Source organism: Streptomyces sp. NPDC006743, from assembly GCF_040703815.1.
GTDB lineage: Bacteria > Actinomycetota > Actinomycetes > Streptomycetales > Streptomycetaceae > Streptomyces.
Genome location: NZ_JBEYJA010000007.1, coordinates 57,672 through 170,993, shown reverse-complemented (window position 1 = coordinate 170,993; position 113,322 = coordinate 57,672). Strand labels below are relative to the sequence as shown.

At 73.9% G+C, this 113,322-nt stretch carries 99 protein-coding genes and 1 pseudogene (2 of these 100 running past the window's edge); 53 read left to right on the top strand and 47 right to left on the bottom strand.

Features of this window, described 5'->3' with window-relative positions; genetic code table 11:
• On the bottom strand, positions 1–288 hold the 5' portion of the coding sequence (locus tag ABZ719_RS09115; protein ID WP_366724554.1) for a hypothetical protein. The gene continues 90 nt to the left of window position 1, outside the view; 288 of the gene's 378 nt are visible here — the first part of the coding sequence; the start codon lies at positions 286–288; its stop codon lies off the left edge, out of view.
• A 308-nt stretch (positions 289–596) separates the two neighbouring features.
• Here ABZ719_RS09115 and ABZ719_RS09110 point away from each other — a divergent pair, with 308 nt between their 5' ends.
• From ABZ719_RS09110 to ABZ719_RS09095, 4 genes are all read left to right on the top strand, one after another.
• Positions 597–3,212 (top strand): PA14 domain-containing protein, encoded by a 2,616-nt coding sequence (locus ABZ719_RS09110; RefSeq protein WP_366724553.1) that lies wholly within the window; start codon positions 597–599, stop codon positions 3,210–3,212.
• 52 nt (positions 3,213–3,264) lie between these two features.
• The gene (locus ABZ719_RS09105) at positions 3,265–5,589 is read left to right on the top strand and encodes a GH92 family glycosyl hydrolase (RefSeq protein WP_366724552.1); all 2,325 of its coding nucleotides are present in this window, start codon (positions 3,265–3,267) and stop codon (positions 5,587–5,589) included.
• A gap of 156 nt (positions 5,590–5,745) precedes the next feature.
• Positions 5,746–7,131 carry a wax ester/triacylglycerol synthase family O-acyltransferase gene (locus ABZ719_RS09100; RefSeq protein WP_366724551.1) on the top strand — a complete coding sequence of 462 codons (1,386 nt, stop codon included), beginning with the start codon at positions 5,746–5,748 and terminating at the stop codon, positions 7,129–7,131.
• A 126-nt stretch (positions 7,132–7,257) separates the two neighbouring features.
• Positions 7,258–8,757 carry an SDR family NAD(P)-dependent oxidoreductase gene (locus ABZ719_RS09095; RefSeq protein ID WP_366724550.1) on the top strand — a complete coding sequence of 500 codons (1,500 nt, stop codon included), beginning with the start codon at positions 7,258–7,260 and terminating at the stop codon, positions 8,755–8,757.
• 28 nt (positions 8,758–8,785) lie between these two features.
• Here ABZ719_RS09095 and ABZ719_RS09090 read toward each other — a convergent pair whose 3' ends face one another.
• Positions 8,786–9,334, bottom strand: a complete 549-nt coding sequence (locus tag ABZ719_RS09090) for a hypothetical protein (RefSeq protein WP_366724549.1) — start codon at positions 9,332–9,334, stop codon at positions 8,786–8,788.
• A gap of 435 nt (positions 9,335–9,769) precedes the next feature.
• Between ABZ719_RS09090 and ABZ719_RS09085 the strand changes: the two genes are divergently transcribed.
• Entirely contained in the window at positions 9,770–9,943 is a 174-nt protein-coding gene (locus ABZ719_RS09085; protein ID WP_366724548.1) for a hypothetical protein, read from the top strand.
• A 149-nt stretch (positions 9,944–10,092) separates the two neighbouring features.
• Positions 10,093–10,554: a hypothetical protein gene (locus tag ABZ719_RS09080; protein WP_366724547.1), complete on the top strand. Its 462-nt coding sequence runs from the start codon at positions 10,093–10,095 to the stop codon at positions 10,552–10,554.
• An 81-nt stretch (positions 10,555–10,635) separates the two neighbouring features.
• Here the strand turns inward: ABZ719_RS09080 and ABZ719_RS09075 are convergent.
• Positions 10,636–11,045: pseudogene (locus tag ABZ719_RS09075) on the bottom strand (amidase family protein); the annotation flags it as partial.
• A gap of 192 nt (positions 11,046–11,237) precedes the next feature.
• Here ABZ719_RS09075 and ABZ719_RS09070 point away from each other — a divergent pair.
• From ABZ719_RS09070 to ABZ719_RS09060, 3 genes are all read left to right on the top strand, one after another.
• Positions 11,238–13,622 (top strand): alpha-L-fucosidase, encoded by a 2,385-nt coding sequence (locus ABZ719_RS09070; protein ID WP_366724546.1) that lies wholly within the window; start codon positions 11,238–11,240, stop codon positions 13,620–13,622.
• Positions 13,623–14,046: 424 nt separating this feature from the next.
• Positions 14,047–14,298 (top strand): hypothetical protein, encoded by a 252-nt coding sequence (locus ABZ719_RS09065; RefSeq protein WP_037861690.1) that lies wholly within the window; start codon positions 14,047–14,049, stop codon positions 14,296–14,298.
• A gap of 12 nt (positions 14,299–14,310) precedes the next feature.
• Positions 14,311–15,531 carry an SPFH domain-containing protein gene (locus tag ABZ719_RS09060; RefSeq protein WP_366724545.1) on the top strand — a complete coding sequence of 407 codons (1,221 nt, stop codon included), beginning with the start codon at positions 14,311–14,313 and terminating at the stop codon, positions 15,529–15,531.
• A gap of 53 nt (positions 15,532–15,584) precedes the next feature.
• Here ABZ719_RS09060 and ABZ719_RS09055 read toward each other — a convergent pair whose 3' ends face one another.
• From ABZ719_RS09055 to ABZ719_RS09045, 3 genes are read right to left on the bottom strand one after another with little or no spacing between them, the layout of a single operon-like run.
• Positions 15,585–16,247 (bottom strand): hypothetical protein, encoded by a 663-nt coding sequence (locus ABZ719_RS09055; protein ID WP_366724596.1) that lies wholly within the window; start codon positions 16,245–16,247, stop codon positions 15,585–15,587.
• Positions 16,172–17,005 carry an MFS transporter gene (locus ABZ719_RS09050; RefSeq protein WP_366724544.1) on the bottom strand — a complete coding sequence of 278 codons (834 nt, stop codon included), beginning with the start codon at positions 17,003–17,005 and terminating at the stop codon, positions 16,172–16,174. The genes ABZ719_RS09055 and ABZ719_RS09050 overlap by 76 nt, the downstream gene beginning before the upstream one ends.
• Positions 17,006–17,014: 9 nt before the next feature.
• Positions 17,015–17,827, bottom strand: coding sequence for a nucleoside hydrolase (locus ABZ719_RS09045; RefSeq protein WP_366724543.1), 813 nt, complete (start codon positions 17,825–17,827; stop codon positions 17,015–17,017).
• On the opposite strand from ABZ719_RS09045, the gene ABZ719_RS09040 reads away from it, so the two are divergent.
• Positions 17,820–18,407 carry a GntR family transcriptional regulator gene (locus ABZ719_RS09040; protein ID WP_366724542.1) on the top strand — a complete coding sequence of 196 codons (588 nt, stop codon included), beginning with the start codon at positions 17,820–17,822 and terminating at the stop codon, positions 18,405–18,407. The genes ABZ719_RS09045 and ABZ719_RS09040 overlap by 8 nt on opposite strands.
• Before the next feature lie 270 nt (positions 18,408–18,677).
• Here the strand turns inward: ABZ719_RS09040 and ABZ719_RS09035 are convergent, their stop codons facing one another.
• Positions 18,678–19,724 carry a LacI family DNA-binding transcriptional regulator gene (locus ABZ719_RS09035; protein WP_037861688.1) on the bottom strand — a complete coding sequence of 349 codons (1,047 nt, stop codon included), beginning with the start codon at positions 19,722–19,724 and terminating at the stop codon, positions 18,678–18,680.
• A 220-nt stretch (positions 19,725–19,944) separates the two neighbouring features.
• Here ABZ719_RS09035 and ABZ719_RS09030 point away from each other — a divergent pair, with 220 nt between their 5' ends.
• The 6 genes from ABZ719_RS09030 (at position 19,945) to ABZ719_RS09005 (ending at position 29,577) form a co-directional block, all read left to right on the top strand.
• Positions 19,945–21,237: a sugar ABC transporter substrate-binding protein gene (locus tag ABZ719_RS09030; protein ID WP_366724541.1), complete on the top strand. Its 1,293-nt coding sequence runs from the start codon at positions 19,945–19,947 to the stop codon at positions 21,235–21,237.
• A gap of 6 nt (positions 21,238–21,243) precedes the next feature.
• On the top strand, positions 21,244–22,200 hold the full coding sequence (locus ABZ719_RS09025) for a sugar ABC transporter permease (RefSeq protein ID WP_366724540.1): 957 nt from the start codon (positions 21,244–21,246) through the stop codon (positions 22,198–22,200).
• Positions 22,197–23,099, top strand: a complete 903-nt coding sequence (locus ABZ719_RS09020) for a carbohydrate ABC transporter permease (RefSeq protein ID WP_366724539.1) — start codon at positions 22,197–22,199, stop codon at positions 23,097–23,099. The genes ABZ719_RS09025 and ABZ719_RS09020 overlap by 4 nt, the downstream gene beginning before the upstream one ends.
• A gap of 93 nt (positions 23,100–23,192) precedes the next feature.
• Positions 23,193–24,449, top strand: a complete 1,257-nt coding sequence (locus ABZ719_RS09015; protein WP_366724538.1) for a glycosyl hydrolase — start codon at positions 23,193–23,195, stop codon at positions 24,447–24,449.
• Positions 24,446–26,509 carry an endo-beta-N-acetylglucosaminidase gene (locus ABZ719_RS09010; protein ID WP_366724537.1) on the top strand — a complete coding sequence of 688 codons (2,064 nt, stop codon included), beginning with the start codon at positions 24,446–24,448 and terminating at the stop codon, positions 26,507–26,509. The genes ABZ719_RS09015 and ABZ719_RS09010 overlap by 4 nt, the downstream gene beginning before the upstream one ends.
• A 47-nt stretch (positions 26,510–26,556) precedes the next feature.
• Positions 26,557–29,577 (top strand): glycoside hydrolase family 38 C-terminal domain-containing protein, encoded by a 3,021-nt coding sequence (locus ABZ719_RS09005; protein WP_366724536.1) that lies wholly within the window; start codon positions 26,557–26,559, stop codon positions 29,575–29,577.
• Between the two features lie 96 nt (positions 29,578–29,673).
• Here ABZ719_RS09005 and ABZ719_RS09000 read toward each other — a convergent pair whose 3' ends face one another.
• A complete protein-coding gene (locus tag ABZ719_RS09000) occupies positions 29,674–30,426 on the bottom strand; it encodes a FadR/GntR family transcriptional regulator (protein WP_366724595.1) in 753 nt (250 codons plus the stop codon).
• 171 nt (positions 30,427–30,597) lie between these two features.
• Here ABZ719_RS09000 and ABZ719_RS08995 point away from each other — a divergent pair, with 171 nt between their 5' ends.
• The 8 genes from ABZ719_RS08995 to ABZ719_RS08960 are packed head-to-tail and all read left to right on the top strand — an operon-like array spanning position 30,598 to position 38,614.
• Positions 30,598–31,713 (top strand): sugar ABC transporter substrate-binding protein, encoded by a 1,116-nt coding sequence (locus tag ABZ719_RS08995; protein ID WP_366724535.1) that lies wholly within the window; start codon positions 30,598–30,600, stop codon positions 31,711–31,713.
• On the top strand, positions 31,710–33,215 hold the full coding sequence (locus tag ABZ719_RS08990; RefSeq protein WP_366724534.1) for a sugar ABC transporter ATP-binding protein: 1,506 nt from the start codon (positions 31,710–31,712) through the stop codon (positions 33,213–33,215). The genes ABZ719_RS08995 and ABZ719_RS08990 overlap by 4 nt, the downstream gene beginning before the upstream one ends.
• On the top strand, positions 33,208–34,236 hold the full coding sequence (locus ABZ719_RS08985; RefSeq protein WP_366724533.1) for an ABC transporter permease: 1,029 nt from the start codon (positions 33,208–33,210) through the stop codon (positions 34,234–34,236). The genes ABZ719_RS08990 and ABZ719_RS08985 overlap by 8 nt, the downstream gene beginning before the upstream one ends.
• 38 nt (positions 34,237–34,274) lie before the next feature.
• Complete coding sequence (locus ABZ719_RS08980; protein WP_366724532.1) at positions 34,275–35,705, top strand: L-fuconate dehydratase; 1,431 nt, start codon at positions 34,275–34,277, stop codon at positions 35,703–35,705.
• Entirely contained in the window at positions 35,702–36,457 is a 756-nt protein-coding gene (locus ABZ719_RS08975; RefSeq protein ID WP_366724531.1) for an SDR family oxidoreductase, read from the top strand. The genes ABZ719_RS08980 and ABZ719_RS08975 overlap by 4 nt, the downstream gene beginning before the upstream one ends.
• On the top strand, positions 36,454–37,455 hold the full coding sequence (locus tag ABZ719_RS08970; RefSeq protein ID WP_366724530.1) for an aldo/keto reductase: 1,002 nt from the start codon (positions 36,454–36,456) through the stop codon (positions 37,453–37,455). Before ABZ719_RS08975 ends, ABZ719_RS08970 begins: the two co-directional genes overlap by 4 nt.
• The gene (locus ABZ719_RS08965) at positions 37,452–37,766 is read left to right on the top strand and encodes an L-rhamnose mutarotase (RefSeq protein WP_366724529.1); all 315 of its coding nucleotides are present in this window, start codon (positions 37,452–37,454) and stop codon (positions 37,764–37,766) included. Before ABZ719_RS08970 ends, ABZ719_RS08965 begins: the two co-directional genes overlap by 4 nt.
• Positions 37,763–38,614, top strand: a complete 852-nt coding sequence (locus tag ABZ719_RS08960; protein WP_366724528.1) for an amidohydrolase family protein — start codon at positions 37,763–37,765, stop codon at positions 38,612–38,614. The genes ABZ719_RS08965 and ABZ719_RS08960 overlap by 4 nt, the downstream gene beginning before the upstream one ends.
• A 187-nt stretch (positions 38,615–38,801) precedes the next feature.
• On the opposite strand, the gene ABZ719_RS08955 is transcribed toward ABZ719_RS08960, so the two are convergent.
• Positions 38,802–40,226, bottom strand: coding sequence for a lipase maturation factor family protein (locus ABZ719_RS08955; RefSeq protein ID WP_366724527.1), 1,425 nt, complete (start codon positions 40,224–40,226; stop codon positions 38,802–38,804).
• A 95-nt stretch (positions 40,227–40,321) separates the two neighbouring features.
• On the opposite strand from ABZ719_RS08955, the gene ABZ719_RS08950 reads away from it, so the two are divergent.
• Positions 40,322–42,409: a SpoIIE family protein phosphatase gene (locus ABZ719_RS08950; protein ID WP_366724526.1), complete on the top strand. Its 2,088-nt coding sequence runs from the start codon at positions 40,322–40,324 to the stop codon at positions 42,407–42,409.
• 92 nt (positions 42,410–42,501) lie between these two features.
• Entirely contained in the window at positions 42,502–43,365 is an 864-nt protein-coding gene (locus ABZ719_RS08945; protein WP_366724525.1) for a DNA-formamidopyrimidine glycosylase family protein, read from the top strand.
• A 339-nt stretch (positions 43,366–43,704) separates the two neighbouring features.
• Here ABZ719_RS08945 and ABZ719_RS08940 read toward each other — a convergent pair whose 3' ends face one another.
• Together ABZ719_RS08940 and ABZ719_RS08935 are read right to left on the bottom strand one after the other, a co-directional pair.
• Entirely contained in the window at positions 43,705–44,229 is a 525-nt protein-coding gene (locus tag ABZ719_RS08940; RefSeq protein ID WP_366724524.1) for a hypothetical protein, read from the bottom strand.
• 146 nt (positions 44,230–44,375) lie between these two features.
• The gene (locus ABZ719_RS08935) at positions 44,376–44,921 is read right to left on the bottom strand and encodes a sigma-70 family RNA polymerase sigma factor (RefSeq protein ID WP_366724523.1); all 546 of its coding nucleotides are present in this window, start codon (positions 44,919–44,921) and stop codon (positions 44,376–44,378) included.
• Positions 44,922–45,228: 307 nt separating this feature from the next.
• On the opposite strand from ABZ719_RS08935, the gene ABZ719_RS08930 reads away from it, so the two are divergent.
• Entirely contained in the window at positions 45,229–46,389 is a 1,161-nt protein-coding gene (locus ABZ719_RS08930; RefSeq protein WP_366724522.1) for a CapA family protein, read from the top strand.
• Between the two features lie 254 nt (positions 46,390–46,643).
• Here the strand turns inward: ABZ719_RS08930 and ABZ719_RS08925 are convergent, their stop codons facing one another.
• Together ABZ719_RS08925 and ABZ719_RS08920 are read right to left on the bottom strand one after the other, a co-directional pair.
• On the bottom strand, positions 46,644–48,071 hold the full coding sequence (locus ABZ719_RS08925) for an amino acid permease (RefSeq protein WP_366724521.1): 1,428 nt from the start codon (positions 48,069–48,071) through the stop codon (positions 46,644–46,646).
• A gap of 117 nt (positions 48,072–48,188) precedes the next feature.
• Positions 48,189–48,668, bottom strand: coding sequence for a universal stress protein (locus tag ABZ719_RS08920; RefSeq protein ID WP_366724520.1), 480 nt, complete (start codon positions 48,666–48,668; stop codon positions 48,189–48,191).
• A gap of 294 nt (positions 48,669–48,962) precedes the next feature.
• Here ABZ719_RS08920 and ABZ719_RS08915 point away from each other — a divergent pair, with 294 nt between their 5' ends.
• The gene (locus ABZ719_RS08915; RefSeq protein ID WP_366724519.1) at positions 48,963–49,808 is read left to right on the top strand and encodes a polysaccharide deacetylase family protein; all 846 of its coding nucleotides are present in this window, start codon (positions 48,963–48,965) and stop codon (positions 49,806–49,808) included.
• Positions 49,809–49,865: 57 nt separating this feature from the next.
• On the opposite strand, the gene ABZ719_RS08910 is transcribed toward ABZ719_RS08915, so the two are convergent.
• Positions 49,866–50,558, bottom strand: a complete 693-nt coding sequence (locus tag ABZ719_RS08910) for a class F sortase (protein WP_366724518.1) — start codon at positions 50,556–50,558, stop codon at positions 49,866–49,868.
• A 329-nt stretch (positions 50,559–50,887) separates the two neighbouring features.
• On the opposite strand from ABZ719_RS08910, the gene ABZ719_RS08905 reads away from it, so the two are divergent.
• A complete protein-coding gene (locus ABZ719_RS08905; protein ID WP_366724517.1) occupies positions 50,888–51,970 on the top strand; it encodes a hypothetical protein in 1,083 nt (360 codons plus the stop codon).
• A 549-nt stretch (positions 51,971–52,519) separates the two neighbouring features.
• On the opposite strand, the gene ABZ719_RS08900 is transcribed toward ABZ719_RS08905, so the two are convergent.
• From ABZ719_RS08900 to ABZ719_RS08885, 4 genes are all read right to left on the bottom strand, one after another.
• Positions 52,520–52,939 carry a hypothetical protein gene (locus ABZ719_RS08900; RefSeq protein ID WP_366724516.1) on the bottom strand — a complete coding sequence of 140 codons (420 nt, stop codon included), beginning with the start codon at positions 52,937–52,939 and terminating at the stop codon, positions 52,520–52,522.
• Between the two features lie 223 nt (positions 52,940–53,162).
• Complete coding sequence (locus ABZ719_RS08895) at positions 53,163–53,927, bottom strand: DUF4239 domain-containing protein (RefSeq protein ID WP_366724515.1); 765 nt, start codon at positions 53,925–53,927, stop codon at positions 53,163–53,165.
• A gap of 16 nt (positions 53,928–53,943) precedes the next feature.
• Positions 53,944–54,081, bottom strand: a complete 138-nt coding sequence (locus ABZ719_RS08890) for a hypothetical protein (protein WP_366724514.1) — start codon at positions 54,079–54,081, stop codon at positions 53,944–53,946.
• 43 nt (positions 54,082–54,124) lie between these two features.
• Positions 54,125–54,496 carry a hypothetical protein gene (locus tag ABZ719_RS08885; protein WP_366724513.1) on the bottom strand — a complete coding sequence of 124 codons (372 nt, stop codon included), beginning with the start codon at positions 54,494–54,496 and terminating at the stop codon, positions 54,125–54,127.
• A gap of 928 nt (positions 54,497–55,424) precedes the next feature.
• Here ABZ719_RS08885 and ABZ719_RS08880 point away from each other — a divergent pair.
• On the top strand, positions 55,425–56,237 hold the full coding sequence (locus ABZ719_RS08880; RefSeq protein ID WP_366724512.1) for an SAM-dependent methyltransferase: 813 nt from the start codon (positions 55,425–55,427) through the stop codon (positions 56,235–56,237).
• Positions 56,234–58,375, top strand: coding sequence for an EAL domain-containing protein (locus ABZ719_RS08875; protein ID WP_366724511.1), 2,142 nt, complete (start codon positions 56,234–56,236; stop codon positions 58,373–58,375). Before ABZ719_RS08880 ends, ABZ719_RS08875 begins: the two co-directional genes overlap by 4 nt.
• 131 nt (positions 58,376–58,506) lie before the next feature.
• Here ABZ719_RS08875 and ABZ719_RS08870 read toward each other — a convergent pair whose 3' ends face one another.
• Positions 58,507–59,406, bottom strand: a complete 900-nt coding sequence (locus ABZ719_RS08870) for a LysR family transcriptional regulator (protein ID WP_366724594.1) — start codon at positions 59,404–59,406, stop codon at positions 58,507–58,509.
• 346 nt (positions 59,407–59,752) lie between these two features.
• On the opposite strand from ABZ719_RS08870, the gene ABZ719_RS08865 reads away from it, so the two are divergent.
• On the top strand, positions 59,753–60,640 hold the full coding sequence (locus tag ABZ719_RS08865; RefSeq protein WP_366724510.1) for an NAD(P)H-binding protein: 888 nt from the start codon (positions 59,753–59,755) through the stop codon (positions 60,638–60,640).
• Between the two features lie 342 nt (positions 60,641–60,982).
• Here the strand turns inward: ABZ719_RS08865 and ABZ719_RS08860 are convergent, their stop codons facing one another.
• A complete protein-coding gene (locus ABZ719_RS08860) occupies positions 60,983–61,870 on the bottom strand; it encodes a LysR substrate-binding domain-containing protein (protein WP_366724509.1) in 888 nt (295 codons plus the stop codon).
• 119 nt (positions 61,871–61,989) lie between these two features.
• Between ABZ719_RS08860 and ABZ719_RS08855 the strand changes: the two genes are divergently transcribed.
• The 5 genes from ABZ719_RS08855 to ABZ719_RS08835 all read left to right on the top strand — a co-directional run bounded on the left by ABZ719_RS08855 (position 61,990) and on the right by ABZ719_RS08835 (position 67,169).
• Positions 61,990–62,661 carry a succinate dehydrogenase gene (locus tag ABZ719_RS08855; RefSeq protein WP_366724593.1) on the top strand — a complete coding sequence of 224 codons (672 nt, stop codon included), beginning with the start codon at positions 61,990–61,992 and terminating at the stop codon, positions 62,659–62,661.
• 1 nt (position 62,662) lies between these two features.
• Positions 62,663–64,612 carry a fumarate reductase/succinate dehydrogenase flavoprotein subunit gene (locus ABZ719_RS08850; protein WP_366724508.1) on the top strand — a complete coding sequence of 650 codons (1,950 nt, stop codon included), beginning with the start codon at positions 62,663–62,665 and terminating at the stop codon, positions 64,610–64,612.
• Positions 64,609–65,358, top strand: a complete 750-nt coding sequence (locus ABZ719_RS08845; RefSeq protein ID WP_366724507.1) for a succinate dehydrogenase/fumarate reductase iron-sulfur subunit — start codon at positions 64,609–64,611, stop codon at positions 65,356–65,358. The genes ABZ719_RS08850 and ABZ719_RS08845 overlap by 4 nt, the downstream gene beginning before the upstream one ends.
• A 228-nt stretch (positions 65,359–65,586) precedes the next feature.
• Positions 65,587–66,360, top strand: coding sequence for a GNAT family N-acyltransferase (locus tag ABZ719_RS08840; protein WP_366724506.1), 774 nt, complete (start codon positions 65,587–65,589; stop codon positions 66,358–66,360).
• Complete coding sequence (locus ABZ719_RS08835; protein ID WP_366724505.1) at positions 66,360–67,169, top strand: lysophospholipid acyltransferase family protein; 810 nt, start codon at positions 66,360–66,362, stop codon at positions 67,167–67,169. The genes ABZ719_RS08840 and ABZ719_RS08835 overlap by 1 nt, the downstream gene beginning before the upstream one ends.
• Positions 67,170–67,369: 200 nt before the next feature.
• Here the strand turns inward: ABZ719_RS08835 and ABZ719_RS08830 are convergent, their stop codons facing one another.
• Both ABZ719_RS08830 and ABZ719_RS08825 read right to left on the bottom strand, forming a co-directional pair.
• Complete coding sequence (locus ABZ719_RS08830; RefSeq protein ID WP_366724504.1) at positions 67,370–69,139, bottom strand: NlpC/P60 family protein; 1,770 nt, start codon at positions 69,137–69,139, stop codon at positions 67,370–67,372.
• A gap of 92 nt (positions 69,140–69,231) precedes the next feature.
• Entirely contained in the window at positions 69,232–71,595 is a 2,364-nt protein-coding gene (locus ABZ719_RS08825) for an excinuclease ABC subunit UvrA (RefSeq protein ID WP_366724503.1), read from the bottom strand.
• Between the two features lie 433 nt (positions 71,596–72,028).
• On the opposite strand from ABZ719_RS08825, the gene ABZ719_RS08820 reads away from it, so the two are divergent.
• Positions 72,029–72,538: a hypothetical protein gene (locus ABZ719_RS08820; RefSeq protein ID WP_366724502.1), complete on the top strand. Its 510-nt coding sequence runs from the start codon at positions 72,029–72,031 to the stop codon at positions 72,536–72,538.
• 259 nt (positions 72,539–72,797) lie between these two features.
• Here the strand turns inward: ABZ719_RS08820 and ABZ719_RS08815 are convergent, their stop codons facing one another.
• Positions 72,798–73,766 (bottom strand): NADP-dependent oxidoreductase, encoded by a 969-nt coding sequence (locus tag ABZ719_RS08815; protein WP_366724501.1) that lies wholly within the window; start codon positions 73,764–73,766, stop codon positions 72,798–72,800.
• 140 nt (positions 73,767–73,906) lie between these two features.
• Here ABZ719_RS08815 and ABZ719_RS08810 point away from each other — a divergent pair, with 140 nt between their 5' ends.
• Positions 73,907–74,284 (top strand): helix-turn-helix domain-containing protein, encoded by a 378-nt coding sequence (locus ABZ719_RS08810; RefSeq protein ID WP_366724500.1) that lies wholly within the window; start codon positions 73,907–73,909, stop codon positions 74,282–74,284.
• A gap of 70 nt (positions 74,285–74,354) precedes the next feature.
• Here ABZ719_RS08810 and ABZ719_RS08805 read toward each other — a convergent pair whose 3' ends face one another.
• Together ABZ719_RS08805 and ABZ719_RS08800 are read right to left on the bottom strand one after the other, a co-directional pair.
• Positions 74,355–75,353: an LLM class flavin-dependent oxidoreductase gene (locus tag ABZ719_RS08805; RefSeq protein WP_366724499.1), complete on the bottom strand. Its 999-nt coding sequence runs from the start codon at positions 75,351–75,353 to the stop codon at positions 74,355–74,357.
• Positions 75,354–75,446: 93 nt separating this feature from the next.
• On the bottom strand, positions 75,447–75,680 hold the full coding sequence (locus ABZ719_RS08800; protein WP_366724498.1) for a hypothetical protein: 234 nt from the start codon (positions 75,678–75,680) through the stop codon (positions 75,447–75,449).
• 157 nt (positions 75,681–75,837) lie between these two features.
• On the opposite strand from ABZ719_RS08800, the gene ABZ719_RS08795 reads away from it, so the two are divergent.
• A complete protein-coding gene (locus ABZ719_RS08795; protein ID WP_366724497.1) occupies positions 75,838–76,329 on the top strand; it encodes a hypothetical protein in 492 nt (163 codons plus the stop codon).
• A gap of 160 nt (positions 76,330–76,489) precedes the next feature.
• Here ABZ719_RS08795 and ABZ719_RS08790 read toward each other — a convergent pair whose 3' ends face one another.
• Entirely contained in the window at positions 76,490–76,705 is a 216-nt protein-coding gene (locus tag ABZ719_RS08790; RefSeq protein ID WP_366724496.1) for a dodecin, read from the bottom strand.
• Positions 76,706–76,972: 267 nt separating this feature from the next.
• Here ABZ719_RS08790 and ABZ719_RS08785 point away from each other — a divergent pair, with 267 nt between their 5' ends.
• Positions 76,973–78,232: an extracellular solute-binding protein gene (locus ABZ719_RS08785; protein ID WP_366724495.1), complete on the top strand. Its 1,260-nt coding sequence runs from the start codon at positions 76,973–76,975 to the stop codon at positions 78,230–78,232.
• A gap of 174 nt (positions 78,233–78,406) precedes the next feature.
• Here ABZ719_RS08785 and egtD read toward each other — a convergent pair whose 3' ends face one another.
• The 4 genes from egtD to egtA are packed head-to-tail and all read right to left on the bottom strand — an operon-like array spanning position 78,407 to position 82,846.
• Positions 78,407–79,369, bottom strand: a complete 963-nt coding sequence (egtD, locus tag ABZ719_RS08780; RefSeq protein WP_366724494.1) for an L-histidine N(alpha)-methyltransferase — start codon at positions 79,367–79,369, stop codon at positions 78,407–78,409.
• Entirely contained in the window at positions 79,366–80,175 is an 810-nt protein-coding gene (gene egtC, locus ABZ719_RS08775) for an ergothioneine biosynthesis protein EgtC (protein WP_366724493.1), read from the bottom strand. Before egtC ends, egtD begins: the two co-directional genes overlap by 4 nt.
• A complete protein-coding gene (gene egtB / locus ABZ719_RS08770) occupies positions 80,175–81,548 on the bottom strand; it encodes an ergothioneine biosynthesis protein EgtB (RefSeq protein WP_366724492.1) in 1,374 nt (457 codons plus the stop codon). The genes egtC and egtB overlap by 1 nt, the downstream gene beginning before the upstream one ends.
• Complete coding sequence (egtA, locus tag ABZ719_RS08765; protein ID WP_366724490.1) at positions 81,545–82,846, bottom strand: ergothioneine biosynthesis glutamate--cysteine ligase EgtA; 1,302 nt, start codon at positions 82,844–82,846, stop codon at positions 81,545–81,547. Before egtA ends, egtB begins: the two co-directional genes overlap by 4 nt.
• A gap of 317 nt (positions 82,847–83,163) precedes the next feature.
• Here egtA and ABZ719_RS08760 point away from each other — a divergent pair, with 317 nt between their 5' ends.
• On the top strand, positions 83,164–83,970 hold the full coding sequence (locus tag ABZ719_RS08760; protein WP_366724489.1) for a TIGR02452 family protein: 807 nt from the start codon (positions 83,164–83,166) through the stop codon (positions 83,968–83,970).
• Positions 83,971–84,313: 343 nt separating this feature from the next.
• Here the strand turns inward: ABZ719_RS08760 and ABZ719_RS08755 are convergent, their stop codons facing one another.
• Positions 84,314–84,730: a hypothetical protein gene (locus ABZ719_RS08755; protein ID WP_366724488.1), complete on the bottom strand. Its 417-nt coding sequence runs from the start codon at positions 84,728–84,730 to the stop codon at positions 84,314–84,316.
• 87 nt (positions 84,731–84,817) lie between these two features.
• Between ABZ719_RS08755 and ABZ719_RS08750 the strand changes: the two genes are divergently transcribed.
• The 3 genes from ABZ719_RS08750 (at position 84,818) to ABZ719_RS08740 (ending at position 86,787) form a co-directional block, all read left to right on the top strand.
• On the top strand, positions 84,818–85,630 hold the full coding sequence (locus ABZ719_RS08750; RefSeq protein ID WP_366724487.1) for a helix-turn-helix domain-containing protein: 813 nt from the start codon (positions 84,818–84,820) through the stop codon (positions 85,628–85,630).
• A 79-nt stretch (positions 85,631–85,709) separates the two neighbouring features.
• Complete coding sequence (locus ABZ719_RS08745) at positions 85,710–86,147, top strand: hypothetical protein (RefSeq protein ID WP_366724486.1); 438 nt, start codon at positions 85,710–85,712, stop codon at positions 86,145–86,147.
• Positions 86,148–86,298: 151 nt separating this feature from the next.
• Complete coding sequence (locus ABZ719_RS08740; protein ID WP_366724485.1) at positions 86,299–86,787, top strand: CU044_2847 family protein; 489 nt, start codon at positions 86,299–86,301, stop codon at positions 86,785–86,787.
• Here the strand turns inward: ABZ719_RS08740 and ABZ719_RS08735 are convergent.
• Positions 86,759–88,228 carry a chloride channel protein gene (locus tag ABZ719_RS08735; RefSeq protein ID WP_366724484.1) on the bottom strand — a complete coding sequence of 490 codons (1,470 nt, stop codon included), beginning with the start codon at positions 88,226–88,228 and terminating at the stop codon, positions 86,759–86,761. The two genes, ABZ719_RS08740 and ABZ719_RS08735, sit on opposite strands and share 29 nt — an antisense overlap.
• Before the next feature lie 361 nt (positions 88,229–88,589).
• Here ABZ719_RS08735 and fxsA point away from each other — a divergent pair, with 361 nt between their 5' ends.
• Genes fxsA through ABZ719_RS08720 form a run of 3 tightly spaced genes read left to right on the top strand, consistent with a single transcriptional unit; the run spans position 88,590 to position 91,212 of the window.
• The gene (gene fxsA / locus ABZ719_RS08730; protein WP_366724483.1) at positions 88,590–88,769 is read left to right on the top strand and encodes an FxSxx-COOH cyclophane-containing RiPP peptide; all 180 of its coding nucleotides are present in this window, start codon (positions 88,590–88,592) and stop codon (positions 88,767–88,769) included.
• Complete coding sequence (locus tag ABZ719_RS08725) at positions 88,766–89,995, top strand: FxsB family cyclophane-forming radical SAM/SPASM peptide maturase (protein WP_366724482.1); 1,230 nt, start codon at positions 88,766–88,768, stop codon at positions 89,993–89,995. The genes fxsA and ABZ719_RS08725 overlap by 4 nt, the downstream gene beginning before the upstream one ends.
• A complete protein-coding gene (locus ABZ719_RS08720; RefSeq protein WP_366724481.1) occupies positions 89,992–91,212 on the top strand; it encodes an HEXXH motif-containing putative peptide modification protein in 1,221 nt (406 codons plus the stop codon). The genes ABZ719_RS08725 and ABZ719_RS08720 overlap by 4 nt, the downstream gene beginning before the upstream one ends.
• Positions 91,213–91,266: 54 nt before the next feature.
• Here ABZ719_RS08720 and fxsT read toward each other — a convergent pair whose 3' ends face one another.
• From fxsT to ABZ719_RS08690, 6 genes are all read right to left on the bottom strand, one after another.
• Positions 91,267–95,820, bottom strand: coding sequence for an FxSxx-COOH system tetratricopeptide repeat protein (gene fxsT / locus ABZ719_RS08715; protein WP_366724480.1), 4,554 nt, complete (start codon positions 95,818–95,820; stop codon positions 91,267–91,269).
• Positions 95,817–96,893: a MoxR family ATPase gene (locus ABZ719_RS08710; protein ID WP_366724479.1), complete on the bottom strand. Its 1,077-nt coding sequence runs from the start codon at positions 96,891–96,893 to the stop codon at positions 95,817–95,819. The genes fxsT and ABZ719_RS08710 overlap by 4 nt, the downstream gene beginning before the upstream one ends.
• On the bottom strand, positions 96,890–98,395 hold the full coding sequence (locus ABZ719_RS08705) for a hypothetical protein (RefSeq protein ID WP_366724478.1): 1,506 nt from the start codon (positions 98,393–98,395) through the stop codon (positions 96,890–96,892). The genes ABZ719_RS08710 and ABZ719_RS08705 overlap by 4 nt, the downstream gene beginning before the upstream one ends.
• On the bottom strand, positions 98,392–99,351 hold the full coding sequence (locus ABZ719_RS08700; protein WP_366724477.1) for a trypsin-like peptidase domain-containing protein: 960 nt from the start codon (positions 99,349–99,351) through the stop codon (positions 98,392–98,394). The genes ABZ719_RS08705 and ABZ719_RS08700 overlap by 4 nt, the downstream gene beginning before the upstream one ends.
• 126 nt (positions 99,352–99,477) lie before the next feature.
• A complete protein-coding gene (locus ABZ719_RS08695) occupies positions 99,478–100,461 on the bottom strand; it encodes an alpha/beta hydrolase (protein WP_366724476.1) in 984 nt (327 codons plus the stop codon).
• 144 nt (positions 100,462–100,605) lie between these two features.
• Positions 100,606–101,169, bottom strand: a complete 564-nt coding sequence (locus tag ABZ719_RS08690) for an NAD(P)H-dependent oxidoreductase (protein ID WP_366724475.1) — start codon at positions 101,167–101,169, stop codon at positions 100,606–100,608.
• A 117-nt stretch (positions 101,170–101,286) separates the two neighbouring features.
• On the opposite strand from ABZ719_RS08690, the gene ABZ719_RS08685 reads away from it, so the two are divergent.
• The gene (locus ABZ719_RS08685; RefSeq protein ID WP_366724474.1) at positions 101,287–101,949 is read left to right on the top strand and encodes a helix-turn-helix domain-containing protein; all 663 of its coding nucleotides are present in this window, start codon (positions 101,287–101,289) and stop codon (positions 101,947–101,949) included.
• Positions 101,950–102,106: 157 nt separating this feature from the next.
• On the opposite strand, the gene ABZ719_RS08680 is transcribed toward ABZ719_RS08685, so the two are convergent.
• The 3 genes from ABZ719_RS08680 to trxA all read right to left on the bottom strand — a co-directional run bounded on the left by ABZ719_RS08680 (position 102,107) and on the right by trxA (position 104,264).
• Positions 102,107–103,249: an NAD(P)/FAD-dependent oxidoreductase gene (locus tag ABZ719_RS08680; protein ID WP_366724473.1), complete on the bottom strand. Its 1,143-nt coding sequence runs from the start codon at positions 103,247–103,249 to the stop codon at positions 102,107–102,109.
• A gap of 60 nt (positions 103,250–103,309) precedes the next feature.
• Entirely contained in the window at positions 103,310–103,513 is a 204-nt protein-coding gene (locus ABZ719_RS08675) for a hypothetical protein (RefSeq protein ID WP_366724472.1), read from the bottom strand.
• A 364-nt stretch (positions 103,514–103,877) separates the two neighbouring features.
• Positions 103,878–104,264: a thioredoxin gene (gene trxA, locus ABZ719_RS08670; protein ID WP_037859194.1), complete on the bottom strand. Its 387-nt coding sequence runs from the start codon at positions 104,262–104,264 to the stop codon at positions 103,878–103,880.
• A 138-nt stretch (positions 104,265–104,402) separates the two neighbouring features.
• On the opposite strand from trxA, the gene ABZ719_RS08665 reads away from it, so the two are divergent.
• Positions 104,403–105,833 carry an NAD(P)/FAD-dependent oxidoreductase gene (locus ABZ719_RS08665; RefSeq protein ID WP_366724471.1) on the top strand — a complete coding sequence of 477 codons (1,431 nt, stop codon included), beginning with the start codon at positions 104,403–104,405 and terminating at the stop codon, positions 105,831–105,833.
• Positions 105,834–105,861: 28 nt separating this feature from the next.
• Here the strand turns inward: ABZ719_RS08665 and ABZ719_RS08660 are convergent, their stop codons facing one another.
• On the bottom strand, positions 105,862–106,506 hold the full coding sequence (locus tag ABZ719_RS08660; protein ID WP_366724470.1) for a peptide deformylase: 645 nt from the start codon (positions 106,504–106,506) through the stop codon (positions 105,862–105,864).
• A 64-nt stretch (positions 106,507–106,570) separates the two neighbouring features.
• Here ABZ719_RS08660 and ABZ719_RS08655 point away from each other — a divergent pair, with 64 nt between their 5' ends.
• On the top strand, positions 106,571–107,074 hold the full coding sequence (locus ABZ719_RS08655; protein ID WP_366724469.1) for a BlaI/MecI/CopY family transcriptional regulator: 504 nt from the start codon (positions 106,571–106,573) through the stop codon (positions 107,072–107,074).
• Positions 107,075–107,080: 6 nt separating this feature from the next.
• Positions 107,081–108,010, top strand: coding sequence for a M56 family metallopeptidase (locus ABZ719_RS08650; RefSeq protein WP_366724468.1), 930 nt, complete (start codon positions 107,081–107,083; stop codon positions 108,008–108,010).
• An 83-nt stretch (positions 108,011–108,093) separates the two neighbouring features.
• On the opposite strand, the gene ABZ719_RS08645 is transcribed toward ABZ719_RS08650, so the two are convergent.
• The 4 genes from ABZ719_RS08645 to ABZ719_RS08630 all read right to left on the bottom strand — a co-directional run bounded on the left by ABZ719_RS08645 (position 108,094) and on the right by ABZ719_RS08630 (position 111,506).
• Positions 108,094–108,477, bottom strand: a complete 384-nt coding sequence (locus ABZ719_RS08645; RefSeq protein WP_366724467.1) for a tetratricopeptide repeat protein — start codon at positions 108,475–108,477, stop codon at positions 108,094–108,096.
• 170 nt (positions 108,478–108,647) lie between these two features.
• A complete protein-coding gene (locus ABZ719_RS08640; RefSeq protein ID WP_366724466.1) occupies positions 108,648–109,877 on the bottom strand; it encodes a cytochrome P450 in 1,230 nt (409 codons plus the stop codon).
• A gap of 13 nt (positions 109,878–109,890) precedes the next feature.
• On the bottom strand, positions 109,891–111,282 hold the full coding sequence (locus tag ABZ719_RS08635) for an FAD/NAD(P)-binding oxidoreductase (protein ID WP_366724465.1): 1,392 nt from the start codon (positions 111,280–111,282) through the stop codon (positions 109,891–109,893).
• The gene (locus ABZ719_RS08630) at positions 111,279–111,506 is read right to left on the bottom strand and encodes a ferredoxin (protein WP_366724464.1); all 228 of its coding nucleotides are present in this window, start codon (positions 111,504–111,506) and stop codon (positions 111,279–111,281) included. Before ABZ719_RS08630 ends, ABZ719_RS08635 begins: the two co-directional genes overlap by 4 nt.
• A 442-nt stretch (positions 111,507–111,948) precedes the next feature.
• Here ABZ719_RS08630 and ABZ719_RS08625 point away from each other — a divergent pair, with 442 nt between their 5' ends.
• Complete coding sequence (locus tag ABZ719_RS08625; protein ID WP_366724463.1) at positions 111,949–112,788, top strand: SDR family oxidoreductase; 840 nt, start codon at positions 111,949–111,951, stop codon at positions 112,786–112,788.
• Between the two features lie 73 nt (positions 112,789–112,861).
• Here ABZ719_RS08625 and ABZ719_RS08620 read toward each other — a convergent pair whose 3' ends face one another.
• A protein-coding gene (locus ABZ719_RS08620; protein ID WP_366724462.1) for a glycoside hydrolase family 15 protein crosses the window boundary here: on the bottom strand, positions 112,862–113,322 show its 3' portion. It continues 1,363 nt past the right edge of the window; only the last 461 of its 1,824 coding nucleotides appear in the window; its start codon lies off the right edge, out of view; its stop codon occupies positions 112,862–112,864.

Below are 113,322 nucleotides of genomic sequence, written 5' to 3'. Positions count from 1 at the left end.
CGGCGCCGTGTGCACGGGGACGTGGCCCGGAGGCGCGTAGAACGCCTCTCCGGCCTGGTAGACCTCGTCGTGGTCGGGGTAGCGCAGCCGCAGCTCGCCCTTGAAGACGTAACCCCAGTGCGGGCACTGGCAGCGGCCGTCCGGCAGGTCCCTGAGCAGCGGGGTGAGGTCGACGTCCTCGCGGAAGACGCGGAAGTCCACCGTGTAGGGGTCGAGGTCCTCGGACTGCTCGACGACGGGTCCGTAGTCGCCGCCCTGGGTGGCGGTGCGCCGGGAGACCTTGGGCATCCGGTTCACTTCCCTTCCGCGGGAGAGGGGAGCCGCGCGGGAGCCCCGCACGACACGGGAGCGACGCCCCCATGGTGCGCGCCCCGCGGGCCTACGGTCCACTTGGATCTCGGCCCGGCCGGGGCGCCCCGCACGGACGGCGGGGGCGCCAGTTGATCCGACCTTTTGTCATGTCCCTGGACTACGAAGCGGATCCGTGCTGTCATGCCGTCGGCTGCCTCTGACAACGTTGTTCCACACCGGACCGAACAATCCCGCAACCGGGCAGTGCACAAGAGCCGCCATTTTCCCTCGTCACGAGGAGGATCGTGCGCACCAGCCGCTTCAGGGACCGACTCGCGCTGCTGCTCGCCGCAGCGCTCGGTCTCGCCGCGTTCACCGCGGCCCCCACCGCGACCGCCACCCCCGCCGACGACCCCGTGGAGGTCCACGGCCTCAAGGGCGACTACTACACCCAGTCCGCCCCCGGAGCCTTCGACTTCGACCAGCTGAAGGCCACCGCGTTCGACCCCGCACTCGACTTCGACAACCTCGAACCCCGCCTGGCCGCCACCACCGGCCGCTCCGACGACGTCAGCGTCCGCTGGACCGGCCGCCTCGTCCCGGAGAGGACCGGCGCCCACACCTTCTCGATCACCGGCGACAACGGCTTCCGCCTCTGGATAGGCGGCAGCCTCGTCATCGACCACTGGGTCGACGACTGGGACCGTGAGCAGAACTCGGCACCCGTGCAGCTGACCGCGGGCACGGCCTACGACATCAAGGTCGAGTACTTCGAGCACTACGGCGGCTCCAACCTCCACGTCCGCTGGACCGAGCCCGGCGGCACCAAGGAGGCGGTGCCGCAGTCCGCGTTCCGCCTGCCCGCCGGCTACGCCTACGACGGCGCGCTCAGCAGCACCGTCCTCGGGGACGGCCGCACCCTGAGACTCGGCTTCGCGCAGCGGCTCGCCGCGCCCCCGGCCGGCCTCGCCGGCCACCTGAAGGCCGTGATCGGCGGCGCCGCCTGGCCGCTCGGCACCGCTCGCACCGACCCGGCCGACCCGCGCGCCCTGCTGGTGAGCCTCCAGCAGCCCGTCGTCGGCAACAAGAGCGGCACCGCGCGCGGCACCGCCGACGTCCGCTACGACGGCCTCGGCGGGCTCACCGGCGCCGACGCCAAGGCGGTCGGCGCGTTCTGGAGCAGCGGTCCCAACCGGTCGACGTACGAACTGCGCACACCGTGGGCCGGGCAGGTCGGGCCGGACAACGCTCTTCCCGAGTACCCGCGCCCGCAGCTGACCCGTTCCGACTGGCGCAGCCTCAACGGCCGCTGGCAGTTCGCCGCCGCCCACGAGGGCGAGCAGCCGCCCGTGGGCACGTCGCTGCCCGAGCGGATCCTCGTCCCCTACCCGGTCGAGTCCCAGCTCTCCGGGATCGAACGACACGAGGACCGCATGTGGTACCGCCGCACCTTCACCGTGCCCGCGGACTGGCACGTCGGCCACGGCAAGCGGCTGCGGCTCAACTTCGGGGCGGTGGACTGGAAGGCCGAGGTCTACGTCAACGGCACGAAGGTCGCCGCGCACCAGGGCGGCTACGACAAGTTCAGCGCCGACGTCACCGACGCGCTGAAGCCCGGCCGCACCCAGGAGCTGATCGTCGGCGTCTACGACCCGACCGACGCGGCCGGCGGCGAGAACCCGCCGCTGGGCAAGCAGCGCCTGGACCCGAGCGGCATCTGGTACACGCCGACCTCGGGCATCTGGCAGACCGTGTGGATGGAGCCGGTCGCCCGCGACCACGTCGACTCCCTCACGCTCACCCCCGACGTCCCGCACGGCCGCCTCACCGTCCGGGCCGAGGGCGTCCGCGACGGCGTACCGGTCACGGCGACGGCGTACGCGGGACGGCACAAGGTCGCCACCGCCCACGGCCGCACCGGCTCGCCGCTCACCCTGACGATCCACGACCCGCGCCTGTGGTCGCCCGACGACCCCTTCCTGTACGACCTGAAGGTGCGCGTCGGCGCCGACGAGGTCGGCAGCTACTTCGGCATGCGTTCCATCGCGGTGGAGCAGGTGGACGGCGTCCCGCGCACCGTCCTCAACGGCAAGCCGGTCTTCATGATGGCCACGCTCGACCAGGGCTTCTGGCCCGACGGCCTGTACACCGCGCCCACCGACGAGGCCCTGGCCTACGACCTGAAGGCGCACAAGCAGCTCGGCTTCAACGCCGTGCGCAAGCACATCAAGGTCGAGCCCGACCGGTGGTTCTACTGGGCCGACCGGCTGGGCCTGATGGTGTGGCAGGACATGCCCGCCATGACCGCGGGAGTGAACCCGTCCGCCGCCGCCCGGACCGAGTACGAGCGCGAGATGAAGGAGGTGATCGACGAGCACATCAGCAGCCCGTCGGTCGTCATGTGGGTCACCTTCAACGAGGGCTGGGGCCAGTACGACGAGGCCCGCGTCGCCGAACAGGCCAAGAGCTGGGACCCGACGCGCCTGGTCAACGGCATGTCCGGGATCAACCTGGGGACCGACGGCGGCGCCGGTGACATCATCGACGAGCACGGCTACCCCTCTCCCGCGCTGCCGCCGCACCCCGACGGCAGAAGGGCCCTGGTCAGCGGCGAGTACGGCGGCCTCGGCCTCGCGGTGCCCGGACACGCCTGGCCGGTGCAGCAGAGCTACGTCGACGTCGACCCCGCCGCCTACACCGACGACTACCTCACCAAGCTCGGCGAGGTGCGGGCGCTGGCCTGCCGCGGCAGCAACGGCGCGGTCTACACCCAGATCAGCGATGTGGAGGGCGAACTCAACGGTCTGCTCACCTACGACCGGCGGGTGCTCAAGCCGGACGCGGCCCGGGTACGGGCCGCCCAGCAGGCGCTGATCCGCGACGCGTCGCGCGCGACACCCGCGGGATGCCCGGCTGACTGACCATCAGACGTGATCATGCAGGCAATGACGTCTCCCTCGGAGGTCTTCCTGCATGAGCTGGACCCGGAGCCTGCGCCTGTGCGTGGGCGCGGCGGCGGTGGCGGCGTCCGCGCTGTCCACCGCCCCCGTCCCCGCACAGGCCGCGGCACCCCGCGACGCCCGGCTGACCGACCTGGTCAACCCGTTCATCGGCACCGCGAACGAAGGCAACACGTTCCCCGGCGCAACCGTGCCCTTCGGCATGGTGCAGTTCTCGCCGGACACCGGTCACAGCACCGGCTACGACTACGCCCACAGCCGCGTCCGCGGCTTCTCCCTGGTCCACCTCTCCGGCGTCGGCTGCCGCATCGGCGGCGACCTGCCGGTGCTGCCCACCACCGGTGACGTCACCCGCACGGACTACGCCAAGTACGCGGCCGGTTTCCGTCACGAGGACGAGCGGGCGAGTCCCGGCTACTACCGGGTCGCTCTCGACTCCGGCATCGAGGCCGAACTGACCGCGACGACCAGGACCGGCGTCCAGCGCTACACCTTCCCGGCCACCGACAAGGCCAACGTCCTGCTCGACGCGGGCCAGGCGCTGCACCGGATGGTCGCCTCCTCGGTCCAGATCCTGGACGAGCGCACCGTGCGCACCGCGATCACCGGCCGCGGCTTCTGCAAGGACACCCTCCCGTACACCGTCTACACGATCACCCGCTTCGACCGGCCCTTCACCGCGTACGGCACCTGGGACGGCACCACCGTCACCCCCGGCGCGCGGACCGGGCGCGGCGGTGCCTACCTCCGGTTCGACACCACCCACGACCGCACGGTGGAGGCGACCACCGCGCTGTCCTACGTCGACGCGGACGGCGCGGCGGGCAACCTGCGCGCCGAGGGCGGCCGTTCCTTCGCCGCCGTGCGCGCCGCAGCCAGGCGGGCCTGGGAGAGGCGGCTGGCGGACGTGCGGGTGAGCGGCGGCGACACCACCCGCCGGCGCACCTTCTACTCGTCCCTGTACCGGTCCTTCGTCGCGCCCAACGTCGGCGAGGACGCCGACGGCCGCTACACCGGCTGGGACCGGCGCGTCCACCGCAGCGACGGCTTCACCTACTACCAGAACTGGTCGCTGTGGGACACCTACCGCACCCAGGCGCAGCTCCTCGCCCTGCTCGCGCCCCGCGAGTCACGTGACATGGCCGTCTCCGTGATCCGGGTGGCCGAGGAGAGCGGCTGGCTGCCCAAGTGGGGCTACGGCACGGTCGAGACGAACATCATGACCGGCGACCCGGTCACCCCGTTCCTGACCAACGCCTTCCAGCAGGGCCTGCTCAAGGGCTACGAGGAGCGGGCCTACCGGGCCCTGAAGAGGAACGCGGACGGCGTACCGCCCGCCGCTTCCCCCGCGGTGGGCCGCGACGCCAACGAGGACTACATCACCCGCGGCTTCGCCCCCTACGCCAAGGGGCACGAGCCGGCCAAGGCCGGTCACTCCGACTACGCCTTCGGCGCCTCGGCGACCCTGGAGTACGCCCTGTCGGACGCCGTGCTCGCCCAGATGGCCCGGGCCCTCGGCCACCGTGAGGACGCCGCCCGGTGGGCCGCCCGCTCCCGCAACTACCGGCACCTGTTCGACCCCTCGACGCGCTTCTTCCGGGCCCGCGACACCTCCGGCGCCTTCGCCGGGCCGTGGAGCCCGGCGCAGAGCGAGGGCTTCCACGAGGGCACGGCCTGGCAGTACCAGTGGCTGGTGCCCCAGGACCTGCCCGGTGTGGTCGACCTCATCGGCGGCAAGCGGCTCACCAACGACCGGCTCGACGAGTTCTTCGCCTACGACCAGCTCCTCACGGATCCCGCCCGCACCGCCCGCGAGGTGTGGGTCAAGGATCCGTACGCCTACTACGACACCGACCGCTACAACCCGCTCAACGAGCCCGACCTGCTCGCCCCGTACACCTACCTGTCGACGGGGCAGCCGTGGAAGACGAGCGACGTGGTGCACGCCGCGCTGACCCTGTTCACCGACGAACCGACCGGGATCACCGGCAACGACGACCTGGGCACCATGTCCGCCTGGGACGTGCTGTCGTCCATCGGCCTCTACCCGGTGCAGCCCGGCTACGGCACCTGGGGCCTGTCCACCCCGGTCTTCGACCGCGTCGACCTGCGGCTGGATCCCCGCTACCACCCCCGCGGCGCCCTCACGATCAAGGCGCCCGGCACCTCCTCGCAGGACCGCTACACCCAGACGGTCAGCGCCGACGGGGTGACCCACGAGCGGACCTATCTGACCACCGGCGAACTGCGCCGGACCAGGACGCTCAGCTACACCGTGGGTCCGCGGCCCTCGTCGTGGGGCACATCGGCGCAGGCGGCGCCGCCCGCACTCGGCTGACGCCCGGGGCCCCGCGTCCCGCGACCGCCGTGTCCCGCCCCGCCCGCCGGGGCGGGACTTCATCTGATGTTAACTGAGCGTAACTTGATCGTACTTGACCGTAATCAGCCGCAGGCTGTTGACTGCAGACTCACCCACCGTCGACGGAGGCAAGCCTTGACCCCTGACCTGCTCGCTCCCCTCGACCTGGCGTTCTGGAACATCGAGTCCGCCGACCATCCGATGCACCTCGGCGCGCTCGGGATCTTCTCCGCCACCTCGCCCACCGCGGGGGCGCACGCGGCCGACCTGCTCGCCGCCCGCGCCGCCGGCGTCCCCGGGCTGCGCCTGCGCATCCGGGACGTGTGGCGCCCCCTCGGCCCGCGGCAGCCCTCCGCCGACGGCCCGCGCCACTCGCTCGCCGACGGCCTGCGCCGGCCGCTCGGCTTCGGCGGCGCCGCCCGCGAACCCGACCCCTGCTTCGACCCGCTCCACCACGTGCGGCTGCACACGCCGGCCACCGACTTCCACGCCGCCGCCGGACGGCTCATGCAGCGCCCCCTGGAACGCAACCGGCCGCCGTGGGAGGCCCACGTGCTGCCCGGCGAGGACGGCACCTGCTTCGCGGTCCTGTTCAAGTTCCACCACGCCCTCGCCGACGGGCTGCGCGCCCTCACCCTGGCCGCCGCCGTCCTCGACCCGGTCGACCTGCCCGAGCGGCGCCCCAGGCCCGCACAGCCGCCGCGCGGCCCGCTGCCCGACGTACGCAGCCTGCCCGGACTCCTGCGCGGCGCGCTCTTCGACGTCGGACGGGCCCTGGACATCGGTGCCCGCGTCGCGCGCTCCACCCTCGCCGCCCGCACCACCCCCGCCCTCACCGCCGAACCCACCGGCACCCGCCGCACCGCCGGCGTGGTCGTCGACATCGACGACGTGCACCTGGTGCGCAAGGCCGTGGGCGGCACCGTCAACGACGTCCTGATCGCGGTCGTCGCCGGTGCCCTGCGCCGCTGGCTGGAGGAGCGGGGCGAAGCGTGCGACGGCGTCGCCCCGCGCGCCCTGATCCCCGTCTCCCGGCGCCGCCCGCGCACCGCCCTGCCCCCGGGCAACCGGCTCTCCGGCTACCTGATGGAACTGCCCGTCGGCGTCCCCGACCCGCTGCGCCGCCTGGCCGCCGTGCGCACCGCCATGGACCGCAACAAGGACGCCGGACCCGACCGGGGCGCCGGCGCCGTCGCCCTGCTCGCCGACCACGTGCCCGCCCTCGGCCACCGGCTCGGCGGCCCCCTGGTCGGCCAGGCCGCCCGGCTCTGGTTCGACATCCTGGTCACCAGCGTCCCGCTGCCCGGCTTCGGACTGCGCCTGGGCGGCCACCCGCTCACCGCCGTCTACCCCTTCGCACCGCTCGCCCGCGGCCAGTCCCTCGCCGTGGCGGTCTCCACCTACCGCGGCCAGGTCCACTACGGCCTCGTCGCCGACGCCAAGGCGGTACCGGACCTGAACCGGCTGGCCCGCGCCCTGTCCGAGGAGGTGGAGACCCTCATCACCGTCTGCGGCCCCTGACCCGCCCCCGCGGGCCCTTGATCGTCACGCGTTTGGCGGGAGCGCCCGGCGCTGCCGTAAAATCCCCCGTTCGAAAGCGGTCGCGAGTCGGAGCGCCGCACGGACGACCAGGGAAGCGGCAGCGCGATGACGGTGACAGACGAGGGCTCCACGACCATGGACGAGGTCGTGTACGCGCCCGGCGAGGAGGCCGCGTACGGCCCCGGCATCGACCCGGAGCGCCTCGCCGTCTGCCTCGACGTGCTGCGGGAGCTGGACACCATCGAGGTCGACCACCCCGACGCCGTCGCCGTACGCCGGGCCACCTCGCACATCTACCGCATGGTCAAGCAGCGCCGCCGCCAGGAGCGCCGGGCCGCCAAGACCGCCCACGACAAGGCGGTCACGGAGGCCACGGCCACCGGCTCGGCGCAGCGCATCGACGACGAGACCGAGGGCATCCTGCCGTCCTCCGCGACGGGGGAGGGCCAGATCGCGGGGATACTCAGGCGCCCGCGCTCCTGCTACGTCTGCAAGCAGCGCTACGTCGAGGTCGACTACTTCTACCACCAGCTGTGCCAGAAGTGCGCCGCCGAGAACCGCGCCCGCCGCGACGCCCGCGCCGACCTGACCGGCAAGCGCGCCCTGCTCACCGGCGGCCGGGCCAAGATCGGCATGTACATCGCGCTCAGGCTGCTGCGTGACGGCGCGCACACCACCGTCACCACCCGCTTCCCCAACGACGCCGTCCGCCGCTTCAAGGCCCAGCCCGACAGCGCGGAGTGGATCCACCGGCTGAAGATCGTCGGCATCGACCTGCGCGACCCCGCCCAGGTGGTCGCCCTCGCCGACTCGGTCGCCGCCGAGGGCCCGCTGGACATCCTGATCAACAACGCCGCCCAGACCGTACGGCGCTCCCCGCAGGCCTACAGCGAGCTGGTCGCCGCCGAGTCGGCCCCGCTGCCCGCCGGTGAGCTGCCCGCGGCCGAGGTGATCGGCACCTTCGGCTCCGGCGCGGTCGCCGCCCTGCCGGTGGCCGGCTCCGGCGCGCTCACCGCCGAGGACGTCACCGGCCTCGCCCTGGTCTCCGGCTCCGCCTCCCTGGAGCGGATCGCCGCCGGCACGGCCATCGACGCCGGCGGTCTGGTGCCCGACCTGCACGACACCAACAGCTGGATCCAGACGGTGGACGAGGTCACGCCGGTCGAGCTGCTCGAGGTGCAGCTGTGCAACTCCACCGCGCCGTTCATCCTGATCAGCCGTCTGCGCCCGGCGATGGCCGCCGCGGCGGCCCGGCGCACCTACATCGTGAACGTCTCCGCCATGGAGGGCGTCTTCGAACGCGGCTACAAGGGCGCGGGTCACCCGCACACCAACATGGCCAAGGCCGCCCTGAACATGCTCACCCGCACCGCCGCCCAGGAGATGTTCGAGAAGGACGGCATCCTGATGACGGCCGTCGACACCGGCTGGATCACCGACGAGCGTCCGCACCCCGACAAGGTCCGCCTCGCCGAGGCGGGTTTCCACGCCCCGCTGGACCTGGTCGACGGCGCCGCCCGCGTCTACGACCCGATCGTGCGCGGCGAGGCGGGCGAGGACCTGTACGGCGTCTTCCTGAAGGACTACGCGCCGGGCAAGTGGTGAAGGACCGCGCCTGAGTCCTGACGGTGCGTCAGTCGACGGCGCCGAGACGGGCGTTGCGGGCCGCGACCAGCTCCAGGACGGTGCGCCAGTCCTCCAGGACCCCGGCTCCCGCGGTGTCGCCGGCGCCGCGGGAGCGGGCCTCCTCGTCCGCGAGGCGCAGGGTCAGGGCGTCCTCGTCCAGGGGGCGGGCGGCGCGCCCGCCGGCCGGGTCGGCCTGTTGCCGCACGAGCCGGAAGACACGCTCACCGAGCAGACCGCGCACCGCGTCCGCGGCGCGGGCCGCGCGCACGGCGGCCTGCGGACCGGCGCCGCCGCCCGGACCGAGCAGGGCGCCGATGCCCAGGACCAGGCCAGCGACCTGCAGCTCCTTGTCCGCCGGGCGGCGCCGGCGCAGCAGCGCGGCGGTGCGCAGCGCGTGCTCGTGGGGATCGGTGCGGCGCCGGGGCCGGTCCGGTGTGGCGGTGACCCGCCCCGCGGCACCCGGTCCTGCGGTGCCCGGTCCTGCCGTGCCCGGTTCTGCCGTACCCCGTCCGGCGTACAGCAGGTCCATCAGCTCCTCGACACTGCGCAGTTCCATGCGTCAGTCCTCCCGCGGGACGGCCGTTGCGGTACGTCAGCAGATCACGGCGACCTTGCGGCGCGGCCAACGGGAACTGAACTGCGTGACGTAGGCCGGACGGGTGAATCTGCCGCCGGTCCGCAAAGTGACAAATCGCCTTGTATACGGCTCAATGAACACGCCTGACTCCAGATAGTTACCTGCTCTTTGCAGCCCCATCGAGCAGGGGGCCGCTCATTTGGTTAATCTGGAGTAGGCGGACAGCACCAAAGGGTTCCCACCACACCCACGGTCCGCCCCGGGGTGAGCCGGTGCACAACGGCCCGCTCGGACCTCAGTTGCCGGCGCCACCGCGTCCGACCTGTTTCGACCCAGACCCGAGCGGGCGTCAGGTGCCGCAGCGCAGACTGCCGGTGACCGCCCCGAGGGTGACCGACACATAAGGAGTGCGCGGTGACACCGGAGAAGACGAATCGCGACCAGCGCCCCCAGGAACTCTCGGAGCGCCCGGGCCGGCGGCCCGGAGACCTCGGCAGCCTCGACGTGTGGGCGCGGTCCGCCCCGATCCGCCTGGCCGGCTACGAGGACGACCTCGCCGAACCGCACATCCTTCCCAGCGTCGACTGACCGCTCCGGCGCGGCGGGCCGGCCGGGCGGCCGGGCCCGCGGCCGGGCCGGTCAGTCGAAACCCGCCTTCCGGCCGCTCCGTCCGATATAGGGTCCCCCGCAAGATCTCCACGATCTCCACGCCAGGATCACCGAGGGGGGCCTGTCCCATGGGCAGCACCGACACCGACGACAGCACCGGGTACGAGGGTTTCACGGCCGAGGAACGGGCCGCGATGAAGGACCACGCCCGGGAGATGAAGACGGAGGCACGGCGCAGGTCCCGCGCCGACAAGGCGGCGGAGGCCGAACGGGACGTGCTCGCCAAGATGGCCGAGATGCAGGACTCGGACCGCGTCATGGCCGAGCGCGTCCACGCGGTCGTCACGGCCGCCGCCCCGGTCCTCGCCCCCAGGCTCTGGTACGGGATGCCCGCCTACGCGCGGGACGGCAAGATCGTCTGCTTCTTCCAGAGCGCGGAGAAGTTCAAGGCGCGCTACGCGACGCTCGGCTTCAGCGACCAGGCCAACCTGGACGAGGGCACGATGTGGGCCGCCGGTTTCGCCCTGACCGAGGTGACACCCGAGGTGGAGGCGCGGATCGCCGCCCTCGTGAAGCAGGCGGTGAGCTGAGCCGCACCGGGCGGCTCGCATCCGGCCGCACACGACGGACCGGGCCCGGGAGGCGGTAACGCACGTGAGCGGGGCGGTGGTGCCGTGCACGCCCTCCGTGGTTCCGAAGACGCACAGTTCGGGCACGTTGGTCAGCCCCACCACGACCGCGCCCGCCGCCCGCAGCCGGGCGACGGTGACGTGGTCCCGGGTGTTCGGCAGGTCCGAGGTCGCCGCGACCCGTTCCGGGTGGACTCGCCGCGCACCGCCAGGTTGTCCTTGACGGCCACCGGCACTCCCGCCAGGGGCAGCCCGGCCAGGTCCGGGCGGGCGCCGACCTCTTCGGCCTCGTCCAGCGCGGCCTCGGCGCGGACCGTGCGGAAGGCGCCGATACGGCCGTCCAGCTGCTCGATGCGGGCCGGGTGCGCGGCCACCACCTCACGGGCGGTGACCCGCTTCTCGCGTACGGCGGCGGCGATCTCGGCGGCGCTCGGGCCGGCCCAGCTGGTCACAGGGGCTCCTCGGCGGGGGGGCAGGTTCGTACCGGCGGGTACGCAGGGTGAACTCCGCCCGCGACCGCCTCCTCCGTCGACAGGGCAGACACCGTCATCCGATCAATAGCTCAACTTCCGCGCCAGTACGCCCCATTGACAGCCCATGACGGTCGCTCGATCATCAGACATCCGATGAATCGGAGGCTGCTCATGAGCACGTATCCAAGACGTCACGTCCTGGGGGCCGCGGCGGGCGCCACCGCGGCGGCGGCCCTGCCGCTCGCGGCGGCGACGCGGGCACAGGCCGCCGGGACAGCCGGCGGGCCGGACGGCGCACGGCCCGGCGGCCCGGCGGACGGCCCCGGGAATTGGTGGGTGCCCGTCCCCGACCCGGTGCCCGTCCCGCTGGAGGCCCTGTACGACAACGACGGCATCGACACCGCCGCCGCCCGGGGCGGCGACTTCGACGGCTCGGGCTACACCTTCCCCGGCGAGGCGCTCCCGGCCGGGCCGGCCGAGGTGGACGGCATCCCCTTCCGCTTCCCGTCCGCGGCGGCCGGGGCGGCGAACAACGTCGTCGCCCGCGGCCAGCGCGTCGAACTGCCCAAGGGGCGTTACCTGTCGGCCGCCTTCCTGACCGCGGGCAGCTACGGGAACGCCTCCGGCACCGCCACCGTCCACTACGCGGACGGGACCACCACCACCGCCGGGCTCGCCGGCGCCGACTGGTACGGCGCGGGCGGCACCCTCTCCGCCCCTTACCGCTACCGGCCCGACGGGACCAGGGACGACCACCCGGTCGGCATCGGCACGGCGGACCTGTGGCTCGACCCGGCCCGCGAGGCGGTCGCGCTGACCCTGCCGGTGACCGGCCCGGCCCAGGAGGGCAGGACGGCCCTGCACGTCTTCGCCCTCACGCTGCAACCGGTCGCCCAGGGGCGGGCGCTGGTCCTGCGCGACGCCCGCTCGACCGCCTCGCTGCTGGAGGCGTCCGGGGCGCAGAGCGTCGAGGCCACCGTCGTCAACGCGGGCACGGTCCCCCTGCTCGCGGACGACGCGCTGTCCGTACGGGTCGACGTGGACGGCGCCCGCACCGTCGCCCCCGCCCGCATCCGCCGGCTCGACCCCGGCGAGGAGGTCCGTGTCCGCGTCGGCATCCGCAACCGCCCGGGGACCGCGCCCGGAACCGTCCGGGACGGCACGGTCAGCGTCACCGGCCGGGGCACCAGGGCGGCCGCCCGCACCGGCCGGCTGACCCTCGGCGTCCCCGACTACCGGCCCACCGACGACTCCCTCGCCCGCCACCGGGCGCCGTACTGGTTCCGGTCCGCCAAGTTCGGCATCTTCATCCACTGGGGCGTCTACTCGGTACCCGCCTGGTCCCCGGTCGGCAAGCAGTACGCCGAGTGGTACTGGAACCACCTCCAGGACCCGGGCAACGCGGTGTACGCCCACCACCGGGACACCTACGGCGAGGACTTCGCCTACGACGACTTCATCCCGCGCTTCACCGCCGAGAAGTTCGACCCGCGGTCCTGGGTCGAGCTGTTCTGCGACGCGGGCGCCCAGTACCACGTGCTGACCTCCAAGCACCACGAGGGCTTCGCCCTGTGGGACACCAAGGTCTCCGACCGCAACGCCGTGCGGATGGGCCCGCGACGGGACCTCGTCGGGGAGCTGTTCGAGGCCTCACGGCGGTACGCCCCCGCGCTCCACCGCGGCCTGTACTTCTCGATGCCCGAGTGGTTCAACCCGGACAGCCCCTGGGCGGGCCACGCCCCGCGCAACCCCTACACCCTGCGCCCCGTGCCCTACACCGGCTACACCGCGGGCAAGGACTACGTGAAGGACTACCAGGCCCGGCAGATGCTGGAGCTGGTCCACGGCTACGACCCCGCGATCATCTGGTGCGACATCGGCGGCGCCAACGACAGCCTCCACGTGCTCGCCGAGTACTTCAACCACGCCAAGAACCGCGCCCGTCCCACCGACGTCACCGTCAACGACCGCTCCGGCATCGCCTTCCACGACTTCACCACGCCCGAGTACACGACGTACGACAACACCGTCGTCGCCAAGTGGGAGGCCAGCCGCGGCCTCGACCCCTTCAGCTACGGCTACAACCGGGCCACCCCCGACGCCGCCTACATGACCGCGGAGGAGGTCGTGCACAGCCTCGTCGACATCGTCTCCAAGAACGGCAACTTCCTCCTGGACATCGGTCCGCGCGCCGACGGCACCATCCCCGAGATCATGCAGACCCGGCTGCGGGAGACCGGCCGGTGGCTGCGCACCAACGGCGAGGCGGTCTACGACACCACCTACTGGTCGCGGACCGCCCAGCTCGGGGCCGACCTGCGCTTCACCGTCCGCCCCGGCGAGGCCTTCTACATCCACTCGCTGGCCCGCCCCGGCGCGAAGCTCACCGTCGAGGCCCCGGTGCCGATCCGTCCCGGCGACAAGGTCACCATGCTCGGTCACGACCGGCCGCTGACGTGGACGGTGCGCGGCGGCGCGCTCGTCGTCGACGTGCCCGAGGCCGCCCGCCGGGCAGGCCGGTACGCGTGGGTCTTCAAGATCGAGTGGCACGGCTGAGAGCTGCGGACAGAACCGGGTTCCGGTCAGCGGGCGGTGTCCGGTGCGCGCGATCACAAGGCGGCGGAAGGTCCTCGTGGCGGAGCTGCCAGGGCCTTTTGGCAACGCGGCGAGGGTGCGTGCCGGGCGCCGGCCGCCTGGGCCCCCTCCTGTCCGCAGCGCTGAGCCCGCCCGCACGGCCGCGGCAGACCGGTGCCGCCTCCCTCACGTCCCACCCCGGCCCCCGGCCCGGCGAGTTCGGCCCGCACCGCCCGCGGACCTGAGCCGGGCAGCCCCCCGGGCCCGGGCCGGGGCCCGCGGTCCCCGGCGGTCAGGAGCCGGGCCCGCCGCCGGGGACGTCCGGGTACGTCCGACGCGTAGGCGGCTCGCCCCGGTGGGTCTAAGGTCGGAAGAACAGGACGAGCACGAGGGGAAGTAGTCGGCGATGGCGCAGGACGAGGCCGTGATCGGCTGCACGGGGGAGCTTCTCATCGGCACGCGCGGATCCGCCGGTCCCGGCGAGATCCTGGTGCGGGTCAGAGGCGGATCCGAGACCTTCCTCGCCTGGTCGCAGGAACCGTTGCCGATCGGTGCGACGGTCCTCGTGGTGGACTCCCGTGGATGCCGTGAGGTCGACGTCATCGAGTGGGGCGACCCCCTGGACAGGTTGCGCGACGATGCGGCCGACGCAGGCTAAGGAGAACAAACCATGTTCGGTTACCGCGTTCCCGCCCCCGACGAGGCGATGCTGATCTCGGGCGGCAGGCGGGGACTGGGGGGAGCGCCGTTCCGGGTGGTGACGGGGCACGGCAAGTTCGTGCTCCCGGTCTTCCGCAAGGTCCGCTTCCTCACCCTGTCGATGTGCGAGTCCGAGGTCGTCGAGACCTGCGTGACCAAGCAGGGCATCGCGCTGCACGTGCGCGCGGTCATCGCCTTCAAGGTCGGCAACGACACCGAGAGCATCATCAACGCGGGCCAGCGGTTCCTCTCCGACCAGGACCAGATGTCCGTCCTGACCGGCCGGATCTTCGCCGGTCACCTGCGCGCCATCATCGGCTCGATGACGGTCGAGGAGATCGTCACCGAGCGGCAGAAGCTCGCCGCCGAGGTCCTGGACACCTCCAAGACGGAGATGGCGAAGATCGGCCTGATCGTGGACTCGCTGCAGATCCAGTCGATCGACGACGGCGACACCGGTTACATCGACGCCATGTCCGCGCCGCACAAGGCGGCCATCCAGCGCCAGGCGCAGATCGCCCAGGCCCAGGCCAACCAGGCCGCCGCCGAGGCGGAGCAGGAGGCGGCGCGCCGGCAGGCCGAGTACGCCCGGCAGACCGCCGTGGTGAAGGCGGAGTACTCCGCCGAGGTCGACCGCGCGCAGGCGCACGCCGCCCAGGCCGGCCCGCTGGCGCAGGCGCACGCCCAGCAGGAGGTGCTGGCCGCCCAGACCGAGCTGGCCCAGCGGCAGGCCAAGCTGCGCCAGCAGGAACTGGTCGCCGAGATCGTCAAGCCCGCCGAGGCCGAGGCCGAGCGGGTCAGGATCCTCGCCGCCGCCGAGGCGCAGCGGATGAAGATCCAGGCCGAGGCCGCCGCGTCGTACGACCGCGTCGCCCTGGACCGGATGCTGATCGACCAGCTCCCGCAGATCGTCAAGGAGGCCGCGGGCGGCCTGGCCGGCGCCAACGTGAACGTCCTGAACGGCGCGGACGGCCTCGGTGAGATCGCGGCCGGCCTGGTCGCGCAGGGCCTGACGATCCTCGACTCGGTCCGGCAGAACCTGAACGGCAACGGCAGCGGCGACCGCCCGAGCGGTGGCGGCCGCGCGGAGCAGGGCAACGGCCGGCTCGAACTCCAGGGGCCCTCGGCGGCGAAGCCGGACGGCGACGGCCGCCCGGGCGAGGGCGACGGGCCGGACCGGCGCACCTCCTGAGACGCGGACCCCGTACGGCCCGGCCTTCTCCCTGAAGGCCGGGCCGCAGGGGTTCAGGAGGGGACCTCGGCGCCCTCGGGCCGGGGGACGAAGAAGGAGGCGCCGAGCGCCGCCACGAGGACGACCAGGCCGGTGAGCATCGCCGTCGTGTAACCGGCGGAGGAGTCGCTGCCCGCCGGGCTGCCCGCGACCTGCACCGCCGACAGCAGGGCGAAGCTCAGCCCGGCGCCCAGGCCGAACGCCGCCGAGATCAGCCCGGGCAGGAACCCGGGGTTCTCCTTGGGGGCGAGGACCACACCGAGCAGGTTGAGGACGATGTTGGCCACACCCGCGTACGTCACGCCGAGCAGTACCGTACAGACGACCATCACCGGCAGCGAGTGCACTCCGGCGAGCGCCATGACCGCGATCACCACGGCGCTGGCGGCCAGGCCCCAGCGCAGCACCCGCCGGTAGCCGAGGACCGGCGCGAGCCGCCCGGTGAACGGGCCGACCAGCCGGCCCACCAGCGCGAACGGGGTCAGGAAGACCACCGAGGCGAGGCTGGAATCCATGCCGAAGCCCACCGTGCCGTTCTGCGCGAGGGACATCAGGACGCCGTTGACGGTGGCGAAGACGCCGACGAGGGTCAGCAGGGTGGTCAGCAGCGGGGCCCAGGTGGCCCGCCGGCGCAGGTCGTCGATCCGCACCAGCGGGTGCGCCTGCCGCTTCTCCACCCGCCAGAACACCGCGAAGGCCGCCGCCGCGACGACCAGCAGGCCGATGGCCGCCGGCCGGTTCGCCGCGCCCAGCTTCTCCGCCTCGTCCACGGCGACCAGCAGGGCCACGACGCTGACCACGAGGGGGGCCACGCCCGCCCAGTCCATCGGGGTCCCGGCCGAGGGACGGGACTCGGGGCAGCCCACCGGACCAGGACCGCCGCGAGGACGGCGACCACCGCGATCACCCAGAAGACGCTGCGGAAGCCGTACGCACCGGCGAGCCAGCCGCCCGCCAGCGCGTCCACCCCGGCGATGCCGCCGTTGACCGCCGCGACCACGCCCATCAGCGTGCCGAACCGCTTGGGGTCGGTGACCTCCGAGCGCAGCATCAGCAGGGAGATCTGCACGACGGGCCCGCAGGCGCCCTGCACGGCCCGCGCGACGTCGAGGACCGCGATGTCCGGGGCCAGCGCGGCGAGCACGGTCCCCGCCGCCATGAGCACCAGCATCCACAGCAGCACGCGCTTGCGGCCCACGATGTCGTTGAACCGGGGCAGGAACAGCGAGAACATCGCGGACGCGGTGAAGAACACGGTCTGCGACAGACCGGTGTCCGCCTCGCCGGTGTGCAGCTCCCGGGCCATGGTGACCAGGGCCGGGCTGAGCATGCTGGCGTTGAGCTGGAAGGCGGTGCACGCGGCGAGCAGCGCCGTCATCAGTGCCGCCGTCCCGACCGCCGTCCTCGCCGGCCGGGTGGTGAGGTCAGTGGTCATCGCGCCGTCTCACTTCCGGACCTGGCACAGCCGCTCGACGAGGAGGCCGGGGAAGGTGCTGTCGGTCTCCAGGACGACGACGGCGCCCGCGCCGGGCTGTTCGGGGTAGCCCCGGTACAGGCCGCGGGTGTCCGCGACCAGGGCGCCGCGGGCCGCGCCGTCGGCGGTGTCGACGGTGACGTGCACCCGGGGCGCGAGGCGCGGGACGACCTCGCCGACCGCGATGCCGGCCGCGAGCGGGTCGTGGCAGGCGGAGCCCCGGAAGGGCAGCGCCGTCCGCTCGTGGAAGGCGAAGTAGAAGTCGAGGATCTCACCGGCGAGCGTGCTCACCGGTGTCCCCGCGGCGAGCAGCCGCTGCCGGTGCGCCTCGGTGAGGTTCTCCCGCATGGTCACGTCGAGCGGGACGAGGGTGAGGTCCCAGCCCGCCGCGAGCACCAGTGCGGCGGCCTCGGGGTCGTGGCCGATGTTGGCCTCGGCGACCGCGCCGATGGTGCCGGGGTGGTGCACGGCGCCCCCCATCACCGTGACGTGCGGGACCAGTTCCGGCAGCCGGGGCTCCTTGCGCAGGGCCAGCGCCAGATTGGTCAGCGGGGCGGTGGCGAGGATGTGCAGGTCCCCGCCGGCCTCCCGGGCGGTGTCGATGATGAGGTCCACGGCGTGCCGGGGGTCGGGCGCGGCGGCGGGCGCGGGCAGGCGTACGCCGCCCAGGCCGTCGTCGCCGTGCACGAAACTCGCGTCGGCGTCGACGGCACCGCGCAGCGTGGCGTCGGCGCCGGAGGAGACCGGGAACGTCAGCCGCCCGGCGCTGCGCGAGGTGCTCATCCTGCTCCAGGAGGACGGGGTCATCACCCGCCGCCAGGGCTCCGGCAGCACCGTGAACCAACTGCCTCCCGCGCCCGGTCTGGAGCGGCTGCTGCCCGTGGAGGAGCTGCTCGGTCCCGGCGCCGTGCGCTGCCGGCGGCTCGGCACCGACCTGGAGGAGCCCACCGACTTCTCCGGCTACCACCTGCGCCTGGCGCCCTCGGCGCGGGCCTGCTTCTGGGAGACGGTCGTCGACGTCGACGGCGCCGCGGCGTGCTTCGCGCACGAATGGGCGGCCGACCGCACGGACCTCGAAGCCGTCGACCCGGCTCTGGCCACCGTGTTCGATGCCGCGCCCGAAGGACCGGCGACCACCATGCTCGCGGCCTTCCTCGCCGTCGGGCCCGCCTCGATGACGGCCCGCAGCACCCTGGGCGCCACCATGCTCGGCAAGGAGCGCGGAGCGGCCACCTCGTGTCCGCCGGAGACCCCGGCACTCCTGGTCACCCAGACCGTCGCCGTGTCCGGCCGGCCCGTGCTGGCCGCGAAGTACCTGTTCCCGGCGGGCGCCCCGCTGCTGCACCTGGCGCCGCGCCGCTGACCGGGAGGGAGGCTCACCGGGCCGGCCCCGCACCGCTGCGGCCCCGGCCCCCGGACCGGCCGCTCGGCCGGCGCCCCTCGGCGGACGCCGTTGCGCTGAGAGCCGCGGACAGGAGGGGCGCCCGGCTCGCGAGGCCCGGCACGCACGCTCCGGGCGTTGCCACAAGGCCCTGGCAGCCGCGTCACAAGGACCTTCCGGCGCCTTGCGATCGCACGCACCGGACACCGCCCGTTGACCGGAACCCCCTGCTGTCCGCGGCTCTCACGCCGTTCAGGCGTCCCGCGCCGCCCCCGTGCTCTCCCGTTCGATCAGCCGGGGCACCGGGACCCGTACCGTGCGGGCCGGGCCGCCGTCCAGCAGGGCGGTCAGTTCCCGGGCCGCCGTGCGGCCGAACTCCATGCTGTCGCGGGACAGGGCGGACAGCCACGGCCTGACCATGCGGCACAGGGCCGAGTCCTCCCAGGACACCACCGACACGTCCGCCGGGACGGAGAAGCCGAGTTCGCCCGCCGCGGCCACGCCGGCCAGGGCCATCACGTCGTTGTCGTAGATCAGCGCCGTCGGGGGAGCGGGGGAGCCGAGCACCCGGCGGGTGACCGCGGCGCCCTCGGCGTCCGAGTAGTCGGTGGTCACCGACTGCACACCGGTCAGCCCGCGCCGCTCGGCCTCGGCCCGCAGCGTCCGGATCCGGCGTTCGGTGTGGGCGAGGCCGGACAGGCCCGCGATGTGCGTGATCCGCCGGTGCCCCAGCCCGTACAGCCCGTCCACCACCGAGGCCATCGCGCCCGCGTCGTCCGCCCACACCGTGGACAGGCCGGGGTGCCGCTCGTCGGGGGCGCCGCCGATCACCACGGCGGGCAGGCCCAGTCCGTCGAGCAGGTCGGGGCGCGGGTCGTCGGTGCGCGGGTCCACGACGAGCACGCCGTCGACCCGGTGCTCGGCCCACCACCTGCGGTACACGTCGCACTCGTCGGGCACGTCCTCCACCACCTGGAAGAGCAGCCCGAGATGGCGTTCGGCCAGCACTTCCTGGATGCCGGAGACCAGTTGCAGGAAGAAGGAGTCCACGCCCAGCGTGTCCGCGGGCCGGGCCAGCACGAAGCCGATGGTGGCGACGCCCTCCCCGGACAGCGCGCGGGCCGCCGTGCTGGGCCGCCAGCCCAGTTGCTCGGCGACGCGGCGGACCCGGTCGCGGGTGACCTCGGAGACGCCGGGCCGGCCGTTGAGCGCGAAGGAGACGGCGCTCTCCGAGACACCGGCGCGGCGCGCGATGTCCTTCATCGTCGGACGGCGCGCCGGGGAGCGCTTGGCCGGCATGGTCCCCCTCATTTCCCAGCGGTGATCGCTAAAGCGCTTGAGTGGAAGCACCCTAAAGCGCATTAGTCATCGCTGGCAAGTCCCTTCCCATACGCCACTGACCTGCACTAATGTGGCCGAGGTTGCATTAGCAGGGCCGAATCCATTGACTTTTCATGAACTCGGCATGCATCGTCACTGCCGACACCCGCCGTAGACGCCGCAAGGGAGCCGTGTCACCGTGCCCATATCCCGCAGAGCACTCGCCGCCGCAGCCATCACCGCCCTCGTCCTGCCGTTGAGCGCCTGTGGCTCCGGCGGGGACGACGCCGGTTCGACGGACGCCTCGGGCAAGGTCGAGGGCGACATCACCTTCCAGACCTGGAACCTGCGCGCCAACTTCAAGGACTACTTCGAGGGCGTCATCGGCGACTTCGAGAAGAAGTACCCGGGCACGCACGTCAAGTGGGTCGACCAGCCCGCCGAGGGCTACCCCGACAAGATCAGCGCGGACGCGGCCGGCGGCACCCTGCCCGACGTCGTCAACGTCGCCCCGGACCTGGTCGCCCCGCTCGCCAAGGCGGGCCTCGCCATGGACCTCGACAAGGCAGCCGCCAAGTACAAGGGCGAGTACCTGCCCGGCGCCTGGGCCAGCCACCAGGTCCCCGGCCTGCCCGGCACGTACGCCTTCCCCTGGTACCTGAACACCGGCCCGCTGTTCTACAACAAGACGCTCTTCAAGCAGGCCGGCCTGGACGCCAACAAGCCGCCCAAGACGTACGACGAACTCTTCACGGACGCCCTCCAACTGGCGCAGAAGTCCGGCGGCAAGGTCGCCACCCTCGCCAACGTGCCCACCATCGAGGACTTCGGCCGCTACGGCTCGACCCTGACGAACAAGGAAGGCACCGGCTTCGCCTTCAACGACGCCAAGGGCGTCGAACTCCTCACCAAGTACAAGCAGTTGTACGACGCCAAGGCCCTCGACCCGCAGGCGCTGACCGCCACCCCCGAGTCGACCGGCAAGAAGTTCCTCACCGGCGCCGTGGCCATGAACCCGGGCAGCGCCCTGGACCTGGACAACTTCAAGAAGCAGGCGCCGAACCTGTACAAGAACATCGGCATCACCGACCAGATCACCAGCACCGGCCACGTCAACATGTACGTCCAGGGCCTGATGGTGAACGCGAAGACCAAGAACACGCCCACCGCGGTCGCCTTCGCGCACTTCGTCACCGACGCCGAGCACCAGATGTCGTTCGCCAAGAAGGTCGCCATCTTCCCGAGCACCGCCGGCTCGCTGAACGACCCGTACTTCACCAAGGAGGACGGCACCGACGAGACCCGCGTCCGCGTCGCCGCCGCCAAGTCCCTGAAGACCGCGGTCAACTACACGCCCGTGCAGTTCAGCGACCAGATGAAGACCGCGCTGCGCAACGAGGTCGCCAAGGCGCTCCAGGGCAAGCAGAGCCCCAAGGACGCCCTCGACAACGCTGTCAAGGCCTGTGACCAGCTTCTGAAGCAGCAGGGATAACGCACCATGTCCACCTCGACCGTCTCCCGGGCGCCCGCCGCGCGCCCGGACGGGCGCCCCGGCCGCCGCGCCACGGGCCGCCCGGCGACCCGGGTACGACGCCAGCTCCCCACCAGTCCCTGGCTGTTCGCCGCCCCCGGACTGCTGGTCACCGGCGCCTTCATCCTGTACCCGTTCGTCTCCACGGTGATCAACGCCTTCACCGACCGCCGCACCCTGCTCCCGGGCCACTTCGTCGGCCTCGCCAACTTCCGCGAGCTGCTGCACGACGACGCCTTCTGGATCGGCCTGCGCAACAGCACGCTGTACATGGCCGGCGTCGTCCCGGCGCTGGTGATCCTTCCGCTGCTGCTCGCCATGTTGGTGCAGAAGAACATCCCGGGCATCACCTTCTTCCGGTCCGCCTTCTACACCCCGGTCGTCGCCTCGATCGTCGTGGTCGGCCTGATCTGGGTGTGGATGCTGGACGAGCGCGGCCTGGTGAACTCGCTCCTGGAGACGGTCGGGCTGGGCAAGGTCGGCTTCCTCAGCGACCAGTGGCTGCTGCTGGTCAGCGCCATGGCCGTCACGGTCTGGAAGGGCCTCGGCTACTACATGATCGTCTACCTCGCGGCGCTCGCCAACGTGCCCCGCGAACTGCACGAGGCCGCCGCCGTGGACGGCGCGGGCGCGGTGCGCCGCTTCTTCACCGTCACCGTGCCCGCCGTGCGCTCCACCATGGTCCTGGTCGCCGCGCTCTCCTCGGTCGCCGCCTTCAAGGTGTTCTCCGAGGTGTACCTGATGGCCGGTCCCAGCGGCGGCCCGGCCGGCGAGGACACCACCCTCGTGATGCTCATCCAGCGCACCGGCACCGGCCTGACCGGCCGTGTCGGCTACGCCTCCGCCATCTCCCTGGTCGTCTTCGTCATCACCGTGATCCTCATGCTGCTCGTCCTGCGCGCGGACCGGAAGGAGGACGCGTGAGCACCGTCGAGACCCCGGCCCGCAAGACCCCGGCGCGCCCGCGCAAGCCCCGCTTCACCGACGATAACGGCCGCCGCCACCGGGTGTGGGAACTCGTCCTGCGCTACGTGCTGCTGCTCGCTGTCCTCGCCCTGACCGTCGGCCCGTTCGTGTGGCAGCTGTCCACCTCGCTCAAGGGCCCCACCGAGGACATCTTCAGCTCCCCGCCGAAGTTCCTGCCCGGCCACCCCACCCTGCACAACTACGAGCGGGTCGCCGACACGATCCCGGTGTGGGACTACGCCTTCAACTCCCTCAAGGTCGCCGCCGCCAACGTCGTCACCAACTGCGTCGGCTCCGCCCTCGCCGGCTACGCCCTGGCCCGGCTGCGCTACCGCGGCCGCAGGGTGGCCACCCTCGTCTTCGTGCTGGCCATGCTGGTGCCCGCCGAGGGCATCATCATCGCCCAGTTCACGACCATGCGGGAACTGGGCCTGAACAACACGCTCATCGGCGTCCTGCTGCCCGGGGCCATCGCCTCCCTGAACGTGCTGCTGATGCGCAACGCCTTCCTCAACCTGCCCTACGAGATCGAGGAGGCCGCCTACGTCGACGGCGCCAACGTCTGGCAGCGGTTCCTGCGGATCGCGCTGCCGTCGGTGAAGGGCACCCTCGCCGTCGTCGCGATCTTCGCCTTCATGGGCGCCTGGGACGACTTCCTGTGGCCGCTGATCGTGCTCAGCGACCCGTCCAGGTTCACCCTGACCATCGGCCTCAACTACCTGCACGGCACCTTCGCCAACGACGAACGGCTCGTCGCCGCGGGCACCGTCATCGCCGTGGCGCCGCTGATCGCCCTCTTCGCCTGCCTCCAGCGCTACTTCTTCCGCGGGGTCGGCGAGGGCGCCGTCAAGGGCTGACGGGCACGGCCCCCCACCGGGGGCCGCCCCCGGCCCCGTGCCACCGCAGTTCCCCGGCCTGAACACCGCACCCCCACCCGCAAGGACCCCCGCATGCCTTCTGCCGTGCGCTTCGGCGTCAACTACACCCCGAGCCAGGGGTGGTTCCACCACTGGCTCGACTTCGACCTCGACGCCGTACGCGCCGACCTGGACTCCATCGCCGCGCTCGGCCTGGACCACATCCGCGTCTTCCCGCTGTGGCCCTACTTCCAGCCCGACCGCGCCCTGATCCGCCCCCGCGCCGTGGAACAGCTGGTCCGGCTCGTCGACGCGGCCGGCGAACGCGGGCTCGACGTCAACGTGGACGGTCTGCAAGGACACCTGTCCAGCTTCGACTTCCTGCCCGCCTGGACCCGCACCTGGCACCGCCGCAACCTCTTCACCGACCCCGAGATCCTCGACGGCCAGGCCGCCTACCTGCGCACCCTCGCCGAGGCCCTCGCCGACCGCCCCAACTTCCTCGGCATGACGCTGGGCAACGAGGTCAACCAGTTCTCCGCCGGGCCCCACCCCGACCCCGACCGGGCCACCGCCGAGCAGATCGACGCCTGGCTGGAGCGCATGCTCGCCACCTGCGAGAAGGGCGCCCCCGGCAAGCTGCACCTGCACGCCGAGTACGACGCCACCTGGTACCAGGACGACATGCCGTTCACCCCGGCCCAGGCCGCCCGGCACGGCGCCCTCACCGCCGTCCACTCCTGGGTCTTCAACGGCACCGCCCAGCGCCACGGCCGCACCTCCGTGCCCACCGAGCACCACGCCGCCTACCTGATCGAACTCAGCAAGGCCTGGGCCGGCGACGCGCACCGCCCGGTCTGGCTCCAGGAGGTCGGCGCCCCCGCCCCGCTGATCCCCGCCGAGCACGCCGCCGCCTTCACCGAGGCCACCGTCGCCAACGCGCTGGACTGCCCCGACCTGTGGGGCATCACCTGGTGGTGCTCCCACGACGTCTCCCGCGAGCTGGCCGACTTCCCCGAACTCGAGTACAGCCTCGGCCTGCTCACCAACGACCGCCGTCCCAAGGACATCGCCCGCGCCCTCGCCCGCGCCGCCCGCGAGCACACCTACGCCCCGGCCCCGCGCACCACCGCGCTCACCGTCCCCGCCGACCCGGCGTCCCGCTCCCGCTGCGCGCCCGGCGGTGACGTGTTCGAGGCGTTCTTCCGGCTCACCGCCGACGGCGCCCGCCCCGCCACCGTCCTCGACACCCGCGCGGCCGACCGGGACCACCTGGCCGCCCGCGGCATCACGCAGGTCGTCACGCCCGACCAGGTACTCCCCAACCCACCAGGAGGCACCCGCTCGTGAGCACACCCCCCGTCCGGCGCACCGGCCGTCCCGCCCGGCGCACCGTCCTGCTGGCCGGCGCGGCCTCCGCGTTCCTGCCCGCGCTGACCGCACCGACCGCCCAGGCCGCCGCGGCCGCGCCGCACACCGGTGCCGCCGCGTCCCTCCAGCCGTACGCCTCCTACTGGTACCCCGACTCGCTGCCCGCCGGCAGCCCGGGCGCCGGCATCACCTGGCGCAGCCTGAAGTCCTGGCGCGCCGCCACCGACACCGACCTCGCCTTCAACGCGGCCTCCGTCCCGCTCGCCCCCCGCTTCACCCCCGTACCGGCGAACACCACCGCCCGCGGCGGACAAGCCCGGATCCAGTCCCTGGTCTCCTTCGGACCCACCGCGGGCAACCCCTCCCAGGGCTCGGCCACCGCCGACTACTACGCCCTCACCCACTGGGCGTACCTGGACGAGCTGGTCTTCTGGGGCGGCTCGTCCGGCGAGGGCCTGATCCTCGCCCCCAACGCGCCGATCGTGGACGCCGCCCACCGGCACGGCGTCCCCGTCCTCGGCAACGTCTTCCTGCCGCCGGCCGCCTACGGCGGACAGCTCCAGTGGACCCGCGACCTGGTCCAGAAGGACGCGGCCGGCCACTATCCGCTCGCCTCCCAGCTCGTCGCGGTCGCGGCGGCGTACGGTTTCGACGGCTGGTTCGTCAACGCCGAGACCGGCGGCGGCGACAGCGCGCTCGGTGCCGCCATGCTCGGCTTCGTGACCGAGCTGAGACGGCTCGCCGCCGCCGCGGGCCAGCGGGTCACCTGGTACGACGCGATGACGGTGGACGGGTCGGTGAGCTGGCAGGGCGCGCTCGACGAGCGGAACCAGCCGCTGTTCCAGGCCGCCGACGACATGTTCGTCGACTTCCGCTGGAGCCCGGACTCGCTCGCCTCCTCCGGACGCGGGGCCGAGCAGCTCGGCCGCAGCCGCTACGAGCTGTGGGCCGGCGTCGACGTGGAGTCGGGCGGCTCGGACACCTCCGTGGACTGGGACGCCATCGTGCCCACCGGCGCCGCGCACACCACCTCCCTCGGCCTCTACCGCCCCGAGTGGACCCGCAACCACCTGCCCGCCGGGCACACCCCGGAGCAGTTCCACGCCGCCGACGACCGGTTCTGGACCGGCCGCTCCCTCGACCCGTCCCGGCCCGACCCCGCCGACACCTGGCGGGCGCCCGCCGTGTCCGTGGCCGACCGGTCCACGGTGACCGCGCTGCCGTTCGCGAGCGTCTTCAACACCGGGCACGGACTGCGCTGGTACGAGCGGGGCGAGATCACCTCCGACACCCCCTGGAACCACCTCGGCCTCCAGGACCGGCTGCCCTCCCGCCGCTGGAGCGTGCGCACCGACGGGCAGCGGCCCGCCGTCTCCTTCGACTTCGCGGACGCCTGGCACGGCGGCAGCAGCGTCCTGGTGGACGGCGCGCTCGACCGGCCCGCCGTCCTCGACCTGTACGCGACCCGGCTGCCGCTCGGCCGCCACACCGTCGTCGAGATCACCCACCGCGCGGACGCGGGCGACGTACGCGTCGAGCTGGCCGTGGCGACCGCCGAGCCGGGCGCGGCGGGATCGGCGCCGCCGTACACGTACCTCCCGCTGCCGGCCGGGACCGGCGACGGCGGCTGGCGGACCACGGCCGTACGGCTCACCGGCCTGTCCGGCACCGTGCACGCCCTCGGTGTCCGGCTCACCGCCACCGGCGGCGGCCCGGTGCGCTGGCGGCTCGGCGCCCTCGCCGTCCGCGACAAGGCCACCACCCCGGCCGCCCCCGGCAAGGTCCGCGTCACCGCCGCCGCGGGCGGCGACCTCCGCCTCGCCTGGCACCACCGGGCGCCGGGCACGGTCCGCCACTACACCGTGCACCGCGTGCTGCCCGGCGGCCGACGCCGCTTCCTCGGCGCCACCGGCCAGCGCGCCCACTTCGTCACCGGCCTCACGCCCGCCCCGGGCGAGCGGGCCGTACGGTTCGAGGTACGGGCGGTGGGGGAGCTGTACACCTCCTCGGCCGCCGCCACCGTCACCCACCCCTGGTAACCACCCGCCGATCCACCCGCTGACGTACGACCTACGGAGCATCCCGCATGCATGACGACCGCAGCCTGGTCGAAGCCCGCCTCAAGCGCGTTCTCGACGAGCGCATCCGCCCCGCCGTGTACCCCGAGTCCGTCCCGCTGGACGTGGCCGTGTGGCACGCGCCCGGGGAGCCCGTGCCGGTGGCCGAGGGACTGGCCGCCGCGCCCGAGCCGATCGAGGCGGGCGCCCGCTGGGGTGCTCCGTGGGGCACCAGCTGGTTCCGGGTGACCGGTACCGTGCCACAGGCGTGGGCCGGGAGGACCGTCGAGGCCCTGCTCGACCTCGGCTTCGACGAGAACATGCCCGGCTTCCAGTGCGAGGGCCTGGTCTACCGGCCCGACGGCACCCCCGTGAAGGGCCTCAACCCGCGCAACCAGTGGGTCAGGATCGGCGCCCCCGTCGAGGGCGGCGAGGAGGTGCGCCTGCACATCGAGGCCGCCTCCAACCCCGTCATCCTCGACTACCACCCCTTCCTGCCCACCCGGCTCGGCGACAAGGAGACCGCGGGCAGCGACCCGCAGTACACGCTGACCCGCATGGACCTCGCGGTCTTCGACGAGACGGTCTGGCAGCTCGTCATCGACCTGGAGGTGCTCGGCGAGCTGATGGCCGAGCTGCCCGCCGACTCCCCACGCCGCTACGAGATCCTGCGCGCCGTGGACCGGGCGCTGGACCTGGTGGACCTCCAGGACGTCAACGGCACCGCCGAGCGGGCCCGCGCCCAGCTCACCGGCGTGCTGGCCGCGCCCGCCGTGCCCTCCGCGCACCGCATCAGCGCGGTCGGGCACGCGCACATCGACTCCGCCTGGCTGTGGCCGCTGCGCGAGACCGTGCGCAAGGTGGCCCGTACGACGTCCAACATGACCGCCCTGCTGGAGGACGAGCCCGACTTCGTCTTCGCCATGTCCCAGGCGCAGCAGTGGGCGTGGATCAAGGAGCACCGGCCCGAGGTGTGGGCGCGGGTGAAGAAGGCCGTGGCGGACGGGCGGTTCGTGCCGGCCGGCGGCATGTGGGTGGAGTCCGACACCAACATGCCCGGCTCGGAGGCCATGGCCCGCCAGTTCGTGCACGGCAAGCGGTTCTTCCTCGACGAGTTCGGCGTCGAGAACGACGAGGCCTGGCTGCCCGACACCTTCGGCTTCGCCGCGGGCCTGCCGCAGATCATCAAGGCGGCCGGCTCCAAGCGGCTGCTGACGCAGAAGATCTCCTGGTCGCAGACGAACAAGTTCCCGCACCACACCTTCCAGTGGGAAGGCATCGACGGCACCCGCATCTTCACGCACTTCCCGCCCGTCGACACCTACAACTGCTCCATGAAGGGCAGCGAGATCGCGCACGCGGCCCGCAACTTCAAGGACAAGGGCGTCGCCCGGCACTCGCTGGCGCCCACCGGCTGGGGCGACGGCGGCGGCGGCACCACCCGCGAGATGGTGGCCAAGGCCGCCCGGCTGCGCGACCTCGAAGGCTCCGCGCAGGTCGTGTGGGAGACCCCCGAGGCCTTCTTCGACAAGGCCGAGGCCGAGTACCCCGAACCGCCCGTCTGGGTCGGCGAGCTGTACCTGGAGCTGCACCGCGCCACGCTGACCAGCCAGGCCAAGACAAAGCAGGGCAACCGGCGCAGCGAGCACCTGCTGCGCGAGGCGGAGCTGTGGGCGGCGACGGCGGCCGTGCGTGCCGGGTTCCCCTACCCGTACGAGGACCTGGACCGGATCTGGAAGACGGTGCTGCTGCACCAGTTCCACGACATCCTGCCCGGCTCGTCCATCGCCTGGGTGCACCGCGAGGCCCGCGCGACCTACGAGCGGGTCGCCGCCGAGCTGGACCGGATCATCGACGGCGCGCAGCGGGCGCTGGCGGGCGAGGGCGGCACACCGCTCGTCTTCAACGCGGCCCCGCACACCCGTGCCGGTGTCCCGGCGGGCGGCGCCGCCGCCCCGGCCGTCCGGGGCACGACCCGGCTCACCCCGCGCGCGGGCGGCGGCCACGTCCTGGACAACGGGCTGCTGCGCGTCGAGATCGACGGACGCGGTCTGGTCGTCTCGGCCTACGACATCGCGGCCGACCGCGAGGCCGTCGCCCCCGGCCGGGCCGCGAACCTCCTCCAGCTGCACCCCGACTTCCCCAACATGTGGGACGCCTGGGACGTCGACGAGTTCTACCGCAACACCGTCACCGACCTGACGGACGCGGACTCGGTCACGGCCGGCGAGGACGGCACCTCGGTGCGGATCGTGCGCTCCTTCGGCTCCTCCCGCGTCACCCAGGTCCTGTCGCTGGCGGCGGGCGAGCAGCGGCTGGTCGTGGACACGGAGGTCGACTGGCACGAGACGGAGAAGTTCCTCAAGCTGGCCTTCCCGCTGGACGTGCACGCCGAACGGTACGCGTCGGAGACGCAGTTCGGGCACTTCCACCGGCCCACCCACACCAACACCTCGTGGGAGGCGGCCAAGTTCGAGGCCTGCAACCACCGGTTCGTGCACGTCGCCGAGCCCGGCTGGGGCGTCGCGCTCGTCAACGACTCGACGTACGGACATGACGTGACCCGCGCCGTCCGCACCGACGGCGACCTGGGCACGACCACCACCGTCCGCGTGTCGCTGCTGCGCGCGCCGCGCTTCCCCGACCCGGAGACCGACCAGGGCGTCCACCGCTTCCGGCACGCCCTGGTGCCCGGCGCGCAGATCTCCGACGCGGTGCGCGAGGGCTGGCGGATCAACGTCCCCGAGCGGCGGCTGACGGGTGCCGGCGAGGTGGCGCCGCTGGTGAGCGTCGACGACGACGCGGTCGTGGTGACCGCGGTGAAGCTGGCCGACGACGGCAGCGGTGACGTGGTCGTCCGCTTCCACGAGGCCCACGGCGGCCGGGCCCGCGCCACGCTGACGGCCGGGTTCGAGGTCGCCGGCGCGACGGTCACGGACCTGCTGGAGCGGCCCCTGGCCGACGCGGCGCCCGTGGCGCGCGACGGCGAGCGGATCGCCGTACGGCTGCGCCCCTTCGAGCTGGTGACGCTGCGCCTGCGGCGCGCCTGAGCCTGTCGCGCGGGGCGGCCCGGCGATCGCTCGCCGGGCCGCCCTGCGGTGTTCCGCGTGCGGACGCGACCCTCCCGCTCCCCCCGGCCGCGGCCCCTACCGGCCCATCTGTGTGCGCAGCCATTCCTCGACCTCGCCGACGTGGGCCGCCGCCGCCGCGCGGGCCGCTTCCGGGTCGTGGGCGGTCAACGCCCGGAAGATCGCGGCGTGTTCGCGGCGGGTGCGGGCGAAGGCGCCCTCCTCCTGGTAGCCGCGCCAGACCCGGGCGCGGAAGGTGCGCGAGGACAGGCCGTCCAGGATCGCGGCCATCGTCTCGTTGCCCGCCGCCCCCGCGATCTCCCGGTGGAAGGCGAGGTCGTGGGCGAGGATCTCCTCCGGGTCGTCGGTGGCGTTCATCGCCTTCAGGTGCTTCTCGACCTCGGCCAGCCGCTCCGGGGTGATCCGGGCCGCCGCCAGCGCGGTCGCCGTCGACTCCAGGACCCGGCGCACCTCCAGCAGTTCGACCAGGCGCGGGCCGCGGGTCAGGTCGGCGACGACACCGAACGTCTCCAGCAGGTCCCCGGCCTCCAGCTGGGTCACGTAGATCCCGGAGCCGTGCCGGGCCTCCAGCACCCCGAGCACGGTGAGCGCGCGGATCGCCTCGCGCATCGAACTGCGGGAGATGCCCAGCCCGGCCGCCAGGTCACGTTCGGTGGGCAGCCGCTGGCCGGGCTCCAGCCGGCCCTCCGCGATCATCGCCTTGACCTGGTCGATGGCGCGCTGCGTCACCGTGCCCTTCGGCCCGGCACCGGCGGGTGAGGCACTCACGGCGCTCTCCGTCTCCGTCTGCCCTGCCGGGCCGGTCGGCATCTCGTCCACGCCACTCCTCCTGTCGCCGTGCGCCGCAGTCTAATCACCGAGGTGGTCCTACCACTACGGCCGAGCAACGCGAAAACCTGGCTCCGGAGGGTGTTGTGCGCGCCAAGTGGTCTGATAAGTATGCGGGCAACTGCTCGATCTCGCTCGATGAGGAGCCGACAGATGGCCGGCACAGAAGTGCGGAACGGACGGCAAGGCAGGCGGCGGCCCGGCAGGCGGCGCAGCGAGGGGCGGCCCTTGGGCTGGGCGGTGCGCGCGACGGCCGCGGCCGCCTGCGGCGCCCTGGCGCTCACGGCCTGCGGCAGCACCAAGGACACCGCCGCCACCGGGGCCAAGGGCGACGGCAGCGGCAAGGTCGGAGTGATCCTCCCCCTGCTGACCTCGCCGTTCTGGCAGTCGTACAACGACTACGTGCCCAAGATGGCCAGGTCCCAAGGCGTCGACGCGCTGAAGACGGTCAACTCCAACAGCGACCCCTCGCAGCAGATCACCGACGTCACCAACGAGCTGAACCAGGGCGTCAAGGGCCTGGTCGTGGCCCCGCTGGACAGCGCCGCCATCCAGGCCGGCCTCGACCAGGCCGAACGCAAGGGCGTGCCCGTGGTCGCCGTCGACGTGGCGCCCGACAAGGGCAAGGTCGCCATGGTCGTGCGCGCGGACAACGTCGCCTACGGCGAGAAGGCCTGCCGGTACCTCGGCGCGCACATCGGCTCGGGCAAGGTCGTGCAGATCATGGGCGACCTCGCCTCCGTCAACGGCCGCGAGCGCTCGGAGGCGTTCCGCGCCTGCGTGAAGAAGAGCTTCCCCCGGCTGAAGGTCCTGGAGATCCCCGCCAAGTGGGAGTCCGACACCGCCGCCGCCAAACTCGACACGCTCCTGAACGCCGACCCCGACCTCAAGGGCATCTACCTGCAGGCCGGCGGCGTCTACCTCGCACCCACCCTGCAGACCCTGAAGTCCAAGAACATGCTGAAGAAGGCCGGGACGGCCGGGCACATCGCGATCGTCTCCAACGACGGCATCCCGCAGGAGTTCGACGCCATCCGCAAGGGCGAGATCGACGCCACCGTCTCGCAGCCGGCCGACGCCTACGCCAAGTACGGCATGTACTACGTCAAGGCGGCCATGCAGGGCAGGACGTTCACGCCGGGCCCGACCGACCACGGCTCCACCATCGTGAAGCTGCCCAACGGCACCCTGGAGGACCAGCTGCCCGCGCCCCTGGTCACCAAGGACAACGTCGACGACCCCGGGCTGTGGGGCAACACGGTCCGATGAGCCCCACCGAGACCGCTCCGCTGGTGGAGGCGCGGGGCGTCACCAAACGCTACGGTGCCACCGTCGCCCTGGCCGACGGCCGGCTCACCGTACGGTCCGGCGAGTCCCACGCCCTGGTCGGCCGCAACGGCGCCGGCAAGTCCACCCTCGTCACCCTGCTCACCGGCCTCCAGGCCCCCGACGAGGGCGAGGTCCGCTTCGACGGCGTGAGCGCGCCCCCGCTCACCGACCGCGACGCCTGGCGCCGCAAGGTCGCCTGCGTCTACCAGAAGCCGACCGTCGTCCCCGAACTCACCGTCGCCGAGAACCTCTTCATCAACCGGCAGCCGACCGGCCGCGGAGGGCTCATCAGCTGGCGGCGGCTGCGCGAGGAGGCCGCCGGCCTGCTCGCCACCTGGGACGTGCGCGTCGACCCCGGCGCCCGCACCTCGGAACTCAAGGTCGAGGACCGGCAGATGGTCGAGATCGCGCGGGCGCTGAGCTTCGGCGCGCGGTTCATCGTCCTGGACGAACCCACCGCCCAGCTCGACAACCGCGAGATCGAGCGGCTGTTCACCCGCATGCGCGCCCTGCAGGACTCCGGCGTCACCTTCCTGTTCATCTCCCACCACCTCCAGGAGGTGTACGAGGTCTGCCAGACCGTCACCGTGCTGCGCGACGCCCGCTGGATCACCACCGCCCCCGTCGCCGACCTGCCCAGGGCCGCCCTGGTGGAGGCCATGGCGGGTGAATCGGTCACCGAGAGCGGCCTCGGGCGTGCGCCCGTCGCCGCCCACGCCCCCGTGGTCCTGGAGGCGCACGGGCTCGGCTCGGGGGCGTACCAGGACATCGACCTGACCGTGCGCGGCGGCGAGGTGGTGGGACTGGCGGGCTCCAGCGGCAGCGGCAAGGTCGAACTGGCCGAGTCCTTCGCCGGACTGCACACCCCCACCGCCGGCAGCGCCCGGCTCGACGGCCGCGCCCTGCCGTTCGGCGACGTGCGGGCCGCCCTGACGGCGGGCGTCGGCTGCGTCCCGCGCGACCGGCACGAGCAGGGTCTGGTGGCCGGCATGACCGTCGGGGACAACGCCACCCTGAGCGTCCTGGACCGCCTCGGCCGCCACGGCTTCGTCGGCACCGGCGCCCGGCGCGGCTTCGCCCGCGAGCTGATCGACCGCCTCGGCATCCACACCGAAGGCCCCGAACAGCCGGTGTCCGACCTGTCCGGCGGCAACGCGCAGAAGGTCGTCATGGCCCGCGCCCTCGCCGGTGACCCCCGCCTGCTCGTCCTCATCAACCCCACCGCCGGCGTCGACGTGAAGTCCAAGGAGTCCCTGCTGGCCCGCATGGACAGCGCCCGCGAGGACGGCACCGCCGTGCTCGTCGTCTCCGACGAACTCGACGACCTGCGCCGCTGCGACCGCGTCCTCGTCCTCTTCCACGGCCGGATCGTCGCCGAACACCACGCGGGCTGGCGCGACCACGAGCTGATCGCCTCCATCGAAGGAGTGGACCATGGCTGACACCGAAGCCGCCCCGCCGCTCGCGTCCCCCCGCACCGCCGCCGCCGGCCCGGCCCGGACCGTCCTGCTGCGCCGGGCCCGCGAACTGGCCCTGGTGCCCGCCCTGTTGCTGCTGATGGTGCTCGGCACGGCCGTCAACGACTCGTTCCTCACCGAACGCAACCTGATCTCCATCCTCGGCTCCTCCGCCGCGCTCGCCATGGTGGTCCTCGCCGAGTCGCTGGTGCTGATCACCGGCAAGTTCGACCTGTCCCTGGAATCCGTCGTGGGCATCGCCCCCGCCGTCGGGGCCCTGCTCGTCCTGCCCGCGGCCCAGTCGGGCTGGGGAACCGAACTGGCCGCGCCGCTCGCCCTGCTCGCGGTCCTCGTGGCGGGCGCGGTCGTCGGCGCCTTCAACGGCGTCCTGGTCGTCAAGTTCAAGCTCAACGCGTTCATCGTGACGCTGGCCATGCTGATCGTGCTGCGCGGCCTGCTGGTCGGCGCGACCAAGGGCAAGACGCTGTTCGGCATGCCCGACAGCTTCTACTCCCTGGCCACCACCACCTTCCTGACCATCCCCATGTCGGTGTGGCTGGCCGCCGTCGCCTTCGCCGTCACCGGCCTGGTCCTCAAGTACCACCGCGTGGGCCGCGCCCTGTACGCCATCGGCGGCAACGCGGACGCGGCCCGCGCCGCCGGCATCCGCGTGGAACGGGTCATGCTCGGCGTGTTCGTCGTCGCGGGCGTCCTCGCCTCCGTCGGCGGCATCATGCAGACCGGTTACGTCGGTGCGATCAGCGCCAACCAGGGCCAGAACATGATCTTCACCGTGTTCGCGGCGGCCGTCATCGGCGGCATCAGCCTCGACGGCGGCCGGGGCACCATGTCCGGCGCGCTCACCGGCGTCCTCCTGCTCGGCGTGGTGCAGAACCTGCTCACCCTCGCCCAGGTGCCGTCGTTCTGGATCCAGGCCATCTACGGCGGGATCATCCTGGTCGCCCTCATGATCGCCCGCGTCACCACGGGCCGCGCCCAGGACTGACCACGCCGGTCACCCCGCCACCGAACGAAAGGCCATCCGTGTCCCCGACGCCCGCCCGCATCACCGCGGTCGACACCTACGACATCCGTTTCCCCACCTCGCGCGAGCTGGACGGCTCCGACGCGATGAACCCGGACCCCGACTACTCGGCCGCCTACCTCGTGCTGCGCACCGACACCGCGGGCGGCCCGGAGGGACACGGCTTCACCTTCACCATCGGGCGGGGCAACGACGTCCAGGTCGCCGCGGTCCACGCGCTGCGCCACCACGTCGTCGGGCGGTCCGTCGACGAGGTGTGCGCCGATCCCGGCTCGCTCTTCCGGGACCTGATCGGGGACAGCCAACTGCGCTGGCTGGGCCCGGAGAAGGGCGTGATGCACATGGCGATCGGCGCCGTCGTCAACGCCGTGTGGGACCTCGCCGCCAAACGCGCCGGGCTGCCCCTGTGGCGGCTGCTCGCCGAGGCCGAACCCGACTGGCTGGTGCGGCAGATCGACTTCCGCTACATCACCGACGCCCTCACCCCGGGCGAGGCGCTGGAGATCCTGCGCCGCGGCAGGCAGGGCGCGCCCGAGCGCACCGCCCGCCTCCTGGAGCGCGGCTACCCCGGCTACACCACGTCCCCCGGCTGGCTCGGCTACGACGACGAGAAGCTGACCCGGCTCGCCGCCCGGGCGGTCGCCGACGGGTTCACCCAGATCAAACTGAAGGTCGGCGCGGACCTCGACGACGACGTACGCCGCTGCCGGGTCGCCCGCGCCGTCGTGGGACCGGACATCCGCATCGCCATCGACGCCAACCAGCGCTGGGACAGGGCCGAGGCGATCCGCTGGACCAAGGCGCTCGCCGAGTTCGACCCGTACTGGATCGAGGAGCCCACCAGCCCCGACGACGTCCTCGCCCACGCGGCCATCCGCGAGGCGGTGGCCCCGGTGAAGGTCGCCACCGGCGAACACGTGCACAACCGCGTCGTGTTCAAGCAGATGCTCCAGGCCGGCGCCCTCGACGTGCTCCAGATCGACGCGGCCCGCGTCGGCGGCGTCAACGAGAACCTCGCGATCCTGCTCCTGGCCGCCAAGTACGGCGTCCCCGTCTGCCCGCACGCGGGCGGCGTCGGCCTGTGCGAACTGGTGCAGCACCTGTCGATGTTCGACTACGTCGCGGTCTCCGGCACCACCGAGGACCGCGTCATCGAGTACGTCGACCACCTGCACGACCACTTCCTCGACCCGGTGGTGATCCGCGACGGCCACTACACGGCCCCCGCCGCCCCCGGTTTCTCGGCCGCCCTGCGACCGGGGTCCATCGAGCGCTACACCTTCCCCGGCGGCACCTTCTGGGCCGCCGACCTGGCACAGCGGGCCGGACGGGACGAGCAGGGCGGGAACGACAGGCGGCCCGGGCAGGACGGCCCGGGCGGGCAGGACCGGCAGAGGCGTCACGAGCGGCGGAAGGGACACGCGGCATGAACGACTTCGACGGACTGAGGGCCCTGGTGACGGGCGGCGCCTCCGGCATCGGCCGGGCCACCGCCGCTCTCCTCGCCGGGCGGGGCGCCCGGGTCGCCGTGCTGGACCTGGACCCGTCGGCCGTGGAGGAGCCGCTGCACGCCTTCCGCGCCGACGTGAGCGACGACGCGTCGGTGCGCACGGCCGTCGCCTCCGCGGCCGGCACCCTCGGCGGCGTGGACATCCTCGTCAACAACGCGGGCATCGGCGCCCAGGGCACCGTCGAGGACAACGACGACGACGAATGGCGCCGCGTCTTCGACGTCAACGTCCTCGGCATGGTGCGGACCGCTCGCGCCGCCCTGCCGCACCTGCGCGCCTCCGAGCGCGCCGCGATCGTCAACACCTGCTCGATCGCGGCCACCGCCGGCCTCCCGCAGCGCGCGCTGTACAGCGCCACCAAGGGCGCCGTGTACTCCCTGACCCTCGCCATGGCCGCCGACCACGTCCGCGAGGGCATCCGCGTCAACTGCGTCAACCCGGGCACCGTCGACACCCCCTGGGTCGGACGGCTGCTGGACGCGGCCCCCGACCCGGCCGCCGAACGCGCCGCCCTGAGCGCCCGCCAGCCCACCGGCCGCCTGGTGACCGCGGCCGAGGTGGCCGCCGCCATCGCCTACCTGGCCGGCCCGCACTCCGGTGCCACCACCGGCACGGCCCTCGCCGTCGACGGCGGCATGCAGGGCCTGCGGCTGCGCCCGGTGGGACAGTGACCGCCCTCGGCCGCGGCGGCATCGGGGCCGGACCCCTCGGCTTCGGCGCCGCCGCCCTCGGCAACCTGTACACCGAGGTCACCGAGGAAGCGGCCCACGAGGCGGTGGCCGCCGCCTGGGAGGCGGGGATCCGCTACTTCGACACCGCCCCGCACTACGGGCTCGGCCTGTCCGAACGCCGCCTGGGCGCCGCCCTGCGCGGCCGCCCCCGGGCGTCGTACACCCTCTCCACCAAAGTGGGCCGCCTCCTCGAACCCGTCGGCACGGACGACGGCACAGGCGACGGCACCGGCGGCCGCACCGGTGACGACCTGGCCGCCGGTTTCGCGGTGCCCGCCACCCACCGCCGCGTCTGGGACTTCAGCGCCGACGGCGTCCGCCGCAGCCTGGAGGCGAGTCTGGACCGCCTCGGCCTGGACCGGGTCGACGTCGTCTACCTGCACGACCCCGACGACCACGCCGAGCAGGCCTTCCGCGAGGGCTACCCGGCGCTGGAGAAGCTGCGCTCCGAGGGCGTGGTCGGGGCGATCGGCGCGGGCATGAACCAGTCGGCGATGCTCACCCGCTTCGTCCGCGACACCGACGTCGACGTGGTGCTGTGCGCGGGCCGCCACACCCTCCTCGACCACAGCGCCCTCGCCGACCTGCTGCCCGCGGCCCTGGAGCGCGGGGTCCCGGTCGTCGTCGGCGGCGTCTTCAACTCCGGCCTGCTGGCCGACCCGGGGCCCGGCGCGACGTACGACTACGCCCGGGCCCCGCGACCGCTGCTCGACCGCGCCCTGCGCATCAAGGAGACCGCCGCCGCCCACGGCATCACCCTGCGCGCCGCCGCCCTCTCCTACTGCGCCGCGCACCCCGCCGTCGCCGGCGTCCTGGTGGGAGCCCGCTCGGCCGCCGAAGTCCGCGACTGCGCCGAGCAGTTCGCCGTCCCCGTCCCCGCCGCGTTCTGGCAGGAACTGCGCGAGGCGGGCCTGCTGCCCCGCGAGGAGCCGTCATGAGAGTCGCCCTGCACACCAAGGTCCGCGCCGACCGCGTCGCCGCCTACGAGGCCGCCCACCGCGAGGTCCCGCCGGAACTCACCACGGCCATCCGCGCCGCCGGGGCGACCTCGTGGACGATCTGGCGCAGCGGAACCGATCTCTTCCACCTCCTGGAGTGCGAGGACTACCCCCGTCTGCTTGCCGCACTGGAGAAGCTGCCGGTCAACGTGGCCTGGCAGGCCCGGATGGCGGATCTCCTCGACGTCGTGCACGACTACTCGCGCGACGGCGCCGCCGCCGGCCTGCCCGTCGTCTGGGAGCTGCCGTGACCGTGGACGCCCACCACCACGTCTGGGACCTGTCGGTACGCGACCAGGACTGGATCACCGGCCCCGAACTGAGCCCGCTGCGCCGGAACTTCACACTCCCCGACCTGGAACCCCAGGCCCGCGCGGCCGGGGTCGAGCGCACGGTCCTCGTCCAGACCGTCACCGTGCCCGAGGAGACCCCGGAGCTCCTGTCCCTCGCCGAGGCGCATCCGCTGATCTGGGGCGTGGTCGGCTGGACGGACCTCACCCGCCCGGACGTCGCCGACGAACTGGCCCGCCTGCGCGCCCTGCCCGGCGGCCGCCACCTCAAGGGTGTCCGCCACCAGGTCCAGTCCGAGCCCGACCCGCGCTGGCTGCTGCGCCCGGACGTCGGCCGCGGCCTGGCCGCCGTGGCGCAGGCGGGCCTCGTCTACGACCTGGTCGTCGTCCCGCACCAGCTGCCCGCCTGCGCCGAGGCGGCGGCCCGCCACCCCGGGCTGACCTTCGTCCTCGACCACCTGGGCAAGCCGCCCATCGCCTCGGGCGGCACACAGCCCTGGGCGGACGCCGTCCGGGCGCTGGCCGCCGTGCCGAACACCGTCTGCAAGCTGTCGGGCATGGTCACGGAGGCGGACCCCGCCCGCCGGGCCCCCGCCGACCTGCGCCCCTACGCGGACACGGTGCTGGACGCCTTCGGCCCGCACCGGCTCATGTTCGGCTCGGACTGGCCCGTGTGCACCCTGGCGGCGTCCTACTCCGACGTGCTCAGCACCGCCCGCGACCTGACGGCCGGGCTCGGTGAGAGCGAACGCACGGCGGTCTTCGAGGGCACGGCCACCCGTGTCTACGAGGCGGGCCCGTCCGGCTGACCGGGCCGGCGAGCGGCCGGCGCGGTCTCGTCCCGAACCGCCCGCCCAGGGCGGCGACGGCCGCCGGGAGGCCGGTGCCGGCGTCGGGGCCCGGCTTCACCCCGGCCGGCCAGGGGGGCCGTACGGCGGGAATCCCTGTGATTCTCATGTCACCGACCGTAGCGGGCGGGTCTGACAAGGGGCCCCGTCAGGTGTGCCGCGCCGTCCCCGCCAGCCGCGTCGGCGCCAGGAACTCCCGCACATAGGTACGGTCCCAGCAGGCCCCGGTGGCGCGCAGCTCCTGCCAGGTCGTGTAGCGGTAGCGGAACAGCCGGGCGCGCACGTAGCGCGGCGGCCGGCCGGGCGGGAAGGGCGAGCGGCGCAGCAGCCGCAGGGTGGCGCGGTCGTTCTCCAGGAGCCGCTCCACCAGCGCGCCGAACCACGGCCCCGCGTACGCCGGGGAGAGCGCCGCGAACCACATCAGCCAGTCCAGGCGCAGGTGGTACGGCGCGAACTGGCGCGGCCAGTGCCGTACGTCCCCGGGCTTGCCCCTGAACTCGTACTCCCGCCAGTCGGAGTCCTCGCGCGGCACCTCGTCCAGCGTGCCCTCGACGACCACCTCGTAGCGGATCCGGCTGACGCTGCCGAAGGCCCCGTAGGTGTTGACCAGGTGCAGCGGGTCGAAGGAACGGTTCATGACCTGGCCGCGGGAGACCATGTTCCGCACCGGGTGGTAGCTGAGGCCCACGAGCAGCGCGGCCACGGCCAGGACGACCACCTCGTACCACAGCGGTGTCGCGGGCACCGGTGAGGGCGCGGCGCCCGGCCACCGGACGGCGGACAGGGCCAGCACGACGGTGATCCAGTTCAGCCAGGCGAAGTTGCCCGACAGCACCAGCCACAGCTGGGTGAGGATCATCAGCGCGGCGGCGGCCGTGGCGAGCGGCTGCGGCGTGAACAGCAGGAACGGCACCGCCAGTTGCGTGACGTGGTTCGCGGCCGTCTCCACCTTGTGCAGCGGGGCGGGCAGATGGTGGAAGAACCAGCTCAGCGGCCCCGGCATCGGCTGCGTCTCGTGGTGGTAGTTCAGGCAGGTCAGTCTCCGCCAGCACTCGTCGCCGTGCATCTTGATCAGTCCCGCGCCGAACTCCACCCGGAAGAGGATCCAGCGCAGCAGGAACAGCACCACGACCGGCGGGGCCACCTCGCCGTTGCCCAGGAACACCGCGAGGAACCCGGTCTCCAGCAGCAGGGACTCCCAGCCGAAGCCGTACCAGGTCTGCCCGACGTTGACGATCGACAGGTACAGCGCCCACGGCACCAGCCACAGCAGCATGCTGCCCCACAGCGGCAGCCACCCGTCCAGCCCCGCCAGCAGGACCGCCGACACCGCGCAGCCTCCCCAGGCGACCACCGCGAAGAGCCGGTCCGAGTAGCGCAGGTGGAACAGGCTCGGCGCCCGCCGGAAGGGCACCCGCGCCACGAACCGGGGGATCGGCAGCATGCCCCGCTCGCCCAGCAGCGCCCGGAACTGCAGGGCCGCCGTCAGGAACGACACGAGGTAGACCGCGGCGAGCGCCCGCTGGAACACCAGGCGGGTCAGCCAGTAGTCCGGTGCGGTGAACCATCCCACGACCGTGCACGCTCCTGTCCCGACGAGATCCCCTCGTCCCCGGGTTCCCCGGGTCCCCACTCGAAGAATCGGACAAATCCTGGCAAGGTGGCCCCATGGCTGAACGGGGAGCGCACGCCCTGTCACTCCCGGACGACTGGCCCGCGCACCCGGACCCGATCCTGGCACTCAACCGCATGGGCAGCTTCGACTGGGACCTGGACACCGGTCTGCTCAGCATGGACGCGCAGACCCACAAGATCTTCGACCTCACCCCGGAGGAGTACGACGGCCGCCCCGAGACCCTGGCCCAGCGCGTCCCCGGCGGCGAGGGGCGCCGCCTGGAGGCCCTGGTGGCCCGCGCCCTGAAGGACGGCAGCGAGAACTACGGCACCTACATGCGCCTGCGCCGCCGCGACGGCACCCTGCGCTGGATCCACACCCAGGGCTACATCCGCCGGGACGGCACCGGCCGCCCGCACCGGATCATCGGCATCATCCGGGACGCCACCGAGGAACTCGACGACGTCGCCGGCCGCCAGGAGCGCCTCGCCCGGGCCGCGGCCCGCCGCGAGCAGACCAACGTCGTGCAGGCCACCACCGCCGCCCTCGCCCACGCGCACTCCGTCCAGGACGTCATCGAGGTCGTCAAGGACAGCCACGGCCTCGCCCTGCTGGGCTCCACCAGCCTGGTCCTCGGCCTCGTCGAGGCCGGCCGCATCCGGCTCGTCGCCGAGGGACCCGAGGGCAGCTCCGTCCCCGGCACCCTCGTCACCCGGATCGACGAGCCCTACCCGATGAGCGAGGCCGTCCGCACCCTCAGCCCGCGCTTCATCGAGTCCCCGGAGGACTTCGCCGAGCGCTACCCCATCCTGTGGCCGCACATCACCGGGCTGCGCATCACCTCGGCCGCCTACCTGCCGCTCGTCGCCCAGGGCCGCCCGATCGGCGGCATGGGCCTGCTCTACAGCGGCCGGCACGGCTTCGCCCAGGAGGAACGCAACCTCCTCGTCGCCCTCGGCAGCAGCATCGCGCAGAGCCTGCAGCGCGCCATGCTCTACGAACAGGAGAAGGACCTCGCCCAGGGCCTCCAGCAGGCCATGCTGCCCCGCACCATCCCCAGCGTCCCCGGCGCCGACGTCGCCGTGCGCTACCGCTCCGGGTACGCGGGCGGCTCCCTGGGCCGGGACATCGGCGGCGACTGGTACGACCTGATCCCGCTGCCCGGCGGCCGGGTCGGCGCGGTCATCGGCGACGTCCAGGGCCATGACACGCACGCCGCCGCCGTCATGGGCCAGCTGCGCATCGTCCTGCGCGCCTACGCCGCCGAGGGCCACACCCCGGCCACCGTGATGGCCCGCGCCTCCATCTTCCTGCACGAACTGGACACCGACCGCTTCGCGACCTGCCTGTACGCGGAGGCCGACCTGTCCACCGGTGTCGTCCAGGTCGTCCGCGCCGGCCACATCGACCCCTTGGTGCGGCACGTCGACGGCACCTGCCGCCGGGTCGACGTCGACGGCGGACTGCCGCTCGGCCTGTCCGCGGAGTTCGGCAGCCTGGAGTACCCGGTCTGCGCCATGGAACTCGACCCCGGCCAGTCCCTGGTGCTGTGCACCGACGGCCTCGTCGAACAGCCCGGCGCCGACCTCGACGACGGCATGCGTGCCCTGGCCGAGTCCATCGCCGCGGGACCCGAGGACGTACGCGACCTCGCCGACCGGCTGATCGCGATGGCGGAGGAGCGCGGCGGCGACGACGACGTGGCCCTGCTGGTGCTGCGCCGCCGCGCGCTCACCGAGCGCCGGCCCCTCGGCCGCTTCCAGCAGCACGTCGCCCCCGGCGACCCCGAGGCGCTCACCGGCGCCCGGCACATGATCCGCGCCACCGTGCGCTCCTGGGGCGCACGGGAACGCTCCGACGAGATCGAACTCGTGGCCGACGAACTCATCACCAACGCCCTGATGCACACCGAGGGCGCCGCCGTGGTCACCCTGCGCGTGCTCAGCGGCACCGACCGGCGGCTCAGGGTCGAGGTGGAGGACTCCTCCAGCGCCCTGCCGCGCCGCCGTGAACCGGGGGAGCAGGGCGTCTCCGGGCGCGGCCTGATGCTCGTCGACCGGCTCGCCGACGTGTGGGGGGTGGAGGCCCGCGGCGGCGGCAAGTGCCTGTGGAGCGAGTTCGTGATAGGCGATTCCGGGTGAGGCCGCGGGGGCGGGTCCGGGCCGCGGGCCGGGCCGGGCCGGTACGGTCCGCGCCGTGTGGCGGTGTCAGTGGCCGGTGGCACGCTGGAACCATGCCGGAACTGCCCGAGGTGGAAGCGCTCAAGGACTTCCTGGCCGAGAACCTGGTCGGTCACGAGGTGGTCCGGGTGCTGCCCGTCGCCATCAGCGTCCTGAAGACCTACGACCCGCCCGTCACCGCCCTGGAGGGCCACGAGATCGCCGCCGTCGGCCGGTACGGCAAGTTCCTCGACCTGGCCACCGGCGGCGGCCCGCACCTCGTCACCCACCTGGCCCGCGCGGGCTGGCTCCAGTGGAAGGACCGCCTGCCCGACGGGGCGCCGCGCCCCGGCAAGGGCCCCCTCGCCCTGCGCGTCGCCCTGGAGACCGGGGCGGGCTTCGACCTCACCGAGGCCGGCACCCAGAAGCGGCTCGCGGTGTACGTCGTGCACGACCCGGGCCAGGTGCCGGGCATCGCCCGGCTCGGCCCCGATCCGCTGGCCGACGGCTTCGACGAGGAGCGCTTCGCGCGGCTGCTCGCGGGGGAGCGGCGGCAGCTCAAGGGCGCCCTGCGCGACCAGAGCCTGATCGCGGGCGTGGGCAACGCCTACAGCGACGAGATCCTGCACGCGGCGAAGATGTCCCCGTTCAAGCTGGCCGCCTCGCTGACCCCCGAGGAGACCCGGACGCTGTACGAGGCGCTGCGCACCACCCTGACCGAGGCGGTGGAGCGCTCCAGGGGCGTCGCGGCGGGCCGGCTCAAGGCCGAGAAGAAGAGCGGTCTGCGGGTGCACGGCCGCACGGGGGAGCCCTGCCCGGTGTGCGGCGACACCGTTCGCGAGGTCTCCTTCAGCGACTCCTCGCTGCAGTACTGCCCGACCTGCCAGACGGGCGGCAGGCCGCTGGCGGACCGCAGGCTCTCCCGGCTGCTCAAATGAGACGGGCGACGCGGAGGGCGGGACGGAGCGCGGCGTGACCCGCCGGTACAGCGGCCACCGCCGTGCCGTGGCGCCGGGCTCGCTCAGGCGCACGGCGCGGCGAGGGCAGTGCATGAGATGGTCCCCGAAGCGGAAGGCGTCCGCGTCCTCCAGCACGACGAGCGCGTACGCGCCGACGTGGCGACGCCGTTCCGGGCACCTCATGCTCTCGACCTCGCGAGGGGGCGGGCAGGAGTGCTCCGAGCACCCATCCGCACGCACCGCGGGCCCGATCGCCGCAGCCGCGTGCCGCTCGGGCGCAGGGGGCGCGGCCACAGGGGCGGGGGCGCGGGGGCGCGCTCAGAAGAGGTGGATGGCGAGGTGTCCCAGCGGCAGGCCGAGCTGCCAGGCGGGCGTCCACACCTTCGGCCCCTCGTCCTCGCCCACCGCCGCGGCGCCGTCCGGCACCGCGTCCAGGTCGGGCGCGAGCAGCTCGGTCTCCTCCAGCCAGCGCCAGGCCGCCTCGGCCAGCGCGAGATCGGGGGAGGGCACGCCGCGGGCGTGCGCGTCGGCCGCGAGACAGTCCATCCGCTCGCGCACCCAGTCCTGCCACGGCTGGTCGTACGCCGTCAGCGACAGCCAGGTCTCCAGTTGCGAGATCACCCGGATGCCGGACAGCTCGCCGTCGGTGTCGGACAGGAAGACGGTCAGCGCCAGCGCGTCCCGCCCGGCGCGGAACTCCACCGACGAGGGCGGCATCAGATCACCGGTGCGCAGCAGTTCGTCGGCGATGTACTCGGCGTACAACCAGGCCATCGGGACGGCCAGTTCACCGCCGCCGCCCCCGTCGTCCCCGTCCGTGCTCTCTTGACCTCTGTGCAGCATCCCTTCCTGCCTTCCTCCGGTGGGTGCGCGTGGCCCGGCCCCGGCTCCTGGGACACGGCCCCAGCGGAACACGGATGAGAACACCCGATTACTCAACCGTGGTCCACGGCAAGGCGCTTTACGGAGGCTTGACCCGGGGGTCCGTTTCACCGCAGGTCGGCCGCGTACCCCGGGAGCACCCTGCGCAGCGCGCGCAACGCGTAGTACGCGCGGGACTTCACGGTACCGGGAGGAATGCCCAGGATGTCGGCGGCCTCCGCCACGCTGGCCCCCTGGAAGTACACCAGCACCAGGACTTCACGGTGGTGCGGAGTGAGTGTCTTCACAGCGCGCCGCACATCGAGGGCAGCGGTGGAGCGCTCGGCGTGGTCGGCGCAGACCCGCGCGTTCTCCAGGACCGCGTCGTCCACCTCGGGCGGCCGGGCCTGCCGGGCCCGGCGCGCGTCGATGGCCAGGCGCCGGGCGACGGTCAGCAGCCAGGGCCGTACGGACTCGAAGGCGTCGGCGCGCAGCGCCTCCGGGTGCTGCCAGGCACGGACGAGCGTCTCCTGGAGCAGGTCCTCGGCGCGCTGCCGGTCGCCGTCGCACAGCCGCAGCAGCAGCGCGAACAGCGGGCGGGCGTGCTCGCGCTGCAGCGCGGCGAGTTCGTGCTCGGCGGTCGTCGCGGGCGCGAGGGTGGTTCCGGCCGTCATGGCCGTATCGCATCGCAGGGGGCCGGGCGGCGACAGGGCGCGTGCGCCGCTGTGCGGCGGACGGTCGATCGCGTCGACGAACGGTGCGACGAACGGTCCGTCGGCCGCCGCCGTCCGCCCGGTGCGCACCGGACGGACCAATCGGGCCACCGCCGCCGTTTGCGGCGCGGCCTGATTCCGTACCCATCTGACTATCGACTGTCCGACTGTCACATGTCCGCCGATATGACCGCACCCCCCTCCCTCCGTCTGCCGAAGCGCCGGTGAGACAGGGCGCGGGTGCGACCGCAACGAGGTGAACCGACCGATGTTCTCACGCCGACACCAGGTGGCCCTGGCCGTCACGGCCCTCCTCACCGCGGCGGCCTCCTGCCGGGCCGACCACCGGGAGCAGCGGCACGCTCCGACCGCGCACCCGGCGCCCGCGGCCCCGGGAACCCGGCAGACCGCCGGGTTCACCCTGCTCGCCTCCGGCGGCATCCTGCCCGACGCCGCGGTCCTCGAGCGCACCGACTTCGACGCGGGCGGCGGCGGCCACGACTTCCGGCCCATGCTGGACGGCGTCGCCCCCGTCGTCCGGCGCGCCGACCTGGCGCTGTGTCACCTGGACGCCGTCCAGGGCGCCGACGGCGTCCCCACCGGCACCGCACCCGGCACGTACCCGCCCGAACTGGCGCGCGACCTCGCCGCAACCGGCTACGACGGCTGCGCCACCGCCTCCGGACACACCCTCGACGACGGCGCCGACGGGGTCCGCCGCACCCTGGACGCCCTCGACCGCGCCGGTCTGCGGCACGCCGGATCGGCGCGCACCGAGGCCGAGGCCCGCGGCGCCCTGCTGCGCGCCGGTCCCGCGCTCGTCGCCCACCTGGCCTACAGCCACGGAACCGGCCGGCCGCTGCCCGCCGGACAGCCGTGGGCCCTCCGCCTGATCGACCCCGACCGGATCGTGGCCGACGCCCGGGCCGCCCGGCAGGCGGGCGCCGACGTCGTCGTCGTGTCCCTGCACTGGGGCCGCGGGCGGTCCGCCGGCCCCGACCGGCAGCAGACGGACCTGGTGCGCCTGCTGACCGCCGCACGCAGCGGGAGCCGCCCCGACATCGACCTGATCCTCGGCACGGGCGCCCCCCTCCCGCAGCCCTACGAGAAGGTGGGTGGCACCTGGGTGGTCTACGGCACCGGCGACCAGATCAGCGACCCGGCGCCCGGCAGCACCCCGCGCGATCCGCGCACCGGCCAGAGCACCCTGGCCCGCTTCACCTTCGCCCCGCCCGCCCGGCCCGGCGGCCGCTGGGAGGTGACCCGGGCCGAGTTCGTCCCCGAGTGGTTCGACCCCGACGCGGGCCGGGTGGTCGACGTCGCCGACGCCATCGACCGGGGCGCCGGCCTGCAGGCCGTACGCGACCGGATCCGCGACGCGGTGCTCGCCCGGGGCGCGGCCAAGGACGGTCTGGTCATGGGTCGGTGACGGCGGGGAGTGGGGAGGGGCACCCGGCCGGTGAGGCCGTGTCCGCCCGGTGAGGCCGTGTCCGCCCGTTGGGGCTGTGCCCGCCCGTGGGGGCTTCCCCATCCATCAGGACTGTCCCCGGCCGTGGGGTTCCCCATCCGTCAGGACTGTCCCCGGCCGTGGGGCCGTGCGCAGCCGGCGGGCTGCCCAGCTGCCGCTCGGGGCTCTCGCCGCCGTGCGGGACGCGCGCCGCCCTACGGGACGCGCGCCGCCGGTCAGGCGTTCTCGTCGCGGCGCGGGGCCAGCGCCGACCGCTTGTACGAGTAGCCGAAATAGATCACGCAGCCGATCAGGAACCACACCACGAACCGCACCCAGGTCTGCCACTGCAGGAACGTGATCAGCCAGATCGAGAAGACGATCCCGAGCGCCGGCACGAACGGCATCCACGGGGTGCGGAAGGCGCGCGGCAGGTCCGGCTGCTTGTGACGGAGCACGATCACCGCCGCGCACACCACCACGAACGCCAGCAGGATGCCGATGTTGGTCAGTTCGGCCGCCTCGGCGATCGGCAGGAACCCGGCGATGACCGCGGAGGCGGCCCCGACGATCCACGTCACCCGGGTCGGCACGTGCCGGGTGGGGTGCGTCTTCGCGAACCAGCGCGGCAGCAGTCCGTCCCGCGACATCGAGAACCACACCCGGGTCACGCCCAGCATGAACGTGAACATCACCGTGAGGATGCCGATGATCGCGCCCACCGCGATCACGTCCGCCAGCCTGCTCAGACCCACCGACTTGAACGCCGTCGCGAAGCCGCTCTCCTTGTCGATGTCCTTGTACTTCTGCATCCCGGTCAGCACCAGGCAGGCCGCCACGTACAGGACCATCGCGATCGCCAGCGAGTAGATGATCGCCTTCGGCATGTGCCGCTGGGCGTCCTTGGACTCCTCGGCCGCCGTCGACATGGCGTCGTACCCGAAGACCGCGAAGAACACGGTCGCCGCGCCGGTGAACGCCCCGCTGACCCCGTACGGGAAGAACGGGTGGTAGTTCGCGCTGTGGATGTGGAACACCCCCACCACGATCACCACCAGCACCACGACGACCTTCAGCACCACCACGATCATCTCGAAACGTGCCGCGTTGCGGATGCCGAGGTTCAGCAGCCAGGCGATGAGCAGGCACAGGACGGCCGCGAACAGATCGACCCGGTGCCCGGACCCGGTGCCGGGCGCGCCCAGCATCCACGCGGGCAGGTGCGCGCCCATGTCCTCGACGAGGAAGCTGAAGTAGCCGGAGATGCCGATGGCGACCACCGCCACGATCGCCGTGTACTCCAGGAGCAGGTCCCAGCCGATGAACCAGCCCGCGAACTCGCCGAGCACCGCGTACCCGTAGGTGTAGGCGGAGCCCGCCTTCGGGATCAGGCCGGCGAACTCCGCGTACGACAGCGCGGCGCACGCGCTGGCCACGCCCGCGATCAGGAAGGAGACGAGGACGGCCGGACCGGCCGTGCCGTTGGCCACCGTGCCGGCCAGTGTGAAGATGCCCGCGCCGATGATGCCGCCCACGCCGATCGCGGTGAGCTGCCACAACCCGAGCGAGCGTTCGAGTTTCGGTCCCTCGCCGGCTTCCGTCTCCTCGATGTGTTCGATGGGTTTACGGCGGAGAATGCCCTCGCCCATACGGAGCCCGGCCATGCGCCTCACCTCTTCGCAGACGGCAAACGGCTGACGGCGGATCATGATGGCCCAGCGCCGCCGGGTACGGAAGACGCCACGCACGCCCCACGGGCCGCAGGGCCGCGGTGCGCTCCGCTACGGGACCACCGTCACCGGCCACCTTCCCGCCTTCACCAGGCGCACCGCCACCGAGCCGATGATCCGGTGCCCGGCCTGCTCGGAGGCGCCGACGACCACCGCGTCCGCCTTCAGTTCGTCGGCGGCCGTCACCAGGCCGTTGTACGGATCGCCGCGGAAGGTGTGGAACTCCCAGCGGACCTCGAATATCCCCTTCAGCCGCTCGGCGGACTCGCGGATCTGCTGGACCAGGTCCTCGGCGATCTCGTCGGTCGTCTCGGCCACCGGCGCGCCCATCGCCGCCCCCGCCGACATCACCGGCTGCACGTACACGACGGCCAGCCGCGCGCCCTGACGCCGGGCCAGACCGGCGGCGTAGGCGGCGGCCCGCATGGAGGAGTCGGAGCCGTCCACCCCGGTCACGATCACCTTCGGCCCGTCGGTGCCCCGCTCGAACCGGTGCGCCTGCTGCTCGTGCTCCTCGTGCTGTTCCGTCACGCTGAGTAGCTTATCGGAACGTCTTCCTCCGGGACCCTCCCGGGGAGCCCCCGAACCCGCCGCGTGCCCACCGCGCAGGCCACCACCGGGGGAACACGTGCGGTCGGAAGACCGTCCGACGCCGCCGTCCCCCTCGTGCGCCGCCGCTGACCGGGACGGCGCGGCGGCCGGGGACGGGCCACCGGAGTTCGCCGGTCGGGCCGGGCGGGACCCCGGCCGCCGCCAACTGGGCCGGGCGGGTGCTTTCGTGCCGCCGTGCCGGTGCCGCGGGGACCGCCCGGTCACTGATGAGTCATGCAGAAGGATCAGTTGTTCACGCGGCGCCGGGCCATGCTCGCCGGGGCCGCCGCCCTCGGTGCGGCAGGCGCGGCCGGCACGGCCGGCCTGCTGCTCTCCGGCTCCTCCGGCACCCCGGCGGCAGCTCCCGCCCCCGCCGCGGGCCCCCAGGCGCGCGGTGCCCTCAAACCCTCCGCCTACCGCCTCCGCCCGCTGACCGGCGACGTCCCCCAGCGCGCCCGCCCCCTGCCGACCAAGGTGCGCACCGCCCCCATCCTGCGTTTCTCCGGCCGGGGCAACACCATGCTGCTCACCTTCGACGACGGCCCGAACCCCGACTACACCCCGCACGTCCTGGACACCCTGGCCAAGTACGACATCCGGGCGACGTTCATGGTGTGCGGCGAGATGGCCGACTGGAACCGCGACCTGCTGGCCCGGATGGCCGACGAGGGCCACGTCGTGGGCAATCACACCTGGACCCACCCGCTGCTCACCCAGCTCAGCCGCAGCGAGATCCGCGACGAGATCGAGAGCACCAGCGACGTCATCGAGAAGGCCTACGGCGAGCGGCCGCTGTGGTTCCGCGCCCCCTACGGCGCGTGGAACCGCAACGTCTTCCAGCTCAACGCCGAGATGGGCATGGAGCCGCTGGCCTGGACCGTGGACAGCCTCGACTGGACCACCCCCGGCACCAGCACCATCGTGCGCCGCGTCGAGCGCGGCGCCGCCCCCGGCGTCGTGGTGCTCTCCCACGACGCCGGGGGCGACCGGTCGCAGACCGTCCGTGCCCTGCGCAAGTACCTGCCCAGACTGCTCGACGAGGGCTACCGCTTCACCGTCCCGCGCCGCACGTACACCTGACGCGGAACGGGCCCGCCCGGCCGCGGACCCCGCCGCGCCGGGGCCGGCCCGGGGCGTTCAGCGGACCTCGGCCAGACGGGCGAAGACGACGACGTTGCCCTGATATCCGGTCTGCTTGGTGTAATCGCCGCCGCAGGTGATGAGCCGCAGTTCCGGAGTGCCCTTCGAGCCGTACACGCGGTCGCCGGGGAAGTCGCTCTTCTCGAACACCTCGACGCCGTACACCTCGAAAACCGCCGTCTTTCCGTCCTCCCGGTGGATCTCTACGTGGTTCCCTTTCTTCAGGGCGCCCAGTCCGTAGAAGACCGCCGGGCCCATTTTGTTGTCGACATGGCCCACGACTACGGCGGTTCCCTTTTCCCCGGGCGTGACGGCGCCGTTGAACCAGCCGGCCAGATTAGGGTCGTCCGGCGGGGGAGCGGCCACCCAGCCGTCGGAGTCGACTCCGACCGGGGTGATGGGGGCGTCGACCTGGATCAGCGGGATCCGGACCCGGTCGGGCACCGATTCGGGCAGCGACGGCCCGGCGGCGGCAGGGTCCGTGGCCGGCGCGGCGCTGGGCGGACGGCCGACGTCCGGGGCCGCCGCCTTCGCGGGCTGCGGCGGACCGGCGTCGAACTCTCCGGAGCCGTTGCGGATGAGGGCGAGCCCGGCGAGCAGGACCAGCGCTATCACACCCCACGGGGCACGCTTCCGCCGCGGCTGCGGCTCCTCCTCTTCCACGATTCCGGACAGCCCGCTCGCAGACATTCGCCATCCCCTCTCGATGCGGCCGCCACCGCGTCGTTCGCGCACAGCAGCACGCTAAGTCCCGTCTGCCCAACCGGCGACGGGGAGGGAGCGAACGGGTGGCGGGCCGGATTTCCGTGCGCCATCCGAGTCGCGCCGTACGGGGGCTTCATGACAACCGGTGACCTGCGGCGTTATCCAACGGGGTGAATTCACCGGGGGAATGGCTCACCGGGTCGGACGAGTGCCGAAATGCGTCCCTGAACTGGGCATCCGAGGGTTTTCCCGGAGGTGCTTTCTCGCCGATCGACCGGGTACGGGCCCCCGGGGCGCCTTCCGCGGAGGAACACATGTCCATCACTCGCACCCCTCTGGCGGTCCTGGTGGCCGCCGTCGCCGCCGTAGGGCTGGCCGCCCCGGTGGCTGTAGCGAAGGGCGGCGACGCCCCGGGCGGCTGGGACGTCGCACCGGGCAGCGGCCAGGTCGGCGGCCCGGGCAGCGGTCAGGTCGGTGGTTTCGGCAACGGTCAGGTCGGTGGTTTCGGTAACGGTCAGGTCGGTGGGCCAGGGGGCGGCCCAGGGGGAGGGTTCGGCGGCGGGCAGATCGGCGGCGGGCAGATCGGTGGTCCCGGCAACGGGCAGGGGGGCGGATTCGGCGGCGTCGGAGGGGGACCCGGCGGCGGTCCGGAGGGTGGCCCGGGCGGCGGTCCTGGGGGCGGGTTCGGTAACGGCCAGGTGGGCGGCGGGCCGGGCAACGGCCAGGTCGGTGGTTTCGGACGGGGGCCGGACGGCAACTTCGGGCGGGGGCCGGACCGGGGGCCGCGGCACGGACACGGAGGCGAGTTCGGCCATGGTCACGGCGGTGAGTCGGGCCAGGGCCACGGCGGTCAGTTCGGCCATGGCCATGGTGGCGAGTTCGGCCGCGGCGGCGGCCCGGGCAACGGTCCGGGCGATGGATTCGGCGGAGGGGGAGGCGGCCTCGGTGGCGGGCCGGGCGGTGGTCCGGGTGGCGGTCCGGGTGGTGGCGCCGACGGCATCCGCAACATCCAGGCCCTGCCCGGTGCGATCGCCCGCGGCGGGCAACTGGCGATCACGGTGCAGGGCTGCCGCACCGGCGGGACCGCCGTGTCGGGCGCCTTCGCACGCACCCCGCTGCGCCCCTTCACCGGCGCCGGGGAGATCGCACGGGTCGTGGCGACGATCCGTCAGGACGTCCGGCCCGGCACCTACGAGATCACGGTCGAGTGCGGCGGCCGCACCCTGACCCGTCCTGGGGCGTTCACCGTGGTCGGCGGCGTCCGCGGCGGGCTCGGTGGCGCCACGAAGACCGGCGCCACCAAGGCGGACGTCGCGATCGGCGGCGGGCTGCTGGCCGCGGGCGCCATCGGCGGCGGCGTCTTCTGGACGCGCCGCCGCCCCCAGAGGCGCGGCTGACACCCGTCACGCCAGGTGCGGGGTTGACGCCCGGTTCCAGGGACGGCTGACGCGCCCGGTGGCGAAGTGCGGTGCGGCCTGACCCTGTTACGAGAGGTGTCCCGATTCCGGGAAGTGTTCCGAGAAGTGTGCTGAGAGAGGGCGGAGAGAGCCGAGGGGGGACCCGGAGAGGGCCCGGAGAAGGCGGGAGAGGGCCCTGGGGAGGGCCGGGAGAAGGCGGGAGAGGGCCCTGGAGAGGGCGGGGAGAGGGCCCCGGAGTACGGCTGGCGCTGCGACTCCGTGCGGCACGAATGTCGCCGGTGCTCCCGGCCCGGGGCCGCGGGTCCCGGCCTCCGCCCCGTGCGCAGGCCGGGACCCGAGGCCCCGGGGACGAGCCGCCCCACCCGGTGCCCTCCGTGTTCCTCTGCCTTCTGCCCTCCGTCCTCTTCCCTCCGCCCTCTGCCCCTTGGGCGCCCGTTCCCCTCCTCCTTCCCCCGCCCCGTGCACATGTCTCAGCCCCGGACCCATGCGGGTCCGGGGCTGAGACATGTGCAGGACGGGCCGGCGGCGTCAGGCGACGCCTTCCTCGCCGGTGCGGCGGCGCGACAGGTAGTACGCCGCGCCGACCGAGCCGGCGATGAGCGCCGTGCCCATGCCGACCTCCTTCAGGTCGAAGCCGGCGAGGGTGCCGCCCTCGCCCGCGCGGACGCCGTGCTGGAAGTGCTCCGGCTTGCCGCCGCCGCGGCCGCCGCGCCCCTCCTCGTCGTCACCACCGTCCTCGGAGCGGCCGCCGCCTCCACCGCCGTAGGAGCGGCTGTCACCGCCTCCGCCGCCGTACGAGCGGTCGCCACCGCCGCCGCCGTAGGAGTGGCTCTCACCGCCGCCCCCGCCGTAGGAGCTGTCGCCTCCGCTGGCGACGGCCGCGGGAGCGGAGAGGGTGAGGGCGCTGAGCCCCAGCAGTGCCGCCGAAACAACGCGTATTACGCGCATGGTGAATCCTCCGGTCCCCGAGGAGCAGCTGCGGACCTCTTCCGCGTGCGCCTGAAATGCACCTCGATGATCGAAACGCTAGGAAGATGTGCACCGGGGCGCGATCGTACCCGGGCGAACGGGGCAACCGTGTGGGCCGCACAGGGGACGGCGTTCCTGCGGCCGGGGGACGTGAGCGTGAGGACGCGTCAGGCCCCCGCGTCGCCAGGAGGGTGAGCGCCCGTCAGCGGGTGATGCCGGGGAACATGTCCAGGAAGGGCGCCGTCGACGACGCCAGCCCCCGGCTGTAGGGCGCGTCGAAGTCCCAGATCAGGAAGAGGAGGAAGGCGATCAGCGCGGAGAACAGCCCGGCGAGGACCAGCTCTCTCGGGGTTCGCCGGATCTGCAGCACGAACACCATGCCGATGGTGACCACGGCCCCCGCGATCAGCCCGAACCACACCACGCCCGGCATCGTCGCCCCGGTGGAGTCCGAGCGTGCCGCGCGGGCCTGGTCGGCGGCGGTGACCTGGTCGACGAGCGGCTGGTAGGCCTGCGCCTCGAAATCCGACTTGGGCTGGTAGTCCGAGACGTCGGCGCGGATCTTCTGCAGCAGTTCGTCGCCGCGCTCGGTGACCCGGCCGTGGTCCACCATGCTCTTCCACTCGGTGGTGACGACGTGTCCGACATAGGCGTTGACATCGGCCCGGGTCCGGTCCCGCACCTCGGGCGGGTAGACCCGGACCCGTTCGGAGATCTCGTGCAGGGCCTGGGCCTCCGCCTGGACGTGGTCCTGGGCGGCGACCCGGGCCTCCCAGACGCCCGCGATGGCCAGGCCCAGCACGATGGCGTACACCACGCCGATCCACATCGTCATGTACTCGATGACATCGGGCGTCTCACTGGGGTCGTCGTCCTCGGTCGCCGTGCGGTGGCGTACGAGGGTGATGACGACGACCACGGCGCAGGCGGCGAGCATCGCCAGGACGAGAACAAGCCATTCCGACAACGGGTGCCTCCAGGGGTCAGCGCGGACGGAGCGCGGCCACGGCGACCAGGGCGGGCACCGCGATGAGCAGGACGTAGGTGATCGGTGAGGGGGCGCGCCGGGGCGCGTGCCGGTGCGGCTGGGTGTGGTACCGCGGGTAGGTGACGGGAGTCACCGAGGGGCGGGGGCGGGGCGTCGGAGTCGGTTCCGGGGTGGGTTCAGGCGGCGGTGTACGGGGCGCAGGGGGCGCGGGCGGTGTGGGGCGAGGAGCCGGGGCCGCGGGGGCCGGCCGGGCGGGGGGCGTGGGCCGCGGTTCGGGCGGTGGCGTCGGCCGGGGCGGGGGAGGAGGAGGTGGTGGCTTCGGTGTCGGCGTGGGGCTCGGGCGGGGCGGTGGCGTCGGGGTCGGGGTAGGGGTAGGGGTAGGGGACGGCGTGGGTGTGGGTGTGGGCGGGGGCTTCGGGCAGGGGGGGAACGGAGGCCAGGAGCCGCCTCCGGCCACCGCCACCGCCACCGTTCCGCCCGGTCCGGTGGAGGCGTACGCGCAGGCGTCGGCGGCGGCCGGGGCGGCGGGTGCGCCCATGCACGTCCACGCCACGGTCGCCGGGGCCAACACCCGCAGGACCAGGCCGAATCGGGTCGGTTTCGGTCGATGCACGACCGAGATCATGGGCCTTCGGGGGGCCCCGCACGCCGACGCGCCGGTGGATTGGTCCGAAGGGGGGAAAGAGGGCGCGTGAGGGTTTGGCCGGGCGTTCCCCCCGCCGTCACCGATGCGCACGCCTGTACGGAGGGGTACGCACCCGTGCGTCTAGTGGACGCGGGCGCCCGCCCTCGTACCCGGCCCGGACCCGGCCGTGTGCGTCCGGAGAAGCCGGGCCGCGAGGGAACGTGGGCGTCCCCGGCGCGCGTACCCAGTGCCGTGCGGCGGCGCAGCAGGGCCGAACCGCACGGCGGACCACGGGAGTCGGCGATGAACACCTCCCGACGGAGCGCCGCACCGGTGGCGACGGCCGCGGCCGTACCGGCGCCGACGGCGTGCGGTCGGGACGGCGGGCCCCCCGGGCGGCCGTCCCCACGGCCGGTTCCGGCATGCACCAGACCCTCCTCGGCAAGGACACGCGCACCGACGGCGCCGACCGGCCGGTGATCGCGGGACAGCCCGCCCACCGTCACACCAAGGACACCGAGGCCGGCCAGGTCCACGGCCGGGGCGTGGACGGCACCTGGCACGCCCAGGCGGCCGACGGCCTGAAAGCGTCCCCGGCGAGCCCTCCGGGCCCTGCCACCCCTCGCGCCGCCGCGCCGAGGGGACGGTCCTCGTGTGCCGGTGCGCACACCGGGGGACACTCACCATGCCCGCACATCGGCGCAATCCACCTTGAGGCGGACGTCCGGCGGGCGCGTGCACCGCAGGTGGTGACCGGGAACGGACGGTCAATTTCCGTTTCCACTCGCCCCTTTGGCGGGCGATCAGTAGCCTCAGCTCGAACACCGGATCGCCTACGTTGTGGAGAGAAGATGGAGCGTCCCGCCTGGGCCCCACGGAGCATCGACATCTCGGTGCCGAGTGTCGCCCGGATCTACGACTACTACCTGGGCGGTTCGCACAACTTCGAGACCGACCGCGAAGCGGCCCGCAGGGCCATGGAGTTCATGCCGGGGCTGCCCAAGGTCATGCAGGCCAACCGGGCGTTCATGCGCCGTGCCGTGCGCTTCGCCGTGGACGAGGGCATCACCCAGTTCCTGGACGTCGGTTCCGGCATCCCGACCTTCGGCAACGTCCACGAGGTCGCCCAGGCGGCCCGGCCCGGCGCGCGGGTGGTCTACGTCGACCACGACCCGGTGGCGGTCACCCACAGCCAGGCCGTCCTCGCGGACGACGACGACGCGGACGTGGTCGCGGCCGACCTGCGCAAGCCCCACGAGATCCTCGCGAGCCCCCAGTTGCAGCGGTTGATCGACCTGAATCGGCCGGTGGCCCTGCTGCTCGTTGCCATACTTCACTTCGTGGAAGACTCGGACGACCCGTACACCGCGGTGGCCGAACTGCGTGACGCGCTCGCGCCCGGCAGCCTGCTGATCCTCACGCATGCCTCGTACGAGGGAATCCCGCTGCCGCCGGAGCGGAGCGAGGGCGCGGTCGACGTATACAAGGGCATCCGCAATCCGCTGATCATGCGCTCGCGCGAGGAGATCGCGCGGTTCTTCGAGGGGTACGACATGGTGGAACCCGGACTGGTGCCGATGGCGCGCTGGCGGCCTCAGACGGCGCCGGAGGACGAGGATCCTTATGCCTTCTCCGGTTTCGCCGGCGTGGGACGCACGGCGTGAGCACGCAGCCGGACGGCCCGGAGGACAGACTGCGGCGGCTGACCACGATCTGGAGCAGGGCCGTCTTCCCGGTGACCTCCACGTCACTGACCCGGCCGGAGTTCGAGGAGCAACTCCTGCCGCTGGCCCGCAGGCTGAGCCGGGCGCTGCGCGCCAGGGCGTTCGACGCGGCGGAGGGCGAGGCGGTCGGCGCCGCGCTGATCGGGGCGCACTGCACGGCGCCCGAGGCACTGAGCCGCTCACTGGACTGCGTGGACGCCTACCTCGTTCTCTACTGCGGCGAGGACGGTGATCCGGAGGACCTGCGGGCCCGCTCCGCGCGCCTCCAGCACGCCATGGCCGCCGGGTTCGCGCGGGCGCTGCGCGAGCGCACCCTCACCGAGCAGGAGGCCATCGCCCAGGCCGCGCTGCGCGCCCAGGGCGTGGTCGCCCAGGCGCTGCACGCCAGTGAGGCCCGTTTCCGGGCCGTGTTCGAAGGCGCGGCCATAGGCATCGGCATCGCCGACCTGGAGGGCAACGTCCTGCAGGTCAACGGCGCGCTGCTGCGCATGTTCGGCGGCTCCGAACAGCACTTGCGCGTCCGCAACGTCCGGGAGTGGACGCACGCCGAGGACGCACCGCAGATCTGGCGGCTCTACCAGGAGCTGGTGCGTGGTGAGCGCGAGCATTACCACGTCGAGAAGGCCTTCTACCGCCCCGACGGCACGGTCCTGTGGACCAACCTGACCGTCTCCCTGCTCCGCGACCCCGACGGCAACCCCCAGTACCAGCTGGCCCTCATGGAGGACACCACCGAACGGCGGCTGCTGAACCTGCGGTTGCGCTACGAGGCCACGCACGACGCGCTCACCGGCCTGCCCAACCGCACCCTGTTCTTCGAACGCCTGGAGAAGGCGCTGAACGCGGGCGAGGGCCGCCGCTTCGGCCTGTGCTACCTCGACCTGGACGGTTTCAAGACCATCAACGACAGCCTCGGACACGCCGCCGGCGACCGGCTGCTGGTGGAGGTCGCCGACCGGCTCCAGGCCTGTGCGACGGCGCCCGGCGAGATGGTCGCCCGGCTCGGCGGCGACGAGTTCGTCGCGCTGACCACCGGACCCGACAGCCGCGGGGAGGTCGACGACCTCGCCGCCCGCATCATGAACGCGCTGCTGGCGCCCGTCCGCATCGACGGCCGGGAGCTGACCGTGCGCGGCAGCATCGGCGTCGTCGAGGGGCCGGTGACCGGCCGCAGCGCCGCGGAGGTGCTGCGCAGCGCCGACATCACGATGTACCGGGCCAAGTCGGCGGGCGGCAACCGCTTCGAGCTGGCCGACCCGGAGGCCGACGCCCGCGCCATCACCCGGCACGGGCTCACGACGGCGCTGCCCACCGCCCTCGACCGGGGCGAGTTCTTCATCGAGTACCAGCCGCTGGTGCACCTCGGCGACGGCAGCGTGCGCGGCGCCGAGGCGCTGGTGCGCTGGCTGCACCCGCAGCACGGGGTGCTCGGCCCGGACCGGTTCATCCCGCTCGCCGAACACACCGGGCTGATCGTCCCGCTGGGCCGCTGGGTCATGGAGCAGTCGGTGCGCCAGGCCCGCGAGTGGCGGGAACTGCACGGCGACGGCGCGGCCGGACCGCTGCGGATCAACGTCAACCTCTCGCCGTGCCAGCTCACCCATCCCGGGCTCGTCCAGGACACCGTCGACATCCTGGAGCGCGCGGGCGTGGCCCCGGACGCGCTGTGCCTGGAGGTGACCGAGTCCGCCCTGATCGGCGCGGACGACGACCTGCTCAAACCGCTGCGCAGGCTCGCCGAGATGGGCGTGGACATCGCCCTGGACGACTTCGGCACCGGCTACTCCAACCTGGCCAACCTGCGCCGGCTGCCGGTGAGCGTCCTCAAACTGGACCGCTCCTTCACCCAGGGCATGCAGCAGTTCCCGGCCGACCCCGTCGACCTCAAGATCGTCGAGGGGATCGTCGCCCTGGCCCACAGCCTGGACCTCGCCGTCACGGTCGAGGGCGTGGAGACCGGCGCGCAGGCGGAACAGCTGCGGATACTGGGCTGCGACACGGCCCAGGGCTGGTACTACGCCCGCCCGGGCCCGCCGGACCGGCTGCACGAACTGGCCCTGGCGGACGCCACGGGCTGATGGACGGGGCCCGGCCCGCCGGACCGGGCAGGGGCGCGGCGGACCGCTGTGCCGGAGGGGAGCGGGGCGGCCCGCAGGACCCGCGAGAGGCGGATCCGGGCAGGCAGGTCCGGGGCGCGGCGGGCGGCCGCTCAGCGCCCCACGGGCTGCATCCCGGCGGCCGGCCCGCGCCCGGCCCGGGCGGTGGCCGCAGCCGCCGCCCGCTCCGCGGCCACGTCGGTGGCGGCGCGGACGAGTGCCGCCGTGGCCCTCGAACGCGACTGCTGCGGCCAGGCGATCGTCAGCACGACCGGGGGCGCGTCCACCAGGGGGCGGTAGGCGACGCCGGGGCGCGGATAGCTCCGGGTCACCGATGCGGGCAGGACGGCGATCAGTTCGCCGAGGGCCACCCGGGTCAGCAACTGGGCGAGATCCTGGCCCTCGCGCCTGACCTCGTCGATGTACTGTTCCAGGTCCCCCTCACGCCGGCCCAGCCCCAGGTCGTCCAGGGTGAGACGGGTGCGGGCGGCGAGCGGGTGCCCCGCGGCCACGGCGGCCACGCGCGTCTCGCCGGCCAGCGTCTCGCTGTCCAGGCCGGTCCGGTCGTACGGGGCATGGGTCAGGGCCACGTCGACCTCGCCCCGGCGCAGCAGCGCGGGGGCCTCGCGCAGGTCGCACAGGCGCACCGTGACCGGGACGGCGGCGGGGTCGGCGGCGAAGCGCTCGAGGACCGGCTCCAGCAGTCCCGCGTCGCCGTCCGCCTTCATCGCGAGGACCAGCCCGGTCTGCGGCGCCGCGGCACGCCGCGCCCGGCGGCCGGCCGCCTCCAGCGCGTCCAGCGCGATCCGGGCCTCCCTGAGCAGCACCTCACCGGCCGGGGTCAGCGCGACGCGGTGCGTGGTGCGTTCGAACAGGGTGGCGCCGAGGTCCGACTCCAGGCGGCGGACGGCGCGCGACAGGGGCGGCGGTGAGATGCCCAGCCGCTCGGCGGCGCGGGCGAAGTTGAGTTCCTCGGCGACCGCGACGAAATAGCGCAGCGGACGGGACTCCAGGGCCCCCGCGGCGCCCTCCGCCCCCTCGGGTCCGCCCGGTCCCACGGTCCGTACGGCCGCTCCGGGCCCCGCCGTCCGGACGGCTCCCGCCGCTCCCACGGTCCGTACGGCTCCCTGCGGCCCGACCGCTCGCTCGGCTCCCGCTGCTCCCATGGTTTCCCCCTGCCGTCGGTATTACCCCCAGGGTAACGAGCGGGAGCGGATCGGTCCTTCAGTTCGGGCGGCCCCGGGCGGAGGATCGACCACGTCGGCACACCCGGCCGTCCGGCCCGGCGCCCGCCGTCCGCACCTTCGGGCGATGCCCTCCGTGTCCTTTCCTCCCCTCCCCTTTTTTTCTGGAGTATCCGTGATCGTCGTGACCACCCCGACCGGCCAGATCGGCCGGCAGCTCCTCGACCGTCTGCTCGACGCCCCGGACGCCGGCCCGGTGCGGGTGATCGTCCGTGACCCGGCGCGCCTCGCGCCGCGGGCGCGGGAGCGGGTGGAGGTGTTCCAGGGCTCGCACAGCGACCCCGACGTGCTCGGGGCGGCCTGCGCGGGCGCCGACCGGGTGTTCTGGCTGGTGCCCCCGGCCTTCGGCGCCGACAGCGTCGACGGTCACTTCCGCGGCTTCACCGAGCCGTTGTGCCAGGTGATCGAGGCGCAGGACGTCCAGCGGGTGGTCGCCGTCTCGACGCTGGGCCGCAAGGTCGCCGAGAACGCCGGCCAGATCTCGGCGTCCCTGGCCATGGACGAGGAGATCATGGCCACCGGCGTGCACTACCGCGCGCTGTGTCCGCCGTTCCTCATGGAGAACCTGCTGGGCCAGGCGCCCGCGATCCGGGACGGCGGCGTGTTCCGCATGGCGGCCGACCGCACCCAGGTCCTGCGCACCTGCGCCACCGGCGACATCGCCGCCACGGGGGCCCGGCTGCTGCTCGACGGCTCCTGGACCGGGCAGGAGGACGTCCCGCTGGTCGGGCCCGACGCCCTGACGCCCGAGGGCATGACCGAGGTGATCTCCGAGGTGCTGGGCCGGCCCGTCCGGATGGAGCCGACCGGCATCGAGGACTACCGCAGGGCGCTGCTCAGCCAGGGAGCGAGCGAGTCCGTGGCGCAGGGTCTGGCCGACATGGCGCGGGCCATCACCGAGCAGGGCTTCTACGGTGCCGCGGCGCCGAGCACCCCCGAGACGGCGCCCATGTCCTTCCGCCAGTGGTGCGAGGAGGTGCTCAAGCCCGCGGTCCGCGGCTGAACCCGGGCCCCCGGCGCGTCGTTCACCCGCGGTCCGAGGCTGAACCGCGCCCGCGCGGCGCGTCGCTCCGGGCCGCCGCCCGCCCGCGTCCTGGCGCGGCGGACGGCACGGCCTGGGGCGCCCGCCCCGGCGCCCGGGAGTGGTCCGCCGCACAGTTCCGGCTCCTCGCGCCCGGGTCCTCTGGCCCGGGAGCGGCCGCCACCCGAGCGCCGGGAGCGGCCCTGCCGTCCAGCCCCGGAGCGGTCCGCCACCCAGCCCGGGAGCGGCCCGTGCTCCGGCCCCGGGAGCGGCCCGTGGCCCGCACCCGGGAGCGTCCGGCCGTCCCGCCCCGCGCGCCTCACCTCACCGTTCCAGCAGCATCCGCTGCAGTTCCCTGGCCGCCCTGGGCGGGGCCACGTCGCTGCGGTGGGCGAGGGCGATCGTGCGGTGCAGGCCGGGACGGGCCAGCGGGGTGACGCGCAGGCCGCGCCCGGAGCGGGTGGCGACCATGCGCGGCACGACCGCGACGCCCAGACCGGCCCGTACGAAGCCCAGCACGGCGTCCATCTCGCCGCCCTCGACGGCGAAGTCCGGCTCGAAGCCCTCGGCGCGGCACGCGGCGACCGTCAGCTCCCGCAGGTCGTAGCCGTGCCGGAACATCACCAGCCGCGCGCCCTCCAGGTCCGCGATGCGGACCGTGCGCCGCCCCGGGGCACCGGGCGGGGCGGCCTCCGGCGACGACACCACGACCAGGTCCTCGCGCAGCAGCTCCACCGTGGTCAGAGCGGGGGAGGGGGTGGGCAGCGGCAGCACGACCAGCGCGAGGTCCAGGGCCCCGCGCGCCAGCTCCCGTACCAGGTCGTGCGAGCCGCTCTCCTCGACCAGCAGCCGGATGCCGGGGTAGCGGTCGTGGAAGGCGCGCAGCACGTCCGGCAGCAGGCCCGTGCACAGACTGGGCGTCGCGCCCAGCCGCACCCGGCCGCTGCGCAGCTGCACCAGCTCCTGCACCTCGTGCCGGGCGGTGTCCGCGTCGGCGAGGATGCGCCGGGCCAGCGGCAGCAGCGCCTCACCCGCGTCGGTGAGCGTGATGTTGCCCCGCGCCCGCAGGAACAGGTCCGCGCCCAGCTCCCGCTCCAGCGCCTTGATCTGCTGCGAGAGCGACGGCTGGGCGACGTGGACCAGATCGGCGGCGCGGGTGAAGTGCCGGGTCTCGGCCACCGCCACGAAGTACTGGAGCTGCTGGAACTGCACCCAGCCATGATAGCCGTGTCCTATCGAAACGAGCCGGACCATGTCTTGGACCGATGGGGCCGACCGGCTCTAGCGTCATGGGCATGGCTCTGGCAACGCGGACGGACCGACGGCCGTCCATGGCACGCACCGTGTGGCACTCGACCGTCGGCAAGAAGACCGTGATGGCGGTCAGCGGCCTGATCATGCTGCTGTACCTGGTCGCCCACATGATCGGGAACCTGAAGATCTACTTCGGCGCGGGCGAGTTCAACCACTACGCGCACTGGCTGCGCACGGTGGGCGAACCGTTCATGCACTACGAGTGGACGCTCTGGCTCATCCGGGTCGTCCTCGTGGTCGCGGTGGTCGCCCACGCCGTCTCCGCCTACCAGCTCAGCCGCCGCGACATCAAGGCACGCCCGGCCCGGTACGTGCACGCCAGGCCTCGCGCGAGCTACGCCACCCGCACCATGCGCTGGGGCGGGATCATCCTCGGCCTGTTCATCGTCTGGCACATCCTGGACCTGACCACCGGCACCGTGCACTCCGGCGGCTTCCAGGAGGGCCACCCCTACCAGAACGTCGTGGACACCTTCTCGACCTGGTACGGGAACGTCATCTACATCGTCGCCATGCTGGCGCTCGGCCTGCACATCCGGCACGGCTTCTGGAGCGCCGCCCAGACCCTCGGCGTCGGCAGCCGGCGGCGCGACCGCGCCCTGAAGACCGTCGCCAACGTCCTCGCAGCAGTGCTCACGGCCGGCTTCATCGCCGTCCCCGTGGGCGTGATGACCCAAGTGGTGAGCTGACATGACCTCCTACGCCGACTACACGACCGGCGAGCCGGTCACCGACACCAAGGCGCCCTCCGGGCCGGTCCAGGAGCGCTGGGACAAGCGCCGGTTCGAGGCCAAGCTGGTCAACCCGGCCAACCGCCGCAAGCAGCGGATCATCGTCGTGGGCACCGGCCTCGCGGGCGGCTCCGCCGGCGCAACCCTGGCCGAACAGGGCTACCACGTCGTCCAGTTCTGCTACCAGGACTCCCCGCGCCGCGCCCACTCCATCGCCGCCCAGGGCGGCATCAACGCCGCCAAGAACTACCGCAACGACGGCGACTCGATCCACCGCCTGTTCTACGACACGGTCAAGGGCGGCGACTTCCGCTCCCGCGAGTCCAACGTGCACCGCCTCGCCCAGATCTCGGTGGAGATCATCGACCAGTGCGTGGCCCAGGGCGTCCCCTTCGCCCGCGAGTACGGCGGCCTGCTCGACACCCGCTCCTTCGGCGGCGTCCAGGTCTCCCGCACGTTCTACGCCCGCGGCCAGACAGGCCAGCAGCTCCTCCTCGGCGCCTACCAGGCGCTGTCGCGGCAGATCGCCGCCGGGAACATCGAGATGCACCCGCGCACCGAGATGCTCGACCTGATCGTCGTCGACGGCCGGGCCCGCGGCATCGTGGCCCGTGACCTGATCACCGGGAAGATCGACACGTACTTCGCGGACGCCGTCGTCCTCGCCTCCGGCGGATACGGCAACGTCTTCTACCTGTCGACCAACGCGATGAACTCCAACGCGACCGCGATCTGGCGGGCGCACCGGCGCGGGGCGTACTTCGCCAACCCCTGCTTCACCCAGATCCACCCCACCTGCATCCCGCGCACCGGCGACCACCAGTCCAAGCTGACGCTGATGAGCGAGTCGCTGCGCAACGACGGCCGCATCTGGGTGCCGAAGGCCAAGGGCGACACCCGCCCGCCGAACGAGATCCCCGAGGACGAGCGCGACTACTACCTGGAGCGCATCTACCCCTCCTTCGGCAACCTCGTGCCGCGCGACATCGCCTCCCGCGCCGCCAAGAACGTCTGCGACGAGGGCCGGGGCGTCGGCCCCGGCGGCCAGGGCGTCTACCTGGACTTCGCGGACGCCATCGGGCGCATGGGCCGCGAGAAGGTCGCGGAGAAGTACGGCAACCTCTTCGAGATGTACGAGCGGATCACCGCGGAGAACCCGTACGAGGTGCCCATGCGGATCTACCCCGCCGTGCACTACACGATGGGCGGCCTGTGGGTCGACTACGACCTGCAGACCACGATCCCCGGCCTGTTCGCGATCGGCGAGGCCAACTTCTCCGACCACGGCGCCAACCGCCTCGGCGCCTCCGCGCTCATGCAGGGCCTGGCCGACGGCTACTTCGTCCTCCCGGCCACCATCAACGACTACCTGGCCCGCCACCCCCACCAGGACCCGGTCACCGCCGACCACCCCGTCGTCCAGGAGGTGCTCGCCGAGACCGAGGACCGGCTCAACCTGCTCCTCGCCGTCGACGGCGACCGCACCCCCGACTCCTTCCACCGCGAACTGGGCGAACTCCTGTGGGAGCTGTGCGGCATGACGCGCACCGAGCCCGGACTGCGCAAGGCACTGGAACGCATCCCGCAGATCCGGGAGGAGTTCTGGCGGCGCATCAAGGTCCCCGGCACCGGCGAGGAGTTCAACCAGTCCCTGGAGAAGGCCAACCGCATCGTCGACTACCTGGAACTGGCCGAGCTGATGTGCCTGGACGCCCTGCACCGCGCCGAGTCCTGCGGCGGCCACTTCCGCGAGGAGTCCCAGACACCCGACGGCGAGGCCGCCCGCAAGGACGACGAGTTCGGCTACGCCGCCGCCTGGGAGTTCACCGGCACGGGCCAGGCCCCCACCCTGCACAAGGAAGACCTGGTCTTCGAGTACGTCCACCCCACCCAGCGGAGCTACGCATGAAGCTCACCCTGCGCGTCTGGCGGCAGAAGAACGCCGACGCCGACGGCACCATGTCCACCTACCAGGTGGACGGCATCTCGCCCGACATGTCCTTCCTGGAGATGCTGGACGTCCTCAACGAACAGCTCATCCTCTCCGGCGAGGACCCCGTCGCCTTCGACCACGACTGCCGCGAGGGCATCTGCGGCGCCTGCAGCCTCGTCATCAACGGCGACGCGCACGGCCCCGAGCGCACCACCACCTGCCAGCTGCACATGCGGTCCTTCCGCGACGGCGACACCATCGATGTCGAACCGTGGCGCGCCGCCGCCTTCCCGGTGGTCAAGGACCTGGTCGTGGACCGCTCGGCCTTCGACCGGATCATCCAGGCCGGCGGCTACATCACCGCCCCCACCGGAGCCGCGCCCGAGGCACACGCCACCCCCGTGCCCAAGCCCGACGCCGACTTCGCCTTCGAGCACGCCGAGTGCATCGGCTGCGGCGCCTGCGTCGCCGCCTGCCCCAACGGCGCGGCGATGCTCTTCACCTCCGCCAAGATCAACCACCTCAACGTCCTCCCGCAGGGCGCGCCCGAGCGCGAGACCCGCGTCCTCGACATGGTCGCCCAGATGGACGAGGAGGGCTTCGGCGGCTGCACCCTGACCGGGGAGTGCGCCACTGCCTGCCCCAAGGGCATCCCGCTCATGTCGATCACCGGCATGAACAAGGAGTGGCTGCGCGCCACCCGCAAGGCGGCCAGGCGGTAGCCGACGGCAGAAGACGTTCGCCGAGGGGGCGGACGGGCGGGGCCGGGAGTGGTGCTCATCCCCGGCCCCGTCTGCCTGCCGCGCACCCACGCCGTTCAGCAAGCCCACATCCCCTCTCCTGACACCGGACACGCGCCCGCCAACCGGCATCGGAAGAACAGGACCGGCAGCCGGGGACCGCCCCGCTGCCCGCACCGCCGATCCCGGCCCGCGACCATGGAGAGAGCCATGACCGGTGTCACCGCACTCGACCGTCCGCCGCAGCCCACGGCCCCCGCCCGCTACACCGTCACCCTCGCCCGCGACGAGGCCGGCGTCCGTGCGGCCCAGCGCCTGCGCCACGACGTGTTCGCCACCGAGCTGGGCGCCGTGCTCAGCACCCCCGAACCGGGTCACGACATCGACGCGTTCGACGCGTACTGCGACCACCTGCTCGTGCACGACACCGTGAGCGGCCAGATCGTCGGCACCTACCGGCTGCTGCCCCCGGAGCGCGCCGAGGCCGCCGGACGGCTGTACGCCGAGGGCGAGTTCGATCTCAGCCCGCTCACCCCGATCCGGGCCGGCCTGGTCGAGGTCGGCCGCTCCTGCGTGCACCCCGACCACCGCGACGGCACCGTCATCGGGCTCATCTGGGCCGGCATAGCCCGCTACATGACCGACCGGGGCCACCAGTGGCTGGCGGGCTGCTGCTCCGTACCGCTCGCCGACGGCGGCGCCCTGGCCGGCGCCACCTGGCAGCGGGTGCGCGCCCGGCACCTGGCGCCGCCCGAGTACCGGGTACGCCCCCGGCAGCCCTGGACGCCGGGCGGCGAAGCCCCCGCCGCCGCCCCCGGCGAGCTGCCCGCCCTGCTGCGCGGCTACCTCCGGCTGGGCGCCTGGGTGTGCGGCGAGCCCGCCCACGACGTCGACTTCAACGTCGCGGACCTGTACGTCCTGCTGCCGATGCGCCGGGTCGACCCGCGCTACCTGCGGCACTTCCTCTCGCTCGTACCGGCCTGATGAGCGGCTGGCTGCCCGGCGCGCCCTGCACCCCCGCGGCGTGCGTGGCGTCCACGGAACCGGCGGCGGCCGTGCCCCGGGCCGTCCTGCGGCTCGTCGCCCTCGCCGCGCTGGTGCTCGCCGGGATCGTGCTCTGTCCGCTCGGCGGGCGGATCCCCGCCCACTGGGTCGCGCGCTGGTGCCGCGCGCTCGCGCGGGCCGCGGGCGTACGGGTACGGATCTCGGGCACCGCCGCGCCCACCGGCGGCCTGCTGCTGGTGGCCAACCACATCTCCTGGCTGGACGTCCCGCTGCTGGCCGCGGTGCGCCCGGCCCGGGTGCTCGCCAAGGCGGAGGTCCGCCGCTGGCCCCTGGCCGGCCCGCTCGCCGCCCGCGGCGGCGCCCTGTTCATCGAACGGGACCGGCTGCGGGACCTGCCCGGTACCGTCGCGCGCATCGCCGGGGCACTGCGCGCGGGCGCCGCGGTCGCGGCCTTCCCGGAGGGCAGCACCTGGTGCGGGCGCGGCCAGGGCCGCTTCCACCGGGCCGTCTTCCAGGCCGCCCTCGACGCGGGCGTACCGGTTCAGCCCGTCACCATCCGCTACCGCCGTGCCGGGGGCGCGATCAGCACCGCCCCCGCCTTCGTCGGTGAGGACACGCTGGCCGCCTCCCTGTGGCGGGTGGTGCGGGCGCGCGGGCTGGTCGCCGAGGTGACCGTGCGGCCCGTCGTCCCGCCCGGCAGCCACCGCGACCGGCGCGCGCTGGCGCGGGCCGCCGAACCGGGCCGGACGGTGGAGCCGTACTGGACGCACGCCGCCCTGGTGGCGTAGCGCCGCACCGGCGGGCGCGCGTGCCGGTGCGGCGGACGCGTCCCGCGGTCCGGGTGCATGCCCGGGCGGGGCCGGGCGGCACGCCCGGGCTGGGTCCGGCCCGGGCGCGCGCCGTTCCGGACCCCGGGCGTCCCGGGCCCGGGCCGCCGCGCGAGCGCATCGCGCCGCCGGCCCGGCGCCCGTCGTGCCGCACCGCCGGGTCAGATGCGCCGTACCGTGTGCAGCGACCGGGCGTAGGTGCCGGTGCCGTCCAGGAGGGAAGCGCCGCCGAGGTCGGACATGGTGGGCCCGTCGACGGTCTTGCGGCTGGACAGGAAGCGTCGCCCGCCGGCCGCGTCCGTCCCCAGGTAGATCCCGACGTGGTCCACCGTCACGGTCTGCCCGGCGGGGTCGTCGTCGCCGGAGTCGGCGTTGAACAGCACGAGGTCGCCGGGCTGGAGCTGGGCCGCGGCGGGCGGCGCGGTCCCGTCGGTGCGGTCGACCAGCACACCGGGCGCGTGGTCGGCGATGTCCCGGGACTTGCGCGGTATCCGCTCCCCGGAGGTGTCCGCGCCCGCCGCCATCGGCACGCCCATGTGGTAGCCGTAGACCATGCGGGTGTAGCCCGAGCAGTCCAGGTTGCCGGCCTGCTTGCTCGACGGGCCCGTGTAGGCGCCGTCGGGGAAGGTCCAGCCGATGTTCATGTACTCGTGGAAGTCGGCGCCCTCGTAGCGGTAGCCGTGCGGGTCCAGGTAGCCGTAACCGGCCTCGCCCAGCACCTGCTCGCCCCGCGCGGGGCCGTCCCCCGCGGTGACCGCGGGCGCCCCGGCCAGGAACATCGCGGCGTGGGCGAGGACGTCCGGCGCGGTGGAGCCGGCCCAGCCGCGCACGGTCTGTTCCAGCTCCGCCGTCCAGGTGCCGTCGAAGGGCCGCGGCAGCACCCGCACCCAGTCGCCGTGGGTGACGGTGGGCGGGGCGGCCCAGTTTGCGGCGTCCACCTGGAAACGGCTCACCGTCAGCCTGACCGGGAGGTTCGTGCAGCCCTTGTTCGCCAGCGCGCGCAGGCCCACCCGGCCCTTGCCGAAGGTGCTGTCGGTGACGTCCGCGGCCCATCCGGACGGTTCCGCCGCGTCCGTGCGCCACGCCTTGGCGCGGATCCGGGTCCCCTCGCGGCGCACCCGGATCGTCCAGTCGGTGCCCGCCGCGCCGGTGGTGGCCAGCACCACGGCCGGGACGAGCTGGGTGACCGTGTCGGCGACCTCCTTCTCCACCCGCAGCTCCACCGCACCGGTGGTCAGGAAGGACAGCCGGGCCCGGTAGTTGTTGTGCGTGTCCTGGTAGCCGAAGGACAGGGCGTACGAACAGGCCTGGCCGGTGGGCACCTTGTCGAACCGGGCCACCGACCGCACGTCGACGTCGGTGATCTCGTCGTCGCGCAGGGTCGCGTGGCGGCTGGCGTAGTCGGTGGTCAGCGTGATCACCCCGCTGCCGGGCACGACCGAGTAGTCCGTCGCGTCGGGGCCGAGCGTGGACCAGCTGCCGCCGCCCGGGGACGTCCCCCAGTAGGCGCGCTGCTCCACCGGCAGCGACGTGTCGGGCAGCGTGCGGCCGAAGTCGTCGGTGAAGGGCCGCTTGTTCTCCGCGAACGTTCTTCGCGGGCCCGGCAGCAGCACGGTCCGGGCGCCGTGGGTCAGCAGCGCGATCCGTCTGCCGCCCGAGGTGACCTCCGTACGGGCCGGTGTCCCGGGGAGCACGGCGGTGGTGAGCGGGGCGGTGAGCATCACCGGGGTGAACCAGGAGGCGTCCAGCGGCGGCAGCGTCACCGAGGAACGGGCCGCGGTCAGCCCGGCCGGTGCGGGCAGCGGGTCCACGGCCGCGCCCGCGGCGCCGGAGGCGGCGGCCCGGGCGGGGGCCGTGGCCAGGGCACCCAGGGGAACGGCGGCGGAGGCGGCGAGTGCGGTCAGCAGACCGCGACGAGAGGTGTGTGTCATGCCCCCATGATCGAGTACGGCCCGGCGGCCCGGCCCACCGAGCCGCGTACCCGGTCCAAGTACCCGCGGAGTACGGCCCGTTGCGCGGGAGGTCAGTCCCGTTCACCGGCCGCCGGGGGCGACGCGCTCGCGACGGCGCGGGCCAGGTGGGGAGCCGTGGCACTGCCCGGTGCCCCGGCCACCTCGGCGGGTGTCCCCGCCGCCACGATCCGGCCGCCCGCGTCACCACCGCCGGGGCCCAGGTCGAGGACCCAGTCGGCGTCCGCGACGACGGACATGTCGTGCTCGACGACGATCACCGTGTGCCCGGAGTCCACCAGCCCGTGCAACTGCCGCATCAGCACCTGGACATCGGCCGGGTGCAGGCCCGTCGTCGGTTCGTCCAGGAGGTAGAGGGTGTGTCCGCGGCGGCCGCGCTGCAACTCGCTCGCCAGCTTGATCCGCTGGGCCTCACCGCCCGACAGCTCGGTCGCGGGCTGCCCCAGCCGCAGGTAGCCGAGGCCCACGTCGAGCAGGGTCTCCAGGCTGCGGGCGACGGCCGGGGTGTCGGCGAAGAACTCCGCCGCGCCCTCCACCGTCATGTCCAGCACCTGCGCGATCGTGCGCCCCCGGTACCTCACGCGCAGTGTCTCCCGGTTGTACCGGGCACCGCCGCAGTCCGGGCAGGGCGCGTACGTGCTCGGCAGGAACAGCAGCTCCACGCTCACGAACCCCTCGCCCTGGCAGGTCTCGCACCGCCCCCCGGCCACGTTGAAGGAGAACCTCCCCACGCCGTAACCGAGTTCGCGGGCCGTCTCCGTGCCCGCGAACACCTTCCGCACGACGTCGAAGAGCCCTGTGTACGTCGCCAGGTTGGAGCGCGGGGTCCGCCCGATCGGCCGCTGGTCCACCGACACCAGCCGTCCCACTCCCGGCAGTTCCTCCGTGATCTCGCCGATCAGCGTCGACTTGCCGGACCCGGAGACCCCCGTCACCGCGGTGAACACTCCCAGCGGGAACTCGGCCGTCACCGCGCGCAGGTTGTGCCGGGTCACCGGACCGACCGTCACCCGGCCGCGCGGCCGCCGCACTCGGCGCCGGGGTCCGGCGGGGCCGCCGAACAGGAACCGGGCCGTGGCCGAGCCGGCCACCTCCGCCAGCGCGGCCACGGGACCGCTGTGCAGCACCCGCCCGCCGTGCTCCCCGGCCAGCGGACCCACGTCCACGACCCAGTCCGCGCCGCGCACCACGTCCAGGTGGTGCTCCACCACGAACAGCGAGTTGCCCGCGTCCTTGAGCCGCTGCAGCACCGTGAGCAGTGCCTCGGTGTCCGCCGGGTGCAGGCCCGCCGACGGCTCGTCGAGCACGTAGACCACCCCGAACAGCCCCGACCGCAGCTGTGTCGCCAGCCGCAGCCGCTGCAGCTCACCCGCGGAGAGGGTGGGCGTGGACCGGTCCAGGGAGAGGTAGCCGAGACCCAGCTCCACGACGGGCGCGATACGGGACTTCAGGTCGTCGGTGAGCATCCGGGCGGCCCCGGAGGACCCGTGGAGCGTCCCCGCCAGCTCGGTCAGCGGCAGCGCGGCCAGCTCGGCGATGGTGCGGCCGGCGAAGGTGACGGCCAGCGCCTCGGGCCGCAGCCTGCTGCCGCCGCAGGCCGGGCAGGGCGCGGAGGTGAGGAAGCGCTCCGCCTTCGCCCGCAGCGCCGCACTCCTCGACTCGGCGAACGTCTTCATCACGTACCGCCGGGCGCTCATGTACGTGCCCTGGTAGGGCCGCTGGATCCGGCCGGCGTCCCGCACCGGGTGCACGGTCACCACCGGCTGCTCGTCCGTGAACAGGATCCACTCCCGCTGCTCGGCGGGCAGCTCGCGCCAGGGCCGGTCCACGTCGTGGCCGAGCGCGTCCAGGACGTCCCGCAGGTTCTTGCCCTGCCAGGCACCGGGCCACGCCGCGATCGCCCCCTCACGGACGGACAGCGACGGATCGGGGACCAGCAGTTCCTCGCTCGTGCGGTGCACCCGCCCCAGGCCGTGGCACCGCGGGCAGGCCCCGGCCGCCGTGTTCGGCGAGAAGGCGTCCGAGTCCAGCCGCTCGGCGCCCGGCGGATGGTCACCGGCCCGCGAGAACAGCATCCGCAGCGAGTTGGACAGGTTCGTCACCGTCCCCACCGACGACCGCGAGGTCGGCGCCGCCCGCTGCTGCCGCAGCGACACGGCGGGCGGCAGTCCGCTGATCTCCCCGACCTTCGGCGCCCCGACCTGGTGGATCAGCCGGCGCGCGTACGGCGCCACCGACTCGAAGTACCGCCGCTGCGCCTCCGCGTAGATCGTCCCGAACGCCAGCGAGGACTTCCCCGACCCCGACACCCCCGTGAACACCACGAGCGCGTCCCGCGGCACATCGACGTCCACACCCTGGAGATTGTGCTCACGGGCGCCGCGGACGCGGACGTACGGGTCGTGGGGGGTGTGCATGACGGAGCTCCGGCGGACAGGGGCGACGGCAGGGGGTGAACCACGCGATCCTACGCGGCCGCTCCGGAACCCGCCGGTCGGACGTCCCGCCGGTCCGCATGATCGGCGGGCCCCGGCGGGCGGTCCGGACGCCCTGTCCGAGCCCGTCGTCCGTGCCCTCGGCCCTGTTCCACGGCGAGCGCCGCGAACGCAGCTCTGAGAGCGGTACCCGTGGACCGTCCGGGCGGAGCCGCCCTCCGGTTGCCGCACCCCTCACGGTCCCCGACGCCGGGCCGGGCCCGTTCGGAGCACGGAGACCTCTTGCAAGCCCGCGCGCGGTGGCGGTCCGACGCCCGGGAGCACCTCCACGCGCCCCGGTGGGGAGGAATGCCCGAAATGAGGGACGGGCAGTGACCAGGCGTAACTCAGCCCCGTAGGAGAGGATCGACCGCGCATGAGTCGATGTCTGACCCGCCCCGCCGCACTCGCCGCTTCGGCCGCGCTGCTCACCTCAGCCCTCCTGGCGGCGACGGCACCCGTCGCGAGTGCCGCTCCCGCGAAGTACTCGCAGGCGGCGGCCGAGAAGGCGCTGAAACGGGCGGGCGTCACGTGGGTGTCGTCGGGCAGGTGCAGCAACCGCAAGAACAGCAGGTGCACCTCGTTCGAACAGATCAACAGGAGCACCGTCGCCGGGGTGATCGACTTCAAGAAGGCCGGCAGGTGCGCGGTGACCATCACCGCCGGCACGGAGAAGGGCCACGCCTCCGGCACGTACAGCCACTGGAACGGCTACAAGGTCGACCTCAAGCTGACGTCGTGTGTGAACTCCTACGTCACGCACAGGTTCACGTACGTGGGTCAGCGCAAGGGTGACCACGCCAAGCAGTACAAGTCCCCGTCGGGCAACGTCTACGCCCGCGAGGGCTCGCACTGGGACGTCACCTACTACCGCGGCAGCCGCTGACGCGGGCCGGGGGCGGGACCGGGCAGCACGGGTCCGCCCCCGGCCGGGGGGAGCATCCGCACCAGGGGCGGGCTCCAGGGCGCGACCCGGCGGGAGCGCGCGCGGCACGGTTCCGCCGGAAAGCCGCGCCCGGCGCGGACTGCTCGAAGCCCAGGGCGGCCAGGACTTCTCCGGCGGCCTGCTGGTCCCGTTCGTAGCCGCCCCCCGAGATCCCGAGTCCTCCGGCGCACCGCCCGTCGTCGGTGACCGGGCAGGGCGGTCAGTCGGTGACGGTGAGCACGAGCTTGCCGCGGGTGCGTCCGGCCTCGCCGCGGGTGTGCGCCTCGGCGACCGCTTCGAGGGGGAAGGTCTCCTCCACCTCCACGGCGACACGGCCGGCGTCGATCAGGCCGGCGATCGTCGTGAGCGCGGCACCGTCCGGCTCGACCAGGAAGGCAGTGGCCCGGACGCCGGCCGCTTCGGCGGCCCGGGCCAGTTCCGGGGAGACCCCGGCGGGGACCGCGACCAGCAGACCGCCGGGGCGCAGCACCTTCAGTGAGCGGGTGCCGGTGTGGTCGTGGCCGTCGCCCACCAGGTCGATGACGACGTCGACGCCGGCGGTGGCGTCCTCGAAGCGGGTGGTGGTGTAGTCGATGGTCTCGTCGGCCCCGAGTTCCTTCAGCCAGGTGTGCCGGGCGGCGCCGGCGGTCGCGATCACGTGGGCGCCCCGGTGCCGTGCGAACTGGACCGCGAAGTGGCCGACCCCGCCCGCGGCGGCGGTGACCAGGACCCGCTGGCCGGCCTGGACGTGGGCGGTGTCGACGACGGCCTGCCAGGCGGTGAGCGCGGCCAGGGGCACCGCGGCGGCGTGGACGTGGTCGAGGGCGGCGGGCTTGCGGGCGAACTGCCGGGCCGGGGCGGTCACGTACTCGGCGTAGGCGTTCGCGGCGCGCGGGAACCACGGCATGCCGTACACCTCGTCGCCGGGCTTCAGCGTGGTGACACCGAAGCCGGCCTCCTCCACCACGCCCGACACGTCCCAGCCCAGGGTGAACGGAGGCTCACCGAGCACCCCGGCCATGCCGCCGCCGGCCCGGCTCTTCCAGTCCACCGGGTTGATCCCGGCCGCGTGCACCCGGACCAGCACCTCGGTGGGCAGCGGCACCGGACGCGGCACCCGCTGGACCCGCAGCACCTCCGGACCGCCGAAACCGTCCTGGACCACCGCGCGCATCGTCTCCGCGGACATGTGTCATCTCCTGTGAAGCATCCTGGGGAACGGCCCTTCGCGGCCCTCCCGACGACGTCGATGACGCTATCCCCAGAGATATACTTACCTTCAAGGACCACTACTTCCCATCGGGAAGTTTCCTGGTGAGGAGAGTGAGCATGACGTCCACCTGCCCCAGTGGCCAGCACGCGCACCATGACGTGTACGCCGCTCAGTGCCCGTGCCGCGCCCTGCTCGACCTGCTCGCCAACAAGTGGTCCGCTCTGGCCATCGGCGCTCTGGAAAAGGGGCCTCAGCGCTTCGGAGAACTGCAGCGCAAGCTCCAGGGCGTCAGCCCCAAGGTGCTGACCCAGACCCTGCGCCGTCTGGAGGACTCCGGCATCCTCGACCGCACCGTCTTCCCGGCCGTGCCCCTGCACGTCGAGTACTCCCTCACGCCCCTCGGCCACAGCGCGGCGGTCCCGCTCAACGCGCTCCGCGCCTGGGTGGAGGACAACGTCGACCAGGCCCTGCGGCCCGAGCCCGCCACGTCGTGACGGGGCGGACGGGCCCCGCGGGGCCCTGCCGCCGCAGGCGCCACCGGACGCCGGACCCGGGCAGGAGGGCCTATGCCGTGAAGAGCGCCGCCAGCCGCCGGTAGGAGTCCACCAGTGCCGCACGGTCGTACGTGCTCGTGGTGACCAGGACCTCCTGGGCGCCCGTCTCCTTCAGTACCGTCTCCAGCTCCCGCGCGACCTGCTCGGCCGTGCCGGCGAGGTGGCCGCGCAGGCCGGCCTCGTAGAAACCGCGCTCCTTGGCGGTCATCGCCAGGGAGGCGACGCGCTCGGCCGGCGGCAGCGGCGGGAAGGTGCCGTGGGTGCGGGCGTGGGCCATGGACCACGCCTCCGGGACCAGCAGCCGGCGGGCCTCCTCCTCGGTGGCGGCCACCGCGATCGTGCCGGAGACGACGACATGGGGCTCCGGGGCCCAGGGAGAGGGGCGGAAGGCCGACCGGTACCGGTCGATGCCGCGCAGCATCTTCTCGCGGCCGCGCAGGTCGCCGATGACCATGGGCAGGCCCGCTCGCGCGGCGATCACGGCGCCCTCGCCCATGGCCAGTACGAACGGCGGCACACGCAGCCCCTCGGCGGGACGGGCGTGCGCCCCCGTCGGGGACGTGCCCTCGAACCAGCCGAGCAGTTCGGCCAGCTGGGCCGCGAAGTCCTCGGCGTCGTCCTTGTCGCGGCCCAGCGCCCGGCGTACGCCGTCGGTGAAGCCGACGGAGCGGCCGAGGCCCATGTCGACGCGGCCGGGGAACAGCGACTCCAGCACCCCGAACTGTTCGGCCACGACCAGCGGACGGTGGTTGGGGAGCATGACGCCGCCCGTGCCGACCCGGATCGTGCGGGTGGCGGCCGCCACGGCGGCGGCCAGCACGGTCGGCGCGGATCCGGCGACCCCGGGCACGCCGTGGTGCTCCGAGACCCAGAACCGGTGGTAACCGAGCCGCTCCGCCTCCTCGGCCAGACGCACGGTGTCCCGCAGGGCCTCGGCGGCCGGACGGCCCTCCCGGGTGCGGGAGCGGTCCAGGACGGAGAAACGGGTGGACTCGATCAAGGCACTCACACCCGGTTCAACGCGGGACGGCGCCCATGATTCCCGTGGGGGCGGACCCGGGCTGGCCGCCCCGCACAGAAGGCCCGGCTCGGACGGGTGTGCTCAGACAGGTGGGGCGGAGGGCTCCGGGCCCCAGTACTCCGGGCCGACCCCGCGCCAGTCGATGAGCGGGGAGACCGAGACCTCCACCGGGTCGACGTCGAGGCCGGCGCGGCGCAGGAACTCGGCGACGTCCGCGACGCTGTACGCCAGCCCCAGGATCTCGCCGTTGACGCGGACGCGCCGGCCGCCCGTGGGGGAGGGCGGGTGCACGGTCACGGGCAGTGCTCCGGACATGTACCCAGCATCGGGTGCGGGACCCCGCACCGCATCCGGACCGCCCCGCCCGGCCGCTCCAGGCTCCCTGCGGCGGCCCGTGCCGGACGGGAGCCAGTGCCTCCCCCTCGCACCGGGCCGGGCCCGGATCCGGACGGCAGGCCCTAGGGTGGTCCGCGTGACGGACACCAGCAAGCGGCCCCTCGCCGTGTTCGACCTGGACAACACCCTGGCCGACACGGCGCACCGGCAGCGTTTCCTGCAGCGGCGGCCCCGCGCCTGGGACGCCTTCTTCGCCGCCGCGCCCCAGGACCCGCCGATCACCGAGGGCGTACGGCTGGCCCGGGACAGCGCGGTGGAGTGCGAGGTCGTCTACCTCACCGGGCGGCCCGAGCGGTGCCGTCAGGACACGCTCGACTGGCTCGCCGCCCACGAACTGCCCGAGGGCCGCGTGCACATGCGGCCCGACGGCGACCGCAGGCCCGCCCGGATCACCAAGCTGGAGATCCTGCGGCGGCTCGCCGGGGACCGCGAGATCCGGGTGCTCGTGGACGACGACGAGCTGGTGTGCGAGGACGCCGAACGGGCGGGGTTCCGTGTCCTGCGCGCCCGCTGGACGGCTCCCTCGCCCGAGCTGGCGCAGGCGCAGGAGCGGGAGGGGCGGACCTGAGAGGGAGCGGGAGCGGTCCCGGCCCGCGTCCCCGGTCCGGAGGTGCCGGCCGGCTTCAGCCCGCGTCCTCGGTCCGGAGGTGCCGGTGGCCTCGGCCCGCGTGCTCGGTCCGGGGGTACCGGCCGGCCTCAGCCCGCGTCCTCGGTCCCAGGTGCCGGCCTCAGCCCGCTTCCTCGATGCGGAAGCCGACCTTCAGGCCCACCTGGTAGTGCTCGATCCGGCCGTTCTCGATCTGGCCCCGGACCTGGGTGACCTCGAACCAGTCCAGGTTGCGCACGGTCTGGGACGCGCGGGTGATGGCGTTGCGGATGGCGTCGTCGACCCCCTGGTGCGAACTGCCGACGATCTCGGTGACCCGGTAAACGTGGTCGGTCATGGTGCGGGTGCTCCTCTCGCGGGCGGCGCCGCGGGGCGCCGGACGACGGGATGTCACGTCGGACGGTGACGCACCGTGGGGGTCGCGTCACACGTCACTCCACGGTGCCGTATCCGGGGCCCGCGCGCGAGATGTGCGGATCGTGACCGGACGGACACTTGACCTCCGTATTGGTCCATACCAAAATCCCAGCACGCCCGTACGAGCCCGCGGCTCGGCCCCCCACGTCGGGATCTTTCCTGTGCACCTGACAGAACTGGACCCCTCGTGAGACGTCGCCTCCTCGCCCTCGTCTGTGTGTCCGCCGCGCTGGTCAGCGCCTGCGGAGCGCTGCCCGGCAGCACCGGCGGGCGGCAGACCGTCACCGTCTGGCTGATGAAGGACAGTGCCTCGCAGGACTTCCTGCACCGCTTCACCGAGGACTTCGAGCGCGGCCACAAGGACCTGCGCCTCGACATCCGCATCCAGGAATGGACCGGCATCGGCCCGAAGGTGCAGGCCGCCCTCTCGGGCGACGGGAAGGGCGGACCGGACGTCATCGAGGTCGGCAACACCCAGGTCGCCCAGTACGTCGAGGGCGGCCGGCTCACCAACCTGACCCTGGAGTCGATGCGTGACTGGGGCATGCGGGACTGGGTGCCGGGTCTGGCCGAGCCGGGCCAGGACAACTCCGCCCAGTACGGCATCCCGTGGTACGCGGCCAACCGTGTCGTCGTCTACCGCAAGGACCTCTTCGAGCAGGCCGGCGTCACGACCCCGCCGCGCACCCGCGCCGAGTGGCTCGCCGCCACCGAGAAGCTCGACAAGGGCGGCAACCAGGGCATCTACCTGGCGGGTCAGGACTGGTACACGCTCTCCGGGTTCATCTGGGACGAGGGCGGCGACCTCGCCAAGGAGAGCGCCAACGTCTGGAAGGGCACCCTGGACACGCCGGCCGCCCTGCGCGGGATGGACTTCTACCAGCGGCTGCAGGCGCTCGGCGACGGTCCCGCGGGCTCCGACGAGGAACACCCGCCGCAGGCCGGGGTGTTCGCCGCCGGCAAGGTCGCGCAGATCGTGGCCGTGCCCGGTGTCGCGCAGGCCGTCGTGCGGCAGAACCCCGGCCTGCGGGGCAAGCTGGGGTTCTTCCCGGTGCCGGGGAAGACCGCCGCACGGCCCGGCGCCGTCTTCACCGGCGGCTCCGACCTCATCGTGCCGCGCAACACCGGCGACCGGGACGCGGCGGTCGCGGTCGTCGCCGCCCTCACCGGCGCGAAGTGGGACACCGAGCTGGCCCGCACCATGAACTACGTCCCCAACAAGACGACGCTCGCCTCGGCGGTCGCCGGGGAGGAGGGGGTCGCGGCCATGGCGGCGGGCGCCGCGCACGGCCGGGCGACCCCCAGCACCCCGCAGTGGGCCGCCGTGGAGGCCGACAACCCGATCAAGCGGTACATGACGAAGGTGCTCGACGGCGGCGACCCGCGCACGGAGGCCCGCCGCGCCTCCCGGCGGATCACCGAACAACTGGCACCTGGCCTGGGCTGAGCCCCCGGCCTGGATCGACCGCCGGCCTGGACCCCTGCGCCGGGCCTGGGCCGTGTGCGGGCCGAGCCCCTCGTTCCCGGCTTCGGGCCGTCGCGGCGGGGCGGCCCCGGCCGGGTGGCGGGCCCGGGCCAGGCGGTCGGCTCGGCCCCGCGTACGGGGCTCAGCGCGGCACGTTCACCGCACCACGCTGAGCGACAGCGCGAAGCGCCCTGCGGCGTCCGTCCACCACCGGGTCAGCTCCAGCCCGGCAGCGGCCAGTTCCGCGCTCACCCCCTCCCGGCGGAACTTCGCCGAGACCTCGGTGCGCAGGTCCTCGCCCGCGGCGAAGTCGACGGCGAGATCGAGGGCGGGCACCTTCACGGTCTGCGCGGTACGGGAGCGCAGCCGCATCTCGATCCACTCGTCGTCCGGGTTCCACAGCGCGACGTGGTCGAAGGCGTCCGGGTCGAAGTCGGCGCCCAGTTCGCGGTCGACGACGGCGAGGACGTTCTTGTTGAACGCGGCGGTCACCCCGGCCGCGTCGTCGTACGCCCGCACCAGCACCTCCTCGTCCTTGACCAGGTCGGTGCCGAGGAGCAGCGCGTCACCGGGGGAGAGCAGCGCGCGCACGCCGGCCAGGAACTCCGCGCGTTCGTCGGGCAGCAGGTTGCCGATGGTGCCGCCGAGGAACGCCAGCAGCCTCGGGCCGGGGACCTCGGGCAGGGTGAGCCCGGCGGTGAAGTCGGCGATCAGCGCGTGCACGGCCAGGCCGGGGCGTTCGGCGGTCAGCGCCCGTCCGGCCTGGCGCAGCGCGCTCTCGCTCACGTCGACGGGGACGTAGGTGTGCAGGCCGGTGAGGGCGTCGATGAGGTAGCGGGTCTTCTGCGAGGAGCCGGAGCCCAGTTCGACCAGGGTGCGGGCGGGCAGGGCGGCGGCGATCTCGGCGGCCCGGCCGGCGAGGATCTCGCGTTCGGCGCGGGTCGGGTAGTACTCGGCGAGTCCGGTGATCCGCTCGAACAGATCACTGCCGTGCGCGTCGTAGAACCACTTCGGCGGCAGGGCCTTCGGGTCGCTGGTCAGCCCGTGCCGGACGTCGGCGCGCAGCGCGGCCGCCATGGCGTCCTCGGGCAGGATGCGGGTGACGTGGAACGGGCTCACGTGCGGGGCTCCTCGGGGGGTGCGGATGCCAGGTCCTCGGCGGAGTTCTTGACGGTGAGGTCCTTGAGCGGGGTCAGCAGGACGTCCGTGCGGTGCGCCGCCAGCAGCGTGCGGTCGGGCACGCGGCGCCAGCGCGGATCGTCGTCGTAGGGCTCGGAGGCCACCACCACCGACCCGGGCCCGGGTGCGGCGAGGTACCACAGGGTGTCGCCCCAGGCGGTCGCGGTGATCGTGTCGCCGTCGGTGAGCAGCAGGTTGAGCCGGGAGCCGGGCGCCGCCGCGGCCACCTCCAGCACCGTGTCGGCGAGCGCCTGGGCGGGGGTGTCGCCGGCGCGCAGCCTGGCCAGCACCAGCGCCCACACGAGGGCGGAGTCGTTGCGGGCCTCCAGTGCGAGCAGGTCCTCGGGCGGCAGCGTCCGGGCCGGCCCGGCGAGCGAGCCGGGCCAGCCGGTCACGGCGCCGTTGTGGCTGAACAGCCACCGGCCCGCGGCGAACGGGGCCGCCGCGGCCTCCGCGTCCGCGCCCGAAAGGGTCGCGTCGCGCACCGCGGCGAGCAGGGCCCCGGTCCGCACGACCCGGGCGAGGTCGGCGAAGGACAGGTCGGCCCAGACGGGTCCGGCCCGGCGGTAGCGGGCGGGCACGGGGTCACCGGCGGCGTACCAGCCGACGCCGAAACCGTCGGCGTTGACCGTGCCGTACCGCTGCTGCCGGGGCGCCCAGGACTGGCGGTACAGGCTGTGCGGCGGCTCCGTCAGGACGCGGCCGATCGGCTCCTCGGGGCCCAGCCGGGCCAGATGACGGCACATCAGGACTCTCCGGGCCGGGCCGAGCGGGCGGTGCGGAAGCCGGAGAAGATCTGCCGCCTGACCGGGTAGTCCCAGTTGCGGAAGGTGCCCCGGCAGGCCACCGGGTCCACGGCGAACGAGCCGCCGCGCAGCACCTTGTACTCCGGCCCGAAGAACACCTCGGAGTACTCCTTGTACGGGAACGCCGCGAATCCCGGGTACGGGAGGAAGTCGCTCGCCGTCCACTCCCACACGTCACCGATCAACTGCCGTACTCCCAGCGGTGATTCACCGTCGGGGTAGCTGCCCGCCGGGGCCGGGCGCAGGTGCCGCTGGCCCAGGTTGGCGTGTGCGGGCGAGGGGTCCGCGTCCCCCCACGGGTAGCGGGCCGAGCGGCCGGTGGCCGGGTCGTGCCGCGCGGCCTTCTCCCACTCGGCCTCGGTGGGCAGCCGCCGTCCGGCCCAGCGGGCGTAGGCGTCGGCCTCGTACCAGCTCACGTGCAGCACCGGCTCGCCGGGAGGTACGGCCTCGGTGGCGCCGAAGTGCCGCCGCAGCCACTGCCCGCCCTCGCGCCGCCAGAACAGCGGCGCGGTGATGCCCTGGCGCCGGATGTGGTCCCAGCCCGCGGGCGCCCACCAGCGCGCGTCGTCGTATCCGCCGTCCTCCACGAACGCCTGGTACGCGCCGTTGGTCACCGGGGTGGTGTCGATCCAGAACGGCGCCACCTCGCGTACGTGCGCGGGCCGTTCGTTGTCCAGCGCCCACGGCTCGGTGGAGGTGCCCATGGTGAACGGACCACCGGGCACGAGGACTTCGGGCGGGCCGGTGAACGGGGGTACCGGTTCGGGGTCGGGCGCGGTCAGGGCGCGCGGGCCCCGGCGCAGCTGATGCGTGATCAGCATCGTCTCGTCGTGCTGCTGTTCGTGCTGGGCGATCATGCCGAAGGCGAAGCCCGCCTCGGTGAGCCGGGTCCCGTGGAAGGCGGCGGACTCCAGCACGTCCAGCACCCTGCCGCGCACCTCGGACGCGTACGCGCGGGCCTCGGCGGGTGCCAGCAGCGGCAGCGAGGGGCGTTCGGAACGCGGGTGTTCGAAGGCGTCGTAGAGGCTGTCGATCTCCGGGCGCATCGCCTCCCGCCCGGCGACCGTGCGCAGCAGCCACAGCTCCTCCTGGTTGCCGATGTGCGCGAGGTCCCACACCAGCGGGGACATCAGCGGGGAGTGCTGAGCGGTCAGGTCGGGCTCCTCCACGCAGCTGGTCAGCAGCGTGGTGCGCTCCCGGGCGGTGGTGAGCGAGGTCAGGGCGCGGGCGCGCAGCGCCTCGGGGTCGGTTCCGGCGCCGGGCGTCGGACCGGGCGCCGCAGCGGGCGCGGGGTCGAGCGCGGGGTCGGTCATGAGCTGAGGTCCTTCCCGTGGGTGCGGCGGTCCCGGCCGTCCAGCCGGTCGAGCAGGTCGTCGGCGGGGCAGCGGCCCTTGCGGACGTAGTGGTCCAGGTGCGTGCTGACGGCGTCCTGGACCGCGGCGGTGGCACCGAGCCGGGGCAGGGCCGCCAGGGCGGCCTCGAAGCAGGTGACCGCCACGTCGCGCAACTCGGGGTCGGCGAGCCCGGAGCGGGCCGCCTCGATCCAGAGCGGATTGTGCGGCGCGGGCCGGCCCATGGTCCGCTCGGCGAGCGGTTTCACGGCCCGGTACGCGCTCTCGGCGGCCTCCGGGTCGTCGAAGAGCGCCGCCGTCACCGCGAGCGGCACGATCCATCCGTCGTCCCCGGGCTGCGCGTCGATCATGCGCAGTTCCAGGTGGCCGCGCGGCCTGACGGGCGGGAACAGGGTGGTGAGGTGGTAGTCGAGATCCTCCCGGGACGGCCGTCTCGGGAGGCCGGAGCGTATCCACTCCCGGAAGCTCAGCCCCTCGGGCACGTGCCACGGACCGTCGTCACGCCGTACGCACATCACCGGCGCGTCCAGGACGTGCCGGGCCCAGGCGGTGCGGGGGGAGCCGTCCAGCGGCGGTGCGCCCGCCCGGCCCGGGCCGATCTCCGTCCACAGCAACTGGCGGGTGGAGCGCCACCCGGTGGGCCGGTTCCCGAGCAGCGGGGAGTTCGCGAACGCGGCCACCAGGACCGCGCCGAGCTGGTGCGCGAGCCACCAGCGCCGCACGTGGCCGAGCGGCCCCGGCTCCTCGTGGCCGGCGTCCAGGCACACCTGGACGGAGGCGGAGGTGCACATCATGTGCCGGCCGGCCGGGCCGCCGCGGTCCAGGCAGGCCTCCAGGGCGTCGTAACGCCGCTCCCGCAGGAACCTGCGGGGGGTGTGCCAGGGGTCGTGACCGAGGCCGACCAGGCACAGCCCGTCCCCGGCCAGTACGGCACGGACGCGGGCGAGGTCGGCGGAGACGGTGCCGACGCACTCCGTCAGGGAGGCGGCGGGCGGCGAGCTGAGTTCCAGCTGGCCGCCGGGTTCGACGGTGAGCGCCGATCCCAGGGGCACGGTCCGCAGGGCGGCGTAGGCCGCTTCGAGACGTTCGGGGGTCACCGGGAGCCGCGGCGCGCGCAGCTCGTGGACCAGCCATTCCACTTCGACGCCGACGGTACGGGGCGGTCCGGTCTTGAAGCAGATGCCACTGACCAGAGCCTCGACCTCGGCTTCGGTGACGGCGGTACGGGGCTCCGTACAGCCACTTGCCGAATCGGACATGTCGGGATCCTCCTGAGATTCCACCATGCCACCGGCCCGGGTTCCGTGGTCCGGGACGGGGTCGCACCGTCCCCACCCAAAACCCTCTGGCCGATTCGCACAAGGGTGCAGAACGGGACAATCGTGCCCTGAAATCTCCGTTTCCGCGATGTTTCCCGCGGCTTCACGGCGCCTGCCCACGGATCACGAGGGCGGCTTCGGCGGCTCCCGGAAGCGGAAACTCCGTTGCACCCGGGCCCGCGGATCGCCCACGATGCGTGCATGAACACGGGGGACGCCGCGCGGTGCGCGGTCACGGCGCCCACGGGGGTGGCGCCATGAGCGCGCGCCTGCGCGGCATCGCACAGCAGACCGAACAGATCGTGATGGCCGGGGTCTATCGCCGGGAGGACGGGCGCGAGGTGCGCCTGGCGGCGGCCGTCGAGGCCGCCCGGGCCGGGACGCGCATGAGCGGGCCCGGTCCGGTGCCCGTACCGCCCTGGGCACCGGCCGAGACCTCCTTCGAGGTCACGGGGGAGAGCAGCCTGGAGGCCGCCCGGCGGCTCGGCGGGCCGGTGGCCGTCCTCAACTTCGCCTCGGCGCGCAATCCCGGCGGCGGCTACCTCAACGGCGCACAGGCCCAGGAAGAGGCCCTGTGCCGTGCCTCGGCGCTGTACACGTGTCTGCTCGAGGCCAGGGAGTTCTACGAGCACCACCGCGCACACCGCGATCCGTTCTACTCCGACCGGGTGATCCACTCACCGGCCGTCCCCGTCTTCCGTGACGACCGCGGCCGGCTTCTGGACGAGCCGTACACCGCCGGTTTCCTGACCGCCGCCGCCCCGAACGCCGGGGTGGTGCTGCGGGACGCGCCCGAGCGGGCCGCCCGGCTGCCGGACGCCCTGGCCGTCCGCGCCGAGCGGGTGCTGGAGACGGCCGCCGCCCACGGCTACCGGCACCTGGTGCTCGGCGCGTGGGGATGCGGGGTGTTCCGCAACGACCCCGCGCAGGTGGCGGGCGCCTTCCGGGCGCTCCTGGGGCCGGGCGGGCGGTTCTCGGACGCCTTCGAGCACGTGGTGTTCGGGGTGCTGGACCGGACGCCGGGAAACGTCGTCCGGGCGGCCTTCGCGCGCGCTTTCTCCTAGGGCGTGTTTCGAAAGTCCCGCCTGCCCCGCGGCGCCTGGCACGCGCGCTCGCCGCGTTGTCGGGATCGTCCACGTACGCCCAGTACGAGGACGACCCTCCGCCTTGCGATCACACGCACCAGACGCCGCGGGGCCCGCCCTTCGGGCGGACGGCGCCACTTTCGAAACACCCCCTAGCGGGCGCCGGCGTACCCCACCACTTCGATCCGCAGTTCTCGGAGCTGCGGCCGCCGGGAGGTGGCCGCCACCGCCGCCCCCCGCGGCTTCGGTGCCGTCGTGCGCCGGCGCGTACCCGGGGCGCCCCTCAGTGGCGCCGACCTCTCCCCGGTATCCTGACCTCCCGTCAGGATCCCTCTTTCCGTGACCGGATCCGCATGCCGGGACGCCGCCGGTGCAGCGTCAGGTAGACGAGCCCGTCCGGGCCGGCGCCGAGGCTGCGCGTCGAACCGTGCGGCAGCCAGACGGTGGCGCCCTCGGTCAGTTCCCGGCGTTCGTCCCGCGGGCCCGCGCCGAGCGTCCCGCCGCCGGAGACGACGTACACCAGCACGTCCAGGTCCGGTTCGGCGTGCGGTGCGACCCGCGCGCCCGGTGCGAGGCGGACCAGATTGGCGTCGAGCTGACGTCCGCTCTCCGCCAGCTTCCACAGCACGCCCGCCGCTGCCGATGGATCCCCGGCCAGCGCGCGGGCGTCGCACAGCAGGCGCGGCTCGGGCGGCCCGGCCCCGTCCGGACCGGTGTCGTGCGCGGCGGACGACGCCATGGTGCACCCCTCTTCCCTGTGGCTCCGATGCATCGCCTACGATTGTTCCATGGTCGACTCGTAAAAAATATCCGCAGGTGGGAAGGGGTGATCGGAGTGTCCGAGAGGCGGCGCAACCCTCGTCGGCGCGAGGTGCTGGACGTGCTGCGCTCGGCCCCCGGGCCGCTGGGTGCCGCGGAGGCCGCCGAGCGGATCGGGGTCCACCCCAACACGGTGCGATTCCACCTGGACGCCCTGGTGGCCGAGGGGCTGGCCGAACGGCGGGCCGAGGACATGGACGGCTCGGGACGCCGGCGCCCGGGTCCCGGACGTCCCCGCACGGTGTACGCCGCCCGGCCCGGAATGGACCGCGGCGGCGCCCGCGGCTACGGTCTGCTGGCGCGGATGCTGCTGGACGAACTGGCCGCGCGCGGGCCCGATGCGCGGACCGCCGCCGTCGAGACGGGCCGCGCATGGGGCCGCCGTCTCGCGAAGTCCCCGCCGCCTTTGCCGCCCCTCTCGCAGCCGGGCACCCCACCGCTCCCGTCCGCGACGCGGCCGGCGGCCGTGGACCCCGCGGACGCGGAGGCGGCTGCGCGGCCGGCGGGAGAGGGGCCGACGGCAGCGGGGCCGTTGGACCGGCTGGTCGGCCTGCTCGACGACCTCGGTTTCGACCCGGCCCCCGAGGGAGGCGGCCAGGGCGGCATGCCGGAACGGATCCGACTGCGCCACTGCCCCTTCCTGGAACTGGCCGAGGAGTACGGCCAGTTGGTGTGCCCGCTGCATCTGGGGCTGATGCAGGGCGCGTCGGCTGAGCTGGACGCCCCGCTGACCGCGAGCGGCCTGGAGCCGTTCGCCACCCCCGACTCCTGTCTGGCGCACCTGGCCGCCCCCGCGACCGCCGGGACGCCCGCCGGATGACGTGAACAGGGCCGGGTCCCCGCGGCCCCGGCGGAGAACGGCCCGGGCCCGTCCGCCCGGACAGAAAGGCAGCACATCGATGAACACCACGTCGGCCGCGACGGCGAGCGCGGTCACCTTCGTCTGGCTCGGCATGGTGCTGGGCATCTCCTTCCTGGAGGCTCCGCTGAAGTTCCGCGCCCCGGGCGTGACCATTCCCATCGGACTGGGCATCGGCCGCATGGTCTTCCGGGCCCTGAACCTGGTGGAGGCCGCGCTGGCCGTCGTGGTGATCGCCGCGGTGGCCCTGGGCGGCCCCCCGGCTCCGGTCACCGCCCTGACCGCGGCCGTCGCCGTCCTCCTGCTGGTGCAGCTGGTCCTCGTCCGCCCCCGGCTGAACCGCAGGTCCGACCGGGTCCTGTCCGGCGCGGAGGCGGTGGACGGCCCCCGGTCGCACGACCACCTGGTCTATGTGGCTCTGGAGATCGTCAAGGTCGCCGTCCTGATCACCCTGGGAATCGTGCTGCTGACGGCCTGACGGCCTGACGGCCTGACGGCCTGACGGCGTGGGCGCCTGGCGGTGTGTCAGGCGCGGCTCGCGCATGCTTCGGAGGGGCGCCGAAGGGGTAGGTGCTCGCCCTGGCGCCCGTGCGGTGCCGGTGCCGGACGCGGTGGGCGAGGGGGAGTTCATGAGCGGGGAACTGGTGCGCTTCGACCTGGGCGGGGGAACCGCCGGGGTCTACGTCGAGATGGCGGACGACGACCCCGGGGTCGAGCGCGCCCGGCGGCGCGTCGGCGGCACCCGGCAGGAGGCGGTGGACGGGTTCGAGGCCGGCCTCGACCAGATCCGGGACGTGGCCGGCCGCACCCTGCGGCGGATCACCGCGATGCCGTCCCCGCCGTCCACCGTGGAGCTGGAGTTCGGGGTGAAGTTCAGCGTGGAGGCGGGTGCGGTCATCGCACGGACGGGCGTCGAGGGGCACGTGAAGGTCAAGGTGGTCTGGGAGCGGACCACCCCCGGACACCGGCTGCCGCAGGACGGGGACGACGGCGGCGACCAGGGCGGGGGCGGAGGAGAGGGCACGGGCGCGGTCGGCGGTCCGGACACCGGACCGGGTACGGGCGCCGGTGACAGCCCGGCGCCGGGCGTCAGTGGGACATCGGGTCCGTCGACGTGACCGCCACGGGATCCGCGTCCGGTGGCTCCCGGCGCACGGGAGCCACCACCGTGCGCTGGGCCGGAGCCGCCACGTCCACCGGGGGCACCGGATCCTTCACCAGGTCCGGCACGTCACCGACGCGCTCCAGCTGGCTGCGGTACAGGGTCGTGCCGCCGGTGACGGCCTGCGCGCACAGCACGGCCAGGATGCCGGGCCCGAGCAGCGCGGCGTCCCCGAGCATCTCCGCCACCATCACCAGCACACCGAGCGGAGCGTGGGCCACCGAGCCCAGACAGGCCGCCATGCCGACCGCCACCGGGACCAGCGGACTGTGCGGGGCGATGCCCAGCGGCTCGGCCAGCCGCCACAGCGCGGCGCCCACCCCCGCGCCCACCACCATGCCGGGCCCGAAGATCCCGCCGGACCCGCCCGACCCCACCGTCAGCGCCGTGGCGACGATCTTCGCCAGGGGCAGCGCGAGGACCACGGCCAGCGGGAGATCCAGCAGCAACTGCCGCTGCGTCACCGCCTCCATGAGGCCGTACCCCGTCCCGAGCACCCCCGGCACCAGCAGCCCGAGCCCGCCCACCAGCAGTGCCCCGACCGTCGGCGCCGCGATCCGGGACAGCGGCCCGCGCGCGCGTGCCTCCACCCGCAGGTGCACCGCGTAGAAGCACGCCGTGTACAGCCGCCCGGCGCCACCCGCCACGACACCCACCACGGCGACCAGCGCGAACTCCCCGGCACCGCTCACCGCCGCGCCCGCGTGGTGGCCCAGTACGGGCGTGAACCCGAAACAGGCGCCGAACGTCAGCCAGCCCGACACGGAGGCGATCAGCGCCTTCGGCAGGACCCGCGCGTCCATGCCCCGCCGGTGCAGCATCTCCGCCCCGAGCAGCGCCCCGCCGAGCGGTGCCCGGAAGATCGCGCCCACCCCCGAGGCCAGCCCGATCACCAGGGCGGTCCGGGCCTGCTCGCGCGACATGCCGGTCCGCCTGGCGATGACGGAACCGAAGGCCGCCGAGATCTGCGCCGCGGGCCCCTCCGTGCCGCCCGAGCCGCCGGAGCCCAGCGTCAGCGCCGACGCCACGAGCTTCACCACCGTCACCCGGCCGCGCATGCCCGCCGGATCGTGGTGGGCCGCCGCGATGGCCGCGTCCGTGCCGTGCCCGCGCGCCTCGGGGGCCAGCCACAGCGCGAACGCGGTGGCGACCAGGGCGCCGCCGCCGGCCACCAGCGGCACCAGCCACGGCCGGTCGGAGCCCTCCAGCTCCAGGAATCCGCCCTCCGCCGTCGTCCGGTAGGGCCGGTAACCGGCCACCGACTCCAGCAGCCAGCCGGTGCACAGGTGGAGCAGCCCGAACAGCGCCGCCGCGCCCAGACCCGCCACCGCGCCGATGAGGACGGCGGGCACCACCCAGCGTGCCTGTGCGTCGTCCGCGCCGTCCGCCGGCAGCAACCGTGCGGCCGAAGACCGTAAGGACCAGCGCCGTGAACGCTCTTCCGTACCGCGCGCCCCCGCTGTCACCCGCATACTCCCGCCACCCGACACCGTTCCCCTCGGCCAGGGTGACGGCCGATGCCGCGCAAGGTCAACCGCGCAGCTCCGAACGGGGGATGACGGAGCATCAGCATACTGACACCCCATCGCACAACCGTCCAATACACCCCAGCGGAACCGGTCGGCCGCGCCCGAATCACGGGCTGACCTGCCTACGTCCCTCTGGTTATCCTCAAAGTCGGATCAACACACAGTCAGCGGCGGTGGCGACAGGGGGCTGAGGCCGATGCCGAGCGGGGCCGGTGAGTGCACGGCGGACATGCCGGATCTGACAGGGCTGCCCCTGGAGGAGATTCTGGAGGGCACCGACTCGGCGCTGTCCGCGGCCCTGAGCCGCGTCCTGCGCCACCTGGCGGGCGAGGAAGCGCCGGTGGCCGCCTACGACTCCGGAGGCGACACCGCCGAGGGCCCGCGCCGACTCACCGACCCCGCCCCGTGACCCCCGCAGGCAGCGCCCCGCACGGCCGGTGGCCCGACGACCTCCTCGACGTCGCCGCCCTGCGCGCCGCCGGAGAACGCCCCCTGCCGTTCCGGGAGTTCGTCGTCAAGGTGCACAGCCGCTGCAACCTCGCCTGCACCTACTGCTACGTGTACGAGGCCGCCGACCGGCACTGGCGGACCCAGCCGCACACCATGTCCCCGGACACGGCGGCACAGGTGTGCCACCGGATCGCCGAACACGCGGCACACCACCGCCCCGGCTCCGTGCGCGTCATCCTCCACGGCGGGGAACCGCTGCTCGCCGGAACCCCCCTGCTGCGCACCCTCAGCCGGACCCTGCGCGCGCGGCTCCCGGCCGGCACCACGGCCGAGGTCGTCGTCCAGACCAACGGCACCCTCCTCGACGACGACGTCCTGCGCATGTGCCACGAGGAGGACATCAAGATCGCCGTCAGCCTCGACGGCACCGCGCGCACCCACGACCGCGCCCGCCGCGACCACGCCGGACGCGGCAGCCACGCCCGGGTCGCCGCCGCCCTGCGCCGCCTCGCCGCCCCCGGCCACCGCGAGGTGTGGGCCGGCATCCTGTGCACCGTCGACATCACCGCCGACCCGCTCGCCACCTACGAGCACCTGCTCTCCTACGACCCGCCCGCGCTGCGCCTGCTGCTGCCGCTGGGCAACTGGACGGCCCGCCCCCCGGGACGCACCGCCGACCCCGGCCACACCCCCTACGGCCAGTGGCTCGCCACCGTCTTCGACCGCTGGTACGGCACGCCCGGACCACCGGTGCGCATCGCGTTCTTCGAGTCGGTCCTCGACCTCCTCCTCGGCGGCGTCACCCGCACCGAGACCATCGGCGGCGCCCCCTGCCAGCTCGCGGTCGTCGACACGGACGGCTCCCTCACCCTCTCCGACCAGCTCAAGTCCGCCTACGAGGGAGCCGACCGCAGCGGCCTGGACGTCCACCGCCACTCCTTCGACGCCCTCCTGGACCACCCCGGCGCCGTGGCCCGCCAGCTCGGTGCCCGCGCCCTGGCCGCCCCCTGCCGCGCCTGCCCGGTCGGCACCGTCTGCGGCGGCGGCCACTACCCGCACCGCTACCGCGCCGACAACGGCTACCTCAACCCCTCCGTCTACTGCCCCGACCTGATGGCCCTGATCCGGCACGTCGCCCACGTCCTGCGCGCCGACCTCGACCGAGCCGCCGGGGCCCGCCGTTGACCTGCGACCACCGGGCCGCCGCGCCCGCGCCCCCGCTGCCCCTGCCCGGCGGCCTGTGGCGCCAGCTCGCCCGCGGCACCCCGGACCGAGCCACCGTGCGCCTGCTGCGCACCGCCCGCGCGAGCCGCAACCTCCTGCTGCTGCGCGCCCTGCACGAGGACCCGCGCGGCGGACCCGGCCGCGCCCGGGCCGTCGCCCTCCTGGCCGCCGTACGCCACCACGCACCCGCCGTCTTCGACGCCCTGATCACGGACCCGGCCACCGGGACCGCGCTGGCCGAGGCCGTGCGCGACGGCCGGCCCGATCCGGTCGGCGCCCTCGCCGCGGCCGCCGGGCACCGCGCCGGCCTCACCTTCCGCCTCGACGTCCCGGTCCACGACGGCACTCTCCGCCTGCCCGGACTCGGCCGCGCCGCCCTGGCCCCCCACACGCGCGCCGCGCGCGTCGCGGGAGGCCCGCACGGCACCACCGTGACCGCCCACGGCCCCGGGACCACCGTCACCGTCACCGTGCCGGACGCCCCCGGGCGGACCGCGCCCGGCTGGGCGCCCCTGCCGCACCTCACCCTCGCGGGCCCCGGCCCGCGCCTGCGCCTGCGCCTCGACTCCCACCCCTCCCTCGACGACCCCGGGCCGCCGCAGGCGGGCGAACTCGCCCGCTGGCGGGAGCGGCTCGGCGCGGCCTGGCGGCACCTCGCCGGCCGCCACCCCGACCGGGCCGACGCGGTGCGCGGCACCGTCCGCGCCGTCGTCCCCCTGCCGCCGCGGGCCCCCGCCGGCACCTCCGGCCGCTGGCTGAGCGCCTCCTTCAGCGACGCCCACGGCCTCGTCGCCCTCGCACCGCTCGACGACCCCGCCGAACTCGCCGCCGCGCTCGTCCACGAGACGCAGCACTCGCTCCTGTACGCGCTGCAGGACCTGACCCGGCTGCTCGACGCCCCGCCCGGCGCCCGCGGCAACGCCCCCTGGAGCGAACGGCCCCGGCCGCCCTCGGCCCTGCTCCAGGGCGCCTCGGCGTTCTGCGTGACCGCCGCGTTCTGGCGCACCGAGGCGGCCCTGGGCGACCGGGCCGCCCACGCGCCCTACGAGCGGTGGCGGCGCACCGCCCGCCGCGCCGCCGACGAGCTGCAACGCGGCGACTGGCTCACCGAGAACGGACACCTGCTCCTGCGCGCCCTGCGCGACGTCCTCGCCGAGTGGGACGACGCACCGCCGTGACCCGGGCCGCGCCCGGGGAGGCCAGGCGCCCCCGGGCCGGCGGGCAGGGGCGGGTCAGATCGGCGGGGGCTCGATGTCGCACTCCGCGCGGATCCCGGCGGCGGCGCCGCGGCTCTCCGGGTGGTCGGGGCCGAGGGTCGCCAGATAGCGGCGCCGCACCGACGTCAGCAGTTCCTCGGCCGCCTCCTCGTCGCCGGTGGCCGCCGTGTCCAGGGCCACGTTGGTCAGCGCCGCCAGCGTCGCCGGGTGACGGTCGCCGTAGCGGGCCTCCAGCGCGCGGGCGCACTGCTCGCCCAGCGTCCGCGCCGCCTCCGGCTCGCCCCCGTGCGCCAGGTCGGTGGCGAGGTTGACCCGGGCCAGCAGCAGCCACGGGTGGTCGTGCGGGAGCGCCGCGGCCAGTGCCGCCACCGTCTCCTCGTCGACCTGACGGGCCTCCGCGTGCTGCCGCGAGGCGCGCAGCGCCGCCCCGTGGTCGACACCGGCCACGCCCGTCAGCGGATGCACCGGACCCAGCACGGACCGGTAGCGGCGCAGCGCGTCGGCGCTGTGCTCGCGTGCCGCCGCCGGATCCCCGGTCAGTCTGAGGTCGTTGGAGATGTTCGTCAGCGCCGCCAGCGTGTCGACGTGGTCCTGGCCGAACAGCGTCCGGTACAGCTCCAGCGCCTCCCGGGCCAGGGCGAGTCCCTGCTCGAAGTCGCCGGCCTTGCGGCAGGTCACCGAGAAGTTCTTGATCGCGCGTGCCGTGTGCGGGTGCCGGTCGCCGTACTGCTCGCGGTAGCGGGCCACCGTACTGCTCTGCAGGATCATCGCGTCCGCGTACCGGCCGCACTCGCGCATGTCGCGCGCCACGTTGTTGATGGAGAAGAGGGTGGAGCGGGCCGTGGGGCCGAGGATCTCCAGCCGGGCGTCGTGGATGCGCTGGTCGAGGGCGAGCGCCTCCTCGTACAGGCCGTTGACGCGCAGGCTCACGCTGTAGTTGTGCCCCACGGTCAGGACGTGCGGGTTCTGTTCGCCGTGCAGCTGGACGCTGCGGTCGTAGGCGTCCCGGTCCAGGGCCAGCGCCTGCGGGAAGCGGCCCGCCGCGCGCAGGTCGGCGGCGGTGGCCCCGGCCACGGTGAGGGTGAACTCGTGGTCGTCGCCCAGCGTGGTGCGCAGTCTGGCCAGCACGTCCTCGTTGATCCGGCGCGAGTCCTCGAACTCGGCCAGCTGCCAGTGCGCGCTCGCCTGCTGCCGGCGCGCCCACAGCGTCTGGACGTGGTCGGGGCCCAGCGTCGTGTGCCAGATGCCGGCGACCTTCCCGGCCAGCTGGACGGCACCGCGGAAGTCACCGCGCGCGATGACGTAACCCAGGATGCTCAGGGCCGTGTCCCGCGCCTTGGCGTCCCCGCAGTCCAGCAGGCCGGACGGTTCGAGGTGGGGCAGGATGTCGGCGTAGTTGCGCCAGTTCTCCGGGCGCTGGGAGTCACCGGGGTCGTGCGCGGCGATGATCTCGTGGACCAGGTGCCGCAGCCTGGTGGCCTCCTCGTCGGACAGTTCGTCCCGCAGGACACCGCTGAGCAGCCGGTGCACCTGGAGGGTCCCGGTGGCCGCGTTGACGCTCAGCAGCGAGAACTGGTTGATGGCCCGGACCGCCCGGCCGCGGGCCAGCTCGTCGCGGGCGACCGGGGCGAGGTCGTCGGGAAGGTTCAGCAGCCGCGCGTCGCGCAGGAACGACTGCGCGACGGGCTCGGGTCCGAAGAAGGCCAGCAGCCGCAGCAGTTCGAGCGCCTGCGGGTTCTGTGCGCGCAGCAGGTCCACCGAGGCCCGCCAGGTCGCCGCGACCGGCCGCACGCCCGAGGACGGGGGTTCCGCCAGCAGCTCCTGGCGGCGGTTCTCGAGGAGTTCCAGGTAGGCGCCGGTGCCGATGCCGGACTGGGCCTGCGCCGCCACCGAGTGCTCCAGCGCCAGCGGCAGGTCGCCCAGGGACTCGGCGAGCCGTTCGGCCTCCTCCTGGGTGGCCCAGGGCGTGCGCCGGCGCAGGAAGCCGATGCTCTCCTGCCGGGAGAACACGTCCACGTGCAGCGCGTGCACCCGGTCGGCCCAGCCGGAGTGACGGGAGGTGACCAGGACGTGCCCCGCGCCCTGCGCCACCCCGAGCAGCGACGGGATGTAGGGGACCACGTCCTCGGGCGCCCCGGCGTTGTCCATCACCAGCAGCCAGCGGCGGAACGGCTCCCCGGTGGACATCGCCGCCAGGACGCGGTCCACCGGGTCTCCGGGGCCCTCGGCCGCCGCGCCGAAGTCCGGCACCAGCGAGGCGAGCTGCTGGCGGATCACGGCGGGCTGCTCGGCGTCGATCCACCAGATCCGCTCGTACTCCGTGTGGTGGCGGTGCACGTACTCGACGGCCAGCCGGGTCTTGCCGACCCCGCCCATCCCGTAGAGGGCGTACGGCAGGACGGCCGCCTGGTCCCCCGCGTGCAGCATGGCCCGCAGCCTGTCGAGTTCCTCCTCCCGGCCGGTGAAGTAGGAGCCCTGGGGGAGCGGCATGGTCCGCGGCAGCCGGGACGGCAGGGGGGTCCCGGCCGCCGGCGTGCGGGTGCTCCCCACGGGCGGGCCGGGCCGCTCGACGCCCGCGGCCGGTGGCGTCGTACGGGAAGGGGCGGGGTCCATCGACACGTCCTCCATGCGCTGAGCCGGTTCCCTGGGAGGTGGAGTGGTGGGCGGTGCCGCCGCGCCGGACGAGGCGGGCCGACGCCCGCTGTCCTCCCCGCCCGCGGGGCCGCCCAAAGACGAATGCGCCCGTGCGCGGGCCAGTGCGCCTCCGTAGGCCGGTCCGAGCGCGGCCAGGGCGGGTGCGGCCGCCGACAGCAGTTCCTGGTCGGCCGGTCCGAGCACGGTCCCGTCCAGTTCGGCGGGCGCGGCCACCAGCGTCCCCAGCAGCCCGGAACGGGCGCCCATGACCCGGCCGGCGATCTGCGAGACCTCCTGCAGCGTGCGCAGGGTCTCGGTGCGCCCGAGGCCGAACAGCAGCCGGTCGCGTACGCCTTCCAGGAACTCGAAGCGCGGACCGTCCTCCCGCGCCCCGCCGCCCGCTCCCGCGCCCCCGGGCCGGCCGGCCCGCGGACCGCTGTCCGCCGCGAGCAGACCGCCGAGCAGGATCTCCGCGAACGGCAGCGGGCCGCCCGCCCGCCCCAGCAGACGCTGCACCGCCCCCACGACCTCCGGCCGCAACGGGACCATCGCCAGCTGGGCGGCGAGCCGCCGCGCCTGCGGGGAGGCGTGCCGCAGGAAACGCCCTACCGCCTGTTCCGGGGAGACCGGACGGGGCCGGTGCTCGGGGGCGAGCGGCGGCAGACACTCCGGGGCCAGGCCCTGCTCGTCCACCAGCAGGGCCGCCACGTCACTGTGCGAGGGCGCCTCACCGGCCACCATGCGCGCCCAGCCCGTGAACCAGGACGCCTCCATCTCCAGCACCGGCACGGGCAGCGCGCCGGGCCGCACCCAGCGCCCGCCGTGCCGCAGGAGCAGCCGCGCGTTCGGCAGCCCGGGCGCCAGGGCGCGCACCCGTACGTCCCGGGGCACCGCCTCGCACAGGTCCCACAGACGGCCGGGCAGCGGCTGGAGCACCGCCACCGGGGTGTGCCGCGCCCAGCGGTGCAGCAGCCGGGGCACGCTGCCGGACGCCCAGGCGTCCCCCACGCAGTCGCTCATCAGCAGCACCAGCCGGCGTCCCTGCGGATGGAACAGCTCGTCCGGGGCGCGGGCCGGGCCGCCGTGGTGGGAGCGCAGCCGCGCCGCCTTCCCGCCGCGGGTGTCCAGCCACCACACCCGTACGTCGGCGAACGCGCCCTGACGGCGCAGCAGTTCGGCGAACCGGTCGGCGACGCCCCGCCACACGGCCATCGACACGCTCTGCTCGACGACGAGCGCGACCTCGAACCACCGGTCCGGCACGTCGGCCGGAACGGGACTCCACCGGCCGAGCTCCGCCGACCGGATCGCGGTCCGCTCCTCGTCCAGGGTGAACCTGCGGCGCGAGCGGATCCGCCGGTTGAGGGGACGCAGGGCGCGGGCCAGCCGGAGCGGGTCGCGCAGCACCCCCGGGCGGGTGTCGGAGTCGAACAGCGGGACGGAGAGCGGCGGCGCGCCCACCGGGGACCCCATGTCGGTCAGCGGCCCCCGCACCAGCCGCCCGGACGATGATCCGGACTCCGCCTCCTCCTCCCCGGCACCCGCAGGAGCCGCGGACTTCCGCGGGGCGTGCGGCGGCGGACCGTCCTCGTCGGCTCCGGAAGGCGAGACGGCGGGCGGAAAACCGGTGGCCGGGGTGCCCGCGGAGGGAGCGTCCTCGGCAGGGGAACGGCCGGCGGGCGGACCGGCGCCCCGGCTCCCGGGCCCCGCGTGCCCGGCATCGGCGGCGTCCGGTCCGGCGTCGGCGCGCGGTGTCTCCCGCACCACGGACGCGGCCGGGGGCGGTAAGTCCGCGGGCCCGCCGGTCCGGGGCGGCACACGGCCCGGCACGGCACGGTCCGGCAGGACGCCCCCGGCCGTCCCGACGCGCTCCGCCAGCCAGATCGCCTCCGCCCACTCGCGCGCCGACGGCGACCGGCCCGCCCCGCCGGTCATGGCGAGGCGTCCGTCGCAAGGCTGCGCCACAGCGCCGCCCGCAACTGCGTCCAGGACGCCTCGTCGGCGTCGGCGGCGCCGTTCGTGAGCATGTGCACGGTGTTCAGGAGCTGGTCGGCGGCGAGCGAACCGTCCCCGCGCTCCTGGAGGAACGCGCGGACCAGTTCCGCCGCCCGCGGGTCCCGTCCGGCGCCGAAGTGGGCCTCCACCATCGCGGCCAGCCGTGCCTCGTCCGGAGCGGCGAGTTCCACCTCCAGGCAGCGGCGGCGGAAGGCGGGCGAGAAGGCGCGTTCGCCGTTGCTGGTGATCACCACCACCGGGAACTCCGAGCAGCGCACCCGTCCGTCGCGCACCACGACCGGTGAGCCGTGGTCGGCCGTGCCGACGCTCGCCTCGCGCCGGGACTGGCCCAGCCGCTCCAGCTCGCGGATGCGGAACTCGCCCTCCTCGAAGATGTGCAGCAGGTCGTTGGGCAGGTCGATGTCGCTCTTGTCCAGCTCGTCGATGAGCAGCACCCGGGGACGCTTCCAGGGCAGCAGCGCCGTGCCGAGCGGACCGAGCGTCAGATAGCGGCCCACGTCGGGCAGCGGCTCGCGCTTGAGGCCGGGGCCCGTCCCGGCGGGCGCGTCCTGCACCCTGCCGATCGCGTCGTAGTCGTACAGGCCGTCGCGCAGCGTCGTACGGCTGACCACCGGCCACCACAGCACCCGGCCCAGACCCAGCTCGGCGGCGATCTGGTGGGCCAGACTGGACTTGCCGGTGCCCGGCTGCCCGGTGACCAGCAGCGGGCGGCGCAGCTGGATCGCGGCGTTGATGACGTCGACGACGGCGTGGTCCAAGGTGCCCGCCCGGCGCGATCCCAGCTTCCGCTCCACGTCCCAGTGGTCGCCCGGGTCGGGGATGTCCAGCGGCGGGCTGTCGGTGTCCGGCCTGAAGCGCCGCCAGGGCGGCGGGGCGGGCAGCGGGGGCAGCGGTTCGGACGGCGCGTGCTGAGCGCCGTTGTCCCGGAACACCCACCAGGCGGGAGGACGGGGCTGCCGTGCCTCACGCTGATCGGTCGTCTCCCCGGTCATGGCCTGCCACCCCCGGTCCGCGGATGCCCGAGCGCGGCCTCCGCCCCCTCCAGTCCGTCTTGGCTGTCCCACACTAGGGTGACGTGGCGATGCAGGTCCAGCGTCACCGCTGACCCACCGCCGCCCGGACCGACGCCCCGCAGATGTCGTACCCGGTCGGGCAGCGCATCCAACCTTCCGGCCAGCAGATTCCCCAACTGGGGCCGCGCCTCGGCGTGGTGGCCCTGGCGGCGCAGCGCGACGATGGCCGGAACACCCACCTCCAGCAGGACGTAGACCGGGTCGGCCGCCAGATCGCCGTCGTAGGCAGGGGGGTCGAGCAGCACGAAGCAGAACGGCGTCTCCCCGTCGCGCAGTTCGCTCAGCAGGTCGTAGGGCGCGGGGGCGCGGCCGTGCGCGACGTACCGTACGGCCGGGGCCTCGAAAACGCCGTCCGGGTGGGTCTCGAGCCAGGCCAGGCGGCGGTGCAGCGCCGGCCACCAGTACCGCTTGTGGAAACGGTCGCGGCTGCGCACCAGGACCGTGTGGTCGGCGCCGATGGGGCGGGCCACCGAACCGGCCGGCCGGACCAGGAACTGGTCGACGTCCAGCCACAGCAGCGGCCGGGGCAGCAGGAACTCCACCTTCAGTCCGGCGCTCAGCTCCCCGAGGCGCTCCAGCGCGCTCTGGTGCACAGCGGCGACCGTCTCCTCCAGCGCGGCCCGGGAGGCCACCCTGCGGTCGGCGAGCAGGGAGTGCGGTCCCCGCGCGGGGGACAGCAGCCAGCCCCGCACGTGGTACTCGTCGGGTGCGGCCGGGTGCGCCACGATCTCCACGAGCAGCCGGTACGGCTCGGCCGGCCGCCCGAGCCGGGCCCGCTCCCGGAAACGGACCCTGCGCAGCAGCTGGGGCGGGCAGCCGATGCGGTGCGCCACCTTGTCGTTCCAGGCCTGCAGACCTGCCTCCAGCGGCCGCTGGAGGCAGGCCGCCACGGCTTCGACGAAGGAGAGCAGCGGGTGCGCCTCGTCCGCCAGGACCAGGGCGTCCTCCAGGGCGTCGAGCAGTTCCGCGACCGCCCCGGGCCCGCCGGCCTCTTTGCCCGCCGGCCGCGGCAGGAACGGCAGGAAGCGCCGCGCGAGCGGCTCCAGCGGCGTGGTGGCGGGGCACTGCGCGAGCAGCGCGCACAGCTCGTCGCGCTCGGCGGCCGTCAGCAGCCGCTCCGGGTACAGCCGCAGGTACATCTGCTCGACGGCCGCCCACGCCAGCGTCCCGGTACGCCCGCTGCCCAGCCGGTCGAGGTAGAACCGCAGCCCCTCGGGGTAGCTGTCGCACGCCCGCAGCGTCGCGTAGAGGTCCTCCCTGAGCATGCCGGAGCGTTCGGTGTCCACCGGTCCGAACCGCTCGGCGAACGCCTCCGCGGCGCGCCGCAGCGGCAGCGGGTGGCCGAGTCCGGGGATGCGGGCGATGAGGCCGGCCAGTTCCCAGAACAGGTCCGTGCGCGGTGTGCCGGCGCCGCCGGTCACGGTGTGGTCCCCGCGTCGCCGCGCAGCCGCAGGACCACGCGCTCGAACTCGCGCATCGGCAGCGACCCGCGCTCGTACCAGCGCAGTGCGGCGGCGAGCCGGTCGATGCCGTCCGCGTACTGCAGGCACAGCGCCACGACCCCGCGTACGTCCTCGACCAGGACCGGTGACCGCTCGGCCAGGTCGAAGATCTCGTCCCCGGCGTCGCGCAGCACGCTCTCACGGCGCTGCGGGTCGCGCATGCTCGGCAGCCTCACCAGGGCGGTGGTCAGCTCCCGGTCCGCGCCGCGCGGCCAGGCGGGCGCCGGCGCGGGGCCGCCGTGCACGGCACCGGCCAGCAGCGGGCAGTAGCGCACCGCGGCCTCGACGGGGATCATCCACGCGGTGCGGGACCCGGCCGGGCGGCGCACGGCGACGACGACGCCGATGACGTACCCGTCCGCGTCCACGACGCCCGCCCCGCTGTATCCGCCTCGCACCCGCTCCTCGGACCCCTCCGGGCTCTCCAGCTGCACCCAGTCCGGGCTGAGCCCGCCCGCGCCGAGCAGCCGAGCCGTCACCCAGACGCCGGGTGCGGCGGCCGAGGACTGGCCGAAGACCCGCACGGACCGCTCCCGTACGGGGCCGCACGCACGCAGCCGGGCCGGGACGCAGCCGGAGGGCGGCGCGCCGGTCAGCTCCAGGACCGCGACGTCCGCGCGTTCCCCCTCGGGCGGGGCCCAGCCCTGCGGCAGGACGGAGGCGTACGACACCTCACGGCTGAGGGAACCGGGGTGGTCGACCGTGACGCTCAGCCCCTCGGGGGACTCGTTCTCCGCCAGCTCCAGCGCGCCCTGCACGACGTGAGCACACGTCAGCACCCGCCCCCCGTCCACCAGAACACCCGATCCCACCGGTGTGTTGTCCGAGCCGAGAATCCGCACCCGCCATGAGTCCTCGATCGACTGCGACACCACGCGCCCCGTTCGCTCCGCCTTTGCACGATGTTGGCAGACAACCGCGGCCGGTGACAGTCGTGTGCCCGAATCCGGGGCGGGGCAGGGCTCCTTGCCGGCCGTCGTGGACGCCTGGCGGGAGCGGCCTCATCGCGTCGCGAGCACCCTGCGCAGCCAGTCCAGCCGGGCGGTCCGCGCGGAGCGGGACAGGGCCGCCCCGGGGGCGAGGCCGTCGAAGCCGTGGAAGCCGCCCGGCCAGACGTGGAGTTCCGCGGCGCCCCCGGCCTGCCAGAGGCGGGAGGCGTAGGCGACGACCTCGTCACGGAAGGTCTCCGCGGAGCCGACGTCGAGGAAGGCGGGCGGCAGGCCGGCGAGGTCCCCGGCGCGGGCCGGCGCGGCGTACGGCGACACGTGCGGGCCACCGCGCCGCTCGCCCAGCAGCGCCGACCAGCCCGTCTCGTTGGCCGTGCGGTCCCAGGGGCCGACGCCCGCCATCTGGTGGGCGGACGGCGTGTCGTTGCGGTCGTCGAGCATCGGGGACAGCAGCATCTGCGCGAGCGGACGCGGGCCCCGCCGGTCGCGCAGCAGCAGCGCCAGGGCGGCGGCCAGGCCCCCGCCCGCGCTCGCCCCCACGAGCACGATCCGCTGCCGGTCGCCGCCCAGGCGCGCGGCGTGTCCGGCCGTCCAGACCAGCCCCGCGTACACGTCCTCCACGGGCGCGGGGTGCGGATGCTCCGGTGCCAGCCGGTACTCCACCGACACCACGACCGCGTCCAGCTCCTGCGCCCAGTCCAGGGCCGTGTTCACGCCGAGCCGGTTGTTCCCGAGGACCATGCCCCCGCCGTGCACGTGGTACAGCACGGGCCGCGCCGTGCCGGGCGCCGCCGCCGTGGGGCGGCAGACGAGCAGGGAGACGGCCGGGGCGCCAGGGGGGCCGGGGACCGTCAGGTCCGCCGCCTCGAAGGCGCCGCCCAGCGTCAGGTCCAGCGCGGCCGACAGTTCCGAGGCCGCGTCCCCGTCCCGGCGGGCGGCGGCGATGTCCTCGGGGGTGAGCCCGGGCCGGGCCAGGTCGCCGGCCTCTTCCAGAGCGGTGGCCAGCTCCGGGTCGAACGGGGGCGGGACCGGTTCCATGGCGTCTCCTTGCCGGGGCACGACGGGTACGGCGGCACGCCCGCTCCCGGACGCGCCGCCCCCCGTGTACCCGCCGGGCGGGTGACCTCGGCAAGGAGGGCCGCAGCCGCGCACGGCTCCGGCCCTCCCGGTGGTACGGCTCGCTCAGGCGGCGATGACCTCGTCGGCGTGGCCGCGCAGGCGGGCGACGACCTCGGTCAGCTGGCCGGCGACCTCGGCGTCGTCCGCCGGGTGCGTCTCGGTGAAGCGCGTCACGGAGCCCGGGATGGAGAGCTTGATGTCCTCGATCACCTTGCCGCCGGCGATGCCCACGGCCTTGCGGGTGTCGTCGTGCGCCCACACGCCGCCGTACTGGCCGAGGGCGGTGCCGATGACGGCGACCGGCTTGCCGCCGAAGGCGCCGGCGCCGTACGGACGGGACAGCCAGTCGATGGCGTTCTTCAGGACGGCCGGGATGGTGCCGTTGTACTCGGGGGAGAAGAGCAGGAAGGCGTCGGCGGCCAGGGCGGCCTCGCGCAGCTTGACGGCGGCGGCCGGCACGCCGCCCTCGACGTCGAGGTCCTCGTTGTAGAACGGGACGTCGGCCAGGCCCTCGAAGACCTGGACCTCGGCGCCCTCGGGGGCGAGCTTCGCGGCAGCCTCGGCGAGCTGGCGGTTGTGCGAGCCGGCGCGCAGGCTGCCGACGAGCGCGAGAATGCGAACAGACATGGGGGACTCCAAGGGGTGAAACACTGCCGTAACCAACCGGACCGAGGTCCGTTTAATTTTCTACCAGATTAAACGGACCGCGGTCCAGTTGTGTTCCCCATGCTTTACGCTGTCTTCATGTCCAGCGCTCTGCCGCCCTTCCCCACGCCTCAAGAGCCCTCAGAACAGCCGGTGTTGCTCGAACTCGGCGCCGGTTCGGACGAGCCCTGCCTGCGCGCCGACGCGGCACGCAACCGCGCCCGGCTGCTGGACGCCGCGGCCCGTCTGGTGGCGGAGCACGGCGCGGCGGGCGTCACGATGGAGGCGGTGGCGGCGGCCGCCCAGGTGGGCAAGGGCACGGTCTTCCGCCGCTTCGGCGACCGCACCGGCCTGCTCACCGCCCTGCTGGACCACTCCGAGAGCAAGTTCCAGGCCTCCTTCCTCAGCGGGCCGCCTCCCCTGGGCCCGGGCGCGCCGCCCGTGGAGCGGCTGCGGGCCTTCGGCTGTGCCGCGCTGCGCCGCGCCGCCGACGACCTGGAACTGCAGCTCGCCGCGGAACCCTGTCCCGACCGCCGCTTCCTCGTGCCGGCCCGCCGGGTGCGCCACGCCCATGTCGTCATGCTGCTGCGCCAGGCGGTCCCCGGGGCGGACGCCGAACTCCTCGCCCAGGCGCTGATGGGCTACCTGGAAGCCGCGCTGCTCCACCACCTGACCCGGCAGTGCCAGATGCCGATGGAGCGGCTCCACGCCGGCTGGTACGACCTGGTCGACCGCCTGACGGGTGCCAGGCGGCCCGGCTGAGCGCCGTGGCCCCCGCTGCCGGGCCCTGCTCGGTGCCCGCCCCGGCCCGGCGGTCCTGTTGATCCCGTTCCCGGCCTTCCCGCCGCCGGCCCCCTGTCCCCGACAGGGTGCGTCCCGCCCCCGGCGTGCCGTGCGCCCGCTCCCGGCCGGGCCGCACTCAGCCGTGGGCGGCGAACATCTCCAGCAGGCCCTGGGGCGCGTCCTCGCGGAACAGCAGGGCCGCACTGTGCGCCGACTGTGCCGCCGACGCCTCGCTGCGCGGGAACATCCGTTCCTCGTACGCGCTCAGGGCGGCCTCGGTGTCATCGGGCCGGGCGGCGAGGAAACCGGCCAGTTCGGCGCCGTCGAGCATGGCGAGGTTGGCGCCCTCGCCCGCGAACGGCGACATCAGGTGCGCCGCGTCGCCCAGCAGCGTGACCCCGGGAACCCGGTCCCAGCGGTGACCGACCGGGAGCGCGTGGATCCGCCGGGGCACCAGCGGGCCGTCGGCGTCGGAGACCAGGGACCGCAGGCTCTTGTCCCAGCCGTCGAAGTGAGCGAGGACACGCTCCTTGGCCGCCTCGGTGTCGCCGAAGTCGACGCCGTCGAGCCAGTCCTCCGGGGCCTCGACGGCCACGTACACGTGCACGCTGCCGTCCGTCTCGCGGTGCGCGAGGAAGCCCCGGCCCGCACCCAGCGCGAAGAAGAACCCCTCGCCCACCACCCCGGCGGCGACCGGATGACGCAGACCGGCCTCCAGGAGGTCCGCCTCGACGAAGGACACGCCGCTGTAGGCGGGCCGCGCCGCGGAGACCAGCGGACGGATCCGCGACCACGCCCCGTCGGCGCCGACCAGCAGGTCCGTGGTGAAGACCGTGCCGTCGGCGAGCGCCACCTCGTGCCGGCCACCGCCCAGCGGGCGTGCCCCGGTGACCTTGGCGCCCCAGCGGACGGTGTTCTCGGGCAGGGAGCCGAGGAGCAGGTCCCGCAGATCGCCCCGGTCGATCTCCGGCCGGCCGCCGGCGCCGTCGTCGGGCTCGTCCAGCAGGACGACGGCGTGCCGGTCGAGCACGCGCGTGGCCTGGCCGCCGGGCAGGACGAGTTCCCGGAACCGCTCGTGCAGACCGGCGGCCCGCAGCGCCGCCTGGCCGGAGTCCTCGTGGATGTCGAGCATGCCGCCCTGGGTGCGTGCGGCGGGGGAGGCGTCGAGGTCGAAGACCGCCGCCTCGATGCCGTGCACGGCCAGCACACGGGCGAGCGTGAGCCCGCCGAGGCCGGCGCCGATCACGGCGACGGGGTGGTGGGGAGGCGTGGTGGACACGTGGGTTCTCCTCGGGTCGGCAGGGGGAGCGGAGGGGCTACGCAGGGGGCGGGGGCGCGTTCAGCGGTCACGGCACGGCCGGTCGGGCACCGGCGTGTGTTCGATGCCGCTGATCACCGCCCGGACGCCCCCGGACAGGCGCTCCTCGGGCGTCCCGGCCGGCAGGGGGCCGGCGAGGGCGGCGGCCACGATCCCCTCCCCGCTCAGGACGGGCTCGGCGGGACGGTCGCTGCGGCTGCGCGAAGCGGGGGGATGTGCTGTCACGCCCCTCACCGTATCGAACGCGTTCGTCACGAACAAGTTCGTAACGAACGTGTTCGAAGTGTCCGCCGGCGCGCCGTCCACCCCCAGCGCCGGGCACAGCCGCCGGCCGGTGTCGCGCCGGCGTCGTCGTGCCCGAGGAACCGGGCCTCGGCGTCTTCTCCCGGCCCGGCCTGGAGGACGTACGGCGCGCCCGTCACCGAACCGCCCCTCGGCTACGACGAGGAGTCACCCAGTCCCCCCGCGAGTCCAGCTGACCTCGCGGGCGGCTTCGGACGAGACGTCCGGGAACGGCGGCGGGGCCCCTCCCGCACCGGGAAGGGCCCCGTCCGCCACCACGACCGCCGCCGGAGCAGGTCACCGGCGTCTACTCGCCGGACTGTCCCGCCTGCGCCTGCTGCTCGGCCACCGCCTTGCGGACCTCGTCCATGTCCAGCTCACGGGCCTGCCCGATCACATCCGCCAGAGCGGCCTCGGGCAGCGCGCCCGGCTGCGCGAACACGGCCACCTGGTCACGGACGATCATCAGCGTCGGGATGGACTGGATCCCGAAGGCCGCCGCCAGCTCCGGCTGCGCCTCCGTGTCCACCTTGCCGAAGACCAGGTCGGGGTTGTCCGTGGCCGCCTTCTCGTAGACCGGGGCGAACGAACGGCACGGCCCGCACCAGGACGCCCAGAAGTCGATGAGGACGAACTCGTTCTCGGTGACCGTCCGGTCGAAATTCTCCTTGGTCAGCTCCACGGTGCTGCTCATGGCGTGTCCTCTTCCTGGTGTCGGGTTGAGCCGTCCGCACAACACGGCCGACCCTACGGGCTATTCCGTGCGCGCAACGCACTGCTCCGCGCGCGTACCCATGTGGCCTGCGGGCACACCACCCACCAGACTGACCCCATGACGGAAACGGAAACCCTCACGTACGACGTCGTCGTGCTCGGCGCCGGCCCCGTCGGCGAGAACGTGGCCGACCGCACCCGCGCCGCAGGCCTGTCCACCGCGATCGTGGAGAGCGAACTCGTCGGCGGCGAATGCTCGTACTGGGCCTGCATGCCCAGCAAGGCCCTGCTGCGCCCGGTCATCGCCCGCGCCGACGCCCGCCGCCTGCCCGGACTGAGCCGGGCCGTGCAGGGACCGCTGGACACCGCCGCGGTCCTGGCCCGCCGCGACGAGTACACCTCGCACTGGCACGACGACGGGCAGGTGGGATGGCTGGACGGCATCGGAGCGGACCTGCACCGCGGCCACGGCCGGCTCGCGGGCCCGCGCACCGTGACGGTCACCGGCCCGGACGGCGCGCTCAGGACCCTGACCGCCCGGCACGCCGTCGCCGTCTGCACCGGCACCCGCGCCCAGCTGCCCGACCTGCCCGGTCTCGACGAGGTCAGGCCGTGGACCAGCCGGGAGGCCACCAGCGCCGAGAAGGTGCCGCGGCGGCTGATCGTGGTCGGCGGCGGTGTGGTCGCCACCGAGATGGCCACCGTCTTCCAGGCCCTCGGCTCCCAGGTCACCGTGCTGGTGCGCGGCAAGGGACTGCTGCCCCGCATGGAACCCTTCGCCGGTGAACTCGTCGCCGACGCGCTCACCGAGGCGGGCACCGACCTGCGCACCGGCACCTCCGTGGAGTCCGTGACCCGCGAGAACGGCACCGTCGTGGCCGTCACCGGCACCGGCGAGCGCATCGAGGGCGACGAGATCCTCTTCGCCACCGGACGCGCCCCGCGCACCGACGACATCGGCCTGGACACCGTCGGCCTGGAACCGGGCTCCTGGCTCACGGTCGACGACACCCTGCGGGTCGAGGGCACCGACTGGCTCTACGCCTGCGGCGACGTCAACCACCGCGCGCTCCTCACCCACCAGGGCAAGTACCAGGCCCGGATCGCGGGCGACACCATCGGCGCCCGCGCCGCCGGCACCGCCGCGGGCGAACCGGCCCCCTGGGGCCCGCACGCCGCCACCGCCGACCACCACGCCGTCCCCCAGGTCGTCTTCACCGACCCCGAGGCCGCCGCCGTCGGGCTGTCGCTGGCGGAGGCCGAACAGGCCGGCCACCGGGTCCGCGCCGTCGACGTGGACCTCACCTCCGTCGCCGGCGCCGGGCTGTACGGCGAGGGCTACCGGGGCCGCGCCCGCATGGTGGTCGACCTCGACGAACGGATCCTGCGCGGCGTCACCTTCGTCGGCCCCGGCGTCGGTGAACTGCTCCACTCGGCGACCGTCGCCGTCGCCGGGCGGATCCCCGTCGACCGGCTGTGGCACGCCGTCCCCTCGTACCCGACCATCAGCGAGGTGTGGCTGCGGCTGCTGGAGGCCTACCGCGGCTGAACCGGCCGCGGCGGGCCTCCGGGGCCGGTCAGCGCAGGGGGAAGCCGAGGGCGCGCGCGGCCTCCTCGGGCGTCGGCTGCGTCCACCGCGCGGCCATCGCCTCGTTCGAGGCCAGCGAGCGCAACTCGGCGCGGTCCAGGTACAGGGTGCCGTCGAGGTGGTCGGTCTCGTGCTGCACGATGCGGGCGGGCCAGCCGGTGAACACCTCGTCCACGCGGTGCCCGTGCTCGTCGAGCGCCCGCACACGCACCTCGGCGTGCCGGGCCACCACCGCCTGCCAGCCCGGCACGCTCAGGCACCCCTCGAAGAACGCGGCCCGCTTCGCGCCCACCGGCTCGTACGAGGGGTTGACCAGCACCCGGAACGGCAGCGGCACCCGGCCCCGGGCCACCCGTACCTCCTCCGGTACCGGTGCCGGGTCCTCGACGACCGCGATCCGCAGCCCCACCCCGACCTGCGGGGCGGCCAGGCCCACCCCCGGCGCCGCGCGCATGGTCAGGCGCAGCGCCTGCGTGAACCGCGCCAGCAGCGCGGGCTCCAACTGGCCGTCGAACGGCTCGGCGGCGCGCCGCAGCACCGGATCACCGGCCGCGACGATGGGCAACGGACCGTCGGCCGAAAGGAGTTCCTCGACCCGCTCGGCCAGGGGGGCGGGCGCACTGGGAGAAGCCATCGCGCCAGCATGCCACGGAGTGAAGTAGCGTGGTCCGGCACGTCGACGCCGGAGGGAGACGGACATGGCGCCGCAGGACCGGCGGACCCGGCGAAGGCAGGGGGAACTGGAGGGCCAGGTGCTCGCCGCGCTCCGCGAGGCGGACGGCCCGGTGACCGCGGCCTGGGTGCAGGAGCGGCTCGGCGGAGACCTGGCCTACACCACCGTCGTCACCATCCTGACCCGGCTGCTCGCCAAGGACGTGGTCTCCCGCGAGCGCCGTGGCCGCTCCTTCGTCTGGACCCCGACGGCGGACGTGGCCCGGCTCGCGGCACTCAGGATGCGCCGCCTGCTGGACGGGGAACGCGACCGCGAGGCGGTCCTCGCCAGCTTCGTCACCGCGCTGCCGCCCGGCGACGAGCAGGTTCTGCGCGCGCTGCTGGAGTCGGCGGACGAGGACGAGCGGCACGGCGAGGACCAGCCGTGCGGCGAGGAAGACCCGGACCGCGAGGACGGGCAGTGCCGAGGGGGCGGGCCGGCGGGAGAGGGCGCAACGGTAGAAGGGGACGGAGAGGACGGAAGGGTCTGACACCTGATGGGGGTCTTCGTCTTCCTGCCGCTGGTGCTGCCGCTGACCGCCTGGCCGGTCGCCCGGCTGGCCGAACTGCACCTTCACCCGCGCACCGCCACGCGGCTCCTGACCGCCGTCGCCGTCGTGATGGCGGCGTGCAGCACGCTCTGCCTCGTCCTGCTCATGGTGGTCGGCACCGCACAACTGCCCGGCAACCCGCTGCCCGACGGCTGGGCCGACCCCGAGGTCAGAGCCGCCGTGCCGTACGACGGCGTGGCCGGCCGCGCGGCGATCCCCGCGCTGGCCGCGGTCACGGCGGCCTGCGCCCGTACGCTGTGGCGCCACCGGCGGGTGACCCGGCGCGCCCGCCGGGCCCTGACCGGGCTGCGCGGCTCCACGGTCGCGGTACTCCCCGACACCACCCCGTACGCGTACGCCCTGCCCGGCGCGCGGGGGCGGATCGTCGTCACCACGGCCCTGCTCGACGGGCTCGCGCCGGCCGAGCGGCGCGCGCTGTTCGCGCACGAGCGCGCCCATCTGACGGCCCGGCACCACCGCCATCTGCTCGCCGTCCACCTGGCGGCGCGCGCCAATCCGTTCCTGCGCCCGCTGCGTTCCGCCGTCGCCTACACCGCCGAACGGTGGGCCGACGAAGAGGCCGCCCGCGCGGTCGGCGACCGGCGGACGGTGGCACGGGCCATCGGCAGGGCGGCGCTGCTGTCGGCCACCGCGCCGGCGCCCACGCTCGCGGCGCTGGCCGCCACCGGCCCGGTCCCGCGCCGGGTGGCGGCGCTGCTGGCACCGGCGCCCGCCGTCCGGGACTGGCCGCCGGCGTTCACCGCGGCCGGCGCCGCGGCGTGGGGAGCGGCCGCGGGCACGGTGGTGTCCGCGATGTCCTCGGCGAACTCGGCGGTCACGCTGTTCCTGGTCCTGCAGACGGCGACGCCGTTGTAGGGCCAGGGGAACATCGGGGCCGCGGGCCGCCCACCGGCGCGGCGCGGGTCGACGCGGGCGGGCACGTCACCCGCGGGGCCACGTCACTCTCCGAAGGCCTTGCCGCCCGCCTCGTCGGCGGACCCGTCGTCGAACTCCCCGGCGAGGGCCGAGGCGACCCGCAGGTGGGTGGCGGCCTCCTCGTGCCGCCCCTGACGCTGGAGGGTGCGGCCCAGCATCAGCCGGGCGTAGTGCTCCACCGGGTCGCGCTCCACGATGACGCGCAACTCGGCTTCGGCGCGGCGCAGTTGGGCGGAGTGGTAGTAGGCGCGCGCCAGCAGCAGCCGCGGGCCGGTCTGCTCCGGCACCTCATCGACGAGCCCGTTCAGCACGCGCGCGGCACCGGCGTAGTCCCTGGCGTCGAAGAACATCCGCGCCCGGTCCCAGCGCTCCGCCGGGGCCCCGTGGTCGTAGTACATGGTCTCCACTGGTGACCTCCTTCGAGGCCCACAACGGAACCAGGTGATTGAAAATTCCACTACCTCTGTCAGGGGCCCCAGGGGCGGCGGCCACCGCTTGCACGCGGGCAGGACGTTCGCGCACGCCCCCGGCGTGCCCACGCCGGTCGCCGCCTGGTCTCCGAGAAGGTGTGCACCGGTCAGGCGGGCTGAGCACCGCCTTGCTCGACGTGCAGGTGGACCGGCCCGCGCAGCACGGGGCTGCGCCGGTAGGGCGGGGGATCGGTCACCAGCGTGGGCCGGTCGAGGCGGCGTACCAGTTGGGTCAGCGCGATCTGTGTCTCCCGCCGGGCCAGCGGCCCGCCGAAGCACAGGTGGATGCCGCTGCCGAACCCCAGGTGCTGGTTGTCCCGCCGGTCCGGGTCGAAGCGGTCGGGATCGGGGAAGCGGTCCGGGTCGCGGTTGCCCGAGGCCAGCATCAGCATGATCTGCGACCCCTTGGGGATGCTGGTGCCGGCGACGGTCATGTCGTTGTACGCCGCGCGCCAGGGGATGATGTGCACGGGGGGTTCGTAGCGCAGCAGTTCCTCGACCAGGGGAACGACCAGGCCAAGATCGCCGCGCAGACGCTCCAGCACGCCGGGGTGGCGCAGCAGGGTCAGCATGCCGTTGGTGATGAGGTTGACGGTGGTCTCGTGGCCGGCGATGAGCAGGAGGTTCGCGGTGGCGACGATCTCCTCGTCGGTCATCCGGCCGTCGGGTCCGTCGTCGTTGGCCAGCCGTGACAGCAGGTCGTCGCCGGGGTGGCCGTGCCGGTGCTCCAGCAGCCCGCCGAGGTACTCGCGCAGGTCCCTGCGGGCCTGTTGGCCCTTGTCCAGTTTCTCCTTCGGGTCGGTTCGGGGGTCGTAGTCGATGGAGTTGATCAGGTCGTCCACCCAGACGTGGAACTTCGGTTCGTCCTCGCGGGGCACGCCGAGCAGGCGGCAGATCACGGCGACGGGGAACGGATAGGCGAAGTCGTCGACGATGTCGATCCGCTCCTTGCCCGCGAAATCGTCGATCAGCCCGCCGACGATGGCCTCCAGGGCCGGTTCCATGCCGGTCACCAGCCTCGGCGTGTGCGGGGGGCCGAAGTGGCGCATCGCCATGCGGCGCAGGCGGTCGTGCTCGGGCGGGTCGAGGTTGATGAACGCCGGGGTGGCCTGCGCCTCGATCCCGGCCGGCGGACGGCACAGGCTCCGGGTGTCCGAACTCAGGTGGGGGTTGTGCAGGAGGTCCGCGATCTCGCGGTAGGTGCTGATCACGTAGCTGCCGTCGTCCTGCCTGGCCACGGGCGTCTCACGCAGTTCGGCGTACAGGGGGTACGGGTCGGCGCGGGAGGAGTGGTCGAGGATCCGCCGGAGCGTCGCGGTCGTCTCGGTCGTGGTCATCTCGCTCTGCCTCCTACCGGTGCTGGTACGCGGCCGTGACGCGCCGCTCACTGGGGTTGTGACCGGTGACGACCACGGTGGCGCCCTGGGCGAGCAGCGCCGGGCCGGGGAAGTCGACGGGCACCGGTTCGGTGTCGGCGGGCTGGTCGGGGGCGGGGGAGGGGGGCGGGAAGGGAGCGGCCGTCTCGATGAGCCTGCGGTAGTGGTCCAGCCACTTCGCGTTGTTGAAACTCACCGCCGCGGTGACGCGGCCGTGATAGCCGTACGCGGCGACGAAACGGCGCTCGCGCACCGACCCCTGGGTGACGACCACCTCGTCCGCGAAGGTCGGCACACCGACGGACTTGATGTTGACCCCGAACTGGATCGACCAGAACAGCGGGATCGACAGATGGGGCCAGCGGTCCGCCTGGCCGCTGACCATGTTGTGCGCGGCCACCTCCGCCTGCTCCACCGCGTTGGCCCAGTGCTCCAACGAGATGAGCCGGTACTCGTAGATGGGGTTGGGGCAGCGTGCCACGTCACCTGCGGCGAAGACGTCGTCGGTGACCAGGCCGTTGAGGTCGAGGGCGCGGCAGCCGGTGTCGCAGGCGATGCCCCAGACGCCCGTCGCGAGCCCCGATCCCTGCAGCCACTCCGTGTTGCGGATGCCCCCGAGGGCGACCACCGCCACGTCGGCGTCGACGGTGGTGCCGTCGTCGAAGTGAGCGCGGCGAAGACGCCCCTGCTCGTCGCCCTCCAGCCGGGTCACCTTGACACCGCAGCGCAGGTCGACCCCGTGGTCGCGCTGCATGTCCGCGGCGACCTGACCGACCATGGCACCGAGCGCACCGACCAGCGGGGCCGGCGCGAGTTCGGCGACGGTCACCGGGATCTCCCGCTCGCGGCAGATGGAGGCGATCTCGGACCCGGTGAATCCCGCGCCGATGACCAGCACCCGCGAGGGGCCGGCGGCCAGGGCCCGTTGCAGGCCCGCGGCGTGTTCGCGGGTACGGACGACGAAGACCCCGTCCAGGGCCGCCTCGCTCTCCACGAACCACGGCCGGGCCCGGACGCCGGTGGAGATCAGCACCCGGTCGAAGGGGACGGCGCGTCCGTCGGCGAGACGCACCTGGTTGGTCGCCAGGTCCAGCCCGCTGGCGGGCACCCCCAGCAGCCACTCCGCCCCGATGTCGCGACGGCGCGGCAGCGCGGTGTTCCCGGCCGGTACCCACCCGGTCAGCACCTGCTTGGACAGGGGAGGCCGGTCGTAGGGCTCGCCCAGCTCGTCCCCGATCATCGTCAGGGACCCGGTGAAGCCCTCGTCGCGCAGGGCCTCGGCGGCCCGCAGGCCCGCCAGCGACGCCCCGACGACCACGATGCGGCCGTCCCGCCTGAACGCTTGCAGATTGTCGGCGCTGGTCATGGCGTGGACGCCTCCGACGGCGCCGCGCGCCCCTCCAACCGGTCGACCAGAATCGCCTGGACGGGGCAGGCCGCGGCAGCGCGCAGGACCTGCTCGCGCCGGGCGTCGTCCGCGTTCGGGTCGTACATCAGCGCTTCCTCGCCGTGCATCCGGAACGCGTCCGGAGCCAGGAAGGCGCACTGCGCGTATCCTTCGCATCGAGAAAGATCGACGACGACTCTCATCCCGACCTCCGCAGAAACTGGCAGCCGTGGCCCCGCAAACCGGTGCCCCTGGGCGCGCGACGAGCACACGGCGCGCGGGCGAGGGGCGCGGGACGGCGAGAGCGAGGGGGTGCAGCCGTGGCTCGGCTCCGCGGAAGCGAGGAGTTGCACCGCGATCGGCGGGTCGCCGCGGATGCTCATGGTCATCGCGTACAAGGCGACCGGCGGGTGAAACCGCCTGAGAAACAGTGACCTGACTGCCAAAAAGCCTAGCGCGGCCGTCCGCCGGCCGCACTCCGGGCAACCGGTCACGCGGCCCGGGGCACCGGCCCGGCCGCGTTCGACCGTTCGGCGCAATCGGCCCCCGCCCGGCGTGTGCGGCGGGTCCGGTGATGGTTCGGTGTCGACAGGAGCCGGCAGGGCTCCACGAGAGCGGGGGCGGTCAGTCGAGAAGGAGAACGGCGTGAGCGTGACTCAGGGAGCCCCTCGGGGCGTCATACCCTCACACCTGCTGAAGGGCCAGAAAGCCCTCGTCACCGGCGCGAACTCGGGCATCGGCAAGGCGACCGCCATCGGCCTGGGGCGCGCCGGGGCCGACGTGGTCGTCAACTACGTCGCCGGCGGCGAGGAGGCCGAGCAGGTGGTCGAGGAGATCACCGGGTTCGGCGTGCGCGCGATGGCGTACGAGGCGGACGTGTCCCAGGAGGACCAGGTCGTCGCGATGACCGAACGGATGGTGGCGGAGTTCGGCACCATCGACATCCTCGTGGCCAACGCCGGGCTGCAACGCGACGCCGCGTTCACCGAGATGACGGTGTCCCAGTGGCAGAAGGTGCTGGACGTCAACCTCACCGGCCAGTTCCTGTGTGCCCGGGAGGCGACGAAGGAGTTCATGAGGAGGGGAGTCGTCCCCGAGGTGTCGCGTGCGGCCGGGAAGATCATCTGCATGAGTTCGGTGCACCAGCTCATTCCCTGGGCCGGTCACGTCAACTACGCGGCCTCCAAAGGGGGTGTCCAGATGATGATGGAGACCCTCGCCCAGGAACTCGCGCCGCACCGGATCAGGGTCAACGCGGTCGCTCCGGGAGCCATCAAGACGCCCATCAACCGGAGCGCCTGGACCACCGCCGACGCCGAGAAGGAACTGTTGCGGCTGATCCCCTACGGACGCGTGGGCGATCCGGAGGACATCGCCCACGCGGTGGTCGGGCTCGCCTCGGACCTGATGGACTACGTGGTCGGCACCACCCTCTTCGTGGACGGCGGCATGACCCTCTTCCCCGGCTTCGCGACCGGCGGCTGAGCGGCTTCGCGCCCTTGGCCCGCCCGGGCCCCGCCGTCCCGCTCCCGCCGGGGCCCGCTTCGGTCCGCAGCTCTCAGTCCCGCTGCCGGTCCAGGGCCTCGTCCAGGGTGGTCGCCGCCATGATCAGCGACAGGTGCGTGAAAGCCTGCGGGAAGTTGCCCAGTTGCTCGCCGCTGGGGCCGATCTCCTCGGCGAACAGGCCGACGTGGTTGGCGTAGGTCTGCATCTTCTCGAAGGCGTAGCGCGCCGGACGGGTCCGGCCGGCCAGGGCGAGGGCGTCGACGTAGAGGAAGGTGCAGAGGCTGAAGGTCCCCTCGGAGCCCCGCAGTCCGTCCGGGGAGGCCGTGGGGTCGTAGCGGTAGACGAGGCTGTCCGACACCAGCGTGCGGTCCATCGCGTCCAGCGTCGACAGCCAGCTGGCCGTCCTGGGTGCCAGGAAGCCGACGCGGGGGATGAGCAGCAGCGAGGCGTCGAGCACCTCGCCGCCGTAGTGCTGCACGAGGGCCTGTTCCTTCTCGCTCCAGCCCCGCTCCA

What these genes read in the sequence shown, in the direction of transcription:
- ABZ719_RS08790 (WP_366724496.1), bottom strand. Translation starts at nt 76,705, where the DNA reads ATGACCGACCACGTTTACCGGGTCACCGAGATCGTCGGCAGTTCGCAC.
- ABZ719_RS09000 (WP_366724595.1), bottom strand. Translation starts at nt 30,426, where the DNA reads ATGCCGACCGGCCCGGCAGGGCAGACGGAGACGGAGAGCGCCGTGAGT.
- ABZ719_RS08825 (WP_366724503.1), bottom strand. Translation starts at nt 71,595, where the DNA reads ATGCACACCCCCCACGACCCGTACGTCCGCGTCCGCGGCGCCCGTGAG.
- ABZ719_RS08835 (WP_366724505.1), top strand. Translation starts at nt 66,360, where the DNA reads ATGAGCGGCTGGCTGCCCGGCGCGCCCTGCACCCCCGCGGCGTGCGTG.
- ABZ719_RS08740 (WP_366724485.1), top strand. Translation starts at nt 86,299, where the DNA reads ATGAGCGGGGAACTGGTGCGCTTCGACCTGGGCGGGGGAACCGCCGGG.
- ABZ719_RS08640 (WP_366724466.1), bottom strand. Translation starts at nt 109,877, where the DNA reads ATGACCACGACCGAGACGACCGCGACGCTCCGGCGGATCCTCGACCAC.
- ABZ719_RS08665 (WP_366724471.1), top strand. Translation starts at nt 104,403, where the DNA reads ATGACGGAAACGGAAACCCTCACGTACGACGTCGTCGTGCTCGGCGCC.
- ABZ719_RS08975 (WP_366724531.1), top strand. Translation starts at nt 35,702, where the DNA reads ATGAACGACTTCGACGGACTGAGGGCCCTGGTGACGGGCGGCGCCTCC.
- ABZ719_RS08990 (WP_366724534.1), top strand. Translation starts at nt 31,710, where the DNA reads ATGAGCCCCACCGAGACCGCTCCGCTGGTGGAGGCGCGGGGCGTCACC.
- ABZ719_RS08995 (WP_366724535.1), top strand. Translation starts at nt 30,598, where the DNA reads ATGGCCGGCACAGAAGTGCGGAACGGACGGCAAGGCAGGCGGCGGCCC.
- ABZ719_RS08710 (WP_366724479.1), bottom strand. Translation starts at nt 96,893, where the DNA reads ATGACCGGGGAGACGACCGATCAGCGTGAGGCACGGCAGCCCCGTCCT.
- ABZ719_RS08900 (WP_366724516.1), bottom strand. Translation starts at nt 52,939, where the DNA reads ATGCGCGTAATACGCGTTGTTTCGGCGGCACTGCTGGGGCTCAGCGCC.
- ABZ719_RS08910 (WP_366724518.1), bottom strand. Translation starts at nt 50,558, where the DNA reads ATGTCTGCGAGCGGGCTGTCCGGAATCGTGGAAGAGGAGGAGCCGCAG.
- ABZ719_RS08755 (WP_366724488.1), bottom strand. Translation starts at nt 84,730, where the DNA reads ATGGCGTCGTCCGCCGCGCACGACACCGGTCCGGACGGGGCCGGGCCG.
- ABZ719_RS09005 (WP_366724536.1), top strand. Translation starts at nt 26,557, where the DNA reads ATGCATGACGACCGCAGCCTGGTCGAAGCCCGCCTCAAGCGCGTTCTC.
- ABZ719_RS09095 (WP_366724550.1), top strand. Translation starts at nt 7,258, where the DNA reads ATGACGGTGACAGACGAGGGCTCCACGACCATGGACGAGGTCGTGTAC.
- ABZ719_RS08855 (WP_366724593.1), top strand. Translation starts at nt 61,990, where the DNA reads ATGGCACGCACCGTGTGGCACTCGACCGTCGGCAAGAAGACCGTGATG.
- ABZ719_RS08685 (WP_366724474.1), top strand. Translation starts at nt 101,287, where the DNA reads ATGTCCAGCGCTCTGCCGCCCTTCCCCACGCCTCAAGAGCCCTCAGAA.
- ABZ719_RS09090 (WP_366724549.1), bottom strand. Translation starts at nt 9,334, where the DNA reads ATGGAACTGCGCAGTGTCGAGGAGCTGATGGACCTGCTGTACGCCGGA.
- ABZ719_RS08695 (WP_366724476.1), bottom strand. Translation starts at nt 100,461, where the DNA reads ATGGAACCGGTCCCGCCCCCGTTCGACCCGGAGCTGGCCACCGCTCTG.
- egtA (WP_366724490.1), bottom strand. Translation starts at nt 82,846, where the DNA reads ATGTCCGATTCGGCAAGTGGCTGTACGGAGCCCCGTACCGCCGTCACC.
- ABZ719_RS08845 (WP_366724507.1), top strand. Translation starts at nt 64,609, where the DNA reads ATGAAGCTCACCCTGCGCGTCTGGCGGCAGAAGAACGCCGACGCCGAC.
- ABZ719_RS08830 (WP_366724504.1), bottom strand. Translation starts at nt 69,139, where the DNA reads ATGACACACACCTCTCGTCGCGGTCTGCTGACCGCACTCGCCGCCTCC.
- ABZ719_RS08850 (WP_366724508.1), top strand. Translation starts at nt 62,663, where the DNA reads ATGACCTCCTACGCCGACTACACGACCGGCGAGCCGGTCACCGACACC.
- ABZ719_RS09060 (WP_366724545.1), top strand. Translation starts at nt 14,311, where the DNA reads ATGTTCGGTTACCGCGTTCCCGCCCCCGACGAGGCGATGCTGATCTCG.
- ABZ719_RS08650 (WP_366724468.1), top strand. Translation starts at nt 107,081, where the DNA reads ATGGGGGTCTTCGTCTTCCTGCCGCTGGTGCTGCCGCTGACCGCCTGG.
- ABZ719_RS08810 (WP_366724500.1), top strand. Translation starts at nt 73,907, where the DNA reads ATGACGTCCACCTGCCCCAGTGGCCAGCACGCGCACCATGACGTGTAC.
- ABZ719_RS09080 (WP_366724547.1), top strand. Translation starts at nt 10,093, where the DNA reads ATGGGCAGCACCGACACCGACGACAGCACCGGGTACGAGGGTTTCACG.
- ABZ719_RS08820 (WP_366724502.1), top strand. Translation starts at nt 72,029, where the DNA reads ATGAGTCGATGTCTGACCCGCCCCGCCGCACTCGCCGCTTCGGCCGCG.
- ABZ719_RS09045 (WP_366724543.1), bottom strand. Translation starts at nt 17,827, where the DNA reads ATGAGCACCTCGCGCAGCGCCGGGCGGCTGACGTTCCCGGTCTCCTCC.
- ABZ719_RS09015 (WP_366724538.1), top strand. Translation starts at nt 23,193, where the DNA reads ATGCCTTCTGCCGTGCGCTTCGGCGTCAACTACACCCCGAGCCAGGGG.
- fxsT (WP_366724480.1), bottom strand. Translation starts at nt 95,820, where the DNA reads ATGACCGGCGGGGCGGGCCGGTCGCCGTCGGCGCGCGAGTGGGCGGAG.
- ABZ719_RS08925 (WP_366724521.1), bottom strand. Translation starts at nt 48,071, where the DNA reads ATGGCCGGGCTCCGTATGGGCGAGGGCATTCTCCGCCGTAAACCCATC.
- ABZ719_RS09105 (WP_366724552.1), top strand. Translation starts at nt 3,265, where the DNA reads ATGAGCTGGACCCGGAGCCTGCGCCTGTGCGTGGGCGCGGCGGCGGTG.
- ABZ719_RS08905 (WP_366724517.1), top strand. Translation starts at nt 50,888, where the DNA reads ATGTCCATCACTCGCACCCCTCTGGCGGTCCTGGTGGCCGCCGTCGCC.
- ABZ719_RS08945 (WP_366724525.1), top strand. Translation starts at nt 42,502, where the DNA reads ATGCCGGAACTGCCCGAGGTGGAAGCGCTCAAGGACTTCCTGGCCGAG.
- ABZ719_RS08745 (WP_366724486.1), top strand. Translation starts at nt 85,710, where the DNA reads ATGAACACCACGTCGGCCGCGACGGCGAGCGCGGTCACCTTCGTCTGG.
- ABZ719_RS08985 (WP_366724533.1), top strand. Translation starts at nt 33,208, where the DNA reads ATGGCTGACACCGAAGCCGCCCCGCCGCTCGCGTCCCCCCGCACCGCC.
- ABZ719_RS08950 (WP_366724526.1), top strand. Translation starts at nt 40,322, where the DNA reads ATGGCTGAACGGGGAGCGCACGCCCTGTCACTCCCGGACGACTGGCCC.
- ABZ719_RS08880 (WP_366724512.1), top strand. Translation starts at nt 55,425, where the DNA reads ATGGAGCGTCCCGCCTGGGCCCCACGGAGCATCGACATCTCGGTGCCG.
- ABZ719_RS08635 (WP_366724465.1), bottom strand. Translation starts at nt 111,282, where the DNA reads ATGACCAGCGCCGACAATCTGCAAGCGTTCAGGCGGGACGGCCGCATC.
- ABZ719_RS08760 (WP_366724489.1), top strand. Translation starts at nt 83,164, where the DNA reads ATGAGCGCGCGCCTGCGCGGCATCGCACAGCAGACCGAACAGATCGTG.
- ABZ719_RS08930 (WP_366724522.1), top strand. Translation starts at nt 45,229, where the DNA reads ATGTTCTCACGCCGACACCAGGTGGCCCTGGCCGTCACGGCCCTCCTC.
- egtC (WP_366724493.1), bottom strand. Translation starts at nt 80,175, where the DNA reads ATGTGCCGTCATCTGGCCCGGCTGGGCCCCGAGGAGCCGATCGGCCGC.
- ABZ719_RS08815 (WP_366724501.1), bottom strand. Translation starts at nt 73,766, where the DNA reads ATGTCCGCGGAGACGATGCGCGCGGTGGTCCAGGACGGTTTCGGCGGT.
- ABZ719_RS08940 (WP_366724524.1), bottom strand. Translation starts at nt 44,229, where the DNA reads ATGCTGCACAGAGGTCAAGAGAGCACGGACGGGGACGACGGGGGCGGC.
- fxsA (WP_366724483.1), top strand. Translation starts at nt 88,590, where the DNA reads ATGCCGGATCTGACAGGGCTGCCCCTGGAGGAGATTCTGGAGGGCACC.
- ABZ719_RS09025 (WP_366724540.1), top strand. Translation starts at nt 21,244, where the DNA reads ATGTCCACCTCGACCGTCTCCCGGGCGCCCGCCGCGCGCCCGGACGGG.
- ABZ719_RS09035 (WP_037861688.1), bottom strand. Translation starts at nt 19,724, where the DNA reads ATGCCGGCCAAGCGCTCCCCGGCGCGCCGTCCGACGATGAAGGACATC.
- ABZ719_RS08655 (WP_366724469.1), top strand. Translation starts at nt 106,571, where the DNA reads ATGGCGCCGCAGGACCGGCGGACCCGGCGAAGGCAGGGGGAACTGGAG.
- ABZ719_RS08935 (WP_366724523.1), bottom strand. Translation starts at nt 44,921, where the DNA reads ATGACGGCCGGAACCACCCTCGCGCCCGCGACGACCGCCGAGCACGAA.
- ABZ719_RS08800 (WP_366724498.1), bottom strand. Translation starts at nt 75,680, where the DNA reads ATGTCCGGAGCACTGCCCGTGACCGTGCACCCGCCCTCCCCCACGGGC.
- ABZ719_RS08965 (WP_366724529.1), top strand. Translation starts at nt 37,452, where the DNA reads ATGAGAGTCGCCCTGCACACCAAGGTCCGCGCCGACCGCGTCGCCGCC.
- ABZ719_RS09070 (WP_366724546.1), top strand. Translation starts at nt 11,238, where the DNA reads ATGAGCACGTATCCAAGACGTCACGTCCTGGGGGCCGCGGCGGGCGCC.
- ABZ719_RS08660 (WP_366724470.1), bottom strand. Translation starts at nt 106,506, where the DNA reads ATGGCTTCTCCCAGTGCGCCCGCCCCCCTGGCCGAGCGGGTCGAGGAA.
- ABZ719_RS09065 (WP_037861690.1), top strand. Translation starts at nt 14,047, where the DNA reads ATGGCGCAGGACGAGGCCGTGATCGGCTGCACGGGGGAGCTTCTCATC.
- ABZ719_RS08690 (WP_366724475.1), bottom strand. Translation starts at nt 101,169, where the DNA reads ATGTCTGTTCGCATTCTCGCGCTCGTCGGCAGCCTGCGCGCCGGCTCG.
- ABZ719_RS08915 (WP_366724519.1), top strand. Translation starts at nt 48,963, where the DNA reads ATGCAGAAGGATCAGTTGTTCACGCGGCGCCGGGCCATGCTCGCCGGG.
- ABZ719_RS09050 (WP_366724544.1), bottom strand. Translation starts at nt 17,005, where the DNA reads ATGACCACTGACCTCACCACCCGGCCGGCGAGGACGGCGGTCGGGACG.
- ABZ719_RS08630 (WP_366724464.1), bottom strand. Translation starts at nt 111,506, where the DNA reads ATGAGAGTCGTCGTCGATCTTTCTCGATGCGAAGGATACGCGCAGTGC.
- egtB (WP_366724492.1), bottom strand. Translation starts at nt 81,548, where the DNA reads ATGACCGACCCCGCGCTCGACCCCGCGCCCGCTGCGGCGCCCGGTCCG.
- trxA (WP_037859194.1), bottom strand. Translation starts at nt 104,264, where the DNA reads ATGAGCAGCACCGTGGAGCTGACCAAGGAGAATTTCGACCGGACGGTC.
- ABZ719_RS08840 (WP_366724506.1), top strand. Translation starts at nt 65,587, where the DNA reads ATGACCGGTGTCACCGCACTCGACCGTCCGCCGCAGCCCACGGCCCCC.